111 protein-coding genes and 3 pseudogenes (2 of these 114 cut by a window edge) are annotated in these 110,923 nt (G+C 63.5%); 76 read left to right on the top strand and 38 right to left on the bottom strand.

Features of this window, described 5'->3' with window-relative positions:
* The 6 genes in view from wrbA to AC1DN9_RS17420 are tightly spaced (at most 54 nt apart) and all read left to right on the top strand, a layout consistent with a single transcriptional unit that may run on beyond the window.
* Positions 1 to 354, top strand: the 3' portion of a protein-coding gene (gene wrbA, locus AC1DN9_RS17445) for an NAD(P)H:quinone oxidoreductase (RefSeq protein WP_478102338.1). It extends 246 nt beyond the left edge of the window; 354 of the gene's 600 nt are visible here — the last part of the coding sequence; its start codon lies beyond the left edge, outside the window; its stop codon occupies positions 352 to 354.
* Between the two features lie 28 nt (positions 355 to 382).
* The gene (locus AC1DN9_RS17440; RefSeq protein WP_478102336.1) at positions 383 to 832 is read left to right on the top strand and encodes an ester cyclase; all 450 of its coding nucleotides are present in this window, start codon (positions 383 to 385) and stop codon (positions 830 to 832) included.
* Position 833: 1 nt separating this feature from the next.
* Entirely contained in the window at positions 834 to 1,604 is a 771-nt protein-coding gene (locus AC1DN9_RS17435; protein WP_478102334.1) for an SDR family NAD(P)-dependent oxidoreductase, read from the top strand.
* A gap of 54 nt (positions 1,605 to 1,658) precedes the next feature.
* Positions 1,659 to 2,513, top strand: coding sequence for a fumarylacetoacetate hydrolase family protein (locus tag AC1DN9_RS17430; RefSeq protein WP_478102332.1), 855 nt, complete (start codon positions 1,659 to 1,661; stop codon positions 2,511 to 2,513).
* A gap of 13 nt (positions 2,514 to 2,526) precedes the next feature.
* Positions 2,527 to 3,459 (top strand): 3,5-dioxohexanoate:acetyl-CoA acetone transferase, encoded by a 933-nt coding sequence (kce, locus tag AC1DN9_RS17425; protein WP_478102330.1) that lies wholly within the window; start codon positions 2,527 to 2,529, stop codon positions 3,457 to 3,459.
* Positions 3,460 to 3,500: 41 nt separating this feature from the next.
* A complete protein-coding gene (locus tag AC1DN9_RS17420; protein ID WP_478102328.1) occupies positions 3,501 to 4,160 on the top strand; it encodes a hypothetical protein in 660 nt (219 codons plus the stop codon).
* A gap of 39 nt (positions 4,161 to 4,199) precedes the next feature.
* On the opposite strand, the gene AC1DN9_RS17415 is transcribed toward AC1DN9_RS17420, so the two are convergent.
* A complete protein-coding gene (locus AC1DN9_RS17415; protein ID WP_478102327.1) occupies positions 4,200 to 5,432 on the bottom strand; it encodes a CaiB/BaiF CoA transferase family protein in 1,233 nt (410 codons plus the stop codon).
* Between the two features lie 98 nt (positions 5,433 to 5,530).
* Positions 5,531 to 6,508, bottom strand: coding sequence for a LysR substrate-binding domain-containing protein (locus AC1DN9_RS17410; RefSeq protein WP_478102325.1), 978 nt, complete (start codon positions 6,506 to 6,508; stop codon positions 5,531 to 5,533).
* 178 nt (positions 6,509 to 6,686) lie between these two features.
* Between AC1DN9_RS17410 and AC1DN9_RS17405 the strand changes: the two genes are divergently transcribed.
* The 5 genes from AC1DN9_RS17405 to AC1DN9_RS17385 are packed head-to-tail and all read left to right on the top strand — an operon-like array spanning position 6,687 to position 11,670.
* Positions 6,687 to 7,319 carry a DsbA family protein gene (locus AC1DN9_RS17405; RefSeq protein WP_478102323.1) on the top strand — a complete coding sequence of 211 codons (633 nt, stop codon included), beginning with the start codon at positions 6,687 to 6,689 and terminating at the stop codon, positions 7,317 to 7,319.
* Positions 7,316 to 8,017, top strand: coding sequence for a glutathione S-transferase N-terminal domain-containing protein (locus AC1DN9_RS17400; protein WP_478102322.1), 702 nt, complete (start codon positions 7,316 to 7,318; stop codon positions 8,015 to 8,017). The genes AC1DN9_RS17405 and AC1DN9_RS17400 overlap by 4 nt, the downstream gene beginning before the upstream one ends.
* A gap of 9 nt (positions 8,018 to 8,026) precedes the next feature.
* Positions 8,027 to 9,304 (top strand): CaiB/BaiF CoA transferase family protein, encoded by a 1,278-nt coding sequence (locus AC1DN9_RS17395; RefSeq protein ID WP_478102320.1) that lies wholly within the window; start codon positions 8,027 to 8,029, stop codon positions 9,302 to 9,304.
* A gap of 8 nt (positions 9,305 to 9,312) precedes the next feature.
* Positions 9,313 to 10,671 (top strand): glutathione-disulfide reductase, encoded by a 1,359-nt coding sequence (gene gorA / locus AC1DN9_RS17390; protein ID WP_478102319.1) that lies wholly within the window; start codon positions 9,313 to 9,315, stop codon positions 10,669 to 10,671.
* A gap of 33 nt (positions 10,672 to 10,704) precedes the next feature.
* Positions 10,705 to 11,670 (top strand): tripartite tricarboxylate transporter substrate-binding protein, encoded by a 966-nt coding sequence (locus AC1DN9_RS17385; RefSeq protein WP_478102318.1) that lies wholly within the window; start codon positions 10,705 to 10,707, stop codon positions 11,668 to 11,670.
* A gap of 22 nt (positions 11,671 to 11,692) precedes the next feature.
* Here AC1DN9_RS17385 and AC1DN9_RS17380 read toward each other — a convergent pair whose 3' ends face one another.
* Entirely contained in the window at positions 11,693 to 12,448 is a 756-nt protein-coding gene (locus AC1DN9_RS17380) for an alpha/beta hydrolase family protein (protein WP_478102316.1), read from the bottom strand.
* Between the two features lie 64 nt (positions 12,449 to 12,512).
* Positions 12,513 to 13,352 carry an MFS transporter gene (locus AC1DN9_RS17375; RefSeq protein WP_478102315.1) on the bottom strand — a complete coding sequence of 280 codons (840 nt, stop codon included), beginning with the start codon at positions 13,350 to 13,352 and terminating at the stop codon, positions 12,513 to 12,515.
* On the opposite strand from AC1DN9_RS17375, the gene AC1DN9_RS17370 reads away from it, so the two are divergent.
* Both AC1DN9_RS17370 and AC1DN9_RS17365 read left to right on the top strand, forming a co-directional pair.
* Positions 13,351 to 13,680 (top strand): DoxX family protein, encoded by a 330-nt coding sequence (locus AC1DN9_RS17370; protein WP_478102314.1) that lies wholly within the window; start codon positions 13,351 to 13,353, stop codon positions 13,678 to 13,680. The genes AC1DN9_RS17375 and AC1DN9_RS17370 overlap by 2 nt on opposite strands.
* Positions 13,681 to 13,781: 101 nt before the next feature.
* Positions 13,782 to 14,762, top strand: coding sequence for a quinone oxidoreductase family protein (locus tag AC1DN9_RS17365; RefSeq protein WP_478102312.1), 981 nt, complete (start codon positions 13,782 to 13,784; stop codon positions 14,760 to 14,762).
* Between the two features lie 19 nt (positions 14,763 to 14,781).
* Here the strand turns inward: AC1DN9_RS17365 and AC1DN9_RS17360 are convergent, their stop codons facing one another.
* The 6 genes from AC1DN9_RS17360 to AC1DN9_RS17335 all read right to left on the bottom strand — a co-directional run bounded on the left by AC1DN9_RS17360 (position 14,782) and on the right by AC1DN9_RS17335 (position 20,683).
* Entirely contained in the window at positions 14,782 to 16,497 is a 1,716-nt protein-coding gene (locus tag AC1DN9_RS17360) for a carboxylesterase/lipase family protein (protein ID WP_478102311.1), read from the bottom strand.
* Between the two features lie 120 nt (positions 16,498 to 16,617).
* Complete coding sequence (locus tag AC1DN9_RS17355; RefSeq protein WP_478102309.1) at positions 16,618 to 17,349, bottom strand: substrate binding domain-containing protein; 732 nt, start codon at positions 17,347 to 17,349, stop codon at positions 16,618 to 16,620.
* Positions 17,289 to 17,507: a LysR family transcriptional regulator gene (locus AC1DN9_RS17350; protein WP_478102379.1), complete on the bottom strand. Its 219-nt coding sequence runs from the start codon at positions 17,505 to 17,507 to the stop codon at positions 17,289 to 17,291. Before AC1DN9_RS17350 ends, AC1DN9_RS17355 begins: the two co-directional genes overlap by 61 nt.
* 123 nt (positions 17,508 to 17,630) lie before the next feature.
* Positions 17,631 to 18,857, bottom strand: coding sequence for a CaiB/BaiF CoA transferase family protein (locus AC1DN9_RS17345; RefSeq protein WP_478102307.1), 1,227 nt, complete (start codon positions 18,855 to 18,857; stop codon positions 17,631 to 17,633).
* A gap of 4 nt (positions 18,858 to 18,861) precedes the next feature.
* A complete protein-coding gene (locus tag AC1DN9_RS17340) occupies positions 18,862 to 19,845 on the bottom strand; it encodes a Bug family tripartite tricarboxylate transporter substrate binding protein (protein WP_478102305.1) in 984 nt (327 codons plus the stop codon).
* Between the two features lie 37 nt (positions 19,846 to 19,882).
* Positions 19,883 to 20,683 (bottom strand): IclR family transcriptional regulator, encoded by an 801-nt coding sequence (locus AC1DN9_RS17335; protein WP_478102304.1) that lies wholly within the window; start codon positions 20,681 to 20,683, stop codon positions 19,883 to 19,885.
* A gap of 103 nt (positions 20,684 to 20,786) precedes the next feature.
* On the opposite strand from AC1DN9_RS17335, the gene AC1DN9_RS17330 reads away from it, so the two are divergent.
* Genes AC1DN9_RS17330 through AC1DN9_RS17320 form a run of 3 tightly spaced genes read left to right on the top strand, consistent with a single transcriptional unit; the run spans position 20,787 to position 24,561 of the window.
* Positions 20,787 to 21,914 carry an NAD(P)H-dependent flavin oxidoreductase gene (locus AC1DN9_RS17330; protein ID WP_478102302.1) on the top strand — a complete coding sequence of 376 codons (1,128 nt, stop codon included), beginning with the start codon at positions 20,787 to 20,789 and terminating at the stop codon, positions 21,912 to 21,914.
* A gap of 18 nt (positions 21,915 to 21,932) precedes the next feature.
* The gene (locus AC1DN9_RS17325) at positions 21,933 to 23,462 is read left to right on the top strand and encodes a DUF1254 domain-containing protein (protein WP_478102300.1); all 1,530 of its coding nucleotides are present in this window, start codon (positions 21,933 to 21,935) and stop codon (positions 23,460 to 23,462) included.
* 52 nt (positions 23,463 to 23,514) lie between these two features.
* Complete coding sequence (locus AC1DN9_RS17320) at positions 23,515 to 24,561, top strand: AraC family transcriptional regulator (RefSeq protein WP_478102298.1); 1,047 nt, start codon at positions 23,515 to 23,517, stop codon at positions 24,559 to 24,561.
* 96 nt (positions 24,562 to 24,657) lie between these two features.
* Here AC1DN9_RS17320 and AC1DN9_RS17315 read toward each other — a convergent pair whose 3' ends face one another.
* The 3 genes from AC1DN9_RS17315 to AC1DN9_RS17305 form a co-directional block, all read right to left on the bottom strand.
* Complete coding sequence (locus tag AC1DN9_RS17315; protein WP_478102296.1) at positions 24,658 to 25,941, bottom strand: porin; 1,284 nt, start codon at positions 25,939 to 25,941, stop codon at positions 24,658 to 24,660.
* Between the two features lie 398 nt (positions 25,942 to 26,339).
* Complete coding sequence (locus AC1DN9_RS17310; RefSeq protein WP_478102294.1) at positions 26,340 to 27,689, bottom strand: alkyl sulfatase dimerization domain-containing protein; 1,350 nt, start codon at positions 27,687 to 27,689, stop codon at positions 26,340 to 26,342.
* A gap of 2 nt (positions 27,690 to 27,691) precedes the next feature.
* Positions 27,692 to 28,963, bottom strand: a complete 1,272-nt coding sequence (locus AC1DN9_RS17305) for an alkyl sulfatase dimerization domain-containing protein (RefSeq protein WP_478102292.1) — start codon at positions 28,961 to 28,963, stop codon at positions 27,692 to 27,694.
* 199 nt (positions 28,964 to 29,162) lie between these two features.
* Between AC1DN9_RS17305 and AC1DN9_RS17300 the strand changes: the two genes are divergently transcribed.
* The 17 genes from AC1DN9_RS17300 (at position 29,163) to AC1DN9_RS17220 (ending at position 48,431) form a co-directional block, all read left to right on the top strand.
* Entirely contained in the window at positions 29,163 to 30,158 is a 996-nt protein-coding gene (locus tag AC1DN9_RS17300) for a Bug family tripartite tricarboxylate transporter substrate binding protein (protein ID WP_478102291.1), read from the top strand.
* 117 nt (positions 30,159 to 30,275) lie between these two features.
* Positions 30,276 to 31,016, top strand: coding sequence for a GntR family transcriptional regulator (locus AC1DN9_RS17295; protein ID WP_478102290.1), 741 nt, complete (start codon positions 30,276 to 30,278; stop codon positions 31,014 to 31,016).
* Positions 31,017 to 31,148: 132 nt separating this feature from the next.
* Positions 31,149 to 32,108: a tripartite tricarboxylate transporter substrate binding protein gene (locus AC1DN9_RS17290; RefSeq protein WP_478102288.1), complete on the top strand. Its 960-nt coding sequence runs from the start codon at positions 31,149 to 31,151 to the stop codon at positions 32,106 to 32,108.
* Positions 32,109 to 32,146: 38 nt separating this feature from the next.
* Positions 32,147 to 33,316 (top strand): acyl-CoA dehydrogenase family protein, encoded by a 1,170-nt coding sequence (locus AC1DN9_RS17285; RefSeq protein WP_478102286.1) that lies wholly within the window; start codon positions 32,147 to 32,149, stop codon positions 33,314 to 33,316.
* A 22-nt stretch (positions 33,317 to 33,338) separates the two neighbouring features.
* Entirely contained in the window at positions 33,339 to 34,538 is a 1,200-nt protein-coding gene (locus AC1DN9_RS17280) for an acyl-CoA dehydrogenase family protein (protein ID WP_478102285.1), read from the top strand.
* Entirely contained in the window at positions 34,535 to 35,707 is a 1,173-nt protein-coding gene (locus AC1DN9_RS17275) for an acyl-CoA dehydrogenase family protein (RefSeq protein ID WP_478102283.1), read from the top strand. Before AC1DN9_RS17280 ends, AC1DN9_RS17275 begins: the two co-directional genes overlap by 4 nt.
* 23 nt (positions 35,708 to 35,730) lie before the next feature.
* A complete protein-coding gene (locus tag AC1DN9_RS17270; RefSeq protein ID WP_478102281.1) occupies positions 35,731 to 37,815 on the top strand; it encodes an acetate--CoA ligase family protein in 2,085 nt (694 codons plus the stop codon).
* A 26-nt stretch (positions 37,816 to 37,841) separates the two neighbouring features.
* Complete coding sequence (locus AC1DN9_RS17265; protein ID WP_478102279.1) at positions 37,842 to 38,834, top strand: Bug family tripartite tricarboxylate transporter substrate binding protein; 993 nt, start codon at positions 37,842 to 37,844, stop codon at positions 38,832 to 38,834.
* Between the two features lie 12 nt (positions 38,835 to 38,846).
* On the top strand, positions 38,847 to 40,181 hold the full coding sequence (locus tag AC1DN9_RS17260; protein ID WP_478102277.1) for a DUF1254 domain-containing protein: 1,335 nt from the start codon (positions 38,847 to 38,849) through the stop codon (positions 40,179 to 40,181).
* Positions 40,178 to 41,482, top strand: a complete 1,305-nt coding sequence (locus AC1DN9_RS17255; protein ID WP_478102275.1) for a DUF1254 domain-containing protein — start codon at positions 40,178 to 40,180, stop codon at positions 41,480 to 41,482. The genes AC1DN9_RS17260 and AC1DN9_RS17255 overlap by 4 nt, the downstream gene beginning before the upstream one ends.
* Positions 41,483 to 41,506: 24 nt before the next feature.
* Positions 41,507 to 42,502 carry a Bug family tripartite tricarboxylate transporter substrate binding protein gene (locus AC1DN9_RS17250; protein ID WP_478102273.1) on the top strand — a complete coding sequence of 332 codons (996 nt, stop codon included), beginning with the start codon at positions 41,507 to 41,509 and terminating at the stop codon, positions 42,500 to 42,502.
* A gap of 11 nt (positions 42,503 to 42,513) precedes the next feature.
* Positions 42,514 to 43,314, top strand: a complete 801-nt coding sequence (locus AC1DN9_RS17245) for an enoyl-CoA hydratase/isomerase family protein (RefSeq protein ID WP_478102271.1) — start codon at positions 42,514 to 42,516, stop codon at positions 43,312 to 43,314.
* Positions 43,315 to 43,341: 27 nt separating this feature from the next.
* Positions 43,342 to 44,274 (top strand): LysR family transcriptional regulator, encoded by a 933-nt coding sequence (locus tag AC1DN9_RS17240; RefSeq protein ID WP_478102269.1) that lies wholly within the window; start codon positions 43,342 to 43,344, stop codon positions 44,272 to 44,274.
* 237 nt (positions 44,275 to 44,511) lie between these two features.
* Positions 44,512 to 45,387, top strand: coding sequence for a pirin family protein (locus AC1DN9_RS17235; protein WP_478102267.1), 876 nt, complete (start codon positions 44,512 to 44,514; stop codon positions 45,385 to 45,387).
* Between the two features lie 128 nt (positions 45,388 to 45,515).
* On the top strand, positions 45,516 to 46,154 hold the full coding sequence (locus tag AC1DN9_RS17230; protein WP_478102266.1) for a hydrolase: 639 nt from the start codon (positions 45,516 to 45,518) through the stop codon (positions 46,152 to 46,154).
* Positions 46,155 to 46,624: 470 nt separating this feature from the next.
* Positions 46,625 to 47,587, top strand: coding sequence for a PDR/VanB family oxidoreductase (locus AC1DN9_RS17225; protein ID WP_478102264.1), 963 nt, complete (start codon positions 46,625 to 46,627; stop codon positions 47,585 to 47,587).
* A gap of 22 nt (positions 47,588 to 47,609) precedes the next feature.
* Positions 47,610 to 48,431 (top strand): SDR family NAD(P)-dependent oxidoreductase, encoded by an 822-nt coding sequence (locus AC1DN9_RS17220; RefSeq protein ID WP_478102262.1) that lies wholly within the window; start codon positions 47,610 to 47,612, stop codon positions 48,429 to 48,431.
* On the opposite strand, the gene AC1DN9_RS17215 is transcribed toward AC1DN9_RS17220, so the two are convergent.
* The gene (locus tag AC1DN9_RS17215) at positions 48,428 to 48,964 is read right to left on the bottom strand and encodes a MarR family winged helix-turn-helix transcriptional regulator (RefSeq protein ID WP_478102260.1); all 537 of its coding nucleotides are present in this window, start codon (positions 48,962 to 48,964) and stop codon (positions 48,428 to 48,430) included. The two genes, AC1DN9_RS17220 and AC1DN9_RS17215, sit on opposite strands and share 4 nt — an antisense overlap.
* 296 nt (positions 48,965 to 49,260) lie before the next feature.
* Here AC1DN9_RS17215 and AC1DN9_RS17210 point away from each other — a divergent pair, with 296 nt between their 5' ends.
* The 13 genes from AC1DN9_RS17210 (at position 49,261) to AC1DN9_RS17150 (ending at position 61,753) form a co-directional block, all read left to right on the top strand.
* Positions 49,261 to 50,436, top strand: coding sequence for an ABC transporter substrate-binding protein (locus AC1DN9_RS17210; RefSeq protein WP_478102258.1), 1,176 nt, complete (start codon positions 49,261 to 49,263; stop codon positions 50,434 to 50,436).
* Between the two features lie 37 nt (positions 50,437 to 50,473).
* Positions 50,474 to 51,343, top strand: coding sequence for a branched-chain amino acid ABC transporter permease (locus AC1DN9_RS17205; protein ID WP_478102256.1), 870 nt, complete (start codon positions 50,474 to 50,476; stop codon positions 51,341 to 51,343).
* A gap of 4 nt (positions 51,344 to 51,347) precedes the next feature.
* Complete coding sequence (locus tag AC1DN9_RS17200) at positions 51,348 to 52,334, top strand: branched-chain amino acid ABC transporter permease (RefSeq protein ID WP_478102254.1); 987 nt, start codon at positions 51,348 to 51,350, stop codon at positions 52,332 to 52,334.
* Positions 52,331 to 53,119, top strand: coding sequence for an ABC transporter ATP-binding protein (locus AC1DN9_RS17195; RefSeq protein WP_478102252.1), 789 nt, complete (start codon positions 52,331 to 52,333; stop codon positions 53,117 to 53,119). Before AC1DN9_RS17200 ends, AC1DN9_RS17195 begins: the two co-directional genes overlap by 4 nt.
* On the top strand, positions 53,112 to 53,807 hold the full coding sequence (locus tag AC1DN9_RS17190) for an ABC transporter ATP-binding protein (protein ID WP_478102250.1): 696 nt from the start codon (positions 53,112 to 53,114) through the stop codon (positions 53,805 to 53,807). Before AC1DN9_RS17195 ends, AC1DN9_RS17190 begins: the two co-directional genes overlap by 8 nt.
* A gap of 17 nt (positions 53,808 to 53,824) precedes the next feature.
* Positions 53,825 to 54,580 carry an SDR family NAD(P)-dependent oxidoreductase gene (locus AC1DN9_RS17185; RefSeq protein ID WP_478102248.1) on the top strand — a complete coding sequence of 252 codons (756 nt, stop codon included), beginning with the start codon at positions 53,825 to 53,827 and terminating at the stop codon, positions 54,578 to 54,580.
* A 9-nt stretch (positions 54,581 to 54,589) separates the two neighbouring features.
* Positions 54,590 to 55,885 carry a Rieske 2Fe-2S domain-containing protein gene (locus tag AC1DN9_RS17180; RefSeq protein WP_478102247.1) on the top strand — a complete coding sequence of 432 codons (1,296 nt, stop codon included), beginning with the start codon at positions 54,590 to 54,592 and terminating at the stop codon, positions 55,883 to 55,885.
* Positions 55,882 to 56,337, top strand: a complete 456-nt coding sequence (locus tag AC1DN9_RS17175; protein WP_478102246.1) for a bacteriohemerythrin — start codon at positions 55,882 to 55,884, stop codon at positions 56,335 to 56,337. Before AC1DN9_RS17180 ends, AC1DN9_RS17175 begins: the two co-directional genes overlap by 4 nt.
* Before the next feature lie 72 nt (positions 56,338 to 56,409).
* Positions 56,410 to 57,708, top strand: a complete 1,299-nt coding sequence (locus tag AC1DN9_RS17170) for a Rieske 2Fe-2S domain-containing protein (RefSeq protein ID WP_478102244.1) — start codon at positions 56,410 to 56,412, stop codon at positions 57,706 to 57,708.
* Positions 57,709 to 57,738: 30 nt separating this feature from the next.
* Entirely contained in the window at positions 57,739 to 59,007 is a 1,269-nt protein-coding gene (locus AC1DN9_RS17165) for a Rieske 2Fe-2S domain-containing protein (RefSeq protein ID WP_478102243.1), read from the top strand.
* Positions 59,008 to 59,841: an SDR family NAD(P)-dependent oxidoreductase gene (locus AC1DN9_RS17160; protein ID WP_478102241.1), complete on the top strand. Its 834-nt coding sequence runs from the start codon at positions 59,008 to 59,010 to the stop codon at positions 59,839 to 59,841.
* Between the two features lie 137 nt (positions 59,842 to 59,978).
* Positions 59,979 to 60,836: a TIM barrel protein gene (locus tag AC1DN9_RS17155; protein ID WP_478102239.1), complete on the top strand. Its 858-nt coding sequence runs from the start codon at positions 59,979 to 59,981 to the stop codon at positions 60,834 to 60,836.
* 23 nt (positions 60,837 to 60,859) lie between these two features.
* Positions 60,860 to 61,753: an alpha/beta hydrolase gene (locus AC1DN9_RS17150; RefSeq protein ID WP_478102237.1), complete on the top strand. Its 894-nt coding sequence runs from the start codon at positions 60,860 to 60,862 to the stop codon at positions 61,751 to 61,753.
* 29 nt (positions 61,754 to 61,782) lie between these two features.
* Here AC1DN9_RS17150 and AC1DN9_RS17145 read toward each other — a convergent pair.
* Both AC1DN9_RS17145 and mhpA read right to left on the bottom strand, forming a co-directional pair.
* A pseudogene (locus AC1DN9_RS17145) lies at positions 61,783 to 62,064 on the bottom strand (aldehyde dehydrogenase family protein); the annotation flags it as partial.
* Positions 62,012 to 63,622: a bifunctional 3-(3-hydroxy-phenyl)propionate/3-hydroxycinnamic acid hydroxylase MhpA gene (gene mhpA, locus AC1DN9_RS17140; protein ID WP_478102236.1), complete on the bottom strand. Its 1,611-nt coding sequence runs from the start codon at positions 63,620 to 63,622 to the stop codon at positions 62,012 to 62,014. The gene mhpA and the pseudogene AC1DN9_RS17145, both read right to left, overlap by 53 nt.
* Before the next feature lie 144 nt (positions 63,623 to 63,766).
* On the opposite strand from mhpA, the gene AC1DN9_RS17135 reads away from it, so the two are divergent.
* Entirely contained in the window at positions 63,767 to 64,876 is a 1,110-nt protein-coding gene (locus AC1DN9_RS17135) for an alcohol dehydrogenase catalytic domain-containing protein (protein ID WP_478102234.1), read from the top strand.
* A 14-nt stretch (positions 64,877 to 64,890) separates the two neighbouring features.
* Positions 64,891 to 65,436 (top strand): cupin domain-containing protein, encoded by a 546-nt coding sequence (locus AC1DN9_RS17130; RefSeq protein ID WP_478102232.1) that lies wholly within the window; start codon positions 64,891 to 64,893, stop codon positions 65,434 to 65,436.
* Positions 65,437 to 65,469: 33 nt separating this feature from the next.
* On the opposite strand, the gene AC1DN9_RS17125 is transcribed toward AC1DN9_RS17130, so the two are convergent.
* Positions 65,470 to 66,057 carry an NADPH-dependent FMN reductase gene (locus tag AC1DN9_RS17125; protein WP_478102230.1) on the bottom strand — a complete coding sequence of 196 codons (588 nt, stop codon included), beginning with the start codon at positions 66,055 to 66,057 and terminating at the stop codon, positions 65,470 to 65,472.
* A gap of 25 nt (positions 66,058 to 66,082) precedes the next feature.
* Here AC1DN9_RS17125 and AC1DN9_RS17120 point away from each other — a divergent pair, with 25 nt between their 5' ends.
* The 6 genes from AC1DN9_RS17120 (at position 66,083) to AC1DN9_RS17095 (ending at position 70,976) form a co-directional block, all read left to right on the top strand.
* A complete protein-coding gene (locus tag AC1DN9_RS17120) occupies positions 66,083 to 66,796 on the top strand; it encodes a GntR family transcriptional regulator (RefSeq protein WP_478102377.1) in 714 nt (237 codons plus the stop codon).
* A 79-nt stretch (positions 66,797 to 66,875) separates the two neighbouring features.
* On the top strand, positions 66,876 to 67,442 hold the full coding sequence (locus AC1DN9_RS17115) for a VOC family protein (RefSeq protein ID WP_478102375.1): 567 nt from the start codon (positions 66,876 to 66,878) through the stop codon (positions 67,440 to 67,442).
* A 47-nt stretch (positions 67,443 to 67,489) separates the two neighbouring features.
* The gene (locus AC1DN9_RS17110) at positions 67,490 to 68,353 is read left to right on the top strand and encodes a fumarylacetoacetate hydrolase family protein (RefSeq protein WP_478102228.1); all 864 of its coding nucleotides are present in this window, start codon (positions 67,490 to 67,492) and stop codon (positions 68,351 to 68,353) included.
* A 65-nt stretch (positions 68,354 to 68,418) separates the two neighbouring features.
* Positions 68,419 to 69,384, top strand: coding sequence for a Bug family tripartite tricarboxylate transporter substrate binding protein (locus AC1DN9_RS17105; protein ID WP_478102226.1), 966 nt, complete (start codon positions 68,419 to 68,421; stop codon positions 69,382 to 69,384).
* A 6-nt stretch (positions 69,385 to 69,390) separates the two neighbouring features.
* On the top strand, positions 69,391 to 69,969 hold the full coding sequence (locus tag AC1DN9_RS17100) for an amino acid synthesis family protein (protein WP_478102224.1): 579 nt from the start codon (positions 69,391 to 69,393) through the stop codon (positions 69,967 to 69,969).
* 287 nt (positions 69,970 to 70,256) lie between these two features.
* A complete protein-coding gene (locus AC1DN9_RS17095) occupies positions 70,257 to 70,976 on the top strand; it encodes an IS6 family transposase (RefSeq protein ID WP_478102222.1) in 720 nt (239 codons plus the stop codon).
* A gap of 78 nt (positions 70,977 to 71,054) precedes the next feature.
* Here AC1DN9_RS17095 and AC1DN9_RS17090 read toward each other — a convergent pair whose 3' ends face one another.
* The gene (locus AC1DN9_RS17090) at positions 71,055 to 71,837 is read right to left on the bottom strand and encodes a fumarylacetoacetate hydrolase family protein (RefSeq protein ID WP_478102220.1); all 783 of its coding nucleotides are present in this window, start codon (positions 71,835 to 71,837) and stop codon (positions 71,055 to 71,057) included.
* Between the two features lie 238 nt (positions 71,838 to 72,075).
* Between AC1DN9_RS17090 and AC1DN9_RS17085 the strand changes: the two genes are divergently transcribed.
* The 13 genes from AC1DN9_RS17085 to AC1DN9_RS17025 all read left to right on the top strand — a co-directional run bounded on the left by AC1DN9_RS17085 (position 72,076) and on the right by AC1DN9_RS17025 (position 84,606).
* Positions 72,076 to 72,924 (top strand): branched-chain amino acid ABC transporter permease, encoded by an 849-nt coding sequence (locus AC1DN9_RS17085; RefSeq protein WP_478102218.1) that lies wholly within the window; start codon positions 72,076 to 72,078, stop codon positions 72,922 to 72,924.
* On the top strand, positions 72,915 to 74,654 hold the full coding sequence (locus AC1DN9_RS17080; RefSeq protein ID WP_478102216.1) for a branched-chain amino acid ABC transporter ATP-binding protein/permease: 1,740 nt from the start codon (positions 72,915 to 72,917) through the stop codon (positions 74,652 to 74,654). Before AC1DN9_RS17085 ends, AC1DN9_RS17080 begins: the two co-directional genes overlap by 10 nt.
* Complete coding sequence (locus AC1DN9_RS17075; protein ID WP_478102214.1) at positions 74,644 to 75,351, top strand: ABC transporter ATP-binding protein; 708 nt, start codon at positions 74,644 to 74,646, stop codon at positions 75,349 to 75,351. The genes AC1DN9_RS17080 and AC1DN9_RS17075 overlap by 11 nt, the downstream gene beginning before the upstream one ends.
* Positions 75,341 to 75,916 (top strand): cupin domain-containing protein, encoded by a 576-nt coding sequence (locus AC1DN9_RS17070; protein WP_478102212.1) that lies wholly within the window; start codon positions 75,341 to 75,343, stop codon positions 75,914 to 75,916. The genes AC1DN9_RS17075 and AC1DN9_RS17070 overlap by 11 nt, the downstream gene beginning before the upstream one ends.
* Before the next feature lie 24 nt (positions 75,917 to 75,940).
* Positions 75,941 to 77,233 (top strand): phosphopyruvate hydratase, encoded by a 1,293-nt coding sequence (eno, locus tag AC1DN9_RS17065; protein WP_478102210.1) that lies wholly within the window; start codon positions 75,941 to 75,943, stop codon positions 77,231 to 77,233.
* A 26-nt stretch (positions 77,234 to 77,259) separates the two neighbouring features.
* The gene (locus AC1DN9_RS17060; RefSeq protein WP_478102208.1) at positions 77,260 to 77,817 is read left to right on the top strand and encodes an NADPH-dependent FMN reductase; all 558 of its coding nucleotides are present in this window, start codon (positions 77,260 to 77,262) and stop codon (positions 77,815 to 77,817) included.
* A gap of 101 nt (positions 77,818 to 77,918) precedes the next feature.
* Positions 77,919 to 78,929 carry a VOC family protein gene (locus AC1DN9_RS17055; protein WP_478102206.1) on the top strand — a complete coding sequence of 337 codons (1,011 nt, stop codon included), beginning with the start codon at positions 77,919 to 77,921 and terminating at the stop codon, positions 78,927 to 78,929.
* A gap of 16 nt (positions 78,930 to 78,945) precedes the next feature.
* A complete protein-coding gene (locus tag AC1DN9_RS17050) occupies positions 78,946 to 79,470 on the top strand; it encodes a carboxymuconolactone decarboxylase family protein (protein WP_478102204.1) in 525 nt (174 codons plus the stop codon).
* Between the two features lie 46 nt (positions 79,471 to 79,516).
* Positions 79,517 to 80,728, top strand: coding sequence for an amino acid ABC transporter substrate-binding protein (locus AC1DN9_RS17045; RefSeq protein WP_478102202.1), 1,212 nt, complete (start codon positions 79,517 to 79,519; stop codon positions 80,726 to 80,728).
* 42 nt (positions 80,729 to 80,770) lie between these two features.
* Positions 80,771 to 81,868 (top strand): alcohol dehydrogenase catalytic domain-containing protein, encoded by a 1,098-nt coding sequence (locus tag AC1DN9_RS17040; RefSeq protein WP_478102200.1) that lies wholly within the window; start codon positions 80,771 to 80,773, stop codon positions 81,866 to 81,868.
* Between the two features lie 198 nt (positions 81,869 to 82,066).
* Positions 82,067 to 82,627, top strand: a complete 561-nt coding sequence (locus tag AC1DN9_RS17035) for a fumarylacetoacetate hydrolase family protein (protein ID WP_478102198.1) — start codon at positions 82,067 to 82,069, stop codon at positions 82,625 to 82,627.
* A 2-nt stretch (positions 82,628 to 82,629) separates the two neighbouring features.
* The gene (locus AC1DN9_RS17030; RefSeq protein WP_478102196.1) at positions 82,630 to 83,598 is read left to right on the top strand and encodes a C-terminal binding protein; all 969 of its coding nucleotides are present in this window, start codon (positions 82,630 to 82,632) and stop codon (positions 83,596 to 83,598) included.
* Between the two features lie 9 nt (positions 83,599 to 83,607).
* Positions 83,608 to 84,606: a phosphotransferase family protein gene (locus AC1DN9_RS17025; RefSeq protein ID WP_478102194.1), complete on the top strand. Its 999-nt coding sequence runs from the start codon at positions 83,608 to 83,610 to the stop codon at positions 84,604 to 84,606.
* A gap of 141 nt (positions 84,607 to 84,747) precedes the next feature.
* Here the strand turns inward: AC1DN9_RS17025 and AC1DN9_RS17020 are convergent, their stop codons facing one another.
* Complete coding sequence (locus tag AC1DN9_RS17020) at positions 84,748 to 85,806, bottom strand: LacI family DNA-binding transcriptional regulator (protein ID WP_478102192.1); 1,059 nt, start codon at positions 85,804 to 85,806, stop codon at positions 84,748 to 84,750.
* A 299-nt stretch (positions 85,807 to 86,105) separates the two neighbouring features.
* Between AC1DN9_RS17020 and AC1DN9_RS17015 the strand changes: the two genes are divergently transcribed.
* Complete coding sequence (locus AC1DN9_RS17015) at positions 86,106 to 87,362, top strand: porin (RefSeq protein ID WP_478102191.1); 1,257 nt, start codon at positions 86,106 to 86,108, stop codon at positions 87,360 to 87,362.
* Between the two features lie 552 nt (positions 87,363 to 87,914).
* Here AC1DN9_RS17015 and AC1DN9_RS17010 read toward each other — a convergent pair.
* The 4 genes from AC1DN9_RS17010 to AC1DN9_RS16995 all read right to left on the bottom strand — a co-directional run bounded on the left by AC1DN9_RS17010 (position 87,915) and on the right by AC1DN9_RS16995 (position 89,878).
* Positions 87,915 to 88,709 (bottom strand): SDR family NAD(P)-dependent oxidoreductase, encoded by a 795-nt coding sequence (locus AC1DN9_RS17010; protein WP_478102189.1) that lies wholly within the window; start codon positions 88,707 to 88,709, stop codon positions 87,915 to 87,917.
* A 45-nt stretch (positions 88,710 to 88,754) separates the two neighbouring features.
* Positions 88,755 to 88,916 (bottom strand): hypothetical protein, encoded by a 162-nt coding sequence (locus AC1DN9_RS17005; RefSeq protein WP_478102187.1) that lies wholly within the window; start codon positions 88,914 to 88,916, stop codon positions 88,755 to 88,757.
* A 143-nt stretch (positions 88,917 to 89,059) separates the two neighbouring features.
* Positions 89,060 to 89,272 (bottom strand): SRPBCC family protein, encoded by a 213-nt coding sequence (locus tag AC1DN9_RS17000; protein ID WP_478102185.1) that lies wholly within the window; start codon positions 89,270 to 89,272, stop codon positions 89,060 to 89,062.
* Positions 89,273 to 89,275: 3 nt separating this feature from the next.
* Complete coding sequence (locus tag AC1DN9_RS16995) at positions 89,276 to 89,878, bottom strand: NADPH-dependent F420 reductase (RefSeq protein WP_478102184.1); 603 nt, start codon at positions 89,876 to 89,878, stop codon at positions 89,276 to 89,278.
* A 162-nt stretch (positions 89,879 to 90,040) separates the two neighbouring features.
* Here AC1DN9_RS16995 and AC1DN9_RS16990 point away from each other — a divergent pair, with 162 nt between their 5' ends.
* On the top strand, positions 90,041 to 90,994 hold the full coding sequence (locus AC1DN9_RS16990) for a LysR family transcriptional regulator (RefSeq protein WP_478102182.1): 954 nt from the start codon (positions 90,041 to 90,043) through the stop codon (positions 90,992 to 90,994).
* 463 nt (positions 90,995 to 91,457) lie between these two features.
* Here AC1DN9_RS16990 and AC1DN9_RS16985 read toward each other — a convergent pair.
* Positions 91,458 to 91,814: pseudogene (locus AC1DN9_RS16985) on the bottom strand (winged helix-turn-helix transcriptional regulator); the annotation flags it as partial.
* Between the two features lie 114 nt (positions 91,815 to 91,928).
* Here AC1DN9_RS16985 and AC1DN9_RS16980 point away from each other — a divergent pair.
* The 3 genes from AC1DN9_RS16980 (at position 91,929) to mazF (ending at position 93,569) form a co-directional block, all read left to right on the top strand.
* The gene (locus AC1DN9_RS16980) at positions 91,929 to 92,663 is read left to right on the top strand and encodes an SDR family NAD(P)-dependent oxidoreductase (RefSeq protein ID WP_478102180.1); all 735 of its coding nucleotides are present in this window, start codon (positions 91,929 to 91,931) and stop codon (positions 92,661 to 92,663) included.
* Positions 92,664 to 92,997: 334 nt separating this feature from the next.
* Positions 92,998 to 93,231 (top strand): AbrB/MazE/SpoVT family DNA-binding domain-containing protein, encoded by a 234-nt coding sequence (locus tag AC1DN9_RS16975; protein ID WP_478102179.1) that lies wholly within the window; start codon positions 92,998 to 93,000, stop codon positions 93,229 to 93,231.
* Positions 93,228 to 93,569: an endoribonuclease MazF gene (gene mazF, locus AC1DN9_RS16970; protein ID WP_478102373.1), complete on the top strand. Its 342-nt coding sequence runs from the start codon at positions 93,228 to 93,230 to the stop codon at positions 93,567 to 93,569. Before AC1DN9_RS16975 ends, mazF begins: the two co-directional genes overlap by 4 nt.
* Before the next feature lie 154 nt (positions 93,570 to 93,723).
* Here the strand turns inward: mazF and AC1DN9_RS16965 are convergent, their stop codons facing one another.
* A complete protein-coding gene (locus tag AC1DN9_RS16965; RefSeq protein ID WP_478102177.1) occupies positions 93,724 to 93,855 on the bottom strand; it encodes a hypothetical protein in 132 nt (43 codons plus the stop codon).
* Between the two features lie 211 nt (positions 93,856 to 94,066).
* Between AC1DN9_RS16965 and AC1DN9_RS16960 the strand changes: the two genes are divergently transcribed.
* Both AC1DN9_RS16960 and AC1DN9_RS16955 read left to right on the top strand, forming a co-directional pair.
* On the top strand, positions 94,067 to 94,552 hold the full coding sequence (locus tag AC1DN9_RS16960) for a hypothetical protein (RefSeq protein ID WP_478102175.1): 486 nt from the start codon (positions 94,067 to 94,069) through the stop codon (positions 94,550 to 94,552).
* A gap of 38 nt (positions 94,553 to 94,590) precedes the next feature.
* Positions 94,591 to 95,049: a DUF2442 domain-containing protein gene (locus tag AC1DN9_RS16955; protein WP_478102173.1), complete on the top strand. Its 459-nt coding sequence runs from the start codon at positions 94,591 to 94,593 to the stop codon at positions 95,047 to 95,049.
* A 673-nt stretch (positions 95,050 to 95,722) separates the two neighbouring features.
* Here the strand turns inward: AC1DN9_RS16955 and AC1DN9_RS16950 are convergent.
* Positions 95,723 to 97,633 (bottom strand): tannase/feruloyl esterase family alpha/beta hydrolase, encoded by a 1,911-nt coding sequence (locus AC1DN9_RS16950; RefSeq protein ID WP_478102171.1) that lies wholly within the window; start codon positions 97,631 to 97,633, stop codon positions 95,723 to 95,725.
* Positions 97,634 to 97,727: 94 nt separating this feature from the next.
* Positions 97,728 to 98,669, bottom strand: coding sequence for a LysR family transcriptional regulator (locus AC1DN9_RS16945; protein WP_478102169.1), 942 nt, complete (start codon positions 98,667 to 98,669; stop codon positions 97,728 to 97,730).
* Between the two features lie 130 nt (positions 98,670 to 98,799).
* Between AC1DN9_RS16945 and AC1DN9_RS16940 the strand changes: the two genes are divergently transcribed.
* Entirely contained in the window at positions 98,800 to 99,714 is a 915-nt protein-coding gene (locus AC1DN9_RS16940) for a tripartite tricarboxylate transporter substrate-binding protein (RefSeq protein ID WP_478102167.1), read from the top strand.
* Positions 99,715 to 100,226: 512 nt separating this feature from the next.
* Here AC1DN9_RS16940 and AC1DN9_RS16935 read toward each other — a convergent pair.
* The 6 genes and pseudogenes from AC1DN9_RS16935 to coxB form a co-directional block, all read right to left on the bottom strand.
* The gene (locus AC1DN9_RS16935) at positions 100,227 to 101,039 is read right to left on the bottom strand and encodes an IS1634 family transposase (RefSeq protein ID WP_478102371.1); all 813 of its coding nucleotides are present in this window, start codon (positions 101,037 to 101,039) and stop codon (positions 100,227 to 100,229) included.
* 134 nt (positions 101,040 to 101,173) lie between these two features.
* Positions 101,174 to 101,713 (bottom strand): annotated as a pseudogene (locus AC1DN9_RS16930) (IS110 family transposase); the annotation flags it as partial.
* A gap of 126 nt (positions 101,714 to 101,839) precedes the next feature.
* Entirely contained in the window at positions 101,840 to 103,165 is a 1,326-nt protein-coding gene (locus AC1DN9_RS16925) for a ferredoxin reductase family protein (RefSeq protein ID WP_478102165.1), read from the bottom strand.
* A gap of 4 nt (positions 103,166 to 103,169) precedes the next feature.
* The gene (locus tag AC1DN9_RS16920) at positions 103,170 to 103,508 is read right to left on the bottom strand and encodes a hypothetical protein (protein ID WP_478102163.1); all 339 of its coding nucleotides are present in this window, start codon (positions 103,506 to 103,508) and stop codon (positions 103,170 to 103,172) included.
* Positions 103,505 to 106,042, bottom strand: coding sequence for a cytochrome c oxidase subunit I (gene ctaD, locus AC1DN9_RS16915; protein ID WP_478102161.1), 2,538 nt, complete (start codon positions 106,040 to 106,042; stop codon positions 103,505 to 103,507). Before ctaD ends, AC1DN9_RS16920 begins: the two co-directional genes overlap by 4 nt.
* Positions 106,039 to 106,758 (bottom strand): cytochrome c oxidase subunit II, encoded by a 720-nt coding sequence (coxB, locus tag AC1DN9_RS16910; RefSeq protein WP_478102159.1) that lies wholly within the window; start codon positions 106,756 to 106,758, stop codon positions 106,039 to 106,041. Before coxB ends, ctaD begins: the two co-directional genes overlap by 4 nt.
* 30 nt (positions 106,759 to 106,788) lie before the next feature.
* Here coxB and AC1DN9_RS16905 point away from each other — a divergent pair, with 30 nt between their 5' ends.
* Complete coding sequence (locus tag AC1DN9_RS16905) at positions 106,789 to 107,298, top strand: DUF2231 domain-containing protein (protein WP_478102157.1); 510 nt, start codon at positions 106,789 to 106,791, stop codon at positions 107,296 to 107,298.
* On the opposite strand, the gene AC1DN9_RS16900 is transcribed toward AC1DN9_RS16905, so the two are convergent.
* The 5 genes from AC1DN9_RS16900 to AC1DN9_RS16880 form a co-directional block, all read right to left on the bottom strand.
* Entirely contained in the window at positions 107,262 to 107,774 is a 513-nt protein-coding gene (locus AC1DN9_RS16900) for a CopD family protein (RefSeq protein WP_478102156.1), read from the bottom strand. The genes AC1DN9_RS16905 and AC1DN9_RS16900 overlap by 37 nt on opposite strands.
* Positions 107,771 to 108,499 (bottom strand): cytochrome c oxidase assembly protein, encoded by a 729-nt coding sequence (locus tag AC1DN9_RS16895; protein WP_478102154.1) that lies wholly within the window; start codon positions 108,497 to 108,499, stop codon positions 107,771 to 107,773. Before AC1DN9_RS16895 ends, AC1DN9_RS16900 begins: the two co-directional genes overlap by 4 nt.
* Positions 108,500 to 108,657: 158 nt before the next feature.
* Positions 108,658 to 109,767 (bottom strand): site-specific integrase, encoded by a 1,110-nt coding sequence (locus AC1DN9_RS16890; protein ID WP_478102152.1) that lies wholly within the window; start codon positions 109,765 to 109,767, stop codon positions 108,658 to 108,660.
* A gap of 232 nt (positions 109,768 to 109,999) precedes the next feature.
* Entirely contained in the window at positions 110,000 to 110,680 is a 681-nt protein-coding gene (locus AC1DN9_RS16885) for a Fe2+-dependent dioxygenase (protein ID WP_478102150.1), read from the bottom strand.
* An 88-nt stretch (positions 110,681 to 110,768) separates the two neighbouring features.
* A protein-coding gene (locus tag AC1DN9_RS16880) for a catecholate siderophore receptor Fiu (RefSeq protein ID WP_478102148.1) crosses the window boundary here: on the bottom strand, positions 110,769 to 110,923 show its 3' portion. Its footprint extends 2,173 nt past the window's final position; the window shows 155 of its 2,328 coding nt (coding positions 2,174–2,328); its start codon lies off the right edge, out of view; the stop codon is at positions 110,769 to 110,771.

The following is a 110,923-nucleotide window of genomic DNA, read 5'->3' as shown; positions in this document are numbered from 1 at the left end:
ATGTCCTCGCAGATGGCCGCCTTCCTCGACCAGGCCGGCGGGCTGTGGATGCGTGGCGCGCTCCACGGCAAGGTGGGCGGTGCGTTCAGCGCCTCGGCGACTCAGCACGGCGGCCAGGAGACCACGCTGTTCTCGATCATCACCAACCTGCTGCACTTCGGCATGACCATCGTGGGCCTGCCCTACAGCCATCAGGGCCAGATGAGCGTTGACGAGATCGTCGGTGGCGCTCCCTATGGAGCGACGACTGTCGCTGGCGGCGACGGCTCCCGTCAGCCGACGGAGATCGATCTCGCGGGTGCGCGGCACCAAGGCGAGTTGATTGCAAAGACGGCTGCCAAGCTGTTCGGTTGAGTTCAGCCCTTTCCTGGAGAACAACACCATGAGCAGCAAGATCGACGCGGGTGAAGCGGCGAAGGCCGTTGTCCGCCGCAACACTGAAGAGGTTCAAGGCCGTGGCAACTACGCGCTCTTCGATGAACTCTTTGCCGATGACTTCCTGGACCACACGCCACAGCCCAATTGCACGCCGGACAAGGCTGGCGCATTGGGCCTTTACAAGACGTTGCGGGCTGCATTTCCGGACTTCCATGCAGACATTCATTGGCAGCGGGTCGACGGCGACGTAGTGACGACCTACAAGACCTATCACGGCACGCACCAAGGCGCCATGTTCGGCATTGCACCCACGGGTCGCAAGATCCAGTTTGAAACGGTCGACGCGATGCGCGTTGAGGACGGGAAGATCACCGAGCACTGGGGCGTCGCGAATCTCTTCTTCTTGCTCCAGCAACTCGGCGCCTGGCCGCCGGCAGCGCTAGGGCAGGTTTGAAATGAGCGACATTCTCAAAGGCAAGGTCGTCATCGTCACCGGCGCCGCCAGCGGCATCGGAAGGGCGATTGCGATCGGCGCGGCACGGCATGGTGCAAAGGCAGTCATCGTCTCGGATATCACCGAGACGTCCAACGAAGGCGGAAGCACAACCACTTCGGAGATCGAGTCGCTCGGCGTCGCCGTCCGTTTTCATCGCACGGATGTAAGCCAGCATGCAGAGGTCGATGCGCTGGTCGATGCGGCTGTGGAGTTCGGCGGCGTCGACGTGATGGTCTGCAATGCCGGCATCACGCTGCGCTCGGACAGTGCCGACGTCGCGGAAGACGATTACCGCCGGCTGATGGCTGTGAACCTCGACGGTGTGTTGTTCGGTGCACAGGCGGCAGCGCGGCAGATGAAGGCGCGCGGCAAGGCCGGCAGCATCGTGCTGATGGCCAGCATGGGTGGGATTGCCGGTGCGGGCATGACCGTGGCGTACTCCACAAGCAAGGGCGGCGTCGTGCTGATGGCAAAGGCCCTTGCCGACGCGCTCGGACCTGAAGGAATTCGCGTCAATTCGGTCGCGCCCGGAATCATCGACACGCATCTCCTGCGTACCAACCCGGGCATTGCCGCGGTATCCGAGAGCTTCAGGCAGCGCACGCCGTTGCGCCGGCTCGGCAAGCCGTCCGAGATCGCCGACGCAGTCGCGTGGCTGGGCTCGGACATGTCGAGCTACGTCAGCGGCATCGCGCTTCTGGTTGACGGTGGCTTGCTCTCGGTGATCTAGAACCCTCGGCGGCAAACCGCCGTGCCTCAAACCTCACTTCACAGGAATCACGCCATGCGACTCTTAGCTTTCAATAGCAACGGCCAACCTGCACTCGGCCTGCGCAGAGACCAGGAAATCATCAACCTCACCGCCGAAGGCTTGCCGTCCACGCTGGACGAGTTGCTTCGCGCCGGGCCTGCCGGATTGGAAGCGGCCAAGCGCGCGGGAGAGACGGCCCGTAGCCGACTGCATCTGTCGGAAATCGCGTGGCTTCCTCCTGTTCTCGCGCCCGCGAAGGCCATCGCCGTCGGCCTCAATTTTGTCGACCATGTGTCCGAAAGTCGCTTTGAACCGCCGAAGTACCCCGTTCTGTTCCATCGCTACCCGAGCTCATGGGTCGGGCATGGTGTGCCGCTCGAGCGACCGCATGTGTCGACTCAATTCGACTACGAAGGCGAGTTGGTTGTCGTGATCGGGAAGGCGGGCCGGTACATCGACAAGGCACGGGCACTGGAGCATGTCGCGGGTTACTCGGTGTTCAACGACGGGTCCATTCGGGACTACCAGACGAAGTCGGCCCAATGGATGATGGGAAAGAATTTCGACCGGTCCGGTTCCTTTGGTCCGGAATTCGTCACCGCCGATGAATTGCCGCGGGGTGCGACGGGACTCCGGCTGCAAACGCGTCTCAACGGCCAGATCCTCCAGGATGCAAATACGCGCGACATGATTTTCGATGTCGCAACGCTGGTCGCTGTCTGCTCCGAGCCCTTTGCACTCGAGCCGGGCGACATCATCATCGCCGGAACGCCTTCCGGCGTGGGCGCTGCACGCAAGCCTCCGATTTTCATGAAGGCCGGCGACGTCTGCGAGGTGGAGATCGAAGGCGTGGGATTGCTCTCCAACCCCATCGTTGACGGGGACTGACGAGAGAAAGCCAATGTCCCAACCACGCAAAGTCATCATCACCTGCGCCGTCACAGGTGCAATCCACACGCCCTCGATGTCGCCATACCTGCCGGTGACCGCAGCGGAGATCGCGGAGGCAGCCTTGGGTGCTGCCAGCGCGGGCGCGGCCATCGTGCACCTTCATGCACGCGATCCTTCGAATGGGCGGCCGTCTCAGGACCCGGCACTCTTTCGCGATTTCCTGCCGCGCATTCGCGAAGCCTCCGATGTGGTCGTCAATCTCACGACCGGGGGCTCGCCGACGATGAGCGTCGAAGAGCGCTTGCAGCCCGCGCTTCAGTTCGCCCCCGAGGTGGCCTCGCTCAACATGGGCTCGATGAATTTCGGACTCTACGAGATGCTGAACCGCTTCAAGGCGTTCAAGCATGACTGGGAACGCCCCTATCTGCAGAACAGCGACGATCTCGTGTTTCGCAACAGCTTCAAGGACATCGAGCACATCCTGAGGGCATGCTCGGCCAACGAGACGCGCTTCGAGATCGAATGCTACGACATCAGCCACCTCTACACCGCTGCGCACTTCCTGGACCGCGGTCTCGTCAAGGGCCCGCTCCTGATCCAGTCCGTGTTCGGCCTTCGCGGAGGCATTGGCGCGCATGCTGAAGACCTGATGCACATGCGCCGGACGGCCGAGCGCCTGTTCGGCAATGAGTACGTGTGGTCGGTACTGGGGGCAGGGCGCAATCAGATCCCGATGGCGACCATGGGCGCCGCTGTCGGAGGGCATGTGCGCGTGGGCCTGGAAGACTCGTTGTGGGACGGTCCCGGCCGCCTCGCTCGCTCGAATGCCGATCAGGTCCGCCGCATCAGGACAGTGATCGAGGCGCTTTCTCTCGACGTGGCCACGCCCGACGAAGCCAGAGCGATGCTTCGCTTGAAAGGGCGGGACGCCGTGAAGTTCTAGAGACCGCTTCAGTCTGATCAGGAATTCAAAGAAGCAAGCAGATGACATCTGGAAATTTGACCAAGCAGAGTGAAGTGCTGAATACAACCGACGCCCTCACGCTCATGCGCATTCCACCGAAGTTCGACGTGACGGAGTGGCCGAAACAGGTGGAACTCTTCCTCGAGAAGACCCAGAAGCCATTGCATCGGGCCATCCTCAAGAACTATTTCCGTCACCTCCTGCTGGAGGTCGCCGGCTACTGGGACCAGATCATCGTGCCGGAACTCACGATCGACGAGCCCATGTACCGCGTGGGAGACCGCAGTGAGATGCGAGTCCTGTCGGGTAAGGCAGCCGTTGAAGGGTTCTACAGGGAGGCGTTCGAGACCCGGCAGAACGTCATGGGTGCACGGACGATGAACATGGGTGTGGAGGACTATGGCGTCACCACGGAGGCCGTCTGGACGCACGTGGTTCCAGGCAACTGTCTCAAGGATCACGACATCGATGCCGATCCCGATGCCTACTACCTCATGAACCACCATCTGTTCCAGATCTTCTCGTACACCAACCATCCCAAGCCCAAGCTGATCTCGGAGCGCATCTACGACGACCCGGAGAGCTACAGCTACGAGAAACTCGACCCGGCGGATGTCGTGACGCCCGAAATGGCCCGCGAACAGCTGGCACCGTTCCTTGCGCGAGCGACCCTGGACTAAGGTGCAACTCGTGCAGTGCCTCTTCCATCGCCGGTTCCCTTATACGACTCCCGCGGTGCGCAAGGCGCGTAACTCCGCGTCCTCCAGGCGTGCCAAGCGAGCCATTACCTCCTCGGTATGCTGACCAGGGCGTGGGGCGTGGCCATCGTAGGCGCCTGGCGTGCGGCTGAACTTCAAAGGAAAGCCGGCGGCAGCGGCGTCGACATGGCTTCCCGACAAAGGATTCCAGACACGCTCGACCATCCCTCGCTCTTCGAGATGAGCCCAATGCATCACCTCGTCGATGGTACGCACTGGGCTGCACGGCACCTTCGCACGATTCAAGATTTCGATTGCGTCGGCGCTCCTCAGTTTCCGCGTCCACGACTCGACAATCCTGTCAACGTCAGCGTTGTTGGCAAGACGCCAGGGCAGTCGACAGTAGTCGCCATGTTCGAGCAAGTCGTCTCTCTGCATCACGCCGACGAGTGCGGTCCAGTCGGACTGCGTCGCAGTTCCAATCACGACCCATCCGTCCATGGTCTGGTAGGCATTGAATGGAGAGAACCGCATGATCCGACTACCTTGCTGGAACTCCAGGCCCAGTCGCTTGTAGCAGTCGAGCGGCTCGTCGAAGATGAGGGAGAAAAGGCAATCGGCCATTGACACATCGATGGCTTGGCCCACGCCGGTACGCTCCCGATGCAGCAAAGCCGCAACGATGCCATTTGCGGCGAATACGCCCGCGATGGCATCCGAGATCGGAGACCCCGCCTTCACCGGTCCGGTCTCAGGCTGCCCGGTGATACTCATCAACCCGACTGCGGCCTGCACCATCGGATCGTAGGCCTTCAAATTCTTGTCCGGCCCGGTGCTTCCGTACCCGGTCAGCGAGCAGTAGATGAGGCGAGGGTTGACTTGACCAAGCTGCTCGTAGCCAATTCCCAATCGGTCTGCAACACCGGCGCTGAAGTTTTCGACGACCACATCGGCATTGGCCACCATTCGCTTGAAAAGCGCGACGCCTTGCTCCGACTTCAGATTCAGCGTCGCTGACTTCTTGGCCCGTGCGCGCTTCAAATAGGCCAGCCCCATATCCAGGTCAGTCTGGCGCTCGAACGAGATTCCACGGGGGCCTGCGTAAGGCGGCGCGAAGGCAGTGGGATCACCCGTTTTCGGATCATCGATCTTGATGACCTCCGCACCCATGCCAGCAAGCAGCAATGTCGCCTGTGGACCCGAGAAGAACCTCGTCAAGTCCAATACAACCACACCATCCAGAATCTTGTTCATTTGCTCTACTCTTTGTAGCGACTGCCGATCGGGGGCAGTCTAAGTAGGGCCGCACAGATGAGGGAAATAGTGGATCCGTCTGTCGGTATAGCGGCGGCTTATGCCCCTGGAGCAACAACGCGCTGATCAAGTTGAGCGCCAATCCAGACCTTGCTCTTCACAAGGGACTCACTGACTTCCACGACCAACTGCGAAATGCAGCTCGCAGCCGTGCTGAGCGCAACGATGTCGTATGTGCAAAGGGAAACGCTGCGTGTGAGATTCACGCCCGATATGCGATGCGCCGTCACGCCGTCGTGATGCGTTGATCCGGAGAGCGCAGAAGCGGACAGAATCGCCGACGCGAGACCGCTCGCGACCACTGACTTGATGGTAGGCAAGGAATCGAGCTCTGCTATCACATCGAGAGACAGCCCCGCGGTTTCGAAAGCACGGTTGACAATTTGCCGTGTAGCGTTCGAACTCGCCGGCAGGACAAACCGATGTGTGGACGCTTTCGCCAAAGAAATTGCCGCGCCGAAACGCTTCTTCCCAGCGCAAAGAAGGAAAAGTTCCTCGATGAGCAATGGCTTCACATGAAGGTGAGACGCCTGCTTCTGAACAGTCACACCACCACCGGCGATCTCGCTCACATCGAACAGGACCGACATCTCCAAGCGGCCGTTCGCAAGCAAATCGCGCAAATGCCCGCTCAGACCCTCGACCACTCGAAGTCGTATGCCGGGAAAGCGTGTCTGAGAAGTCGCGATAAGCGGCGTCGCAAGGACATTGGCCACACTTGTCGGCATGCCGATGGACACCACGCCCGAGGGATCCGAGTTAGCACTTGTCACATCGGCCTTGAGGCGATCGATCAGGCGCAAAACGCTCTGTGCGTGCCGATATAGAACCTGCCCCGCTTCCGTCGCAGACACACCGCGCACCGATCTGGAAAGGAGTCTTACGTTGAGTTCGGCCTCGAGTCCGGCGACTTGCTGGCTGAGCGCCGGCTGCGCGATGAAGAGGTCAGCGGCGGCGCGCGACAGACTTCCCAACTCAACAATTCGGACAAAGTAGCGAAGCTGCCTCAGTTCCATCCGCCTAGTGTCGCACGTGCAGGGTCATCTGCAAGATCCGCCCGCTACTGCTCGTGAAAGGGGCGGGCGATATGTCTGCCTTATACCGGGATGTCCATTCCCTATTTTCAGGTTCCTGAACACGAGACCTAGACTGGCCGCCACATTGAGCACATACCAATCTACGGAGCCAAAGGATATGAGAAAGACCAAGGTTGAAATGTTTTGGGATGCGGGCAGCACGAACACTTATTTCGCCCTCAAGCTGATCAAGCCGATCCTGGAGAAGCACAACGCTGAACTCGTTCTTCACCCGTACAACGTCGGCTACGTTTTCCGGAACAACAGCTATGAGTTGATGAAGGAACCGAAGGCAAAGTTGCGCAATCGCAAGGCCGACCTCATGCGTTGGGCCGCGAAGTACAACCTGCCCTTCCAGATCCCCCGGCAGTTCCCAATCAAGTCGAGCAGGATTCTTCGCGGTTCGGTGGCGATGCGCCAGAAGAACCTCGAACTTCCTTTTGTGGAGCGAGTGTTCGATGCGTATTGGGAAGATGGAAACCCGGACGTTGCGGAATACGACGGTCTGCGGCCCATTGTTGCGGCCATGGGCGTTGATGCCGACTGGTTCGAGGCAACTGCTGCCAGTGACGAAACCGCGGCGGAAGTTGCGCGCAGCACCGATATGGGCATCGAGCGTGGCGTGTTTGGCGTTCCTTCGATCTTCGTCGAGAAAGAAATGTTCTGGGGCAAGGATCGAATGGAATTCGTCGACGACGAGCTCGTCCGTATTGCAGCGCGCGCGACCCAGGGCGGGGAGCAAACTGCATGATCGACCTGTACTTCTGGAGCACGCCCAACGGCTACAAAGTCTCGATCCTGCTCGAGGAACTCGGTACTCCCTACAACGTCATTCCGATACACATCGGCAAGGGTGATCAGTTCAAACCCGACTTCCTGAAGATTAGTCCGAATAACAAGATTCCCGCCATCGTGGATCCGGACGGCCCCAATGGAGAACCCATTGCCATGTTCGAGTCGGGCGCCATCATGCTCTACCTCGCGGAGAAGTCCGGTTGGAAATTTCTGCCGCAGAACATGCGCCAAAGGTACGACGTGATTCAATGGCTGATGTTCCAGATGGGCGGCGTGGGGCCCATGCTGGGCCAAGCCCATCACTTCCGAAAATACGCACCGGAAACGATCGAGTATGCAATCGATCGCTACACGAAAGAGGCTCGGCGCCTCTACACCGTCATCGACCGCCGTCTTTCCGAATCGGAATATCTCGCTGGTGAGTACTCCATTGCCGACATGGCCACCTATCCTTGGCTGCGCGCGCACAAGTGGCAAGGTCAGGACATCGCGGAATTTCCGAACCTCCAGCGTTGGTACTCGGCTTTGCGTGAGCGCCCGGCAGTTCAGCGTGGCATTGCCGTCCTCGAGGAGAAGGTAGACAAGTCCGGAGCCAAGCCCACTGGCGAGCGCTGGAACAACCTGTTCGGCGCTCAGCAGTTCACAGGCCGATAAGGAGAATCGATGTCACAACCGATGCTGACCGGGTACCGCGTACTCGACATCACCCAGATTGTCGCGGGCCCCACCTGTAGCCGTATTCTTGCCGAGATGGGTGCCGAAGTCGTGAAACTCGAACTTGCACCTTTCGGGGACCGCACGCGCGGCGGCGGCCTTCGCGCCACCAGTCCCGAGCACAAGGGATGCTCACAAAGCACATACTTCGTGCAGCACAACCACTCGAAGAAGAGCCTGGCGCTGGACTTCAAGAGCGAAAAGGGTCGCGCGCTCATTCGCTCGATGATTCCGAAGTTCGATGTCTTGGTGGAGAACTTCTCTCCTGGGGTGATGGCCAGAGCTGGGTTAGGTTACGACGAGCTCGAGAAGCTCAACCCTCGCCTGGTCATGTGCTCCATCTCCCTTGCAGGGCAAACGGGTGCACTTGCGCATTCGCCCGGCTATGACTACGTGGCACAGGCCTATGCCGGCATTACCGACCTGATCGGCGAGCCGGACGGTGAGCCGGCTCTGATCACCATGGCGATCGGCGACGCGTCCACGGGCGTGGCTGCTGCCATGTCGATCGGCTTTGCCTTGCTGCATCGCGAACGGACCGGGGAAGGCCAATACATCGAGACGTCGCTGCTCGACACCTACTTCAACATGCATGAAGTTGCCGTCCCTCGAGTCTCCCTTCGCAAGAACTACAACCCGAAGCGAACGGGCTCGCAGCACCCGGACGGAGGTCCGACAGGCATATTCAAGTGCGGCGATGGCACCTGCCTGACTTTGGCGATACTGCCCCACCAGTGGGAAGCCTTCGTCGATGCGCTGGAGATGCCTGAACTTCGCTTGGATGAACGGTTTGCGGCCGCGGCGCTTCGACGAGACAACAATCTGGCACTGAAGGACATTCTTGAAGGCTGGCTCGCCCGTTTCCCAACTCGCAAGGAAGCTATCAAAGCCTTGGAGCGGCATCGAATTCCTTGTGCCCCAGTTCTCACATTGCGCGAGGCGATGCAGCATCCGCACCTCCGGGAGCGAGGTGTCGTGCGACGTGTCAATGATCCGTATCTCGGGGGGTTCGACATCCCTGGACCGCCAGCGCGATTCTCCGGCTGGCAAGTGCAGAAGGAACTGCATGCCGACCTCCTCGGGGGAAGCAACGAAGAAGTCCTCCGCGACATCGCCGGACTGACCCCGGAGGAGATTGCCGAACTCTACCGTGAGCGAGTGCTGGTGCGTGATCCGCTCCTTGAGCGCTCAGAGGCAACGTCCCAAGATTCCGTCGCCGTCGTCTGAGACAAATCATGGTCGACGATTCATATGACCTCGTGGTCGTAGGGGGAGGCTCGGGCGGCGTCCGCGCGGGACGTCTTGCAGCTTCCCTTGGGGCGCGAGTTGCTCTGGTGGAAGAACACCGCATCGGCGGGACTTGCGTGATTCGAGGCTGCGTTCCAAAGAAGCTCGTCGTTCTGGCAAGCCGGTTCGCAAGCGACTTCGAGGATGCAAAGGGATTCGGGTGGAACGTCTCTCCAGCGACGTTTCATTGGGGCCGCCTTGTAGACGCCGTCGACGGCGAGGTCGGGCGACTCGAAGGCCTATATCGGCAGGGTCTCAGGAACGCCGGCGCAGCGATCCTTGATGACCGAGGCGTATTGGAGGGTCCAGGCGTTGTGCGTCTGCAGCACTCCGGCGCGCTGCTGAGATGCAAACACGTGCTGCTGGCCACAGGATCGACGCCTGCGTCGTTGGACATCCCAGGCGGCGAATTCTGTGTCACGTCCGACCACATTTTCAGCCTGGCGAAGCAGCCCAAGCGGATGGTAGTACTTGGCGGTGGGTATATCGCTGTAGAGATCGCCTCCGCGCTGAACTCTCTGGGCACCCAGATCACCATCCTGCACAGATCGCCTGACCTGTTGCGCGGCTTTGACGAAATGCTCCAGGAAGGCCTCACTTCCGCGCTGAGCGAGGCAGGTATCCGTATGCACCCCGGCACGGTGGCCACACGCATTGAACGGACGTCGGATGGCCTCGTCGTCCACGATTCAACATGCGCCAGCCACCGCGTGGACTGCGTACTGAACGCGACCGGCCGAAAACCACAGAGCCGTGATCTTGGTCTGGACAGCGCTGGCGTGGAAGTCGATGAGCGTGGCGCCATCAAGGTAGACGATCGGCAGCAAACGACGGCAACGGGAGTATTTGCCGTCGGCGATGTCACCAACCAGTTGAACCTGACGCCAGTCGCCATTCGACAAGGTCAGGAAGTGGCTCAAGCGCTCTTTGGAAACGACAGACGAGTGCCCATTCGTTTTGATGTCGCGCCCACCGCGGTGTTCTCAACGCCGGAACTTGGAACCGCTGGCTTGACTGAATCCGTGGCGCGGCAACGTCATGCGAACTTGAGGGTGTTCAAGACCCAGTTCCGACCGATGCGCGCCACTCTGGCCAAAAGCAATGAGCGCGTGGCGATGAAGGTACTTGTCTGCGGCGACACCGACAAGGTCGTCGGAGTTCATCTGCTCGGGCGCGAGGCGGCCGAAATGATCCAGCTCATTGCGATTGCTCTGCAACTGGGCGCAACAAAGCATGACCTGGATCAAACGCTGGCCGTTCATCCCACGGCCGCCGAGGAACTCGTCACTCTAAGAACTGCTTCTTAGAGCCCCCCTTCCCAACTACTCAACGAGACAAACATGAAATCCATCGCCGTCCTCCTCCTTGCGCTGGGAACCTGCGCGAGCGCCTTGGCAGACAATTTTCCCCAAAGACCGGTCACCTTGATCGTGCCTTTTGCCGCCGGTGGCCCCACCGACGTAGTTGCCCGCCACGTGGCGCAAGCCATGGGCAAATCGCTGGGACAATCCGTGATCGTTGAGAACCGAGCAAGCACTGGGGGCATTGTCGGCACTGAGGTGGTGGCGCGGGCTGACCCCAATGGGTACACGCTCCTGATCCACAACATCGGAATGTCGACGTTGCCGGCGTTGTCCAGGACGTTGCGGTTCAACCCGTTGAAGGACTTTGACTATATCGGCCAAGTCGCTGATGTGCCTATGACACTGGTCGGCAGGCGTGACCTCTCGCCTTCCAACTTTGTCGAACTCCGACGTTACCTCACGCAAAACGCGCGAAAGATCAATCTTGCAAACGCCGGGGTCGGAACGGCATCGCATCTGTGTGGGCTGATGTTGATGAGTCAGCTCAAGATCCCGATGACCACCATCCCCTATAAAGGCGCGGCTCCGGCCATGACTGACTTGCAAGGCGGGCAAGTGGACCTTCTGTGCGATCAGGTGACGACGACCTTGGGCCCCATTGCAACCTCCCGCGTCAAGGCTTACGCCGTCACGACCCGGAGCCGATTGGCCGCACTGCCGGATCTCCCTACGCTCAGCGAGCAAGGCGTGGCTGACTTTGAGGTCACAGTCTGGCACGGCATCTATGCGCCGAAGAATCTGCCCAAAGACGTCTCGAGTCGCTTGGTCAGAGCACTTCAGGACGCGGTCGGCGACCCGGCGTTCAGGGAAAGCATGCAGAAACTCGGCGCCATTCCGGCGAGAAAAGAGAACGTCACGCCTGAGGGTTTGGCGAACAAGCTCCGCTCTGAAGTCGATCGCTGGACCCCCGTGATCCAGGCTGCTGAAGCGTATATCGACTGATCCATCTCTTCGAGGACCATCCCTAGAGGTAACGCTGGCTCCAGGCTGCTATCAGATTGGCAACATATACCGCATCGTCTTTTCGACTCAGCAGGTGATCGGCGTTGTCGAGCGAGATGAAGCTCTTCGGATGCTTGGCCGCCAAATAGATGCTCGTGGCGTTCGAAATGTCCACCGTCATGTCGGATGGCGCATGCATCACCAGGAGGGCCTTGCGGAGTGCGCCGACCTTTTCTTCCAGGCTGTGCCCCGCAACGTCGACCAGAAAGTCGCGTCGGATGCGGAAGGGCCGTCCCGCCAATTGGACCTCTGCCTCGCCCTGGGATTGGATCGCATCGAGGCTTTCCCGAAACAGCCCCGTCACGTGGGAAGGGTCGCTGGGAGCGCACAAAGTCACCACGGCCCGTGCCTCAGGAACCTGCGAAGCGGAAGCCAACACAGCGGCGCCTCCGAGGCTGTGTCCTATCAGCATGCGCGGGGCTTCGTATTGCTGCCGCAGGTGGTCGGCCGCTGCGACCAGGTCGGCAATGTTGGAGGAGAAATTGGTGTTCGCAAACTCCCCCTCACTGGCGCCGAGGCCCGTGAAGTCAAAGCGCAGCACGCCGATGCCATGCTCCGTCAATGTCTGGGCAATGCGACTCGCAGCGAAGATGTCCTTGCCGCAGGTAAAGCAATGCGCGAAGAGCGCGTAAGCGCGGACCGGTCCATCGGGGACATCGATCCGCGCTGCCAGGCGTTGACCTTCGGCACCAGGAAAATCTTCTCGCTGCACTTTCATGGGTATCGCTCGAAGTTGATCTGCGCGATGTTGCGCGCGCGGCAGGCGATGCGTCAAGCGTCGTTCAACGCTGCCGCGCGGGCGCCGTTTCCTTGAGTGCCAGGATCACGACCACGCCGATCGTGTGGGCCCAGAGCGGCATGATCACGGCGTGCTGAATGCCGAAGTTCTTGGCGATGTACCCGGCCAACGCGGGAGCAAGTCCGCCACCGAAGATCTCGCCGATGCCGATCACCATTCCTGAACCGGTGGCCATGAGCTTCGCGGGAACTGCTTCGGGAGTGATGGGGCCGACGGTCAGCGTCAAGAGGCTGTAGAGGCAGCCCATCGCCGTCAACAGGCAGAAAAACAAGGTTGTCGTTTCCGGTCCGGTGCGCAGGAAGATCCAGAACGCTGCGAAGGCGCCCACGGCCGATAGCACCATGACGGGCTTTCTGCCGATGCGGTCCGACAACGCCGGCAAAGTCAGCGCGCCGATCGCGCCTCCAAAGCCGAGCGAGGACAAGACGAACCCCATCTGGTCCATGCCGAGATGAAGATAGTCGACGAGGTAACTGGGAAAGAGCGCGGCCACGACGACGATGCACGTCAGCCAGAACAACTGGCAGAGAACCGCCAGGGGAACGTTGCGGTACCTGAAGACCTCATGCCAGCGGTACTGCCCCGCGTCGTGGGACATGCTGTGCGCGGCGATCTGGCGTGGTGACGGCTGGCGCAGCACCTTCTGCGACAGCAGTGCGACGATCAGTCCCGGAACCGCGACCAGGAGAAAGATCCAGGGCCAGTCCATCACCTTCAGAAGCTGCGTGACGGCGATGGGCGCGAGGCCAAGGCCGAAGAGCGCAGGCATTGTCTGTTGAATGCCGACGTTGAGTCCATGCCGATGCGGCGGCGAGGCATCCATGGTCGCGATGATGCTGGCCGGCGTGAAGGCGCCTTCCGCGCCGGCGCCGATGCTGAGCTACCTCGCCGCGATCGCGATTGAACTGGGCGGCGGCGTCCTGTTGCTGGTGGGCTACCGCACGCGACTTGTCGCGGCCGGCCTCGCTGTGTTTTCTGTTGTCTCTGCGCTGATCTTCCATCACGCGCTCGGCGATCAGAACCAGCTGTTCCATTTCCTCAAGAATCTGGCGATAGCAGGCGGCTTGCTCCAGGTCGTGGCATACGGAGCAGGTGCGTACAGCTTCGATCACAAGACTCCCAAAGCCGCTCGCGCTTTCGTCACTCAGTAAACGGTCTCGTCACGGCGGGCAGGCTTGTAGTCCCGTTCATGGCGATAGGCATCGCCTACGGCCTTTTGCTGCTCGTCCAGCAGCAAACAGGAGAGTTACCAATGAGCACAGTCATTCGTTTTCACGCGTACGGCGGACCCGAGGTCCTCCATGTGGAGAGTCAGTCGATCGGCAAGCCAGGCCCAGGCCAAGTGCATCTGCAGCACGATGCCATCGGCATCAACTTCATCGATACGATCTTTCGCCAGGGGATCTATCCGGTTGCATTGCCTTCGGTTCCGGGCGTCGAAGGAGCCGGTGTCGTCAGGGCGGTCGGCCCTGGCGTCGAGAAGTTTGCAGTGGGCGACCGTGTGGCCTATTTCCTGGCGCCGGGCAGTTATGCGGCCGAGCGGTTGATCGACGCCGATGCGCTCGTGAGACTGCCCGATGACGTCTCGACCGAACAGGCCGCCGCGGTGCTGACCAAGGGCCTGACCGCCTGGGCCGCCTTGAACGGATTCCATCGGCTTCAGGCCGGCGAGACGATTCTGGTGCAAGGTGCGTCCAGCAGCGTCGGCGTGTTGCTCGCGCGATGGGCAAAAGCCCGAGGCGCCATGGTCATCGGCACCGCAGGCTCGGACAAGCGCGATGCGCTGCGGGCCGACGTGGACCACGCACTGGTCTCGAGCGACAAAGACCTTTCGGCGCAGATTCGCAGGATCGCGCCGCAGGGCGTCGACGTCGTCTACGAGTTCGTCGGCAAGGCGACCTTCGCGGCATCGACAGAGGCCGTTCGCGCAGCGGGCACGATCGTCAACATCGGTGCGGCTTCAGGCTCGCCCGACATCGATGCGACGTCGCTCGCAGCCCGGGGCGTGAAGTTGATCGGCGGCCCCATGGCGCAGCACCTGAAGGGCGACGCGCTGACCGAGGCGACGACCGCGGTGTTCGACGCGCTTCGAGCCGGTACTTTCGGGCAGATCGGCATCACGCGGTACCCGCTGTCCGCGGCAGCGCGGGCGCACGAAGACATTGCCGCTCGTCGTCGCTCGGGCTCGGCCATTCTGGTGCCTTGGCTCAGCGCGGCGGGCAGCTACGTCTGATCGTGATCGCGCCTCGGATTCAATAGCCCAATAGCCCGTCCCAGACGCCCATCTGTGCCAGCTTCGGGATGGGCCCCGCGACAACATCGCCACTGTCCCCGCCGCCTATCAATGCGGAGGTGCTCATGTCAGCGGTCAAGCGAGGCCACGCAAGACCCGATGCGAAACGCACGTCGGACGCATCCCTGGCAAACGAGGCGATGGCGCTGCCGAGGTTGTTCGATAGCTGCGCCTCGGCCGTGCCGGCGCCGACCTTGTCCTTGTAGTAGTCCAGACCAAAGGTCCCGAATACCAGAGGCAAGTCGGCACAGTGCGGTACGCCGCGTCCCGGCGCTTTCACTGCGTGCATGTAGGTGCCGTAGCGAACGTTGACCCCGGTGCCGGCCAGTTGCTTCGCATACCTCGTTCCGTAGTTGCGCAGCAGGCGGTCGCCAAAGATGTCGAGCCACAAGTCCCCCGGATCCGTCGAACGCCCCTCGCGCTGTGCGGCTTGTGTGTAGGCGTCGATGACCGCTGCTGCGCTTGTCGCCGAACCTCCTACCTGGGGAATGATGGCGGCCGTGAGTGCCGCGCTGCTGGTGGGCAGCGGCGGGGTCAGGCGTGCATGGGTCGCGGGGTCTACGAGATCCTGGAAGAAGGCCCCCTCGTCGTGGGTGTAGGTGATCATGACGGGAAGATCCGCCGGCCAGGCACTTCGGGTCCAGTCGGCGCGATAGATCTGGCCGTCCACCATGGGCGCGAGCTTGAACCCGAAGCCAGAGGTGAATCCCGCCGGCAAGGGCAATGCGTTCAGTGCGAGTTCGGCGGCGTGGAGCGCCTTGGCGTCCACATCCCGCAGTCCGCGCGGCGTTGTGCCCAACCGGCCGGCGACCAGCGCGGTATAAGCCGCGGCATCCGTGAGCGTCATGGCACTCGGTGGGGCCACTGTTGGCGGGCTCAGCAAGATGACCTTCTGGAATGTCGCACGCACCGCGGGCTTCTGCGCAAAGATGGCGGCGCTCATCGCGCCGCCCGATTGCCCCATGAGGCAGACGTTGTCGGGGTCGCCGCCGAACGCGGCGATGTTCTGCTTCACCCACTGCAGCGCTGCCGCCATGTCCTGCTGCTGCCAGTTGGCCATGCTTCCGTTGCCGGCGTCGGTCAGGTCGGGATGCGACAGCAGGCCGAGTGCACCGAGCCGGTAGTTCACCGTCACCACGACCACGCCGCGTTCGGAGAGCGATTGGCCATTCATGAGCGGCATGCTCGTGGCGCCGGTACGAAATCCGCCGCCATGCAGGAACACGATGACAGGTGCCTTGCCTTTCTGGTCAGGCGTCCAGACATTGAGCGTCAGGCAGTCCTCGCTCTGCACGGTGGGCGTGGGATAGATCCAGCTTGTGTTCGGCGGAATGGTTTGAATGCTGGCTGCGCCGAAGGCATCGGCGTTCACCACGTCGCTGCGGCCTTGATAGGGCTGCGGAGCGCGGAATCGCAGTGCGCCGACTGGTGGTTGCGCATACGGCACCCCCAGATAGCTCACGACCGAGCCGCTGGCCTGTCCTTTGAACCGACCCGAAGTCGTCTCGACAATCAGGTCCGCGGACGGGGCAGGCACGATTCCAACAGCCGGACCACCGCCACCGCCACCACCACCGCAACCAAGCAAAGGCGCTGCGGCTGCCGCGGCCGCGGTGAAAAGGAAGCCGCGGCGACTCGGTGTCGACTGCCTGGAGGCGTGGAAATCTTGACTCATGGGCGATGGCTCCTGTTGGACGCTGGGACCTTTGACAAGGCCAGCGCATGCTAGGAGTCACCCACTGCTGACGAAAGCGGCCGCGGCGCAACGCAGCTTTCTGAAAATGCGTTGAATGATTCAGGCGGGCGTTCGCCCCAGGACGAGAAATGCCTGGGCCAACATTTCGAGAAAGGTACGCCCGCCGGGCGTCAGCACACGACGGGATGGGAACAGCGCATGAATCGTGATGGTCGGCGGTGCCCATCCCGGGAGAACCACCTGCAGGCGCCCGGCCCGCAGGTCCGCATCGCACAGCACTTCGGGCAACTGCGCGACGCCGACGCCGGTCAACGCCGCATCCCGCACAAGCATCAGGTTGTCGGTGGTCAAGCGTGGTTCGACGACCACTTCGGCCGTCCCGTGTTCCGGATGCGCCAACAGCCAGCGGGACGATGGCGTGATGAACGTCCAACCAATCACCGGGCAAGCACCGAGGTCCGGCGGCACGGAAGGCGTGGGCAGCGCGTCGAACAGCGCGGGCGATGCCACGAGCAGGTAATGGCTGTCCACCAGCTTGCGGGCGACAAGGCTCGAATCGGGCAGCGTCCTGGCGCTTGGCTGAATGAGCAAATCCACAGGGTCGCTGAAAGCGGAAGTGCGCCCGTCCGTCGTCACCAGCGTCACTGAGGCGAGCGGGTACTTGCGAACGAACTCGATGGACAACGACCCTACGAGGCTTGCACCGAGTGCCATCGGGCACTGCACGCGCAGGTGGCCTGTGGGCTCGTCGAGGCTTTCGCGGGCAATCGTCACCGCGTTCTGGGCCTGCGCGCGCATCGAGATCCCGTGTTGGTAGATGCGCTGTCCCACTTCTGTAACCTGGAATTTGCGCGCGTGCGCGAGATCAAGGTCACGCCCAATTGATGTTCGAGGGCCGCGACGCGGCGGCTGAGGCGCGAGACGGGGATGTCGAAACGCCGGCTTGCGGCACTGAAGCCACCTGCGTCAACCACGGCCACCAGAGCCATCAAGTCGTCAAACACGCCGGTGAGTGTTTCCATGGTTGGAGAAGAAGGTTGGGCAGCGCGGGGATTATGTATGCCGGCCCCGCGGTAGCCGAAACCGCGGGAACGGGAAAAGGCAGCACCCGCTCAGATCACGCTGCGCGAACTCAGTGCTGCTCGATCTTCCACGGTCAGGCCCAGCGCCTCGTAGATTTCGCTGTTGTGCTCGCCCGTGGCGGGACCGGTGCGCGGGACGAAAGTCTCGAATCCGCTGAAGCGCGGCACGATGCATGGTGCGGCCACTTGGCCCAAGTCGGGATCGGGAAGCTGAATGATGGCTTGCCGCGCCCGCACATGGTCGTCGTTCACGATGTCTTCGACGGAGTACACCTTGCTGTAGGGAACCTGATGCCGGTCCAGCAAGGGGCCGAGTTCGGACAATGGGCGTGACAGGCACCACGTCGCCACCAATCCGTCGATGAAGTCCATGTGCCGTATGCGCTTCGAGTTCGAGTCAAAGCGCTCATCCGCGGCCAGCTCAGTGCGGTCCATCGCGCCGCAGAGTCGGGCGAAGGTCACATCGGATGAACCCACAAGCGTCAGCCATTGGCCGTCGCCGGTCTGGTAGATGTTGGACGGCGCGGTGTAGGTGGCGCGGCTGCCGGCGCGTCCCCTTGTCAGACCCAGGTGCTGGAGTTCGGCGGCCAGCGGGTCCAGCAACCTGAACATTGCTTCGGTCGCCGAGAGATCGATCTCGCAACCCTTCGGCTCGAGTTCGTCGTCGACACCTTTCCTTGCCGCCAGCGCAGTGCTGATGGCAAACGCACCGAACAAGCCGGCGATCACATCGCCCAGCGGGTAGTTCATGTGCTGCGGCGCCCCATCTTCGTTCCCGGTCAGGTGAGCAAAGCCGCTCATGGCTTCAAAGATCCGCGCAAAGCCGGGGCGGCTTGCGTAGGGACCGGTCTGGCCGAAGCCGGTGAGTCGCAGCACGATCAAGCGCGGGTTGTGGCGGTGCAAGGTTTCGATGTCAAGTCCCCAGCGGTCCATCGTGCCCGTGCGGAAGTTCTCCACCAGCACATCGAAGCCCGGCAGCAGCTTCAGGAAGAGCTCGCGTCCTTCAGGCTTGCGAACATCGAGGCTGATGCCTTTCTTGCCGCGGTTGGTGACTTTCCAGAACAGCGCGTGATCGTCCATCACCGGAGCCAGGGACCTCAAAGGGTCCTTTCCATCAGGCAGTTCCAACTTCACGACTTCTGCGCCCATGTCCCCGCACAAGGTGGCGGCAAACGGAGCGGCGACCACTGTCGCCATGTCGAGAATGCGAACGCCGCGCAGTGGACCTCGCATCGACGAGGTGTCTGAGTGCTCCATGGTGTCACTCCGCCTGGATGTCGTTGTCCTTGACGATCTTGCTCCAGACGGCAATTTCGTTGCGGATGTAGCTCGCGTATTCGTTCGGGCTGTTGGCGACGATCTGATAGCCCATGCCGGTCAACTGCTTGCGCATCTCCGGCGTGGAGATCGCCTTGAGCAGCGCGGCATGGATCTTGGCGATGACTTCCGGCGGCGTCTTGCCCGGCGCCATGAGACCGAAGGTCCCGCCGAAATTCAGACCGGGGTAGCCGGCCTCGGCCAGCGTCGGCACGTTCGGCAGGAGCGGCGAACGTTCGCTGGCCGCGATGGCGAGCGCCACGCCCTTGCCGGCGTTCACCTGCGTCAAAGAGGGAATCATGGCGTCGACCAGCACGGGAAGCTGTCCGCCCACGAGGTCCACGAGGGCCGGTGCGCTGCCCTTGTAGGGAATGTGATTCATCTGGATGCCGGTCTTCGCCTTGAGAAGTTCGCCACCCAGGTGCGCGATGCTGCCGATACCGGCGCTGCCGTAGTTGAGGCCCTCCGCGCGCGTCTTGCTGAGCGCCACCAGCTCCTTGATGCTTTTCGCCGGCACCGACGGATGGACGATGATCAGGCACGGGTTGTTGACGACCAGCGAGATGGGTGCAAGGTCCTTGAGCGGGTCATAGGGCAGCTTCTTGCCCAGTGCGGTGTTCAGGTAGATCGGCGCGCCGGTGGCCAGCAAGGTGTAGCCATCGGGGACGGCTTTTACGACGTAATCCGTCGCCGATATGGTGGCGCCGCCCGCCTTGTTGTCCACAACGATGGCTTGGCCGAGCAGCTCGGACATGCGCGGCGCCAGCAGGCGCATCACTGCGTCCACCCCACCACCCGGTGCATAGGGCACCACCAGCCGGATGACTCGCGTGGGGTAGGCGTCCGCGGGGCCGGATTGCGACATGACCGGGACCGCGGATGCCAGCAGCAGCGCGAGGACGCGGCCCATGTAGAAACTGCTTTTCAAGAATGTCTCCTATTGGTTCGGGGGAGGGGGCGGACGGCTATCGCCTGCCCAATGCCGTTTCGATGCTCCGCGCGAGATTGAGCAGGCGCGGCGCGATGCGCTCTTCGAGCGTGTCGGGTTCCAGGTTGAACGGAGCGACGGCGCAGTTGATCACCAGGGTCTCACCGTCGAAGTTGGAACGCACGGGTACCGCGATCGCCTGGATACCGACCGAAGCGGTGAGGACGGTGCAGTAGCCCTTGGCCCGGTATTGCGAACGGCACTCGTCGAGCCGCCCGTCGAACTCTGCCCATTGCGCAGCATCGTCCTCGCGCAGCGCATGGCTGATCAAGTCCTGCTCTTCCTCGCTTGCTGCGCAGTAGTAGGCGTAGCCCAGGGAGGTGGTCGCAATCGGGCGGGTGGCGCCGATGTCGGGCCGCCCGGTGAGTGCGGTGATGTCCATGCAGCTTTCGACGATGACCATGTTCAGCCCGCTGCGCATCGCGAGCGAGACCGCGCCCTTGGCGTAGTCGGCCAGCTGCTGCATCTGCTGGCGTGCGATCTGACGCACGCTGAGTTGGGCCAGCAGCGGATAGCCGAACGACAGCACCGAGGCAGCCAGTCGATAGCGCGCCGTGGCTTCGTTGTATTTGAGGTAGCCCTGCAGGGCGAGAGTCCTCGTCAATCTCGCGACGGTCGGGCGGGCAATGCCCGTGCGCTGGGAAAGCTCGCGGTTGCTCAGGACAGGCGATGACGCGTCGAAGGCCCGCAGGACATCGAGGCCGCGCGCCAGCGTGTAGGCGAACTGGGGGTCTTTTTCCGCTTCGGTGGCGGCGGGCTCGGATGTCGCGATGTTCATGTCGGTCCTTTCAATTGTGCGCGCGTTTGACGTATTATCGACCAAACAGACGAATTATTATGTTCTTTGTCAGATAGTCAGACAGAAAAGGTCAAGAGTTTTCATGAATCAGTCCATCCGCCTTCAAACTCGCCTGAGCCGCAAGCTCGGCCTGGCCCATCCGATATTCGGCTTCACACACAGCGCCGCAGTCGTCGCGGCGATCTGCCGGGCAGGCGGGTTCGGCGTGTTGGGCGCAACCCGGCACACGCCCGAAGAGATCGACCACGAACTTGCCTGGATTCGCCAACAGATCGGGACCCGACCCTTCGGTGTGAACCTGGTGCTCCCCGACGGCATGCCCGAAGTGAACGACCGTTCAGCGATCGAGGCGCAATTGCCGGCCAGCCACCGTGACTTCGTCCAGGGCATCCGCGAGAAATACGCGGTTCCTGCCGCCAGCAAGCCTGGAGAGCGCTCGCGCTTCGTCCGGTCCAACGAAGTGGCGGGCCAGCAGCTCGAGGCCGTGCTGCGCTCCGACGTCAACCTGCTGGCCTGCGGCATCGGCTCCCCCGTGGAGGTGATCGAGCGCGCCAAGGCCGCCGGAAAGCTGGTGCTTGCGCTGGTCGGCTCGCCCAAGCATGCCAAGCGGGCCCTGGCCAAGCCCATCGACATCCTCGTGGCGCAGGGTTACGACGCCGGCGCCCACACGGGCACCATCGGAACCTTTTCGCTGGTTCCGCAGATCGTCGATCTGGCAGGGGACATTCCGGTCCTGGCCGCGGGCGGTGTCGCCACGGGAAGGCACATCAATGCGGCCCTGGCAATGGGGGCCGAAGGTGTGTGGATGGGAACGGCCTGGCTCACCACCGAGGAGCATGTGATGCCTGACGCATTGCGCCAGAAGCTGCTGATGGCCGGCAGCGACGACACCGTGATCTCGCGCGCCGACAGCGGCAAGACATTGCGGCAAATACGCAGCGCCTGGTCGGAGGAGTGGGCATCGACCGGCGCACCGCAGCCGTTGAAGATGCCCTACCAGGACATCCTGGTCGGCGACTTGCTGGGTGCGATCGACGAGCATGGTGTCGAGCCCTTGATGCACAGCCCTGCCGGACAGAGCATCGCCTACTTCAACCAAGTCCGGAGAGTGGCCGAAGTCATGGCCGGCCTGGTGAGCGAATCGGAGGACGCCATCGCGCGCTCACCACTATTCGCCGAACCGTGCGTCCGGCCTACTGCGGGATCTTGATTGAACAGAGGGCATCGAATGACTGCACGAATTCTTCGTCATGCGACAACGGCCGGCATTCTGATGGCGGCAATAGTGGCACTCGCCCAGGCGCAAGGCATGCCGCCGCTCGACGGCCCCACATCGGTTCCCTCAATCACGACGCCCTCGCCGCCGCCGGCAGAGACAACATCGAGGTTCGTCGGAAGCTTGTCGTTCCAGGATGGCTATCCAACGCCAAAGACCGTTGAGCGGCTGTATGACGAGCTCGACTTTCAACGGGCCACGCAGGTCATGCTGAGAAACCTCCCCGCGCTCAGCATGTACAACCTTCGGCTCGGCCTCGCACGCGATCTGGGCGTGGATTCGATTTCGAAGCTCGCAATCTTTCGCGCCGATGCGAACTCGCTGATGCTGACGCCCAACTCGGAGACCCTGTACGGCACGACCTTCCTTGCGCTCGACACCGATGGGCCAACAGTGGTAGAGGCACCGCCCGGCGTTCTCGGACTCGTCAACGACATGTGGATGAGGCCCGTGGAAGACATCGGACCGGGCGGCCCCGACCGCGGCGCGGGCGGCAAGTACCTCTTCGTGCCGCCAGGCTACGCCGGTGAGTTGCCGAAGGAGGGCTACCACGTCGTGCCGCTGCGAACCTACGGTGGTTGGCTCTTGATGCGCGCATTCCTCGACGCGAGTGGCAATGCCGCACCGTCCGACGCGCTTCTGAGAAGCGTGCGCATCTATCCCTTGGCCAAGGCCGCCACCCCGACGCCGATGACCTATATCGAAGCGACCGGCAAGCCGTTCGACTCGACAGCGCCTAACGACATTCGCTATTTCGAGATGCTTGCTCAGCTCGTTTCGCGCGAAGCCCCCGATGCTATCGACCCCGAAGTGGCCGGGATGATGAGGGCGGTGGGTATCGAGAAGGGCAAGCCGTTTGCGCCGGATGTGCGGATGAAGAGCATCTTCGGCGAAGCGGTGAAGGTCGGCAGCTTCATGGCACAGGCGATCAGCTATGCACCGCGCGACCCGCAAGCCGTGCGCACAGGGTCGCATTGGATGGCCGGCATCGCGGGCTATCCGACGTTCAGCGACGGGCACAAGACGCTGCTGGACGAGATGGTGTACATGTCGTGGTTTGCCACCGGCGCGGCGAAATCAATGAGCAAGCCGCAACCGGGAACGGGTTCGCAGTACGCCTGGACTTATCACGACGCGAAGGGCGGCTGGTTGCGGGGCGAAGAGGGCTATCGCTTTCGCATTCCGCCCAATCCCCCGGCGAAGGATTTCTGGTCGATCCTCGTCTACGACAACTGGTCGCGCGCGATCCTGCCCAACGGCCAGAAAGTGGCCGGCAAGAACTCGTATGACAAAGCCGTCCAGTCCAATGTCGACGGCTCCATCGACATCTACTTCGGCCCCCGCCCGCCTGCGGGCAAGGAAAGCAACTGGATCCGAACCGTGCCGGGCAAGGGTTGGTTCGCCATGTTCCGGCTCTACGGCCCGCTCGCGCCCTGGTTTGATCGCACTTGGGTTCCCGACGACATTCAGGTGAGCAAGTGATCGGCGTGGCGACCTTGGCGTGGGATGGAATAGCGTCTGCTGACACCTGCGTATGACGATCAAGCGCGAGGCCGCCATCCCGTTTGCGCACCCGGTCTACGTCCGAAACATCCTGGACTGCCTGAACAGTCTCGGCATCAGGCCATCGACGGTGCTCGACAACGCAGGCTTGGCTTGGCAGGACCTCTGTGACGGGCAGCACATGGTCGACTTCTCGGTCTTCCGCCGCTTCGTCGCGCATGCCATCAAGTGCAGCGGCGATCCGGCCCTGGGTTTGACGGCTGGATCGATGCTCCAGCCCTATCACACGCCAGTCGGCATTGGAGCGGTCACAAGCGATACCCTGGGCCAGGGCCTGCAGTTCCTGTGCCGACATGCCAGTCTGATCTTCGGCAGTCTCCAGTTTCAATTGGAGAGCGGCCCTCGATGGAGCACGATCAAGGTCAAACCGCTGCGCCCGTTGTGCGAGACGCATGTGTTCGTCGTGCAATCGATCCTGGGTGCGCTCTGCAGGCTGTTCGAGGCGATGTTGGGGCGCCCTGTGGATGAACTCGCCGTCGGACTGCCCTACTCTCGCCCCGGCGGCAACGACATTTCATGCCTGAGCCACGTGCGCAGGGTCGAGTTCGATCAACCGTACCTGACGTTCCAGTTGCCGGTAGAACTGCTGCGTTCGCCGTGTGCTGCCGCGGATCCAATCGCCTTCTCCAATGCCGCGCAGGCTTGCCAGAGAATGGAATCGGAACTTGGCAACGGTGCGTTCGTGCAGCGCGTTCGGCGCGCGCTCCTCGAGCGGCTGACGAGCAACCCGGACATGAGCGAGTTGGCCTCGGACCTGGGCATTACCGCACGCACGCTGGTGCGAAGACTCGCGGAGGCCGGCGTCACCTACTCGGGCATCAAGGACGAGTTGCGCAGAACGCATGCCGCCTGGTACCTGCAGCACACGGAGCTTTCGATGGAAGCCATCTCTTCACAACTGGGCTATTCCGATCCCACCAACTTCAGCCGCCAGTTCAAGTACTGGTATCGCGTCGCTCCGAGCAAGATGCGACAGAGCCTGCGCGTTGACTCGCAATTCGACGCAATGGGGGCGTAGCGGCCAGACGGACCCGCCGACCGCCTGGCGCTGCACGCCGTGGTACCGGGTGGCTTCCGAGACTTCCGCTGCGGCTTGCACACCCCCAGCGTCGTGTCAGAACGCGTGGCGAATACCGAGGTCGTAGCCGGTCGAACTCTTCGGCGTCAGCGCGCCGGTCGCTGCCGTCGGTTGGAAGAAGTTCGGGCCACCGAGAAGCAGATCCGCGCCATTCTTGTTGCTGACGCGCGCGACGGTGGCGTACAGGGCTGTGCGCTTCGACAGGTTGTACACATAGCCCAGGGCCCACTTGTCGGCCTTCGGATCTGCGAATAGACCCGTCAGCTGGCTGATGCGATTCGTGTTGTTGTAGTTCACCGCAGAGTACGCAGCGCGGATCAGGCCGGGGCCGACCGGGACGGTCGCGCCGAGGATCCAGCCGTTGGCGCCGGGCTCGCGGAAGGCGAACGGGTTGGTGACGCCGCTGATGAAGGCGGACGAGTTGTCAACCTTGAGCTTGTTGTTCGAGTACTCGCCGAACACCTTCACGACGTCAAAGTCGTACGACGCGCCAAGGTTCCAGATGTCGAGCGTTTGCGTCGTGCCTGCGAAGTAATTCGACCCAATGGTGTTCCGAGCGTAGCTGGCAGCAACGTCCAGGGCTCCCTTGGCATAGCCGAAGCGACCGCCGATGTAGCGGCCGGCGCGCGCGTTGTCGGCAGGGAGGTTGCGGTTCGCGATGAATGCCGCGGCGCCAGGAGGCGTCAGCGAGCCCGGGTCGTAGCTGGTCTTCTCGTTCATGGCGTACATCGCCTGACCGTAGAAGCCGCCCAGATTCGGCGGCAGGAAGAAGCCGATCGAGTTGCTGGCGCGAATGTAGTTGGCGTTGGCCGTGAAGCCGTTGGTGGTCGCACCGCTGGAGCTGTAGCCGTTGGCCGCCACCAGCAAGCTGGCGCCGACGCCGTTGGAGCCGAACGGGTCGAAGACGTTGTCGTTCCAGAAACTCGGCGTGTAGTCGCGGCCGAGGCGGACTTCGCCGAAGACGCCCGACAGGCTCACCGTTGAACGACGGTTGAAGAAGCCAGTCACGGCAGGGCCGGAGTTGGCGACGTTGCCACCGATGTTGCCGTCGTCGTTGCTCAGACTGGCTTCGAGCCAGAAGCCGGCCGCAAGGCCACCACCGAGGTCTTCCGTGCCACGGAAGCCGAGACGGCTGGCGTTGTAGCCGGAGTTGGCCAACTTGGTCGCGCTCGTCGTGATGCTGTTGCCGAGCGCCGTTTCCGTCTTGTTCGAATAGCCGCTGACAGCAGCGTCAATCACGCCGAACACTGTGACGGACGACTGAGCCGTCGCAACACTGGTGATAGCCAGCGCAGCCAGGGCGATCAAGGATTTTTTCATTGCAGATTTCTTCAAGGTTGAACATGGGGCCCTGGCGTGGAGACTCACGGTGAATGACACGTTTGAGTTCCCACAAATACCTGGGCCAACCTCCCTCTGGGAAGCTGTCCTGATTCCATCAGGGGCGCTTCCCGGAGACAGCCGCGTTCATGCAAATTCGCCCGGCCGCTATGCAAATTCGTCCTTGGGGAAATCAGCATGTCGTTGTGGGATCACGACAAGGCGGCGTACCTGTTGGAATGACTCGGGAATTGCAGTTGCGAGGGCGCACACAGCATCGCTGCGGCCGGCAGGATGCCGCGTATACGGTCCATTGACCGCGTCATTGCGGATGACCGCTCGGATGTGATTCGCTGGCGACAAAGGGAAGGGACGGATCGAGTTCTCGCAAACGTTGTTCAGGTCGAATTTGTCGGCCGATGTCGCTCCGCGCCGATGTCAGGCGGCGGCGCGGGGTTATCGTTGCCATCCCATGAGAAATCCATGGGTGGATCGTTGTCCCGCGTGCTACCCACCGGCACGCCGCGCAGCTCCTCCGCGCAACTGCGAAGGAGCTGACGTGACACCACCGAGCTGCATTGCATGGAACGCGCTTCGCAGAGCACCGCTTTGAGCTCGCGCGCGGCAATCGCCACCGGTTCGTCGCTGGTGGTCGCCACCAGGTCGACCACGTGCAGGGCCAGCTGCGTCTGTCCCTCGTCACCGAGGCGCCGCGCATGCGCGAGCACGGCGACGGTATCGCCAATCGCGGCGACGATCGCCGCCGCAGCGTCGGCCGGCCGCGCGGGGTGAAGCTGGGTCGGGTTGCGGTCCCACCAGCCGCTTTCGCTGCGCCAGATGTCGCGCACGATGTAGTCGGGGCTGCCATAGATCGCACGCATGAAGCGGTGGCCGAACAACGCCGGCGGGTAGTGCATGCCGGCCAGAATCTCACGCTCCGACTGCCCCTCGTTCATGCGCCGGACCACCTCGCTTCGCAGCCAGTGCAGCGCGCGAATGGGGACCCTGAACGCGTCTTCGATGTCCGCGACGCCGGTGATCGGGCTGCCGAACTCCGGCAACACCATCGAAGGACCCAGTGCGTGGAGCCGCTCGAGGGTCGCGGCCCACCGCATCGGGTCGCGCAACGTGCGCAGCGGCGTGCCGATGTTCGGAATGCTCCGGATCATGGCGGCACTTCCGTACAGGAAGCGCTCTTGCGGCAGCCAGACGGCCACGGTGTCGTCGGTTTCCGACGGGGCCGCGATCAGTTCGATCGTCCGGTCTCCGAGCGCGAGGCTCAGGTTGTCGACGAACAGGACCTGTGGCATCGGGAAGTCCTGCGCGCTGGCGGCCTTGAACGGCCGTCGGAACTGCCGGCTGTTGAGCCAGGCTTGCAGGCCCGCCGTCTCCACGTAGCGCTGGTAGCGGCGCGCCACATTGCGGTGCGCGATGCGCAGCGGCGGCGTTTCGCCGCGCGCCAGCGCGTGTTCGATCCACACCGGGACACCGGCGTTGTAGCCGGCGTGGCCGTGGCTGTAGACAATGGCGTGCACGCGCGCCTGGGTCAGGGTGCGCAGGTGCGTGATCATCTGCTGCGACACCTTTCCACCGGGACCAGCGTCGACGATCACCACGCCATCTCCCGTCTCGATCGCGAGCGTGTTGCCCTGTCCTCCGAGCGTGTGCACGCCCGGCACCAGGTCACGAAACAGTCCGGCATTCATCAGGACGCTGATGCCGGACGCGGAGGGGGTGATCGCGGTCATGGTCATGCCCATTGCGGTTGCTGGCGGCTGGCGGTACTGCACACCGGGTCGCCCATCAGATCGTCGGCTGCGCTCAGGTAGAGGTTGCGCGAGACCACGGAGGTGACTTGCGTCGCGCGTTCGCGGCAGAGCTCGGCCTTGAGCTGGCGGGCCTGCGCAACCAGCGGGTCGGGCGGGCCGGCCAAATCTACGTTGGCCAGCAGGTCGACCACATGCAGCGCCAGCTGCGTGTCCCCATTCGACGCGAGCTGGCGCGCATGGTCGAGCACACGCTGTGCATCGGGCAATGCGGCCCGGACGGCTTCGGCCGCAGCGCCCGGCGCGGCGGGGTGAAGGTCGGTCGCGTTGCGGTTCCACCAGCCGTTTTCGCTGCGCCAGATGTCGCGCATGATGTATTCGGCGCAGCCATAGGTCGGGTTCATGAACCGATGCTCGAACAGTTCAGGCGGAAGAGGCACGTCGTGCAGGATGTCGATCTCCCCCATGCCCGCACTCATGCGGCGCACGACTTCCCGCCGCAGATATTTCAAAGCGCGTGAAGGAAGCTCCAGCGACTCGCGGATCTCTGTCGCGTCGGTCAGTGGCTTGCCGAACTCGGGGATGAGCACGAGCGGGTCCAGCGCCAGGAACATGTCGAGCGTCGCGGCCCAGCGCATCACATCGCGCTGGATCCTGAAGGGCGAGCCTGAATTGGGGCAGGCCTTGATGAAGGCATTGGAGCCATACAGGGTCCGCACATCCGGTATCCACACGGCGGTGCCATCGTCGGTCTCCGAGGGCGCGTGGATCAACTCGACGCTGCGATCGCGCCCCTCGATGCGCAGGCGCGTGCGGTAGGTCTCGTCGGGCAGGCGGAACCAGTGCGCCGGCGGCGTCGTGGGATAGGGCGAGCGGAACTGGTGCTCGTTCATATACGCCTGCAGGCCACCGGTCTCGCGGTAGCGGGCATAGCGGTGGGCCACGCGCTCATGGCCGATCACGCGCGGCGGCGCCTCGCCGCGCGTTGCTGCGTCATCCAGCCACTGCTGCACGCCGTTGTTGTAGCCCATGTGTCCATGGCTGTAGACGATGTGGCTCACGCGTTGGCCGAAGCTGTCGCGAACCTGCTCGATCATTCGCTGCGTGATGTCCCCGCCCGGACCGGTGTCCACCAGCAGCAGGCTGTCGCCAAGTTCGACGATCAGCGAGTTGCCCTGGCCGCCAAGGGTGTGCACGCCGCTCGCGTGCCGAGCGAGGCCCTGCTTCATCATCAGGATGTTGTTGTCTGGACTCATCCGATCTCCATTTGGTTGCTGGGATGTCGATGGGAGGGCGTGAAGACGGATCCCGCGTGCATGCAAATGAGCACATCACGCCATTAGCTATTATGATAGGTAACAAGGGAAATTACCTAAGCTATTATGATAGGGTAAGGTCCAGTGTAGGTGGAAACCCAGTCAGCTGTCATAATAGGCTGTGGCATGATCGCCGCCCATGAGAACCTCCATTTCTTCCTTTGCGCTGGACGCCTTCGTTGCAGCAGCTGTGTTCCTGGCGGTGGGCGCGCCGGCCCGGGCGGCGGACGAGTTCCCCACCAAGCCGATCCGCCTGATCGTCCCGTACCAGGCCGGCGGCTCGACTGACATCTTTGCGCGCGTCGTCGGCGAAGCCTTGGCCAAGCGGCTGGGCCAGCCGGTGCTGGTCGAGAACCGCACCGGTGCCGGCGGCATCATCGGCACCGACTACGTGGCCAAAAGCGCGCCCGATGGCTACACGTTGCTGCTCACGATTCCGGGCCCGATCACCGCCAACCTGGCGCTCTACAGCAAGCTGCCCTATGACCCGAGGACCGACCTGCGCATGGTGTCCGATGTCGCGCTCGCGCGCACAGTCCTGGCCGTGAATCCGTCGGTGCCCGCGAAGGACGTGGCGAGCCTGATCGAGGCCATGAAGGCATCGCCCGGCAAGTACGCGATGGGCTCCTGGGGACCGGGCACCCTGCCGCACCAGGTGCAGGTGTACATGGACAAGACCTATGGCGTACAGACACTGCACGTGCCGTACAAGGGCGAGGGACCGATGGCGGTTGACCTGATCGGCGGCGTCATCACGATGACGGTCGGTTCGGTCACGACGCTCCAGCCCTATGTTGCGACCGGCAAGTTGCGTGCGCTGGCGGTGGTGGGCACGCGCCGCGCCAGTGCCTTGCCACAGGTGCCTACCTTTGCAGAGCAGGGCTATCGCGATCCGGTCTATGCCCTGACCGGACCGACTTCGCTGCTCGCACCCGCGAAGACCCCCGATGCCATCGTGGAACGTCTGGGCCGCGAGGTCCAGGCCGTGGTCAAGCAGCCCGAGGTGGCCCGTCGCATCGAGGAACTTGGCGCCGAGCCCATTGGCAATTCGCCGGCGCAGGCCACCGCGGCCTACAAGGCGTACCTGCCGGTGGCCCTGAAGATGGCGCAAGACACGGGTGTCAGACTGGATTGAGGCGGTACTGCTGCGGCGCCAGGGCCACGACGCCTCTCCTTTTATGATTGGAATCACACTGTGACGCGCCTGATCAAAATATTCAGCGCGCCAGCCGTTTCCTACCGTGGCACCTGCATGTCGACTTCCTCAGAAAATTCCACCGCCGCCAGCCTCCCGCTGTTTGCCCAGATCGAAGCCCAGCTTCGTCAACGCATCGTCGTCAACGAGTTGGTCGCGGGCAGCAAGCTGCCGTCCGAAGCGGAACTGGAGGTCGAGTTCGGCGTCAGTCGCATCACCGTAAGGCAGGCCTTGGCGGCGCTCCATGCCAAGGGCCTGATCCAGAAGATCAACGGCAAGGGCAGCTTTGTCACGCGGCCGTCGGACGCGCCGAACCTCGGTCCCTTGACGGGGTTCTTCGATCACATGCGCGCCCTCGGGAGAGAAGCACTCGGCAAGACACTGTCGATGCGCGACGTCGAGGCGCCTGCCGCAGTGGCCGAAGCGTTGAAGCTGCCACCGGGCGCGCCCGTGACGGCAGTGACGATGGTGCGCAGCGTCGACGGCAAGCCGTTGGTTTACGGCATTGCATGGGGGCCGACCGAACTGGTCAGGGCGCTGGTGCGCGAGGACATCGAGACCAACGACTTCATGACCTTGCTCGAGAGCCGCCTGGGTTTCCGGATGAAAAACACGCACATCGAAACGAGTGCCCTGCCCGCGGGAAAGTTGCGTGCGCGCCACCTGGGTATTGACGCCGATGCGCCGGTGCTGCGGATTCGCTTCACGCCTCACGACGTGACGGACCGCCCGCTGCTGCACGCCGACATGTACTTCCGTGGTGACGGATTCAGCTACAAGGCCGTTGTCAAGCGATAGCGCGATGCTGTCGCGACCGATCCAGTGCGGTCGCTGAGGAAAGCTATAGCTGTTATGACAGGGTAGGTGTTAGCCCTATCTACCTATCATAATAGGTCGTGCCATGATCCGGTCTTCAACGGAGACTGCTTCATGAGAATCCTGGTGCCGAGTGCCGCGTTTGCCCTGCTGTCCATCGCCTTGGTGGCGCCGGCGATAGCAGCCGATCCTTATCCAGGCAAGCCGATCCACGTGATCGTTCCCTATGCGCCCGGCGGGGTTGTCGACGTGCAGACACGCGCCGTGACGCAGCGCCTGTCGGCTGAACTCGGCCAGCCGATCGTCGTCGAGACAAAGCCTGGCGCGGGCGGCAACATCGCGGCTGATTTCGTCGCGCGTTCGCCCGCCGACGGCTACACGCTGCTCGTCAGCGCACCGTACCTCATCAACAACCCGTTGATCGAGACGAGCCTGCGGTGGGCGCCCAAGGACTTTGCACCGGTCGCTCGGTTCACGTTGTCGCCAAGCTATATCGTGGTGCCGGCCGCTTCTCCGGCGAAGTCGGTGAAGGAATTCGTGGCGATGGCCAGGCAGGCCACCCCACCGCTGCTCTACGGCGAGTCCGGTCCCGGCAGCACGCAATCGATGGCCAACGAGGCGCTTAAACAGGCCGCTGGCATCGAGATGGTGGCTGTGGTCTACAAGGGTGCGCCGCCCCTCGTGCCTGACCTGATCAGCAACCGTTTCTCGATGACCATCCTGCCTTCGTCGCTGGCGTACCCGTTGATCAAGGCTGGCCAAATACGGGCACTTGCCAACATCAGCAGCACGCGCTCAGCGCAGTTGCCTGACGTGCCGACGATCGCCGAGGCAGGCTACCCGGATGTCACGGCGCTTTCGTGGTACGGCTTCCATGTGCCGGCCGCGACGCCGCCCGATGTGATCCGCAGGCTCGAGCAGGCCGTCAAGGCCGCGACCGCCACGCAGGAAGTGAAAGAGCGGCTTGCCAACGCGGGCGGGGAGGAAGCATTTCTCGGCACCGCCGAGTTCAGCACTTTCATGGCGACAGACGGCAAGCGCTGGTCGCGCGTTGTCGCCGCCATGAAGAAGTAGTCGCAAGACATGCAATCGCCACCAGCCACGCCTGCGCCATGAGCCTGACCCGTCCCCCGCATGAGTTCGCTGAACTGATTGCGACCCTGCGCACTTTCATCGACGAAGAGGTCATTCCGAAAGAGGACCTGCGCGCCGCCCATGACGGGGAGGCCGTGCTGCGCCTCACCGCAGAGCTCCGGCAGTCGGCGTTGAAGCGCGGACTTGGCGCACCCCGCCTGGCCGTGCGCGACGGCGGGCTCGGGCTGTCATGGGAAGAATGCTGCGCTTTTCTTGAGGAGGCCGGACGCAGCTTTCTCGGGCCAGTGACATTGCAATGCGGCCCACCCGGTCAACCTGACATTGCAGCGCTCGAGCAGCTCGCCACACCCTGGCAGCGCGAGCGCTACCTTCAACCATTGGCGCAGGGTGATGCGCGTTCGTGCTTTGCCATGACCGAGCCCGCGCCGGGTGTCGGGTCCGATCCGCACATGCTTGCGACCACGGCCACGCGCAATGCCGCAGGCTGGCTCATCAACGGCCACAAGTGGTTCATTACCGGCGCCCGGCGCGCCGACGTCGCGATCGTCGTGGCGCGCAGCGACGCGGGCGTCTCCTGGTTCCTGGTTGACAAGGACAACCCGGGATTCGAAGTGGTGCGCGACATCCCCACGATGGAACCCTTCGACATCGGCGGCCATGCCGAGATTCGGCTCACCAACTGCCAGGTCGGACCTGAAGCCCTGGTGGGGGAGGAAGGCAAGGGGCTGGCCCATGCGCAGCTGCGGCTCGAAGGCGCGCGACTGTTCCATTGCATGCGCTTTATTGGCCTGTCCTCACGCGCCATGGAAGTCGCGCAGCAATACGCTGCGCGGCGCGAATCGCAAGGTCAGCGCTTGTCCGAGCACCAGATGGTGCAGGCGATGGTGGCCGATGCCCACATCGACCTCTACGCCGCACGCCTGATGACGCTGGACGTCGCGCGCAAGCTGGACCGGGGCGAATCGATCCGCCATGCGTCCTCGATGGCCAAGGTGTTCGTCTCCGAGGCTGTCAACCGCGTCGCCGATTCGGCGGTACAAATGACCGGCGCGCTCGGCGTCTCGGAGGACCTGGCACTGTCCATGATCCTGCGCACCCTGCGGCCATTTCGCATCTACGACGGCGCATCGGAAGTGCATCGCGCCGCCATCGCCAAGCGTGTTTTCCAGAAAGGCTTGCGCGCCTGACAAGGCCAACGCAGGAGATCCGATGTTCGACACGACAGACCTTCTCGTTTTTCGCGCCCAGGTGCGCGACTTCGTGCGGGCGCATTTGCCCGCCGACATTCGTCACGCGGTTCTCAGCGGCCAGTCGCCGTCACGCGAGCGCACGGTGGCATGGAACCAGATCCTTGCGGCGCATCAATGCCTTGTGCCGCATTGGCCGCGCGACTGGGGTGGCCAGGGTTGGAGCGTGCAGGAGCAGATCGCGTTCGACGAGGAGATGTGCACGAACGGTGCACCCGAACTGAATCAGGTGAGTTTCGACATGATCGGCCCGGTGCTGATCCGCTACGGCAACGCTGCGCAGCGCGAACGCTTCCTTCCAGCGATTGCGTCCGGCACCCAGTGGTGGTGCCAGGGCTATTCGGAGCCCAACGCAGGGTCTGACCTTGCGTCTCTTTCCACACGCGCAGAACGCCGTGGCGACAGCTACGTCATCAACGGCTCCAAGATCTGGACCACGTACGCGCAATACGCTGACTGGATGTTCTGCCTCGTGCGGACCGACCCCAAGGCGAAGCCGCAACAGGGCATTTCGTTCGTGCTGATCGACATGAAGTCGCCCGGCATCACCGTGCGCCCCATCGTGGGCATTCACGGTTGGGTGGTGTTCAACGAAGTCTTTTTCGACAATGTCGAAGTGCCGGTCGACAACCTGGTGGGCGATGAGAACCGGGGCTGGACCATCGCCAAGTCGTTGCTGGAATTCGAGCGCCTCAAGCTCGCACGCATCGGCGAGAACAAGCGCCGCATGGCGCGCGTGCGTGAACTGGCGCTGGCGCCTGGGGCGGATGGCTGTCGTGTCGCAGACAAGCCGTGGTTCAGGCAGCGGTTTGCAGAACTCGAGAGCCGGCTGATCGCGCTCGAGGCCAATGCCGCCGGCTTCATCGCGCGGGCCCAGTCGGGACAGCCAATCGGCGCAGATGTCTCGATGCTCAAGATGAGCGGCAGCCGCTTGATTCAGATGTGGGAAGAACTCACCGTGGACGCGCTGGGCACCGAGGCGCTCCTGCTCGATGTCAGCGCGCTGGTGAGCGGCGCGCCACTCGCGGATACCGCGAGCGCTTCGGCCCGCATCGCCGCAACCGCGTTGCCGCGGCGATTTCTCTCCCGCGGCTACACGATCGCCGGGGGCTCCAGCGAGATACAGCACAACATCCTCGCCAAGCAGGTGCTCGGGCTATGAACGAAATCGACGTCGAAGACCACCGCCGGATGCTGGCCGACAGCGCGCAACAGTACATGGAGCGTGGCTACGGCGACGCAGTGCGCCGCGCTTCACTCGCACAGAGCGACGGATGCGATTCGGCGCGCTGGAAGGAATTTGCCGAGTTGGGCTGGCTGGCGTTGCCGCTGCCCGAGCAGGATGGCGGACTCGGCGGATCGATGGCTGACGTCTGCCTGATCGCAGAAGCGATGGGAAGAGGGCTCGTCAGCGAACCGTACGTGGCCTCGGGTGTGATGGCCGCGATGCTGTTGTCGGAAGCCGCTCCGTTGGAAGTACGTGAGCGCTGGTTGCAGGGCGCCGCGGATGGCAGCCTGCGACTGGCTTTCGGCGGTTGGGAGCCTGGCGCGGCTTTTGACGTCCGCTGCGTCCGCACCACGATGCAGCGGGTTGGAGGCGGGTTGTGCTTGACTGGCAGGAAAGCGATGGTGCTGGGCGGGGCTGGGGCCGACGCGTTTCTCATTGCGGCGCGAGCTGATGATGGGTCGGCAGCGAGCTTGTGCCTGGTCGACGCCGCGACGCCTGGCCTGACGGTCACGCCGGGTGTCCTGCATGACGGTCAGCACATCGCGTCCCTGGAGCTGGATGGCGTCGTGCCGACATGCCTGCTGCTGAACGCACCGTTGGAGGACGTGCTCGCGACCTTGCAGCGTGCGGTCGCTCGGGGCACCGTTGCCCACTGCGCCGAAACAGTCGGCGTCATGCAACGAAGCTTCGAGATCACGCTCGACTACCTGAAGACCCGTCGGCAGTTTGGCAGCACGATTGCCTCCAACCAGGTGGTGCAACACCGGCTGGTGGATCTCCATGTGGAAATAAGCGAGGCGCGCGCTGCGACGCTTGCGGCGGCGAGGGCATGTGATGCGCCGCGCCATGCTTCGCGCGATGCTGGCCCCTACGAGGCTCGCCATGTCGCGGCAGCCAAGGCCTGTGTCTCGCGTGTTGCCAGGCATGTATGGGAAGAGTCGGTGCAGCTGCACGGTGCCATCGGCATGACGCAGGAGTGCGCGGTGGCGCCTTTCGTCAAGCGATTGGCCGTGGCCGCCTCGCTGTATGGCTCAACCGAATTCCACCTGGATCGCCTGGCGGCACTGTCACTCGACGCGCGCACGTCACCGGCATTCCCTTGACCCGCTGAAAAGGATCCGTCCCCATGTCTCTCGCTGCATTGCTGCATCCCGCGTCGGTCGCGGTGATCGGTGCTTCACAAAACCCGCAGAAGGTCGGCGGCATGCCCGTGCGACTGCTCAAGGAACTGGGCTATGCGGGCGCTGTCTATCCGATCAATCCCGCAGCCAAGGAGGTCCAGGGTCTGATGGCCTACGCATCGCTGGCGGATGTGCCTGCGCAGGTCGACCTGGCAGTCATCGCAGTGCCGGCGGATGCAGTGGAAGCTGCGCTCGAGCAGGCGGTGCGGGGCGGCGTGCGCGCGGCCATCGTGCTGAGTTCGGGCTTTGCCGAAGTTGGCGCGGAGGGCGCACAGACGCAGGCCCGCCTGGCAGACATTGCCCGACGCGGTCAGCTCACGTTGCTGGGGCCGAACTGCCTTGGAGCCATGAATCCGCGCCGCGGCCTGTATGCCACTTTCTCGCCAGCACCGCTCGCCGGCCAGCTCAAGGCCGGCGGTGTGGCGATCGTGAGCCAGAGTGGCGCGTTCGGGGCTTATGCATACTCGCTCGCGCGTGCAGGCGGGCTCGGCCTGAGCCACTGGGTGACGACGGGCAACGAGGCCGCCACCTCGGTCGCCGACGTCATTGACGGCCTCGTCGACGATCAGGACACGCGCGTGATCCTGGCCTATGTGGAAGGCGCACGGGACGGTCGCGCCTTGCACCGCGCGTTGTCGAAGGCGCGCGCTGCCGGCAAACCGGTGATCGTGACCAAGGTGGGACGCACCGAAGCCGGGGCGCGCGCAGCCATGTCGCACACGGCGAGTCTTTCGGGCGAGGACGCGGTGTACCAGGCAGTGTTCGACGACACGCGCACCATCCGCGCCGACACCGTCGAGCAGATGTTTCGCCTTGGCCAGGCGTTCGCGCTCGGCGTCGCGCCGCGCGGCCGTCGGCTCGGCATCCTCACCGTGTCGGGCGGCGTCGGCACGCTGATGGCCGATGCGGCCAGCGATGCGGGCCTCGACATGCCGCCGCTGCCCGAGCCGATCGCGGTCGAGCTGCGCCGCCGCATCGCGTTCTGCTCGACCACCAACCCGGTCGACCTCACCGGCCAGATCACCGCGGACTACAGCGTGGTGGACTATGCGGCCGTCGAAGCCGCGCGCAGCGGCGCCTACGACAGCATCGTGCTGTTCCTCGCGGCAGCAGGTGCGGCGCCAGGCTATGCGCAGAAGATCGCGCAGACGGTAAGGCTGGTGCGCGAGGCTGCGCCAGGGGTCAGCCTGGCGTTTTCCGGCATCGTGATGGCTGAGCTCAAGCGGGAGCTCGAAGCGCTCGGCTGCCTCGTCTACGAGGAGCCGACGCATGCGATCGAAAGCCTCGCCGTGATGGCGAGGTGGCAGGCAGATGCAGCTTCCGACGAAGCACCGGCGAGCGAGGCGATCGCGATGCCGCCCGGCATGCCGGCCGGCCTGCTCAACGAGATTGACGGTCTCGCTTTCGTTGCGGCGAACGGCGTCGCCCCTGCACCGCATCGCCATGTGCAGGATGCTGATCAAGCCGTGGGTGCATGGCGCGAACTTGGCGGCCAGGCCGTGCTGAAGATCGTTTCGCGCGACCTGCTGCACAAGAGCGACGTTGGGGGCGTGCGCGTCGGCTTGCGCAACGAAGCGGAAGTGCGCGAAGCCTTCGCGGCGATTGACGCGTCGGTTGCGCAACTGGCACCGCAGGCACGGCGCGAGGGCATGCTGGTGGCGCGCAAGCTGAGCCCGCGCGTCGAAGTGATGCTCGGCGCGCGCTGGGACGAGAGCTTCGGTCCGCTGGTGGTGCTGGGCCTGGGCGGCGTGGCGGTCGAGCTCGATGCGCGAACGCTGGTGCTCACCGCACCCACCACACCTGCGCGCGTGCGTGACCGGCTCGATCGCCTCGGCGTGCTCAGGCGCCTGCAGGCCTGGCGCGGCCAGCCGGCCATCGCACCCGATGCGCTGATCGACACCGTCGTGCACTTTGCCGCGCTGGCCGCGGCGCTGGGGCCGCGTCTGCGCACGATGGAAATCAATCCGCTGATGGTGACCGACGACAGCGTGGCTGCCGCGGATGCTGTCGTCGACATCGCCGCAGCCTGACCAAGGCCGCCACCCTGGAAAGCACCATGACCCTCATTGATTCACCCCTCCGTCGGACGCTGCTTGCCGCCGTCATCTGCGCCACCACCCTTGGCGCTGTACCCGCAGCGGTAGCCCAGACAGCCTGGCCCGACAAGCCGATCCATCTGGTCGTGCCATTTCCGCCCGGTGGCGGCACCGACGTGATGGGTCGCTGGGTTGCGCAGTCTCTTGCCACCACGCTGAAGGCCGCATTGGTCGTCGACAACGTGCCCGGCGCGACGGGAACGTTGGGAAGTGCCAAGGTGGCGCGCGCCGATCCGGATGGCTACACGATCCTGCTCGGCATCAGCGCCACCCACGCAATTGCACCGGCGATCTACAAGGACCTGCCCTACAAGCCGGCGACGGATTTCGTGGCCGTCGGCCGCGTCGCGCTCGGAGGCAACCTGCTGGTTGCGCACCCCGACTTTCCGGCGAATTCGGTCAAGGAGCTGATCGAGCTCGCACGCAAGCCGGGCAGCAGCGTCATGGTGGGTTCGTGGGGCAACGGATCCGGAGGCCACCTCGCGCTCGAAGCCATCAACCAGGCAGCCGGCATCCACATGGGCCACGTGCCGTACAAGGGCGTTGCGCCGGAACTCAACGACCTCATTGGGGGCCAGATCCAGGTGGCCATGGTCGACGTGACCAGTGCCGCGCCATTCGTCAAGGCCGGGCGCATCAAGGCGCTGGCCGTGACCGGACCGCGGCGCTCGAGCAGCTACCCCAACGTGCCGACACTGCAGGAGCAGGGCGTGGCGTTCGACACGGCCTCGTGGTACGGCATCTTCGCGCCGGCGCGCACGCCGGCCCCCATCGTCGACAAGCTGGCGCAGGCCCTCGATGTCATGCTCAAGCAACCGGAGGCGGCCGAGAAAGTCCGCGCGCTCGGTATGGAGCCCGTTCCGATCCCGCGCGAGCAATTTGCGCAGCAGGTGCGGGACGACATCGCGACGTGGGGCCACCTGGTGCAGGTCGGAAACATCAAGGCCGATTGAAGGGACTGCGAAATGACTGAGATGACCACCTCCGAAGCCTTTCTCGAACTCGACCATGCAACGCCGGTCGAGGCACTGTCCGCGCATGCTGCGATCACGGCCGTGATTGCAGGCTATCCGTTGCTGGAGTCCGTGCGCACCTGTCGCGTGCAGACGGCCGGCAGCGAGGGCGCCACACAGGGCGCCACCGGCTACGGTCGCGCACCGTTCAACGTGCTTGGGCACAGCGCCGAGAGGTGGACCGACCGCGACCGCGACATCGTCACACCCGCCAACGACCTGCTCTACACCAATGCCTGGATCGACCTGCGGCGCGGGCCCGTCGTGATCGACGTGCCAGCGCAAACGGGTCGTTACTTCGTGCTCGAACTGCTCGACGTCTACACCAACAACTTCCACAACATCGGCACGCGCAACAGCCCGCGCGAAGGCGGCCGTTTCGCGCTCATGCCGCCGGGCGATGACAGCCCGCCGCCGGCTGGCTGCATCGCCATCGCGTGCCCGAGCGCGCTGGTGTGGCTGCTGGGCCGCGTACTCGTCGACGACGAAGCCGATCTGCCGGCGGCCCGCGCTTTCCAGGCCGACTTCAGGTTGAATGCCACGCCCGCACCCGCAATGCCTCGCAGCATCGCTCAATGGAGCGAAGGCGGCGACACGGCGCTCGACTTCTTCGCCAACCTGCTGCGCGCGGTGCAGGACTTTCCGCCTCCGGCTTCGCAGCGCGGCGTGTTCGCGCTGCTGACGAGCCTGCACTTGCAGAGCACTGACGATGGCAGGCTGACCAACCTGCGCCCCGGCGTGGCCGAAGGCCTGCGCCAGGGATACGCCGCGGCGATGCAACTGATCGAGGCCTGCACGCGCAGCCCGTCCAAGGCGGCATGGCGCTATTCGACGCGACTCGGCCGCTACGGCGACGACCTCATGCTGCGCGCAGCCACGGCCTTCAAGGGCCTCGGCGCACTGGCCGGCGACGAGGCCATCTACGCCAGCGTCGACTACGACCACGACGGCGCAGCACTGCATGGGCAGCACTGCTATCGGCTGCACTTCGAGGATGGTGGCCAGTTGCCGGCAGACGCCTTCTGGTCGATCACGCTCTACGGCAGCGACCGCTACCTCGCCGCCACCGCGCTCGGCCGTCACGCGCTCGGCAATCGCAGCCCGCTGGCCCGCAATGCCGATGGCAGCCTGACCCTGTACGTCTCGCACCAGCGCCCGCCGGGACCGGGGGAGAACTGGCTGCCAGCACCGGATGCACCGTTCTATCTGATCCTGCGCCTCTACCATCCGCAGCAAAAGCTGTTCGATGGCAAGTACCGCTTTCCCGACGTGGAGCGAGTGGCATGAGCGGCACGCTGGATCAAGCCGCGCGTGATGCGGTGCTCTACACCCTGCCACTCTTTGAGATGGCGCGCATGCGAGCGGCCACCTGTCCGCGCAAGCTCGACAGCGGCGAACTGGCCGATGCCAATCCCAATGCCAGTGTCCGCTGGCTCAACGGCTTTCGCCACACGCGCCAGTTGCTCACGCCGCGCAACCGCGAGGTGGTCTCGCCGAACAACGACACGCTTTACGACAACGCCTGGCTCGACCTGAGCAATGGCCCGCTGCTGATCGACGTGCCGGACATGGGTGAGCGCTACTGGACGCTGGGCTTCCTGGACATGTGGACCAACCCGTTCGCTTACGCTGGCAGGCGCACGACGGGAAACCGCGCGCAACGCCTCTTCGTCCACGGCCCGGACTGGAAGGGCAAGGCGCCCGAGGCGACAGTGCCCGTTGCCACGCCCGGCAACGACGTATGGATCATCGGGCGCATGTTGGCTTCGGCGGATGCCGCGGATCTGGCCGAGGCGCATCGCCTGCAAGACCACTACGCGATTCGCACCGCGGATGATGCGTCGGCCTCCGCGTGGCACCGCTTCGACACCGGCATGGATGGCCGGCCGACAGATATGCCCGAGGTCGTGCTCTATCGCCGCATCGTCCGCGACGTATTGAAGCGCAACCCTGCGCCCGCCGACCAGGGCTCGATGCTTCAATTGATCGACCGATTTGGCCTGCGCCACGGCGAGCCGGAGCCTGGCGCCGAGGCCGCGCTCGCCACCGCACTGGCCGAGACCTGCGCGGCGCTTCGCCAGGATGTGGATGCCTCCGACTTCGGCAACGGCTGGACCTTGCCGATCTCCGTGCGTACCGGCTACGGCACCGACTACGCCACGCGCGCCCGTGTGGCTCGCAACCTCATCGGCGCGCTCGGCATCGAAGAGGCGATGTATCCGGTCTGCGAAGTCGACGCCGCGCGCGCGCCGCTCGACGGAAAAGCGCGCTACGAACTCTGCTTCCCATCCGGCGCGGCGCCGCAGGTCGATGCGTTCTGGTCGCTCACTGCTTACCGCCGCAGCGACTGCCTGCTCATCGACAACCCGATCGACCGGTACTCCATCGGTGACCGCACGGCTGGCCTGCGCACCGAGCTCGACGGGAGCCTTCGCATCCGGCTGCAGGCCGACGACCCCGGTGAAGGCCGCAACTGGCTGCCGACGCCGCCCGACGACCAGTTCTACCTGACGCTGCGGCTGTACCAGCCTCGCGCGGCTCATCTGTCGATGCGGTTCGCATACCCGCCTGTCGTTCGACTCAGCTAGGCAAACCCATCCAGGAAACCGCCCATGTCACTTCACCGTCGTCAATTCATTTCGCATTTTGCTGCCGCGGGGGGCGCCTTCGCGGGCTTCACGGCCGTTCCGTCACTCGCACGGGCGCAGGAGGCTTGGCCGAACAAGCCCGTGCGCGTCCTGTCGCCCTACGGCGCGGGTGGCTCCAACGACATCTCGGCGCGTATCCTCTGCGAGGAACTGGGCAAGCGCCTGCAGCAGCAGTTCATCGTCGAGAACAAGCCCGGGGCAGGCACGCGACTGGCCAATGAATACGTCGCGCGCGCCGCGCCCGACGGCTATACGTGGCTCTACGCAGCCGCGCCCTTTGCCACCGCCCAGTCGATGTACGGAAAGCTGTCGTACGACCCGGTGCGCGATTTCAAGGCTGTAACGCTCGCGGTGATCGCGCCGGTCTTCCTGATCGTGAATGCCAGTTCGCCGTTCAAGACCGTGGCCGACCTGGTCGCTTATGGCAAGGGCAAGCCCGAGGGGCTGACCTTCGCGACACCGGGCAGCGGCTCCGGCCCGCACCTGACGGCCGAACTGTTCTTCAAGGAGGCTGGCGTGAAGGGACTGAATGTGCACTTCCGCGGTGACGCCACGGCCTACACCGAGTTGCTCGCCGGACGCGTCGACGCGACGCTCACCGCCATGCCCACCGCATTGCCGCATGTGCAGGCCGGCAAGCTGCGTGTGCTGGCCGTTGGCTCGGAAGAGCGAAGCCCGGTCTACCCGACGGTGCCGACCTTTCGCGAGCAAGGATTTCCGAATGTCGTGGGCTACGGATGGTTCGGGTTCATGGCGCCGGCGGCCACGCCGGCCGCTGTGATCGATCGCATGTCGAAGGAAGTGAATGCGATCCTGAAAGAGCCGTCGATCAGCAAGCGCCTGATCGAGCTTGGCGCGCAGCCGCAGGGCGGCACCCCGGCGGAGTTCGCGGCCTTCATCACGAAGGAGACACGCAAATGGGGTGAGGTCATCAAGACAGCGGACGTGAAAGCAGAGTAGCGCAGCGACACATGACAGTTGAACACCAACCCCTGCGGGATTCGGAACTCACGCTCTGCGATGGCGTCGCCGAATTCATTCACATGCGGCCGGCCGCACGCAACGCCCTCTCGGATTCGCTTCGCCTGGACTACGCCGACATGCTCGATCGCATCGAAGGCGATCGCTCCGTGCGCGCGCTGATCATCACCGGCTCCGGTGGCAGCTTCTGCGCCGGCGGCGACGTGAAGGGCATGCACGAGCGGCTGTCCAACCCAGATCCGCAGGTGAATTCGCCGGCCGCCACACGGCGGCGGCTGATGGCCGCTCAGTCCTGGCTCGACAGGTTGCGCGGCCTGACGATCCCGGTGATCGCCGCGGTCGACGGGCCGGCCTTCGGCGCTGGCTTCAGCCTCGCGTTGCAGGCGGATTTCATCGTGGCGTCGACACGCGCCGAATTCTGCATGTCCTTCTTGAAGGTGGGCGCCGTGCCTGATTTCGGCGCCTTCCATACGCTGCCGCGCATTGTCGGACTCGCGCGCGCCAAGGAACTGATGTTGACGCAGCGCCGCGTGAGCGCCACCGACGCAATGGCATGGGGGATGGTGCTGGCCCAGCATGAGCCCGAGGCCCTTGCGGCACAGGCGAAGGCGCTGGCCAACTCCTTTCTGGATGCACCTCCCGAGGCGTTCGAACTCACCAAGCGCTTGCTTCACAAGGCGTTTGATGTCGACGCGCAGGCGATGGCCGAACTCGAGGCGGGCGCCCAGGCCGTATGCATGGCCGCGCCCTTCCATGCGCAGGCCGTCGCCAGTTTCGCGCGCAGGAAATAGCACTTTCCCGCCCCAGGAGGAGCATACGTGCGGTACCGCATCGAAGACATCGAGGCATTCATCGCCGTCGTGGAAAGCGGCAGCATCAGCGCCGCGGCGGTCAGGCTGGACGTGGCCAAGTCCGTGGTCAGCAAGCGTGTCACCTCATTGGAAGATTGCCTCGGCGTCGCGCTGCTTCAGCGGTCGACGCGGCGCGCCACGCCGACGACCAGCGGAACGCATTTCTTCGAGCGGAGCAAGCTGCTGTTGCAGGATTTCGACGAGTTCGCGCAATCGATGCAGGGAATGAACCGCGGCCTTCAGGGCACCGTGCGGCTTTCCCTTCCGATGAGTTTTGGCCAGTTGCACGTCTTGCCCGTGCTGATGCCTTTCCTGCGCGAGAACGCGGAACTGGTCGTGCACATGGACCTGGACGACCGGTATGTCGATCTCGTGCAAGGCGGCTACGACCTCGCGATTCGGATCGGCGTGCTGCCGGATTCGAATCTCATCGCGCGCAGGCTCGCGACCAGCAAGCGCGTGCTGTGCTGCAGCCCGGACTACATCGCACGACGAGGCCCACCGGCCACCGTGGAAGACCTGTCGCGGCACGACTGCATCGGCTACGGGCTGGTGTCCTCGAGCCAGATCTGGCAGTTCCGCAGGGTGGGTGAAGAATCGAACGAACGCGTCGCCACCAACGTTCGCGCGCGCGTGGTCACGAACAACGGAGAGGCGATGGTCCGGGCTGCATTGAGCGGACTGGGCGTGACCGTCCTTCCGACCTTTCTCGTCGGCGGCCTGCTTCGTTCAGGCGAGCTTGTGGAATTGCCGATGGACGGACTCGCTCCCACCGAGGACACGGTGCATGCGGTGTACACGCAGGCGCGCAACCTGTCGTCCAAGGTTCGGACCATCATCGACCTCCTTGCCGACGCTTGGGCCGGCGATCTCCCGCCGTGGGATCGCTCCTCGACCTGAGAACCGCCCCGGCGACCGGCATGCGTGCCGCCAGGGCGATCGGGAGGTTGTGATCGTCGCACCGCGCATCAATGTCTGCGTCACCGGTGTTTTGGCGGCGACGTCCAGAAGCCGCTGCCAGTTATCCCCGAGTCTGCCAGCGACCGGGTCGCCGCTCGGTTGAAACGCCGTGTTCTCAAAAAGCCATCTACCTGAAAGGCCTGTCAGGGCCTAGATTTGCACTCAAAGGAATCGATCATGAAGAAACTGGCCTTCAAGAGACGCAACAACGGACGCCACTGGGTGGGCGACGGCTTTCCGGTGCGCAGCATCTTTTCATACAACGACGACGCGCAAGAGTTGTCGCCCTTCCTCCTGCTGGACTATGCGGGACCAGCGGAATTTCCTCCGACGCAGCAGCGACGGGGCGTCGGGCAGCACCCCCATCGCGGCTTCGAGACGATCACCATCGTCTACGAGGGGGAAGTCGAGCATCGGGATTCGGCCGGTGGCGGCGGCTCCATCGGACCAGGCGACGTGCAATGGATGACCGCGGGTGCCGGCATCGTGCACGAGGAATACCACGGTGCCGGGTTCGCCAGGCGCGGTGGTGCGTTCGAGATGATCCAGCTGTGGGTGAACCTGCCTGCAAGGGACAAGATGACGCGGCCCGGCTACCAGAACATCACCCATGCCCAGATTCCGAAGGTTGACCTGCCGGAGGAGGCCGGCTCGGTTCGAGTGATCGCTGGCGACCACGCAGGGCAGCGCGGTCCCGCGCGCACCTTCAGTCCCATGAACGTGTGGGATGTTCGCGTCAAGGGCGGCCGGCGGGCCGAGTTCAAGTTGCCTGAAGGCCACACCACGGCCGTCTTCGTGCTCAAGGGATCGATCCGATTCGGCAACGACGGTGTGGTTGGAGAAGCGGAACTCGCCGTCTTCGAACGGGAAGGGACAACGCTCGCGTTCGACGCGATCGAGGACTCGACCGTGTTGCTGCTGACCGGCGAGCCATTGAACGAACCGGTGGTGGGCCACGGGCCCTTCGTGATGAACACCGAAGATGAAATCGAACGGGCGTTCGCCGACTACCAGAACGGGCGAATGGGGCGAATTGCCGCACAGGTGGCTTGATCGAAAGAAGGGCTATCGCGCGCCGGGTGGAGCGACACCCAAAGCGAGCACATTCGTCACTTCAATGCCCATTGGGCATCCGCGCGTGCTGCGTTTCAGCACATACAAACTTCCGTCAGGAGACCATCATGGCCAGTGAATCCATTCGCGACCCCGCCAAAGACATACTGCTCACCCCCAAGAATGCGGCGTTCGTGATCATCGACTACCAGCCTGTGCAAGTGAACTCGATCGCGTCGATGGACCGGCAACTGCTGATCAACAACATCGTCGGCGCGTCCAGGGCCGCCGTAGCCTACGGACTGCCGATCGTGCACTCCACCGTCAACGTCAAGACCGGGCTCAACAAGCCGCCGATCCCGCAAGTGCGCAAGGCGCTCGAGGGCATTCCGACCTATGACCGCACTTCCATCAACTCGTGGGAGGACGTCGAGTTCAGGGCGGCAGTGAAGGAGACTGGACGCAAGAAGCTGATCATGACCGCGCTGTGGACCGAGGCTTGCTTGACTTTCCCTGCGCTCGATGCGCTGAACGAAGGCTACGAGGTCTATGTCGTGGCGGACGCGGTAGGAGGGACTTCACTTGCGGCCCACGAAGCGGCGCTGCGCCGAATCGAGCAGGCCGGAGGCAAGATGATCAGCGTGCCGCAGATGTTCTGCGAGCTCCAGCGCGACTGGGCTCGCAAGGAAACGGTTCCGGCATTCATCAACCTCTTCATCGAGACCGGCGGTACTGCGGGGATCCAGTTCTCCTACGATCGCGAGTAAGCCGGTGTCCGCGAGGCGTTGCAGGCCCTGGACGATGAACTGGTCAGCGGTGTCTTGGTCATGCGCCAATCGGACGACACGAAGCATCTCGCTGTCGAACACCGGGGAGAATTTCTATCGTCACTGCGGCACGTGAACGCCCGGCGCGTTCGGCGAGCCATTGCACACCGCCGGCCACCGGGGCCGTGCCGACCGATGCCTCGATGCAGCGGAACGAGGCGTTGTCCGCCGCCACGACTCCGATGAATCATCATGACTTCCATGGAAGATAACAACAAGAGAAGTTCGATGGCTGAGAAGGCTTTCTCTTCACCTGAAAGACCTCATTGTTCATAGGAGATGTTGGATTTTCACTGCATTCAACGGATCTTGGAAAATAATACTTCCATGGAAGATATTAAGTTCAACGCACGGCGATCCTTGCTGCCCCGCGCCGCAGCCGTCGCGCATCAACCCCTTGGAGTTCAATGATGGAAGTGCTGATGCGCGTCAAGGTCAGCGCCCGTTCGGAGCTGGCTGAAGGGACGTCCGGGTACGAACTGGCCGCAGCCGACGGAAGCGCACTGCCGCCGTTCGAGGCCGGTTCCCATATCGATGTCCATCTGCCGGGAGGACTTGTGCGCCAGTACTCCTTGCACGACCTGCCGAGCGAACCTGCGCGGTACCGCATCGGCGTACTGCGTGAACCTCAATCTCGCGGAGGCTCCGCCGCACTCGTGGATGGCGTGAAGGTCGGTGACGAGATGGACATCAGCGTTCCCCGCAATCACTTCGCGCTGGACAAGCGTGCAGGGCGATCCATCCTGCTGGCAGGCGGCATCGGCATTACGCCGATCCTGTGCATGGCGGAGCAACTCACGCAGGAAGGGCGCCCCTTCGAACTGCACTACTGCGGGCGGACGATCAGCCGCATGGCATTCGTCGATCGACTGCAAGCCAGCGCCTATGGCGACGACGTGCACATTCATGTCGACGACGGGCCGAAGGTGCAGATGCTGGACGCCGCTGTCGTGATCGGCCCGCCCAACTCCGACACGCATCTCTACGTGTGCGGTCCCGCTGGTTTCATGGACCATGTGTTCCAGATAGCCCGCGAGCTCGGCTGGAAGGAGCCGCAACTGCATCGAGAGTACTTCGCAGCCGCGCCGATCGACCATTCGGCCGACGGACCTTTCGAGATCGAATTGAAGAGCAGCGGCCAAGTCATCAAGGTCGACGCCGACAAGAGCGCCGCCGACGCGTTGAGGGATTCCGGCGTCGCCATCACCGTCTCTTGCGAGCAGGGCGTTTGCGGCACCTGCGTCACGCGCGTGCACGCCGGCGTGCCGGATCACCGCGACTTGTACCTGACGGATGCCGAGCATGAGCAGAACGACTGCTTCACGCCCTGTTGTTCGCGTGCGCGCACACCGCGGCTCGTGCTGGATCTCTGACACTCCACTGAAAGGAACTCGAATGCAGACGGCACAGACTCCCGACTACAGCGTCCCTGACTACCTCCAACAGCTTCGGCTGGCCGGCAAGAATTTCGTCGTGCTCGGCGCCGGGCAGGGCATCGGCGAGGCCACGACCCACGCTCTTGCGCAGGCAGGCGCCCGCGTGTTGTGTGTCGATCGCGAAGAAGACCTGGCCGTGCGGATCGCCAAGGCGGTGGATGGCGTGCACTTTGCAGGCGACGTCACGTCGCGCGACGCCATGCAGCGAGCTTTCGACACCGCAGTCCACAGTTTCGGCGACATCCACGGTGTCGTCGACATCATCGGCATGGCCGATCTGCTGCCGCTGGTGGAGTTCGACGATGCCGCGTGGGATCGGCAGTTCGACGTCGTCGTCCGCCATGCGTTCCTCGCCGTCCAGATCGGTGGTGAGTTGATCGCGAAGGCCGGAGGCGGAACGATCACCTTCGTGGGATCGGTGGCCGGGGACCGCATCATTCCCCGCGAAACCGCGTATGCCAGTTCGAAGGCAGCACTCCATCACTTCGTTCGTGGGGCCGGCGCCGAGTACGCGCCGAGGGGCGTTCGCGTGAACGCTGTGTCGCCTGGATTCGTGAGAACGCCTCGCCTCAACCAGATGCTCGGCGACGAGGCATGGCGTGTGGTGGGCGAATCGATTCCGATCGGCAGGGCGGCGATGCCGGCCGAGGTTGCGGGTCCGATTCTTTTCCTGGCGTCGAATCTCAGCGCCCACATGACCGGTCAGATCGTCGTGGTCGATGGCGGCTCGACCAATCTCACGCCGTTTCCGAAGGTCTTCGGGGCGCCGAAGAAATCCTAGCGCTTGCGGCCCTTGTGCATGCGGGCCTCGGGCGGGTCAACCTCATCCTCGAGTCCCATTTCCGAGCTTTCCAGCGTGGAAAGGACTCGCAATGCGAACTGGGTCCCGCGCTCGCGCTCTTCAGGAGATAGCTGGGACATGGCCGGAGCCAGTGCGGAGTGGTTGGCCAGGTGTTCAACCGCCAATTCCACGATCTGCAGGCCTTTCTTCGTGAGGTGGACCAGGAAGCCTCCGCTGTGACTCGGGTCGTGAAGGCGCTCCACGTAGCCGGCCTCCACGAGTCGATCGACTTTCTTCGTGATTGCGCCCGAGGTCACCAGCAGCGCACGAAACAGGTCTGTCGGCCGCTTGACGTAGGGAGGGCCGCTGCGCCGGAGGGCCAGCATCAGGCGCATGTCTCCGCCGTTGATGCCGTATTCCTTCTGGCAGTGGCGGTCGTAGGCACGGTCGACCAAGGTGCCGAGGCGCATGAAGTAGATCGCCAGAAGGAAGTTCTGCAGATCCAGATCTTGCCGCTCGGTCTGCCATTGCATGGTGACCAGTTCACTGATGCTGGGCCTCGCGGGTCGTCCCTTGCGTGAGCCATTGTTCCCAGGCGCGGCATCGAGTGGATCGGTTGTGTATTGATCTTCCATAGAAACATACTTCCTCGAGGCCGCCATCTTACGCGCAGTTACCCGTGAATGGCGAAGAGGCGAATGTTCCGTACGAATCTAGTGGTTTGCCCTATGGAGATTCCGCTGCGGCGCATATATCTTCCATGGAAGATAAGTTCGATGAACGCGACATTCTTCCTGTCGCTCAATCTCTTCCCCACGAGGTGAAACCAATGAAAAAGACATTTGCCCGTCTGCTGGGACTTGCCGCTGCTGTCGCTTTCTTCAGCGCTTCGGTCGCAGCGCAGGAGCCCATCAAGATCGGCTTTGTCGGCCCCTACACCGGCCCGTTCGCGGTGGCAGGCCAGTCGTTCCGACAAGGCATCGAGGCGTACATGGCCCTCCATGGCGCAAGTGTCGGCAACCGAACGGTGGAAGTGATCTACAGGGACAGTGGAGGCGCTGACGCCACGCTCGCCAAGCGCCTGGCGGAAGAACTCGTCGTCAAGGACAAGGTGGCCATGCTGGGCGGCTTCTACCTGAGCCCGGAAGTGGCCGCGACCGCCCCTGTTGCAAACGCCGCCAAGGTGCCCCTGTTCATCGTCAATGCCGCGACGCCTTCGCTGATGAAGATGTCGCCGTACTTTGTCCGCATGGGCCAGTCGATCAACCAGCCGGCGGAACTGGCTGCCACCTACGCCCGCCAACAGGGCAAGTCACGGGGCTTCGTCGCGGTCGGAGACTACGGCCCGGGGCACGTCGTGGAGCAGGCCTTCATGGCCAGGTTCTCGGCGGAAGGCGGACAAATGGTCGGCAACGCGCGCGTGCCGCTGAACACCACCGACTTCGCGCCTGTCGCAGAGCGCATCGCCAACGCCAACCCCGACGTGCTGGAGATCTTCCTCCCGCCCGGCGCTGCCTCCGTGGGCTTCAACAAGGCGCTGGCTGCGCGCGGGCTGACGCAGAAGGTGTTGATCATCGGCCAGGGCGAAGCCGAGGACAGCGACCTGCCGCTGTTCGACGACTCGATCGTCGGCTTCAAGTCCATCATCTACATCGACGCGAACGCCAGGAACGCGGAGAACACGGCCCTTGCCGGCTGGCTGCTGAAGAATGTCGGGCCCACTGCGCGTCCCAACTCCTTCAGTATCGGCGCGTACGACGCCATGCACCTGGCCTACAAGATGATTCGCGACCAGGCGGGTAAGCCGTTCAACGGCGAGGCGGCCGTCAAGTCGCTGGCCGGCTATACGTGGAAGAGCCCGCGTGGCAACGTGACCATCGACCCGGCCACCCGCGAACTGGTGCAGAACTTCTACTTGCGCGAAGTGGTGAAGGACAGCGACGGCACGAAGCGCAACAAGGTCGTGAAAACCTGGGAGCAGGTGAACCCCGCGACGCTGAACTGAAGCAGCGCCTTCGAAGACTCCCATTGATCGGACGCCCGTGGACACCATCGCCTTCATCCTCCTGTACGGGCTGTCGTATGGCCTCGTCCTGTGCCTCATCGCACTCGGCCTTGTCGTCACCATGGGCCTGATGCGGGTCGTCAATCTCGCGCATGGTGCCTTCGCCGCCATTGGCGGGTATTTGGCGATCAGCCTGATGCAGCAGCAGGGTTGGCCCTATGCGGTCGCGGTGCCGGCGGCGGTGCTCGCGGTGGCCGCTTTCGGCGTCGCCGCCGAGCGCCTGCTCTATGTGCATCTGTACAAGCGCAGCGACCTCGATCAGGTGCTGGTGACGATCGGCTTCAACTTTGTCGTCATCGCATTGCTGACGATGTGGTTCGGACCGAACGTCACGCCCCTCGATCTCCCCGCATATCTCAAGGGCAACATCGATCTCGGGATCCGCGAGTTCGAGGTGTACCGGGTCGTCTCGGCTGTCATTTGCCTGGTGATCATCGGCGCGCTGTGGTGGGTGTTCGAGCGCACCAGCACTGGCGCACGGCTTCGTGCCGCGGTGGACAACCGCGGCATGGCCCAGGCCATGGGCATGAACGTACCGTTGCTCTTCTCGGCGACCTTCGCGCTGGGGTGCGGCCTCGCCGCGCTCGGCGGAGTCCTGGCGGCGCCCATGTTGCCGATGGAGCCGATGTGGCCGCTCAAGCACCTGGTGCTGGTACTGGTGATCGTCGCGCTTGCGGGGCACGGTCAGGTGACGGCCTCGGTCGCTGTCGCGGTGATCGTCGGTCTTGTCGAGACAGCCGGCCGCTACCTCTTCCCGCAGTCCGGCGCCTTTCTCATCTACCTGCTTCTCATCGGGCTGATCGTGTGGCGGCCCGACGGCCTGCTCGCCCGTGCCCGGACGGCTTGACATCATGAACCCTGTTCCACGTCATTCCATCCTCGGCCGCCATCACTGGCGCGTTGGAGAGTTCCTCTGGCTGGCCGTCGCGGTGGCTTGCTATTTCCTGTTCCCGCAATACCTGTCGCTCGGTACCTCGGTGCTGGTCATGGTGCTGCTGGTACTGTCGTACGACCTGCTGCTGGGATTTTCCGGCGTGCTTTCCTTTGGCCACGCGGTCTTCTTCGGTCTCGGTGCCTTCACTGCAGGCTGGCTCTCCCTGGCAGGGTGGACGGAGCCTTTCAGCGTGGTACTGATGGCCGGCATCGCGGCGGCCGTTCTGGCCGCGCTGGTGGGCCCCTTTCTGCTGCGGCTGACCGGCCTGCCGTTGCTGATGGTCACGTTGGCGCTCGGTGTGCTGGTGTTCGAGGCGGCCCACAAGGCCACGAACATCACGGGTGGCGACGATGGTCTGGCCGGCATCCAGTTCGCACCCATCCTGGGTTGGTTCGAATGGGGGCTGGGTGGCAGCGCGGCCTACTTGTACGTACTGGCCTGGCTGGTGGTGGTGTTCTTGCTGCTCAAGCGGGTTGTGGCCTCGCCTTTCGGAGTGATGCTGCAGGGCGTGCGCGAGAACCCGGCGCGCATGCGCCTGATCGGCAACCGTGTGTTGCCGCATCTCACCCTGGCCTACACCATCAGCGCCGCTGCGGCTGGCATCGCCGGTGCCCTGTTCACCCAGGCGAACGCCTTCGTTGGAATCGGAGTCCTCGCGCTCGACACGTCAGTGGATGTGCTGGTGATGCTGGTGCTCGGCGGCATCGGCACCCTCTACGGTGCATTCATCGGTGCGCCCGCCTACATGCTGCTGAAGCACTTCTCCTCTCAATGGAACCCGTACTACTGGATGCTGATCATCGGCGTCCTCCTGATTGCGGTGGTCATGCTCGGTCGCGGCGGATTGGTGGGACTGGGCCGAACCGCCATCGACAAGCTTCGCGGGCGGGAGGGCCGGTCATGAGCGCCGTCGTCTGCGCACTACAGGCCAGCGGACTGAGCAAGCACTTCGGTGCGCTGCACGTCACGCAGGATGTCAGCCTCGCGCTCCCCTGCGGCACCCGCACGGCCCTGATCGGTCCGAACGGCGCCGGCAAGACCACCCTGGTCAACCTGCTCACCGGCGTACTGAAGCCCGATGCGGGAAAGCTGCAACTGTTCGGGGAGGAGGTGACGGGTACCTCGGCAGCCGTCCGAACGCGCAAAGGCCTGGTTCGCACATTCCAGATCTCGAGCCTGTTCTCGCAACTCACCGTCTTCGACAACGTCTTCATCGCCGTCACCCAGGCGGCGGGGCGAAGCTTCCATCTGTGGCGTCCGGCCGGACGCGAGCGCGACCTGCTGGAGCGCACCGAGGCGCTGCTCGTGCAACTCAAGCTGCAGGACGATCGGCACTGCAAGGTGACGGAGATCGCCTATGGGCGCCAACGGCTGGTGGAGATAGCGATCGCCCTGGCACTGCGGCCCAGAGTGTTGCTTCTGGACGAGCCGGCGGCCGGCATCCCCGGCAATGAACTCGACCTGCTGCACGGCGCCATCGCCAGCCTGCCGGTGGACATCGCCGTGTTGATGATCGAACACGACATGGAGATGGTCCGCATGTTCGCCTCCGAGGTGGCAGTGTTGGTGAATGGCGCCTTGCTGATGTCCGGCAAACCGAGGGACGTGATGTCGCATCCCGAGGTTCAGGCGGTCTACCTCGGCTCGGCCGGAAAGAAGCGCTTCGAGGGAGTCGCCGCATATGCTTGAAACCAGGAAACTGACTGGCGGCTGGGGGCCTACCCTGGTCGTGGAAGACCTGAACCTGCACGTCGCTGCGGGCGAGACTGTCGCGATCATTGGCCGCAATGGTGTGGGCAAGAGCACGTTGCTCGAGTTGATCATCGGGCGCGCCCAACGTCGCGGGGGCAGCATCGTCCTGGATGGAGGCGACCTCGCGGCGCTGGCATCGCACGAGCGCGCGCGCCGCGGGTTGGGCTATGTGCCGCAAAGCCGCGAGGTCTTTCCCAGCCTCACGGTCGCCGAACACCTTCAGATTGCGCAAAGGCCAGGCGAGTGGACTGCGCGGCGTGTGATGGATCTGTTCCCGCGCCTGGGCGAGCGGCTCGCAAGCCATGGCAACCAGCTCTCTGGCGGAGAACAACAGATGTTGGCCATCGCCCGCGCGCTCCTGGGAAATCCCCGAGCGCTGCTGATGGACGAGCCTTTCGAAGGACTTGCGCCGATCATCGTGGAGCACCTCGTGCAGAGCATCCGAAAGATCGTGCAGGCCAGCTCCCTCGCATTGCTGCTCGTCGAGCAGCGGGTCGACATCGCGCTCGATCTTTCGCACCGTTGCATCGTCATGGACCGGGGTCGTGCTGTCTTCGAAGGTGCTTCCGATCAACTGGCCGGAGACGAGGGGCGCCTCGCCACTCTGATGGGCTTGAGCCACTGATGATGGAGAGCAAGGCAATGAAATTCGCGGACAAGGTAGCCATCGTCACCGGCGCGCAGACCGGTATCGGCCTGGCGATCGCACAACGCCTGGCAGGTCAGGGCGCAGCCGTGGTGCTGGCAGACATCGCGGATGCGACACCGCAGGCGAGAGAACTGCAAACGGGTGGTGCTCGCGTGCTCGCGCTCAAGGTCGATGTGGCCGAGGAGCAATCCGTCCATGGGATGGTCGAGCGAACCCTTTCGGAGTTCGGTCGCGTCGACATCCTCGTGAACAACGCTGCGATTGCCGCCAGCATCAAGTTGCGTGCCTTCGAAGAGATCTCGGTGCCCGAGTGGCGCCGCATGCAGGACGTGAATGCGATGGGGCCGTTCCTCTGTACTCGCGCGGTGGCGCCACACATGCGGCGCCAACAGTCCGGCCGCATCGTCAACATCACTTCCGGCACGGCCTTCAAGGGTGCTCCCTTCATGCTGGACTATGTCGCGAGCAAGGGGGCGCTGATGACGATGACGCGCTCCCTCGCGCGGGAACTCGGGCGCGACTTCATCACCGTCAACGCGGTATCGCCGGGCTACACGCTCAGCGAGGGCAACCTGGGCAACAAGGAGTTTCTCGCCAGCTATCGGGAGTCCGCCATCGCCACCCGGGCGCTGCCGCGCGACGGCTGGCCGGCGGACATCGTCGGTGCTGTCGCCTTCCTGGCGAGCGACGACGCATCCTTTGTTTCCGGGCAGATCCTGGCAGTCGACGGCGGGTCCGTCTATCACTGATGACACATCATGCTGAACACGCAATCCAATGATCGAATTTGCCGCGTCGGCGCGAACCAGCCGATGGGCGTCGCCTTGCGCCGCTACTGGCTTCCGGTGCTTCTCTCCTCAGAGCTCTTGCCCAACGCGGATCCCAAGGGGATCGAGCTCCTCGGTGAGCGCTTCGTCGCGTGGCGCGACGAAGCTGGACGCGCCGGCTTGTATGCCGAGGCCTGCCTGCACCGTGGCGCTTCGATGCGCCTCGCCCGCGCGGAAGGCGATGGTCTTCGATGCATCTATCACGGCTGGAAGTTCGCCGTGGATGGTGCCGTCCTCGACACGCCGAACGTCGCCGACCCACGGTTCAAGCATCGCATCAAAGGCCGCACGTACCCGGTACGCGAAGCGGGGGGGCTGATGTGGGCGTATCTCGGTCCGCGCGAAATGGAGCCCGATTTCCCGCGGTGGCCCTGGATGGATCTGCCGGACGCCAATCGGTTGGTTACGCGCCACGTGGAGGAATGCAACTTCGTTCAGGTGATCGAAGGGCTGGTGGATTCTTCGCATCTCGGCTTGCTGCACCTGAACGGCCTGCGCCGGTCGGGGAGCGCGGACCTCGAATTCGCGGAGAAGGTGAACTCGATGCAACAGAACCTGGCGCCACGGCTGGAGGTGGAGGAAACCCCGTTCGGCTTCTACTACGCGGCGCTTCGCGACATCACCGACGAGAGCGGCCACCGCACCGAGGCGAGGATCGCCGCCTTCGTCGCGCCGTGCATCGTCCTCAATCCAAACGGAGACATCGCGACCTTCGTGGTGCCGATGGCGGATACGAGGACGGCGTTCATCCACGTGTTCTGGAGCGCGACCCAGCAGCTCAATCGGGAGCCGTTGCGCAGCCGTCATCTGGAATTCATCGGCTTGACGCCCGAGGTGCTGGAGGGCTTCGGGCTGACCGAAGAGACCCTCGGCAGCGCGGACAAGCCAGGGCCTCGGAACAACTTCAGGCAGGACCGCGACGCAATGCGCAGGGGGGAGAGCTGGAGCGGGTTGCCGGGCCTGATCGAGGAAGACGTGGCGGCCTCGGTCTCGGCCGGGCCGCTGCGAGATCGTGCCAGCGAGGTGCTCTCGTCGTCCGACATCGGCATCAGCCGCCTTTACCGGGCGCTGCTCGCGTGTGCCGATGCCGCGGAGAAGGGTGAAGACCCGCTGGGCATCCAGCGCGGGATCGATGGGTCCCGCGTGGCCGGCATCAACGATGTGCTGGATGGCCGCGAATGGCGCGAATTGTTGCCGCGAACCGCCGGCGAAAAGGAGCTCGCATGAGCGCGAAACCCGATGTGACAGCAGCGTTCACCTGGCACGACGACTTCGCCGTCGGCCACGACGCCATGGACGAGACCCACCACGAGTTCGTGCAGTGCGTCGACGCCATGTTGCGGGCAGAAGAATCCGAGCTGTCGGCCACGCTCGAAGCCTTCGCCGATCACGCGCGTCGTCATTTCGACGAGGAGGACCAGGCCATGCGGGAGACTGGCTACGGGTCGTCCGGCTGCCACGTCGATGAACATTCGGCCGTTCTGAAATCCGTGGACGAGGTGCGCGCTGCGCTGGCTCTTGGGCACGGGCACGTGGTCCGTCGCTTTGCCCATGCACTGGCCGAATGGTTCCCCCGACATGCAACGGTGATGGACATGGGTCTCGCACGCTGGCTGGTTCAAAGGCGCCTCGGCGGATCCCCGGTGGTGATCCGTCGGCGCGAGGCGGCGACCGTCTGATTGGCGCCCCTTTTTTTTCTCTTTACATCTTCCAAGGAAGACATTTCGGACCACTTCAACCAAAGGACCCACATGCTGAGCAATCAAGACAACGAGCTGATGTGCCGAACCGGACGCGGCACGGCCATGGGAGACGCGATGCGTCGCTTCTGGCTGCCGGTGATGCAACTGTCGGAGCTGTCCGCGGCGGGCGGGGACCCCAAGTCCATCGAAGTTCTCGGTGAAAACTTCATCGCCTGGCGCGATCAGCAGGGCCGGGCGGGACTCTACGCGGAGCACTGCCTGCACCGCGGTGCTTCCCTGCAGCTTGCACGCGCTGAAGGCGACGGTCTCCGCTGTATCTACCACGGTTGGAAATTCGCGGTCGATGGCCAGGTGCTCGACACGCCCAACGTCGCCGATCCCAAGTTCAAGGACCGCATCAAAGGGCGGACGCACCCGGTGCGCGAGGCGGGGGGCCTGTTGTGGGCTTACTTGGGACCCGCGGACAAGCAGCCCTCGTTCCCGACCTGGCCCTTCATGGAGCAGGACGACGCCCATCGCATCAATGCGATGGCGGTGGTCAACTGCAACTACGTGCAGGTGATGGAGGGTCTGGTGGACTCCTCGCACCTGACGGTCCTGCACGCTTCCGGGCTGGCCAAGACCAATGGCGCGGAACTGGACTTCGCGAAGAAGACCACGCACATGCAATTCGACGCATCACCAGCCATCGAGGCTGACGAAACGGACTTCGGCTTCCACTACGTCGCCATGCGCAAGGCCGGGGACAAGCGCATGGCGCGCATCGCCTCCTTCGCGTCGCCGTGCTTCGTGGCGAACCCGAACGGCGACCTCTGGTTCGCCGTGGTACCGGTCAACGATGAACGCTGCAACTTCTTCCATGTTTGGTGGAACCCGGAAAAGGCGATCGGGCTGGAACCGCTGCGGACGCAGCAGCTTGCGTTCGTTGGTCTGGACGAACCCACCCTGGCCAAGTACGGCATGACCGCTGCGACCTGCGACAGCGATCAGACCATGTCCTGGCGAAACGGCTACAGGCAAGACCGCTCGCTGCAGCGCGCGGGACATTTCACCGGCTTCGACAGCTTCACGCAGGAGGATGCCGCATGCAGCGTATCCAGCGGTGCGCTGCGCGACCGCTCTCAGGAAATGCTGTCGGCTGCGGATATCGCCATCGCACGCCTGTATCGCAGCTTGCTGGCGTGCGCCAAGGCCGCTCGCGACAAGCAGGAGATTCCTGCGTTGCAGGTGGAGGTCCGGAAAGCGATCGGTATCTCTGCGGAGATCGGGTTGGACCAGGACTGGCGCACGCTGCTACCTCGCCAGACCATCGTTTCCGAGTCGGGCGCCCAGGGCATCCGCCAATAGCAGCCCAATCACTGAACACAGGAGTTTCAAATGTTGAATCGTCAAGACAATGAACTGATTTGCCGCGTCGGCCCGGGCACCCCCATGGGGAACATGATGCGCCGCTACTGGCATCCGGTCTGCACGTCCGCACAACTGGACAAGCCCGATGCGCCGCCACTGCGCGTGCGCCTGCTCGGAGAGGACTATGTGGCGTTCCGGGACACGCACGGCAAGGTCGGCGTGATGGAGGAGCTCTGCATGCACCGCGGGGCCTCTCTCGCGCTCGGGAGAGTCGAGGAAGGCGGCATCCGCTGCCTGTACCACGGCTGGAAATTCGACGTGACCGGCGCCGTGCTGGAAACGCCGAACAACAGCGACCCGAAGTACCGCACGCGGATGAAAGCGCCGGCCTTTCCGGTGCGAGAGGAGGGGGGCATCGTCTGGGCCTACGTAGGGCCGAAGGAACTGCAGCCCGACTTCTCGCGCTATGCCTTCATGGACGCCGACCCGGCACATCGCGTGGTTCTCCGAATCAACGTGCACTGCAACTACCTGCAGTTGGTCGAGGGTGGGGAAGACTCCTCGCATGTGGGCGTGCTGCACACCAACATGGCACGTCCCGGATGGAAGGACGGTGAGTTCGAGCCGAACCCTGACGTGGTCAACCCGGCGGCGCTGTCTTCGAACGACCTCGAACCGACCCTGAAGATGGAGGAGACAGCATTCGGGTTCCAGTACGTGGCCTTGCGCAAGACCGGCAAGGCGGGCGTGTCGAATGCCCGCGTGGTCCCCTTCATCGTGCCCTACGGTCGCGTCATTCCGGCGCCCGCGTTCCAGTTCACGGTGCTGGAGGTTCCGGCCGACGACACGCACACAAGCACCTACATCGTGGTGCACGGCGATGCGCCGGTGTCCGAAGACAAGATCATCGAGTTGCTGGGCCTGGACGACACCCGGTACTACGACCGCCAGGCCTGTGCCTTCACGGCCTCGTGGGCCGATGCCTTCGGCCAGAACCGTGAGCGCATGCAGGAGAGCTGGACAGGCTTGCGCGGCGTGGAAGTTGAAGACGCTGCCATCGCCTTGTCGCAAGGCGCGTTCTATGACCGTTCCAAGGAACATCTCGTACCTGCCGACCAGGCGGTGATGCGAGTGCGTCGCGTACTGCTCGACTCCGTCAAGCGCGTGATGGACGACAAGCCACCGGTAGGCGTTGGAATCGATCTTCGTGGGGTCGGCGCCTGCGACGCGGAGCTGGCGGACGGTGCGGCATGGCAGGCCCTGTTGCCCTCGCACCGCGAAGCGGTGGAGGCCTGAATGGCATCCACGAGCAATCCCGGCGGCGGTGCAACAGCGGACTACCCCTCCCTGCTGCGCCTCGACGGCCGCGGCTTCGTGGTCCTGGGCGCCGGCCAGGGCATCGGTGAGCAAGCGGTGCACGCACTCGCCCAGGCCGGTGCCCGCGTGCTGTGCGTGGACCGCGACGAGCAACTCGCGCGCAACGTCGCCGAGTCGGTGGGCGGTGTTCCTTGCGCTGCCGACGTCACGTCTCGCACGGACATGCAGCGTGTGTTCGAAACGGGTCGACGCAGCTTCGGCCGGGTCCATGGCCTGGTCGACATCGTCGGTGTCGCCGGCATCAAGCCGTTCTCCGAAGTGGATGACACGGCATGGAACCTGCAGTTCGACATCGTGCTGCGCCATGCCTACCTGGCCATCCAGGTCGGCGGCGGGATGATGGCAGCCGACGGCGGGGGAAGCATGGCTTTCGTCGGCTCGATGTCGGGCAACCGCGCGGTGCCGAACCAGACGGCCTATGCGGTTTCGAAGGCGGCGTTGCACCACCTGGTGCGCTGCGCGGGCGCGGAGTACGGGCGACGCCAGGTGCGGATCAATGCCATTGCACCCGGCTATGTGAGAACGCCGCGCTTGAACCAGCGGCTCGGCGACGAAGCCTGGAATGCGATCAGCAAGGTGATTCCCATCGGCCGACCGGCTACTCCGGCCGACATCGCCGGGCCCTTGCTGTTCCTGGCGTCGGACCTCAGCGCTCATATGACGGGGGAGGTGATTGCCGTGGACGGCGGCGCAGGTGTGATGGCGGCCTTTCCCGACGTCAAGTTCGGACCCGCAGCGAGCATGACGCCTTGACCGCCTTGGAACACGCGCATTCAAGCGCGTTAGGCGATGGGGATCATGCTGCTCCGGGCGCTGGCGCGTTGGCTCGAGGAACGGAAACCCTCGGACAAGTGCCTCAATCCCTCCACACTTCAGGCGAGGGCTTCCGCATGACCTGGTCGCTGCGTTACGCGCCCCATCTCGGCTACCGGCCCCCGTTTCAACCGCTGTTCGCCGCAACGGTCGGATCGGAGGATCCCCTGGAACACATCAAGTTTGCGGCCGACAACGGCTTTGCCGGCGTCCTCTATGCGGCCGCACGAGGGCGTGCAGCGGCAGAGCAGCAGAGGGTCGGCGACGCATTGGCCGCGCACGGACTGGAAGCAGGCTGCATCCTCTACACCACCTTCGAGCAGCTTCGCAACACAAGCTGGGCCAAAGATGGCAAGGAAGCTCGCGAGTGGATCGCAGGCGAACTCGCGCAGGCGACCGAGGCTGCACATCGTGTCGGTGCGAAGAGACTCGCCGTGTTGGGCGGAGCCGATCCGCAGCGTCCCATCGCCTACCAGCACGCCGCCCTCGTGCAGAACCTGCGCTATGCCGGCGATATTGCCGCGCGCGCCGGCCTCACGCTGTGCCTGGAGACCCTCAGCCGCAAAAGCATTCCAGGGATGCTGCTGCAGCACATGCCCGATGCGGTGGCCGTTGCGAGAGCCGTGGATCATCCCGCCGTGCGCCTGATCTTCGACACGTCGCACGTGCAGGTGATGGACGGTGATCTGCTGTTCCACCTCGAGCAGGCCTGGGACCATATCGAGATCGTGCAACTGGCCGACAACCCGGGGCGCCTGGAACCCGGAACGGGAGAGATCAACTTCGAAAGCCTGCTGCGGCTGTTGTCGAGGCGCGGCTATCGCGGCTTGGTCGAGCTGGAGTACGGTTGGCGGCTACCCGGGCTGGAAAGCGAAGGCCGGGGGCTTGCGATGCTCCACCACCTTGATGCCGCAGCGAGCGCCCCCTGTGAATGACTTCAACTTTCTGGAGCCCATGAATGGCAACCAATGATCCCACTGCTGCTTCGAACATTGCGCTGCAAATCCGAGCACTCGGTTCGAGGTTCGATCCTGAAGTGCTTGCTGCGACGCGAGCGATCTACCGGCCTGTTGTCGATCTCAGCGAGGCAGGCGACGAGCAGGTCGACGTTGTCTACGGAAGCCATGTGCGCCACCGGCTGGATATTTATCGCCCTGCAAGCCGACCGCGGGCGATCGTGGTCTACGTCCACGGTGGCGGCTTCGTCGCCGGAGACAAGAACGGGGATGGCGTGTTCTATCGGAACGTCGGCCGTTGGCTCGCTCGCCAAGGCTTCCTGGCGGTGCTGCCGAACTACCGGCTCGCTCCGGCGGATGGATGGCCGGCCGGCGCGAGGGATGTTCAAGCGGTGTTGCAGTGGATCAGCGAGAAGCGCGAAGGGTTGGATGCGAGCAAGGCTCCGCTGGTGCTTTGGGGCCAGTCGGCCGGCGCCAGCCATGTGGCGACCTGGTTGTTCGACGACAGCGCACGCGGTGGCGAAGCTGCACGCGTGGACGGCGTCATGCTCATGAGCGGGTTCTTCAGTGCGTCCGCGCCGCTGCCACCCGGGCCGCGCGCCTACTTCGGCGAGGATATTTCCCTGTATGACCGGCGTTCCCCGCTCACGCATGTGCGGACCATCGAAACGCCCATTTGGCTCGGTGTCGCGGAGCTTGACCCAGGCTGGATCGCCCAGCAGACCTACGCAATGGCCGGGGCGCTCACGGTGGCCATGGGTAGCAGCCCGAGTTTTCATTTCTTTCGCGATCACAACCATGTGTCGACAGTCCACAGCCTCGGTTCGCCGCAGCAGGATTGCGGCGACGAGGTGCTTCGTGTCCTTGACGCCGTGATCGCGCGGGCATCTCGCTAGCAATGCATGTGCCGACGCGCTCGCTCTCAGATCTCCGCCAGCGCCCAGGCGCAGCCCGGCACGAGGTCGGCAGGCTTCAAGACCACGCAGTTGCCGAAGGCCAACGCGGGCGCGATCTTCCACGCCGGAACCTCTTCGCGCGCGAGCAAGGTGCCGAGCTCTTCCTTGCGCGCGAGGCTTTCATTGCCGATCTTGTCGAGCGCCTCGGAGCGGGCCTGGATGCCGCCCGTGGACCAGGCGGGGAAGGCGGTGAGGTTGTCATGGCGTGCACTCCGCGACGGCGGTCGCCCGCGTCGGGCCCAACTGCCGACAGGCGCGTGTCAGGAGAGGGCCGATCTCGGTTGAATCGCCGGCCACGCCGAAGACGATGTGGTCGGGCCGCACCAGTGCAGCCGCGCATCCGTTGCGCGCGAACCAGCCCGCAACCACGTTGTCCGATTCGATCAGGTTCAACACGCTGTGCGCGTTCGCCTTGCCATTGATGCAGACGATCTGGACGCCGAGCCTGAGCAACGAGTCCTCCCACTGTTGAATGTGGTCAGCATCGGGCGCGTCGCGCAGGACGAGAAGGAACCCGTTCGGAACCAGGTCGTCCAGCATCTGCGCTTCGGCATCTGCATCGAGCCGTCCGACAGGCTGGGGAAACGGAGTTCCCGCCGGCGCGACGTCGCGGTCGATCAGTCCGTGGTGGACACCTGGCAGCAGACTCTGGCGCAACTGCATCTTGACTTGTCCTCCTTGTTGCTCGCGCAGCTTGCGGTCGCGCTCTTTGGCCTCCACCAGGTCGCGCTCGCAAATGATGTGGCCAAGTCGCTTGACTGTCCCGGTAACGTCCTGGACCTGGGGGCCGCGTTCATCGCCATAGCTGTCCAGCAATCCATCGGACGCACGGCCTGTCAGCACCCAATCCAGCTTCCAGGCGAGGTTGGTGGCGTCACGCAGGCCTTGGCACATCCCCTGGGCGAGGAATGGAGGCATCTGGTGAGCGCTATCGCCAGCCAGCAAGATCGGCCCCTTGCGCCACTGTTCGAGGACGACCGCATGGAAGCGATACGTGGCAGCACGCCAAATGCGTGCTTCGCCCGGCGAGAGCCAGGGCGCCAGCAACTTCCAGATCGCCTCATGCGGCATCTCGCGCTGCTCGGCTTCGTCGGGAAGCAGCAAGAACTCCCATCGCCGATGGGTGCCCGGTCCCACGACGTAGGTGCACGGCCGCGCCGGATTGCAGTATTGAATGTTCGTGGCAGGCAACTGAGAAAGTTTGGACTCCTCGATATGCATGTCCACCACGATCCAAGGCTCGTCGAACTCCAGGCTCTTGAGCTGCAGGCCCAAGCGCTTGCGCGTCGGGCTGGTCCCCCCGTCACATGCAACGACGTAGCGCGCGCGGACTTGGCCCTCCGTGTTGTCCCTTTCGCGGACCGTCAACACCGCACCTTCTTCTGATTGTCGAACGTCGACCACCTCGCAGCCGAGGCGCACTTGCACGTTCGACAGGGACCCGACCGCACGTCGCAGCGATGCTTCCAGGGCAGGCTGGTTGAAGGTGTACGAGGGCGCCCACGCGAGCGGATATGGCGAAGGGCCCATGTCGAAGTGCTGAATTGGCTGGCCGTCACTGCCTTGATAGATCGTGGGGCGATATGGCGTCATGTGGGGCGCCAAGGTGCCGGCAATGCCAATCTCCTGAAAGGTCCTCATGGCCTCATGGTCAAGCGCGAAGGCACGGGGTAGCGGATAGATGGACTCGGACTTGTCGAACACCGCGACGCGTCGCCCACGCTGCCCGAGCAGTGCAGCGAGCGATGCCCCGACAGGACCGAAGCCGACGATGGCAACGTCGAGAGAATCGTGGATTTCTGAAGGCATGGGTTGAGTTTGGTGTGCGGGAACACTACGATTGTGCATAAAACGATGAATCATGCACCAAGGGTTGATCCCGATGGCCGTCGAGCAAAGTGAAGTCGTGTAATGCATAACCGTCTGTTTTATGCATTTTCACAAGGAGATGAGATGTCGATGATGAAAGCGGCCCGCCTGCACAAGGTAGGTGCCCCGATGGAGATCGAACAACTGCCCATTCCGCAACCTGCGGCCAACGACGTGCAGGTGCGCGTCCATGCCTGCGGCATCGTGCCGAACCTGGGAAACATCTTGGCGAACTGGACCACCTGGTTTCCCGAGCTTCCCCTGCCGCCCCTGCCTGCAATCTTCGGTCTGGACCCTGCCGGGGAAGTCACGGCTGTCGGCTCCCACGTCCATGCGTGGAAGCCTGGCGACAGGGTGTACGTGAACCCGAGCCTGTACTGCGGCGGTTGCCGGGCTTGCCGCAACGGCGACCTCATCAACTGCACGCACTATGCGTTCAGCGGTTACTTCGGCTTCTCGCAAAACTCGCTCAAGTTGTACAAGAACTACCCCTACGGCGGCCTGAGCGAGTACATGATCGCGCCCCAATACGCCTTGGTGAAGCTGCCGGACAGCGTGACGTTCAACCAGGCTGCGCGCTTCGGCTACCTCGGAACGATGTACTCCGCGATGCGCAAGGCGAAGGTGGGGCCAGGTCGCAGCGTGCTCATCAACGGCATCAGCGGCACGTTGGGCATCGGCGGTGCTCTGTTCGGCCTGGCCATGGGTGCCACCCGCATTCTCGGCACGGGTCGCAACCAGGAACTGCTGAATCGGGTCAAGGCGCTGGCCCCCGACCGCATCGAGGTGTTCTCGAACGCCAATGGCGAAGCCATTGACACCTGGGTCAAATCACGCACCGAAGGCCTCGGGGTCGATACATTCATCGACGCACTCGGGCCGGGCGCCCCGCACGAGACGTTGCAGCAGGGCATTCGCGCACTGAAGCGCGGTGGCCGCGCCTACAACATCGGCGCAATCGCCGGCATGGTCGGGCTGGATCTCCACACCATGATGGACGAGCAACAGGCCATCGAAGGCTCGGCATGGTTCACCGCCGGCGAAGGACAGGATATGGCCGATATGGCCGAGGCCGGAACGCTCGATCTCTCCGTATTCGAGCACGTGTGCCACCCGCTCGACCAGGTGAACGAGGCAATTTCCGGGATTGCCAGCCGCAATGGCGGTTTCAGCAATTTCGTCATCAACCCTTGAGAACGAGGAAGATCATGCAGATCAGACGAGTTGTGACGAGCACAGGCGCAGACGGGAAGGCGCGTGTGGTCACGGATGCCGCTGCTCCCCGCGGCGTCGAGTTCACGACGGTGCCGGGCTTCGCGACGTCGCTGGTGTGGTCGACGAGCGCGGCCGAGGTGGTTTCGCGTGGCGCGGAGATTGCCGACCGTACGGGCGACGTCGGCTTCGTCCCGCAGGAAGGCGAGTCGCGGCTGATGTTCGTGACGTTTCCACCCGATGCAGTGATGATGCGGGCCGATTTCGATGGCGCCGCCTTCGGTGCGGAGTTTGGCAAGTTGGTCCCCGGCCTCGCCGAGACCTTCGAGCCCGACCATCCAGGCATGCACACCACGGACAGTATCGACTACGACATCGTGTTGGACGGCGAGATCACCCTGGAGCTGGACGATGGAAAGCAGGTGCTGCTGCGCAAGCACGACGTGGCCGTGCAGCATGGAAACCGGCACGCCTGGCGCAATCTCAGCGACCGGCCAGCCACCATGCTGTTCGTGCTGCTGGGCGCCAGAAGAAACGGATAGGCCGGCCCCCATCCCACCGTCATGCCCATACGATCAGCACTTCGCAGCAGCGAGTATTTTGATTTCATCCAAGAGGTCTTGCAGCGCCGAGTGGATGAAGTCGAGCGTCGATTCGTCGACCAGGCGCCCCTCGCGGATTCGCGTGGTGACGCTTGCGATGGCGACGTGTTGACGAACCACCGGCCGCGCCAAAGTGGCGGCCAGGGCGTCGCGGATCTGCGCTTGGGCTCGGACGCCGCCGGCTGTGCCGGGGGAGGCAGTCATGACGAGTGCCGGCTTGCCCTTGAGAGGCGAAGCGAACCCCGGGCGCGACGCCCAGTCGATCGCGTTCTTCAGGACACCGGGCATCCCGTAGTTGTACTCAGGCGAGCACACCACCAAACCGTCTGCTTCGGCAATTGCCTTCTTGAGGGCCGCCACCGGTGCAGGAGGGGTGTCGCCGTCGAGGTCGGCGTTGTAAAGCGGGATCTCGTCGAGAGGAAACAAGTGGCAGGTGATCGAGGCTGGCAGCAGCGGCGCGAGGCTTCGAAGCACGGCTGTGCAGTTCGACTCACGTCGGATGCTGCCGGAAATGGCCAGCAGACGGATAGCGGATGGAGTGGTGTTCGCGAGCGAATTCATGAGCCTCTTTCAAAACCGAAAGTTTATGCATAAAATCGCAGTCATGCACAAAGAAGAAATTCAACTCCGCTCGCCGCCCTTGGCTGACCAAGCGTTCGCCAACCTGCGTCGTGACGTATTGGCAGGCACCTTCGGCGCTGGCGCGAAGCTCAAGGTCGATGAACTGCAGGCCACCTACGGCCTGTCGAGCAGCCCACTGCGCGAGGCACTCAGCCGTTTGGCCCAGGAAGGCTTGATTCGCGCGGATGAGCGCCGCGGTTTTCGCGTGGCCCCCATCTCGGTGGAAGACTTGGCGGACATCACCCGGATGCGTTTGCTGCTGGATGTGCCTGCTCTGCGCGAAGCGATCGCCCAAGGTGACGACGCCTGGGAGGGTGCGGTGGTCTCTGCATACCATCGGTTGGAAAAAGTCGAGTCCCGTTTGAGCGATGGCCCGGTGGTGCTCGACGAGAACTGGTCTGAGCTCCATCGAGAGTTTCATCTGGCGCTTCTGTCCGCTTGCCCCTCCGAGAGGCAGCGTTTGTGGGGTGCCAGCCTGTTCGACCAGGCCGAGCGGTATCGCCGCTTCTCAGCGCGGTATCGAAAGACCGGCCGGCGTAAATCCAATGAGCACCGCAAGATCATGGATGCAACTTTGCGCCGCGATGTCGACACGGCGTGCGCCCTGCTTGAGGAGCACATCCTGAGCACGCAGCGCAATGTGACAGCCGCCCTCAAGCTGGCCACCGAAGCCGAATAGCCGCCTCCAACCGTGCCCGCCCATGTTGACCTCTATGGGTCATAGGGTGGGCTACAGCAGCCTAACTTCCGGAGACATCATGCTCAAGGTCAATCGACCAACGCCTTCTCACTTTGGCATCTTCGTGACCGATCTCGAGCGGATGGTGGCGTTCTATACCGAAACCTTTGAATTGACCATCACGGACCGGGGCGAGGGTCGAACCTTCAAGAACCAACTCGTGTTCACCAGCGCGAGCCCGGACCAGCATCATCAGTTGGTCCTGGCATCGGGGCGGCCGGCCGAGGCCAAGTTCAGCACGGTCATGCAGATCTCATTCGTCGTTCCCAGCATTCAGCACCTGCGCGATGTCTCGGCGCGCGCGGTTGCCCGAGGTGCAACGAACGTTCGTGGGCTGAATCACGGGAATGCGCTGTCGGTCTACATGCTCGACCCCGAAGGAAACACCGTGGAGATCTACGTCGACACCCCGTTCTACGTGGCGCAGCCGCATGGGGATCCTCTTGATCTGTCCAAGGACGACGAGACGCTGATGCGCGAAACCGAAGCGATCTGTCGGCAGGACCCGACCTTCATGCCTTTGGGACAGTGGCGAGAACAGTTCGAGGCCAAGTCGCCTGCCGGCGCAACTTCTCCTTCAGCCTAGTCGATTGCCTGTCGACCTTCTTTCTTCTTTCCCATTCTGGAGCTCAAATGAAACTGTTGTCTTTCGTTCATCAAGGTCGCGAAACATGGGGCGCCGTCGTGGGCGACGGCGTCGTGGATCTCGGCAAGGCCCGCCCTCGGCAAGCCACATTGGCCGACTACATCGCAGCCGGGGACTACCTGCAGGCGGCACAGCACGTCGAGGGTCTGCCCGTCGACGCCAAGCTGGCTGAAATCACCTTCCTGCCGGTCATCCCGCGGCCCGAGAAGATCGTCTGCGCGGTGCGCAACTACATGGATCATCACCAGGAAGTTCTTGCAGCCGGCATGAATCGCGAACTGTCGGAGCAGCCCCCGATCTTCTTGCGAGTTTGGCGGTCCCAGTGCGCACACAACCAGGCGATCGTGCGTCCGCACGTGTCGGAATCGCTGGATTGGGAAGGCGAACTTGCCGTCATCATCGGCAAGGGAGGTCGCAACATCCCCGAATCGGAAGCGTTTGATCACGTCGCAGGCTACTCTTGCTACAACGACGCCAGCGTCCGCGAATGGCAGTTTCACGCCAAGCAGATCGCGTCGGGCAAGAACTTCGAATCGACAGGCGGCTTCGGCCCCTGGATGGTGACGGCCGACGAGATCGACCCGACGCGGCAACTCAAGCTGGAGACGCGTCTCAATGGCGAGGTCGTCCAGTCCAGTCACACGGGACACATGATCTTCAGCATTCCGAAGCTCATCAACTACGCCTCGACGATCTTCACGCTCACCCCGGGCGACGTGATTGCCACGGGCACGCCGGCTGGGGTGGGTTGGAGTAAGAAGCCTCCACGCTTCATGAAACCGGGCGACGTTTGCGAGGTCGAGATCGAAGGTATCGGCGTCCTTCGCAATCCGATTGTTCAGCAGGACTGAGAAGCCGGCGAACAACAGGGCGCCGCGTGGACCGGCGCTCTTTTCTCAGAATCAGGAGACAACAGATGCGGCGCAGTATTCTCGCCGCAGGCCTTGCGTTGGCCTGCGGAATCTCTCTTCCGTCCTTTTCCCAGCAGTACCCCGACAGGCCGATCAAGGTCTATCAGGGCTTTGCGGCGGGCGGCAATGCCGACACGATCGCACGGGTCGTGAGCGCCGAGATGACGAAGACTCTGGGCCAGCCCTTTGTCATCGAGGCACAGACCGGGGCAGGGGGCACCATCGCGGCGACCACTGTCGCTCGTGCGAAACCCGACGGGTACACCTTGTTGTTGGCGACGGGCGGGCACGCCGTGGCGGGGGCTTTGTACAGCAAGCTCAACTACCAGACCGTGTCGGATTTCCAGATGATCTCGACCGTCACCTACTTCCCGTTCCTGGTAGTGGTTCGGGCCGACTCACCCTACCGCTCCTTCTCTGAGTTGCTCGCGTCGGCCCGGTCTGACGCGCGTAGCGTGTCCTACGGCTCGGCTGGCATCGGATCCACTCACCACCTGGCAGGTGAACTGATGGTGAAGAGCGCGAAGGTGGACATGCTCCACATTCCCTATCGAGGTGACGCCGCATCGGTCACAGCTCTGCTCGGAGGTGAGGTCCCGGTGATCATCGCGCCGCCTACGGCTGTGATGCAGAACATCAAGGCGGGCAAGTTGAGAGCTTTGGCGACCACCGGCGCACAGCGTTGGAGTGCCATGCCGGACCTCGCGACAGTGGCCGAGCAAGGCGTGCCGGGCTACGACGTGACTTCCTGGGCCGGCTTGATGGTGCCAGCTGGTACCCCGCGTCCAATCGTCGATCAGCTGAGGACTGCCACGCTCAATGCCTTGAAGAACCCGAACGTACGCGCGCGGCTGGAGGATATGGGAGGGGAGGCGCGTGGCAGTACCCCTGAAGAGATGGCGTCGATGGTGAGCACTGAACTGAAGAAGTGGACCACGGTCGTCAACGATGCACACATTCCTAAGCAATGAGGTTCTATGTCCTTGATTGAAATCCGAAAACGCAGTCTCAACGTCGAAACGATCTATCACGAGGGTGGACCGCCACCGGCGGTTCCTTTGAAGTTGGCCGCCGCCTGCGCGGTCATCCGAAACCCCTACGCGGAGCGATATGAGCCGGACCTCCTGCCTTTCATGGCGGAGCTTCGTTCATTGGGTACGCTGCTGGCGACAGAACTCGTCGAATTGCTTGGACGCGACAAGGTCGAGGTCTACAGCAAGGCGGCAATCGTCGGCGTCAACGGCGAAATGGAGCATGGCGCCGTGTGGCACGAGGCCGGTGGCTGGGCCATGCGCGAGGTGCTCGGCGAGCCCAAGGCGATGGTGCCGGCAGCGAAGGCCGTCGCAGCTACCGGCTACCGACTCATGGTTCCGCTGCACTACATCCACGCCTCGTACGTGCGCAGCCATTACAACAGCATGGAAGTGGGAATCCAGGATGCACCACGGCCGAACGAGATTCTCTTCGCCCTGGTAATGGGCACCGGGGGGCGCATCCACTCGAGGCTGGGCGGACTCACCAAGGACAAGGTATCCGTGCACGATGGTCAGCGATGACCATCTGACGGCGCGACCCTTCGCCCCGGGAGACAGCAATGAACCACGTGCGGCGGTGCTGCGTGGAATTTCGACCGCAAGGGTTCATGGCTTTTGAGCCGCAAAAGTCGACGACGTTCTGGTGGATGCGTGCCTTGCCACGCCAACGGCCGGACTGAAAGGCTGAAAAATGGTGAGTTCAATGCGTGCGGTGCAGATTCACAAACCCGGCGGACCTGATGTTTTGGAGGGCTCTGGTGCAAATCGCGCCTCCGGGAGGCTACGGCCTTTGAGTTGAAGGCGTATCGATGGCGAAGAGGCTGCAGTGCATGGACGAACTGTTCAAGGGACGCCACTTCGAGAGCGAGATCATCGTTCTGTGCGTTCGCTGGTACCTGCGCTTCAAGTTGAGCTTGCGCGACCTGACGGAGATGATGGCCGAGCGCGGCTTGTCGATGGCCCACACGACGATCATGCGCTGGGAACAGCGGTTCGTGCCCGAGTTCGAGAAGCGCTGGAATCGATTCGCTCGCACGGCTGATCGATCGTGGCGCGTCGACGAGACCTATGTGAAGATTCGCGGCAAGTGGAGCTACCTCTACCGGGCCGTCGATCGCGAGGGGCAGACCGTGGATTTCCGCCTGAGTATCAATCACGATGTGAAGGCGGCGAAGGCGTTCTTCCGCAAGGCGCTGCAGACGCAAGGTCGCGCGCCGCTGAGCATCACATTGGACGGTTACGCCGCCTCGCACCATGCGGTGCGAGAACTGCCAGCGCTGAGTACGCGTTGGAAACACACGCGGCTGCGATCATCCAAGTATCTCAACAACATGATCGAGCAAGATCATCGGGGCGTGAAGTCGCGCATCAACCCCATGCTCGGCTTCAGGGTCTTCGATCAAGCGGCGGTGACGATCGCCGGCGTGGAGTTGCTGCATCGCATCCGCAAGGGCCAATTCAATCTCGGCCGGCTGCGCCTCCGAGGCCAAGCTGCGCCCGCGATCTGGAGCGCGGTGCTTTCGGCCTGACCGGCGCAACACACTCGTCGAAGTCGTTCGGCTGCGCGAAAAATTCGCACCAGAGCCCCCGGGGCCGTTGACGGATCGTCACCGCGCTTCGGCCACGACCGGATTCCGCAGCACGCCGATGGCCGGAATTTCGACCTCGATCACATCGTCGACGCTGATAGGTCCGACTCCGGCCGGTGTGCCAGTCATGATCAAGTCGCCCGGCAGCAGTGTCATGTATTTGGACAGGTAGGCGATCAAAAACGGCACGGAAAATACAAGGTCCCGGCTGTTGCCGTCCTGGCGCACGGTGCCATTGACCCGTGTGATGATCCGCTGGTCCGCCGGATCCAGGCCCGTCACGATCCACGGGCCGATGGGGCCGAAGGTGTCGTAGCCCTTTCCGGCCAGGAGGCAGCCGAAGCTGCTCTCACGCCTTTGAAGCACGCGATCGCTGACGTCGTTGCCGCAGGTGTAGCCGAAAACGTGGTCCAGTGCATCGGCCTCCGCGACGTGACGCGCCGTCTTGCCAATCACTACCGTGAGCTCACCCTCGAAGTGAATGTTTTCACCGTGGGGCGGATACACAATCGCGTCCTCGTGGCCGACGACGCACGTGCTTGGCTTCATGAAAACGACCGGGATTTCAGGCACTGCTTTTTGCGATTCTTGCGAATGAGCCTTGTAGTTGTAGCCAAGGCCGAAGATGCGCGGTTGTGCCACCGGCGGCAGCAGGCGAACCGCGTCAAGGCGGTCCCGCTCTCCGCTTTTGACGATTCCCTCGAAAGGGGAACCAACCAGGCGTTCTAACACGCCGTCTGCCAGAACGCCGTAGTGCGCTTGGCCTGCTCTTTCGTATCTCACGACAGTCAGTGAATCCATGTCAACTCCTATGCAAACGTTGGCATTTTCATCCTCCGCCGGTCGTCATGGAGACTAGGGTAAACCCCTGATCGTCTATTCCATTGACAAACAAAATGACAGCGGCAACAATTGCGCTAACGTTAGCACTGGAGACAAAACACATGCTTCGAGACCAAACAGCGGCGGGCCATCACGCGGTCAGCTGCGCACAGCACGTGCACTTCTCGCGCCGGCCGCGCGCTGAGGGAGCAAAAGGGTGAGCGCTTCGCTGCTGCTCCAGTCGGCCGTTGGGGGCTTGCTGCTCGGCGGTATCTACGGACTTCTCGCAATGGGGTTGAGCCTCAGCTGGGGTCTGCTAAGGCTGGTCAACCTGAGCCACTTTGCCCTCGCGTTCTTGGGCGCGTACCTGACCTATCAATTCGGCGCCCAGTTCGGCCGGCCGGCGTACGCCTCGTTGCTCATCATCGCTCCAGGTTTCTTCCTGGTCGGACTGGCGCTGCACACAATATTCGTCCGCTTCGACGTCAGCGAGTTCGCTTCGATGCTCGTGACCTTCGGCATCACTGTGCTGATCGAGTCCCTGATCCAGTGGATCTGGTCGGCGGACTTTCGGAAGTACGAGACTCCCTACGCGCAGGAGTCCATCCGGATTGGGTCTCTGTTCGTTCCAGTGCTCGAACTCACGGCGTTTGCCAGCGCGGCGCTGCTCGCGATCTCCGCCTGGCTGGCGTTGCACCGCACGTTGCTCGGGCGAGCATTGCGTGCCTCTGCGCACGACGGTCCAATCGCGGCAGCCTTCGGCATCAATGCCCGTCAGCTGTCATACGGCTTGGCCGGACTGTGTTCCGCCTCTGCTGGCGTGGCTGGCGTGTTCATCGCCCTGACCTCCACGTTGGCGCCGTCGCAGATCGAGGCTTGGATCGGCGTGGTTTTTGCCGTCGTGATCATCGGCGGCCTCGCAAATCCCCTCGGCGCACTGGCAGCGGGCATGCTAATCGGCGTTGCGGAAGCCCTCACCATGGCCACGGTAAATCCAGCCTGGGCGCCATTGGTCGCGTTCTCCATCCTTATCGCGTTGCTGCTTTGGAAGCCGAAATGGCTGTGAACTCCATGACTGTCAAAGCGGCCGTCGGCCTTCTTGCCGCAGTGCTGATCGCGCTGCCTTATGCAGGGGCCCCTGACTTCTACTTGTCGTACTTATACGTCGTCTTCTTCTGGGTGGCTTTGGCCACTAGCTGGGGAATCCTGAGTGGCTACGCCGGCTACTGGAGCTTTGGCCATGCGGCCTTCTTCGGCACTGGCATCTATGCGGCAGGCGGGCTGTCCGTCAAGCTGGGGGTGCCCTACCTTCTGACCATTCCGCTGGCGGCAGCGCTGGCCGCTGGGCTGGCTGCATGCATCGGCGCGGTGGTGTTTCGCATCCACACGCTGCGTGGCGAATTCTTTGCTCTGCTATCGCTGTCAGTCACGTACGTCCTGGCTGCTATTGTCTCGAACACGCCGATCGATGGCGGTGCAGGCGTGAACCTCAGCGGCGTCTCGATGCCGACATTCGGAACCTCGGTTTCCGGCGCGATTTACTTGCTGGGTTTGGCAGTGGCGGTGATCGCTCTGCTGGTGTCGCGCGGCATTCTGTATTCGCGTTTTGGCCGCGGTCTGCTGGCCATACACGACGATGAGGACGTGGCCGAGGTGAAAGGCGTGCCGACATTCCGCTACAAGGTCGGCGCATTCGCCATCTCGGCCGCCATCGCCGGCGCTGCAGGTGCCGTGCAAGCGGGCTACGTGGGCTACGTCACCGTTGGCGAGACGTTTTCGATCACGGTGCCCCTCTACGTAGTGCTGATGAGCATCTTGGGCGGCGCCCGGCATTGGGTAGGGCCGGCAGTGGGCGCGACCCTGATTACCGTCGCGCTCAGCCTGTTCGTCGGCGGCAGTCACGCCGAGCTGGGCCGCGCCGGGGTCGCCCTCGCATTGATCTTAGTCATTCTGCTTTTGCCTGAAGGCATCGCGCCACGACTGCTCCAGAAGTTTCGCAGCCGTCCTGAACCGGCGGTGGCGCCAGTCGCGGAGCCACCGATACAGGCCATCGACACCCGTGCGCCGAGCGGTACGCTGCTCGAGTGCGAGAACGTCACCAAGCTTTTTGGCGGTCTTCGGGCGCTCGGCGGAATATCCCTTTCAGTGCGCCGCGGCGAAATCCTGGCGCTGGTTGGCCCCAATGGTTCGGGCAAATCGACACTGATCAACATGATCAGCGGTCACTTTCCGATGACGTCTGGGAGCATCCGCCTGGATGGACAGTCTCTTGAGGCGCTAGAGCCGCACATGGTCGCGGCACGCGGCATTGCGCGTACCTACCAAATCCCGCGCCTGTTCGAGCACATGACGGTGCTGGAGAACGTGCACCTGTGTGCCGCGTTTGGCCAAGACGTCAAGGCGCCCAATGCAGTGGACTCCGCGTTGCACTGGCTCGACTTTATGGGCTTGGCCGAGAAGGCACACGAACTGCCTGCGTCCCTCAACCTCCACGAGCGCAAGTTCGTCGAGTTCGCGCGAGCCCTGGCGGCCAAACCCAAGCTGCTGCTGCTCGATGAGGTGCTTTGCGGTTTGACGCCAACTGAAGTCGACCATGCCATCGACATGATCCGTCGCATCCGTGCCGCCGGAACCACCATCGTGTTCGTGGAACACGTGATGCGGGCGGTCGTCGCGCTCGCCGACCGGGTGGCTGTGTTAGACCAGGGGCGGCTGCTGGCCCTCGGTCAGCCCGAAGAAACAATGCAGGACGCCAAGGTCATCGATGTCTACCTGGGAGTTGCACATGCTGCTTGATCTTCTCAATGTGCACGTTTCGTATGGCGACGCACCCGCAATCTGGGATGCCAGCATGCAGATCGATGCCGGTCAAGTGGTGGCGGTGGTAGGCCCTAACGGTGCCGGCAAGAGCACGCTCATCAACGCCATCGCAGGCATCCTTCGGCCCCGCCAGGGGAAGGTGGTCATTGGCGGCGTCGACATCACGGCAGCACCTAGCCATCGGGTGTGCGACCACGGTATTGCCATCGTGCCCGAGGGCCGACGCCTGTTCGCTGACATGACCGTGCAGGACAACCTTGAGCTTGGCGCCTATCGCAAGGGTGCGCGGGCATCGAGCCGCGAGACGATGGAAGAGGTGTTCTCGCTGTTGCCGGTGTTGAAGGATCGGCGCCAGCAGATCGCCGGCTCGATGTCCGGCGGGCAGCAACAGATGGTCGCGATCGGGCGGGCACTCATGGCGCGACCACGCCTGCTGCTGATGGATGAACCTTCGCTGGGCCTCTCGCCGCTGATCGTTTCGGAGATGTTCAAGATCATCCGACGCATCAACGAACGCGGCATGGCAGTGATGTTGGTCGAGCAGAACATCCACCAGGCGTTGGAGGTGGCGCATCACGCGTACGTCATCGAGCAGGGTCGGATCGTGACCTCCGGCAAGCCCAGTGCCTTGTTGAATGACCCGAAGATTAAGGAGGCATATCTTGGCGTCTGATAGTTCCAACCAAGGTCACGTGCCGTCCGCCTTGAATCGCATAGTGACGGGGCAGCGAAAGGACGGCGGCAGCCAGGTTGCCATGCACTCAGTGCCGCCCCGCACTGACGTGTTCAAACATATCCCGGGCATGGTGTCGCGTTTGGTCTGGGCGACACCCGCCGCGCCGGCGCTTCCCTTCGACGGAGCAGATCCGACTGCCGACGTCGCAAGCCTTGTACCCGCCCCGGGCGAAACGCGGCTGCTGGTCGTCACGTTCCCACCAGATAGCGTCTTCGCCGCCGCGGATTTCAACGGCCAAGCCGCGTTTGAAGAGAACCTCGCGGTCAGCCCCGGCTTGGCGGAGCGATTCGAGCCCGACGGCATGCACGAGACCCCAACCGTCGACTACGGCATCTTGCTCGACGGAGAGCTGTGGCTGGAACTCGACGACGCGGCGCAGACCCGCCTGAAGCCGTTCGACGTCGTCGTCCAGAACGGTACACGCCACGCATGGCGCAACAAGTCCGACCGACCTGCGACCATGGCTTTCGTGCTCATCGGTGCGCGCAAGGCGGTCGAGTAACACCAAACAACATCAACGCAACCAATGAACGATACAACAATCGAAAGCGTCCACGGCCGACGCATGTGGGACTCGCGCGGCCGGCCGACCGTCGAGGCGACTGTACGGCTGCGTGGCGGCCTGAAGGGGCGCGCGCTCGCGCCTGCTGGCGCCTCGATGGGCAGTGGCGAGGTGGTCGACCTGCGCGATGGCGGAGCACGCTTCGGTGGGTTGGATGTGCAATCGGCCTGCCGCGCGATCAACGAGGTATTGGACGGCGCCCTTGCGGGGCGCGATGTCAACGACCAGGGGGCGCTGGACCAACTGATGGTCCGGTTGGACGGAACACCCAACCGGAGCCGGCTCGGGGGCAATGCGCTGGTGGCGACATCCATGGCGATAGCGCACGCCCGGGCGGCCGCGGCTGGTGTGCCGCTCTGGCAACTGCTGGCGGCCGGGCAGCCGGTTCGGTTGCCGCTACCTGAGATCCAGATCTTCGGGGGCGGCGCCCACGCTGAGCGGCGTGTTGATGTCCAGGACTTCATGGTGATGTGTCCCGCCGCCGCCAGTTTTGGCGAAGCGCTGGAGTGGACTGCCGAAATCTATCGCGCCGCGGGAGCGCTGCTACGGCGCACCGGGAAGCTCCAAGGAGTGGCCGACGAGGGCGGCTACTGGCCCGCGTTCACCTCGAACGAGCAGGCGTTGGATACGCTGATGCAGGCCATCAACGATGCGGGACTGAAGCCAGGTGCGCAGGTCGGAATCTCGCTCGACATCGCAGCCTCCGAATTTGGCTCGAACGGTCGCTACGAACTGGCCCTGGAGAGCCGCGTGCTCGACACGGACGCCATGATTGAAATGCTGGGGCGTTGGCTCGACAGCTATCCCATCATGTCCATTGAGGACCCATTGGCCGAGGACGACGCAGAGGGCTTCACGCGCTTCAGTTCGAAGTACGCATCGCGATGCCAGATCATCGGTGACGACTTTCTCGTCACCAACGCCGAACGCGTCCGCGCTGCCGCGGCGGTGTCGCAATTGAACGCCGTCCTTATCAAGCCAAACCAGGCGGGCACTTTGACCGAAACCTTGGCCGCCTTGCAGGCCGGGAAGGATGCACGGTTCGGCACCATTGTGTCGGCGCGTTCGGGCGAAACCGAGGACGTCACGATCGCCCACCTGGCGGTGGGGTGGAACGCCGGACAACTCAAGGTCGGCTCCTTCGCTCGCTCGGAGCGCATGGCGAAATGGAACGAGGTGCTGCGCATCGAGGAATCCATGGGCGGCGACGCGCGCTACTGGGGCTGGGACGCGTTGCCGTTCCGGGCCAGTCACTGATTTCTTGCCACCAAAGGATTCCCAGCATGATTCGCCTCCTCGGCCTCTCCGGCAGCTTGCGCCACGCTTCGAGCAATACGGCCGTCCTGCGCACCCTTCAACTACGGATGCCCGAGGGGATCGCCCTCAAGTTGCATCCGCTCACGGACCTCCCACTGTACAACGGCGATTTCGACACCGAGGAGCCTCCGGTCGCGGTGGCGCGCTTGCGCGAGGCGATCCGGCAGGCGGACGGCCTCGTTCTGTGCACCCCGGAGTACAACGCCGGTACTTCGGGCGTGATGAAAAACGCGCTCGACTGGGCGTCACGCCCGCCGCAGACTTCACCGCTGCGGGGCAAGCATGCACTCATCATCAGCGCCTCACCTGCTGTCACCGGTGGTGCTCGGGCGCATGCGCAATTACGCGAGGCGCTCGCAAGCACGTTGTCTCGGGTGACGGTCCATCCCGCTGTCGTCATCCCCCAGGTGTTCGAGAAGCTGAAGGACGGGCTGCTGACGGATGAGTCGAACATCCAGTTCGCGTTCGCCGCCATTCGGGCATTGACCACCGAGATTCGCGCCAGCAGGGCGTTAACCGAGTAGGGCGAAGTTACTTCGGCTGCACCACCGGAAATCGAGCCTCAAGCCCTGTGCAAACCGGTCTCGTTCGCTCACCTTCAAATCAACCCCACAGGAGATTTGCCATGTTGCCCACCGTCGACCTGCGCCCGCCCTTCAACATCAGCCGGGCGAGTCACATAGTGCTGGAGGTCAAGGATCTCCAAAAGAGCCGAGACTTTTACGTGAAGATCGTGGGCCTGGTGGTCTCCGACGAGACGCCGACCACCTGCTACCTGCGCGGTCTGTCGGAAGCAGCGCACCACAGCCTGGTGCTGGTGCAGACGGAGGGAGCCCCCGCCTGTCAGCGGCTCGGCTTTCGCGTATATCTGGACGAGGACCTCGACAGCGCCTACGCCTGGTTTACCAGGCGCGGTCTGCCGGTGAAGTGGATCGAGGTGCCCTACCAAGGGCGTACGCTGCATTGCGAGGACCTGTACGGCACCAAGCTCGAGTTGTGCGCCCACATGGAAGTGCGCGAGCGGATGTTCCTCAAGTTCGAGCTGTTCACCGGCGCGCACGCTCAGCGCATCGATCACTTCCAGATCTTTGCGCCCGATTGCTGGAAAGCCTGCGAGTTCTATAGCCAACTTGGCTTCCGCAACTCGGAATACCTCGCGCACGGTGACAAGTTGCTGGGCGCCTTCATGTTCCGCAAAGGGACTTGTCTTGATCTCGCGATTGTGGAGAACGTGGGGCCGAAGATGCACCACTTCGCCTACATCGTTCCGGAGTCGCACCTGATCTTCGCAGCCTGCGACCTTGCGGGCAACTATGGCTACGGCGCCTCGGTGGATCGCGGGCCAGGCCGACACGGCCCTGGCGGGATGCTGTACGTCTACCTCCTGGACCCGGACGGACATCGCGTCGAATTATGCGACGGCCACTACCAGACCATCGACACCGAGGTCGAGCCGGTGCGCTGGGAGGCTGGCTCGCTAAGCACCAATGTGCGCTGGGGCCTTCCGGCGACCGAGCACTGGTATTTCCACGCCAGCCCCTTCAAGGACGCCACCACACAGGACCCGGAGAAGAAACCGAATCCGCAGACGCTGGAAATGTTCATTCAGCAGCAATCGACCCAAAGCAACAACTAACCAAGGACCGAATCCCATGGCACGCGTCAAATACCTCAATCGGTCCAGCAGTCCCAACCAGGCCATCTTCGACCGCCTTGAGAAAGAGCGGAAGATGCCCACCGCCAACATCTTCCTGGCGCTGACCCAGACGCCTGAGTTGCTTGACGGCTTCCTTACCTACGCTAACGCGCTACGGTCGTCGCCGCTAAGCCCTCGGCTGCGGGAGTTGGCGATCCTCACTGTGGGACACCTCACGAACTCGCGCTACGAGATTGCGCACCATCAGTCGCATGGCCTCAAGGCCGGCCTGACGCAGGCGCAGCTCGACGCGATTCCGCAGTTCGAGAGCTCCAGCCTCTACACCGACCCAGAGAAGGCGGTGATGACATTTGCCAAGGAGTCGACTCTCAAGGTTGAAGTGAGCGACGACACCTGGTCACGCGCGGCGGCATTCCTTGGTGAACCGGAAATGATCGCGCTGGTGCTGGTGGTCTCTTGGTACAACTCTGGTGTTCGCATCATGGCGGGCCTGGGGATCGAGCTCGAAGCGGGCCACTGAACGGCGGCAACGGCGCCGACCCACAACATCAACAGGAGGCATCACCATGACTTGCAGCCTTTTTCGTCGTCGCATGCTGGCGCTAGCTGCCGGCACGCTCATGCTTGCAACCAGCCTGCCGGAGGCCTTCGCGCAGGGGACCGGTAGCGCCCCCATTCGTGTCGGGGGCACCTTGCCACTCACTGGCCCGCTGGCGTCGGTCGGCATGATTCACAAACTGGCAGCCGAGGTGTTCATCGAAGACATCAACAAGCGCGGCGGACTGCTGGGCCGCAAGGTCGAGTTCGTAGTACTGGACGACCAGTCGCAGTCGGCAAACGCCCGTACGCTGTACGAGCGCCTGGTCATTGCGGAAAAGGTCGACCTGCTGATGGGCCCTTACGGCACCAGTTCGATCATCGCCGCCATGGGCGTTGCGCAGCGGTTCAACAAGCTATTCATTCAAAGCAGCCTGGGGGAGCCTGCGCTGGCGCCGTACGACCTGCAGTTCCCTTCGCTGCCCCTGGGTCCTGATCCGCGCCTCGCAGACACGGAACTCATCCTCGATGGATATGCCAGCCTGCCGAATCCGCCTAAATCCATCGCCTTCGTCACCAGCAAGTTCCCGTCGGCGCTCGACTTGGCGAAGGGAGGCCAAGAGATCGCGCAAAAGCGTGGGCTCAAGAACGTGCTAACGCTCGAGTATGAGTTCGGAACGCGGGATTTTGGCGCGATTGCCGCCCGCATCAAGGACGCCAACCCAGACGTATTGTGGTCCGGCGCAGTGGGCATGGAGGCGGTGCAGCTGCTCGATGCGATGAAGCGCATCGACTACCTACCGAAGCGCCACTTCTACCTGTTCCCGGCGCCGGGTCCGACGGCGGCGAACCCCAACGCTGCCGGTGTGACCAGCCTGACCTGGTTCGAAGACCACGACCCGTTCACCAAGAATACGGGTGCCGCGGACTTCGTTACAGCGTTTGTGCAAAAAGCCAAGGCGGCCGGCTTGCCGTATCCGGTGGCCGAATACCAGGCTGCGTCGGAATTTGCTGCATGGCAGATCCTGGAGGCCGCTGCCAATGGCGCCGGCAAGATTGACGACAAGGCCATGGCGTCCTGGCTCAAGGTCAACAAAGTGCAGACCGTGCTCGGCGTTCGTTCGTTCGAAGGCAAGTTCAATAGTAGCGCGCCCGACACCAAGCTCAAGCAGGTGCAGGGCGGCAAGTGGGTGACCGTTTGGCCGGCGAAGTTCCGCCCGCCGAGTGGCGCCTTCCAGTGACATCGCATACCCCGGATCGCAACAGGAGAAATCATGAGGACAATGACCTCGGCGCGGCTGCACCAGCTGCACACCCCGATGACCCTCGACACCATCCCGGTGCCAAAGCCTCGGCCCAACGACGTGCTCGTGCGCGTGAAGGCGTGCGGCATCGTTCCCAACATGGCGAACGTCATCAACAACTGGCCGAGCTGGTTTCCGCACCAGCCGCTCGCCAAGTTTCCGGCCATCTTCGGCTTGGATCCGGCCGGCGTTGTCGAGGAGGTCGGTGAGGCGGTGATCAATGCAAAGCCGGGCGATCGCGTGTACGTGAGCCCGCTGCGTTCTTGTGGATCGTGCAAGGCCTGCCGCTCGGGCCGCCGTAGCCAATGCCGCTACTACACGCTCAATGGCTACTTCAGCACCAGCACAGACGGGCAACGCATCTTCGACCTGTACCCGTACGGCGGTTTCAGTGAGTACATGACAGCTCCTGAATACGCGCTGGTGAACATTCCCGACAACCTCAGCTTCGAGAAGGCTGGACGGTTTGGCTATCTCGGCACCTCCTACGGGGCGCTGCACAATGCCGGCGCTGGCCCGGGACAAGTCGGCCTGATTGACGGCATCACCGGTACGCTGGGCGTCGCGGCCACCGTGCTCGGCTTGGCGATGGGACTGTCCAAGATTCTGGGCGCCGGCCGGGATCTGGCTCTGCTGGAGCGCGTGAAGGCGCTAGCACCCGAGCGCATCGAAGTCATGGCGTTGGGGGAACGGCGCACCGGGGAATGGGCGAGGGCGCAGACCGACGGCGACGGCGTCGATTTCGCGATCAGCGCACTAGGCGCCCGCGCACCGGTCGAGACGATGCTGGATTCGATGAAGGGCGTGCGGCGCGGCGGCAAGGTAGTGAATATCGGCGGTGTGTCCGACGCGTTGCCGATCGACATGAAGTGGCTGATGGATGAGCAGATCCAGTTGATCGGGTCGAATTGGTTTAGCGCCACGCAAGGCCAAGAGATGGCCGACATGGTGAGCACCGGGACGATCGACCTGTCGTACTTGGAAGACGTCACATTCCCCCTGGAACGTGTGAACGAGGCGATCTCCGGCCTCAAGGACCGCAACGGGGGCTTCTCGAATTACGTCGTGTGCCCCTGAGGGCTTCGGCCGCCATGAGCATTCCAATGCCCGCGTCGACCGGTTGGCCCCGCGGCTGCTCAACCTTGTTGAAGGGCAACGCGGCGCTCATCTGCCAAGAGAAGCTGTGAATACAGTCGTACCCAAATTTTGGGTTGCACGGGAGACGGTGCGCGCAGCGAAGCGACGCCGCCAGTCAGCACAAGAGGGAGCGCTTGCGTGAGCGTCGTGATGATCAATGCCTCGATAGGTGATGAGCGACCTTACTTGGCTCTGGCGACGGGCGCGCGCGCGCTAGGACTGAATCGTTGCCTGGCCCTCGCTTCGACCCATGGGCTTGCGGGGGAGCTCGATCTGGCGGGGCTTCAGGGTCAGTGGTCGAGACTGATCGAGCCCTTGCGGGCCGCTTGCAACTCGACGCATGTCCTGCAGGCCATCGCTGCCGAAGGACTTCCGCCCGCCGGGCCGTGGTTCGTACCTTCTTGGAACGTGAGCGATCCCGGTGCGCTGCGCCTGTGGCTGCGTCTCAACGGCGCGCTCATGCAGAACGGTTGCACGGACGACATGGTGTTCGGCATTGCCGAACAGATTGCCTACCTGTCGCGACATGTCGCGCTTCTGCCAGGCGACCTGATCTGCACTGGTTCCCCGGCTGGATTTGGCAGCCACCATGGTCGTTTCTTGCACCCCGGCGACGTGGTGGAAGCAGGCATCGACGGCCTAGGGGCCCAACGCATTTGTTTCATCGAGGGCTCGCCCTCGTCTCATCGTAGGTATTGACCATGACCAAGACTGTTTTGCTGACTGACTACGCCTGGCCCGATGATTCCATCGAGCGCAGGGTCATTGAATCTGCGGGCCTGCGTCTCGTGAGTGGCCCGGCCGCGCCATCAAACGTGTCAGACATCGATACTCTGGTCGCCGCGCATCAACCGCACGGGATCATGACGTGCTGGGCGGAGGTCTCCGCGCAAGCGATCCGGTCCAGCCTGCCGCTCGAGATAGTGGCCCGCCTGGGCGTCGGGCTGGACAACATTGCTGTGCAGGCCGCGACCGACCGTGGAGTCTGGGTAACGAACGTGCCAGACTATTGCGTGGAAGAGGTTTCCGACCACGCGCTTGGATTCATCCTGTCCTGGACCCGTGGTCTGAATCACTTTGATCGCGAGGTTCGGGCCGGACGCTGGAACCCAGCGAGCGCGAAACTCAAGCGACTCGCCAACCTGACCTGCGGCATCGTAGGGTTCGGGCGCATCGGCCGCCTCACCGCCCGCAAGCTGTCTGCGTTCGGCTGCCGGATGCTGGCTTATGACCCATTTCCGGGTACACCGCAGCCAGGCGTCGAGCCGATGGATCTGGACAGCCTGATGCGCAACAGCGACATCGTTGTAGTGCATGCGCCATTGGTACCGGTCACCAAACATTTAATCGACTGCGAGCGGCTAGCCCTGATGCGACCGGGTGGCCTGCTCATCAATGTCAGCCGAGGCGCCGTTGTGGACACCGCGGCAGTGATTGAGGCCCTTACGTCCGGTCGTCTGTCCGCAGTTGGGTTGGACGTACTGGAGTCGGAGCCACTGGTGCCGGACGAACTGAGATCCAGTCCCGGCGCGATGTTGACGCCGCATGTCGCATTCTCGTCCGACGCGTCGTTGGAAGAATTGCGACGTCGCGCTGCCCAGGAGGTGGTGCGCGTCCTGTCGGGCCAGGCGCCGCACGAGGGGCGCAACCAGCCGGTTCGCCGCAGCTAAGGAGACACCATGTCGAATGCACCCGTGCCGGACCGCGATCTAGTCCACTTCGTCGAAGCCCAAGGCTTAACAAAACCTGGCGTCAAAGCGCACTGGCAGGAGTTGGCCGGAGGCGTGTCTTCCGACATCTGGAAGGTCGATTTGGGCGATCGCACAATTTGCGTCAAGCGCGCGCTGCAGCAACTGAAGGTCGCCAAGGTGTGGGAGGCTCCAGTCTCTCGCAATGCCTATGAGTGGGCTTGGATGCAATTCGTGTCGGAACATTGCCCTGCCAATGTGCCGACGCCCATCGCGCAGGATGTGGAAGCAGGCCTGTTTGCTATGACCTACTTGGAGCCGGAGGACCATCCGGTGTGGAAGCAGCAACTGCTAGCGGGCGAGGTCGACGTCGATCTGGCCGCTGCGGTGGGTAAGGTGCTTGGAGCGATCCACGCGGAAAGTGCCTGGCGGATCGACGTGGCCAAGCGCTTCGACACGATTGAGAACTTCTATGCCTTGCGACTGGAGCCCTACCTCGTCGCCACGGCGGCACGCTATCCCGAGGTCTCGGCGGCGCTGTTGGCGCTGGTGGCGCAAACAGCAGGCACCACGCACGCGCTGGTCCACGGCGACGTGAGCCCGAAGAACATCCTGGCCGGTCCGCGCGGACCGGTGCTTCTCGACGCGGAATGCGCCTGGTATGGTGATCCGGCGTTTGATCTCGCGTTCTGCCTCAACCATCTTGTGTTGAAGGCGGTTGTCGTGCCGTCGCACAGCGCTGATTTCGCGCGGGCGTTCATGGCACTGATGCGCGGCTACCTCGACCAAGTTGGTTGGGAGCCTGCGCACGAAGTGCAACGCCGGGCCGCGCGATTGCTGCCTGGCCTGCTGCTGGCGCGGATCGATGGCAAGTCGCCCGTCGAGTACATCACCGACGAGCAAGACAAAGATCAGGTCAGAGGCTTCGCCGTTGGCTTGATCAAGCATCCATCTCAAGAACTCAGTGACATCTGCCGCCGCTGGTTCTAGACGGGATTGTGCCGACGCGCCCTAGAGGCGTCGGTAGGCGTCACTTTGCAATGGGAGGTCATTGAGGTGCGATCGATAGACAAGGGCATGGACGGGGAACGATCGCAAGCATTGTTCTCGGCCTGCCGAGGGAATGATCAGTCAGCGAGTTGGCGAGGAAAGGCGAGGATGCGTTTCGGCGCGGTTGGCGTTCGCTGCCTCCATTCCTCGGGTGCTGCCGCGCACAACGAGCGTCGGCGGCGAGACAGCGCTGTAGGGCGCTGCGTCTGCAGACTTCTGTTTCAGCTGATGAATGAACCACAGGCCGCACGCAGTGGCCAGTTCGGAGACGGGGAGGCTCATCGTCGTCAGTCCCGGTCCCCACCATCTGAAGCCCAACTCGTCCCCGAACCCAACAACGGACAACTGTTCGGGCACGTGCACGCCGCTTGCCAGCAGTTCCTCCAGAACGCCCTGCGTGTTCTGGACCGAACCCAGGACTACCGCCGTGGGTGGGCTGCGCAGTGCGAGCAGGCGTCGTATCGCATCACGGCCGAAATCCGTCGACGACGGCACTCCGAGTTCCTCTCGCGCATGCGTGGCCGCCTTGCTTCCGGCGAGGGCGTTGTGAAACCCTTGTAGGCGTGCGGCTCCAGTAGGAAGGTCCGTGGTGCCGCCGATATAGCCGATGCGCCGGTGGCCGAGTTCGACCAGGTGCCTGGTTGCCTGGAAGATCGCCTGCGTGTCGTCGATGCCAAACCAATGGTCCCCCAGCGAGGCATGTCTGCGCAGCAACTGGATGCGTGGCGTCATCTTGAGAAGGCGCACCGACTCTGGATGCGGCCGGGCCGTGGGCACGATGATGATGCCCGCCACATTGACGCTGGTGAGTTCGCGGATGTGGCGCAACTCGACCAAGCGGTCGTCGTCGGATTCTGACAGCGTCAATTGAAGATCCGCGCTCTCCAGGCACTTCGACAACGCGTGCGCGATCGTCGAATAGAAGCTGTTGCGGATGTCGGGAACGACCAGGCCCACCAAATTGCTGGAGACCCCGCGCATCATGCGCGCCGCACGGTTGGCGACATAGCCCATCTCGTTCGCTATCTCGAGCACCTTCTGCTTCATGGCAGAGCTGATGCGGGGGTCGTCGGCCAAGGCGCGGCCAACAGTGGAAGCGGAGACCTCGAGTCGGGCGGCGATGTCTTTGATTGTGACCATGGGAGAGATGGTGCAGGAATGCACTAACGATAGCATATTGGATGGCGATTGCCAACCAAAACTGCTCCCGTTCCAAGCCGTCGATGCATAAGAAAACTGCAAACAACCTTGAGTGAAGGTGCATCAAGACTGTTGACATTCCCGCAATGTCTCTTCTAGAATTTATGCTAACGATAGCATAGACAGACGATAACCCCGCCAGATGGCGAGCTCTATCGTCCGCGGCGCACCTCATCGCCCACGATCAAGGGCTGGCCACCCTGATCGGATTCTTTAGAGCCTCAACGGAGACAATTGCAATGAAAAAAACTCTGGTTGCCCTAGCTTCTCTGGCTGTTGCCGGTGCTGCTTCGGCACAGTCGTCTGTCACGGTATTTGGCGTGGTGGACGCCGCAATCAGCGGCTTCAAGAACCAGTCGGAAACGCCCTTCGGCGTGAGCGTCAACAAGACCGCGACGGCCTTGACCAGCTCTGGCTACAACTCAAGCCGCCTGGGCTTCCGTGGCACGGAAGACCTCGGCGGCGGTTTGGCTGCCGGCTTCTGGCTCGAAGCCGGCATGACCAACGACAACGGAAATGGCGCCGCCCCTGGCGGCGGCCTGAGCTTCAACCGTCGCTCGACGGTTAGCCTCTCCGGCAACTTCGGCGAAGTCCGCCTGGGCAAGGACTTCAGCCCAACATTCTGGAACGACACCGTATTTGACCCATTCGGCGCCAACGGCGTGGGCACCAACTTGATTACGACCGCCAGCGGCGGCGCCGCCCTCGGCGTTCCCAACAGCGGCTTCCAGTCCAACCCGAACTACGTGCGATCCGTCAACTCGGTGGGCTACTTCCTGCCGCCGACCCTGGGTGGTTTCTACGGTCAGTTCATGTATGCCTTCAATGAACAGGTCTCGTACGACCCGGGTGGTCTGACCCCCCCGGGCGTCACCGCGATCGTCGCAAACCCGGCGCTGGCCCTGACGCCGAACAACGCGCGGGCTGGCCGTTATGTAGGTGGGCGCGTCGGCTACACCAATGGCCCGCTGGACTTTGCGCTGGCCTATGCCGAGAGCACCATCAGTTCCAACTACTACGCGGGTACCACGACCACCCTGGATACCTGGAACCTCGGAGCTTCTTACGACCTCGGCGTTGTCAAACTCTTCAGTGAATACTCGAACAACAAGCAAAAGACCGCCTATGCGACCAACGCGTTCAATCCTTTCGGTACCACGAAGCCCGGTGCCAATGGCGGCGTGTTTGGCGTGACTGTTCCAGTCGGCGTTGGCTTGATCCGGGCGTCGTACTCCGCTGTGAAGTACAACAACCTGCCGGTGAGCGTCTTCGCTTCGCAACCGAAGGCTGACCAGTTCGCTATCGGATACGTGCACAACCTGTCGAAGCGCACAGCGCTATACACAACCTTTGCGTACATCAACGACAAGGGTGGCGCTGCTCTGGGTGTCACAGGTTCCCCGGCCTTCTACACCGGCGCGATCCCGGGCAGTGTCGGCAATGCGCTGCCGAACAAGTCGATGGGCTACGACCTGGGTATCCGTCATGCCTTCTGATTTGCACGCTGGCGTACCCATGCACATGCCGATGTCAGTGGGCATGACCGCGGCAGGCATGGCGTCAGCAATCGCTGCTTCATTTCGGCCGGAATCGGACGGGGAACTTCCATTGGGCGCGCTCCGCGCCCGTCGATCGCCGGTGATGGTGACGAGAACCGTCGAGGACGCTCCAGCTCGGAAAGGATTGCCATGTTGATTTTTATTGAGAATGTGCCCTTGGCGCAGGATCCTCGCATCGTCATCGCTTGCATTCGTGCGTGCATCTGGGCAACTGTCGAAGGTTGGCCGTTTTGCCCTTGGACATATGGAAGGAGCGATGAATCGGTCGCACCGGTAGCCTGAGCAGCTGTGATCAAGCGCTTGCTTCGCCGCCGAGGTGCGTCTTGAGGAGTGCAAAACGGCCTCGAAAGAGGCTTCTAACGTCGCGACGAAGACCCTTGCGCTACCGTTGCGCGCGTCGAAGTCGTCGCGCGACGTGGATCGATCTCTGCGTGCACGATGTGGCTCATAGATCAGCGTGTCCCTAGTGGTGCGAGCAGGCGCGGCAATTCAAGGGATGGCGCGAATGACGCCGCCGTCGACGCGCAATGCGACACCGGTCGTTCCGGAGGACTGTTCTGAGCACGCATAGACCACCATGTTCGCGACCTCCTCGGTCGTCGTGAACCGGTTGATGAGCGTCGTCGGTCGCATCGTCTTCAGGAAGTTCTGTTCAGCTTCCTCCTGCGTGATGCCTTGCTCTTCAGCGGTCGACTTCATCCAGTTGCCCAGGATCTCGGAGCGGGTCGGCCCTGGCAATACCGCGTTAACGGTGACACCGCTGCCCCCGACCAATTCGGCCAGTCCCCGAGAGACGGCGAGCTGCGCCGTCTTCGTCATGCCGTAGTCGATCATTTCCTTCGGAATCGCGACCCCGGACTCGCTGCTGATAAACACGACTCGGCCCCAGCCGCGCTTGACCATCCCGGGCATGTAGTGCCGCGCGGCGCGCACACCGCTCATGACGTTGAGCTGGAACAGGTCCAGCCATTCGCTGTCTTCCTGTTCGAAGAAGCCATTGGGATGGGCGGTGCCTGCGTTGTTGACAAGAATGTCTGCCTCGTTGACCTGAGCCGCGAGCGCTGCTGCGCCTTCGGGCGTCGACAGGTCGGCGACCACGCCCACGAAGTCGGCGTCAGGCAGCAGCGCACGAAGTTCGCGCAACGCGGTGGCGACGCGCTCTTCCCCGCGCCCATTGATGACGACCGATGCGCCTGCACGTGCGAGTCCCTCGGCGATCGCGCGACCAATGCCTGCTGTGGATCCCGTCACGATGGCCTTGCGGCCCTTGAGTTCGATTTTCATGAGTTTCTCTTTGGTGATGCGAGCGCGTTGCTGCACGCTCAGGTTTCAAGACAGCGTCGTCAAAGCAGCCTTCTTCGCGACTTCGGCTTCGGCGGCATGGGCGAGGCGTTCCACCCAGTCCTGGTGGTATCGATAGAGCGCGCCGGGATGCTTGCGTCCGAGTTCATCGAGGAAGAAGACGCCTTGTTGCGTCTCTTCAGTCAGCACGTGGCAACCGGCTTCCGTCTAGGTGGTGACCCAGCCGTGGTATGCGCTCGAACCGGTCTTGTCGCCGTCGACCGTCGTCGCCCACGCGAGCCTGCGAAAGGGCGCGCACTCCGTCACGATCAGGTTCATCGGAAAACCCACCGTTACCCGGCTGTGTGGGTGCCGAGTCCCAGTGCGGTCTCGCCGGACAGAATCCTGACTTGATCTTCGGGAGGAAAGTAGTCGGACCAGCGCTCGGTATCGACAAGCAGTTGCCACACGACTTCAGGCGGTGCCTTCACGTCGATGTCGTTGAGTGCGTAGATCGCCGACGTCCTCGGGTCGTAACGCTTGGGCCAGATGACATGGTCGTACATAGTTCAGTTCGCCGGCTTGAACAGGTCTTGGAAAATGAGGGGCGCCCAACTCTTGTCCCGCGCCTGAACGAGTTGCCCGCCTTCCGCGATCTTTCCGAGACTGATTGGCGCGTAGCCGAGACGTTCGAGCAAGGCGGCCACCGTCGCGCTCGCGCCTTCATCGTCGCTCGACGTGAAGATCACCCGACGACCAGCGGCAGTGCCGGCCTCCTGGGCGAGCACGCCTGCGGGCAGATGGTTGAACGCCTTGACGAGCTTCGCTCCGGGCATTGCCTTCGCCACGATCGCCGAAGACGGCAAGTTGTCCAGGTCGGACAGCGGCACGCCATAGGCGTTGGTGGCGTCGATGACGACCTTGCCATGCCACGTCGTGGCGGCCTCGGCGACGTCGCGATGCGACTCGAAGGGAACCGCGAGGACAATCACGTCGGCCTCGAGCGCTTGCGCAAGCGTCATCGGAGCCACCGAGTTGCCGAGCTTTTGGGCAATTGCCACCAGCGAGTCCGGCCCGCGCCTGTTGGCGATACCGACGGTGATGTCATGACGGGCAAATTGACTGGCCAGGGCCTTGCCGACGCTGCCGCTGCCGATGATGGAATAAGTCATGGAGGTTCCTTTGTTGGGGGACCGGCCGTGAGCGATGCCGAACTGGCTGCTGTTGCCTACGCCCCTTGCTGCTTGGCTACCAATGGTGGCGACGGCCGGGGCATCTGAGAAGACGGTATATTGAGATGCAATTCATCTCCATTCGAGATGGAAGGGGTGTGCATGCTCGATGGTGTTTCTCTGGATCAGCTCAGAACCTTCATCGCTGCGGTCGACGAGGGGAGCTTCTCGGCGGCGGCTCGAAAGCTGAACCGTGTTCAGTCCGCCGTGAGCGGCTGGGTCGGTGGGCTGGAAGACCAGATCGGCGTGGTGCTCTTCGATCGCTCGGGCCGATTCCCGAAGCTCACGGCAGAGGGCGTGCTGTTGCTCGCGGACGCCCGCAACATCGTCTCCAGCGTGGACACGCTGAAGGCTCGCGCCAAGCTCATGACGTCCGGCGTCGAGGCAGAGCTATCCGTCGTGATCGATGTGTTCTTCCCTACCGGCGTCGTCAGCGCCGTCGCGAAAGCGTTCGCGACCCAGTTCCCGTTGACGCCGCTTCGGCTTTTTGTCGAAGCTTTGGGCGCGGCATATCAACCGGTTCTGGACGGCCGATGTAGCCTGGGTGTCCTTCCTCCCTTGCCGCGCGCCTTCCCGACGTTGGTCAGCGAGCGACTGGGCGAACTGCCGTTGATCGCGGTTGCTTCGGCATGTCATCCCCTCGCGAAGTTTGGGGGACGCGTGCCGCGGCGCGAACTGGCGCAGCACGTCCAACTGGTGCTCACCGACCGATCCGACCTCACGGCCGGTCGGGACTTCGCCGTTGCGTCGCCGATGACTTGGCGACTGGCGGATCTGTCCACGAAACATGCCTTTCTCAAAGACTGCGTGGGGTGGGGCGGCATGCCCTGGCACATGATCGAAAAGGATGTCGCTGCCGGAACGTTGGTCACCCTGGATGTGGACGAGATGCCCTTAACGGGTTTCATGTTGACGATGTCCGCATTCCATCGCGCCTCGGCGCCTCCAGGGCCTGCCGGAAAATGGTTCGTCGACCAGTTGAAGGCCCTTTGGCAACAAGGCCGAGTCGTCCCGACTGGCTCGGGATCGGCAGGCGCATTTGAGACCGACGGCTGAGTCTGCGTCTAAATCCGACCCCGATACGCGAGCACTTGTCTCAGCCGACCACGGGGTGCTCTTAACTTGAATCGGTCGATGCTTCGACAGCCTACTCGAAAGCCGACGCGGCTACCAGACACGGCTGCACCTCTTGCTCCGCGTGTGAGCCGGGATCGCGCCGGCCGCTTGGTTCGGGAGTTTCTGGGCGAGGAATCAGGTCTGCTCGTTTTCACGCGAAAACAGGAGCCGCCGAATGCAGGCCGCTGTTGTCCATCACGGCTTCAAGCGCGAATAGACGCGCAAGGCAGAAAGCTGGGCGCTATCGCGCCTGGTAGCCGGCCGCGCGTGCGCTCCCGCTTCAAGTCCAACTTGTTATAGCCCGTCAGCGTCATCTTGACAGTTTGATCGACGTATCCGACGTGCCGTCCTCCCAGGACTGGAGGGGCGTCCGTCTCAGCGGCTTTTCAGCACCCTGTGGTAGCAAGGTGTCGTGCTTGGCGAAGATGCTTGCCATTTCCGCCGCGTTCTCGGTTCCCCAGGTGCACAGCGGGACGATCGCGTTGGCCAAGCTGCGACCGAGCGGCGTCAGCGTGTAGTCCACGCGCGGCGGCACCTCCCTGTAGTCGGTCCGCGCCAGCACACGATCGGCCTCCAGATCCTTTAATTGCTGGATCAGAACCTTGTCGCTGACGCCTTGTGTCAAGCGCTTGAGCTCGCCATAGCGCTTTGGGCCGTCGCGCAGAAAGAACAGGATCAGCGGTTTCCACTTGCCCGAGATGACGCGGAGCGTCGCGTTGAGCCCGCAGCCCGTATCGCAGATTTGAGAAGGCATCGTCATTTTTTGATACTTACCAAAAAGTGCATACTTGTCAACAGGTTATCAGAACTCCATAGTTGTCCTCAGGCAAGCATTTATTCAGCTTCCCTGCAACTCCAACTAAGGATTCATGACATGACCAGACTGAATGGAAAGACCGCTGTGATCACTGGCGGCGCTACCGGCATCGGCCTCGCGGCGGCAAAGCGCTTCATTGAGGAGGGCGCCTTCGTCTTCATCTTCGGCCGCCGGCAGGAAGCTCTCGACGCCGCTGTGGCCGACCTCGGGCCCAATGCCCGCGCGGTGAGGGGCTCGGTCTCCGATCTGGACGACCTCGACCGACTCTACGCGGCGGTGAAGGCCGAGCGCGGAACCCTCGACATCGTCTTCGCCAATGCCGGGGCGGGAAGCCCGCTTGCTCTCGGCGGGATCAGCGCCGAGCACATTGACGAGACTTTCGACACCAATGTGAAGGGCACGATCTTCACGGTGCAGAAGGCGCTGCCGCTGATGGGCCAAGGCGGTTCGATCATCCTGACCGGATCGAGCGCCGGCACCACGGGCGCCCCGGCATTCAGCGTCTACAGCGCGAGCAAGGCGGCAGTGCGCAACCTCGCGCGAACTTGGGCGGAGGACCTGAAGGGCACCGGTATCCGGGTCAACGTGCTGTCACCCGGGCCGACGGCGACCGAACTCGCGAAGGCAGCGCTAGGCGAGGAAGGCATGAAGATGTTCGCCTCGATGAATCCGCTCCAGCGCATGGCCGATCCGGCGGAGCTCGGGGCGGCGGCTGCCTTTCTCGCGTCCCAGGACAGCAGCTTCATGACCGCCAGCGAGGTCGCCGTCGACGGCGGCCTGGCGCAAATCTGACGCGCCACGCCCGGCCGGTCACTCCATTCGATACTCGGAGCCCGTCGGGCGCGGTACCGACGCCGCGCTGCGTTGCCGGCTCGCCGGCAACGCAGCGCAACCCCAACTCAATGATCATGCTCGACCGCACCGCTCAAGATAGTTGACGCTGAGCGCCGCATTGACTCGTCGGAATTGCTACCCGAGCTGAGCTGTTGCCTCACGTAACTTGCTACCCGTCGGATGGTCCGACGGGAGCATCACTACGTGACGAGGCTAATCAGCATGCCCTCGAGGGAGCTTGCATTCGGCGCCAAAGGTATCTACAATGTATCTACATTGCAAGGAGAGGAACATGCGTGTTGAAGTTCAAAAGTGGGGAAACAGCGCCGCTGTGCGTGTCCCTGCTCCGGCGCTGAAAGACGCCGGTATGCAGGTCGGCCAGAGTCTTGAGCTGCGGGTTGAAGGGGGTAGGCTGGTCATCGAGCCGGCGACCGAAAGCCTCGAAGACCTGCTGGCGAAGATGACGCCGGAAAACCATCATGGTTTGGCGCTGGAAGGGCCGGCGGTAGGGGTTGAAGCTTGGTGACGGGTGCGTACGTCCCAGGCCGTGGCGATGTTGTCTGGTTAGACTTCGACCCCCAAGCGGGGCATGAACAGGCGGGTCGCCGTCCCGCTCTGGTGCTCTCACCGGCGACGTACAACGGAAAGAGCGGCTTAATGCTCTGCTGCCCGGTCACCAACCAGGCGAAGGGCTATCCCTTCGAAGTGCCGGTCACGCCGTCCTCGGGCAAGGTCACTGGAGTTGCCTTGACTGACCAAGTGCGATGTCTCGATTGGCGCTCTCGCAATGCCTCGAAGTTCGCCTCAGTCACGACGCAGTGCACACTGGACGTGAGCGCGAAAGTGAAGCTTCTGCTGCCCTGAGCAGCGAAAACCTGATTGGGCGGGGCGGCTGTTCAACCTGCCCTGATTTCTTTGAAGGCGACGCATCGCTTCTGCGTGGAACGCGCACTGACGATATGCTGACGGCTACGGAATGAACGTCATGCCCAACGCAACCACCTCAGAACGGCATGAGTTAGCCAGAGAAGTGCAAAATGTCTTCCAGCGCCACCGGCCCCTTGGCAAGTCCGAGCTTCATCGCGGGCATTTTGCCCTTCGAGTCCGGTAAGCAGTAGTTGTGCGCGACCTTGAAAATGGTCAACACCATGGCCAAGTTCCTCGGCTTATGGCTACTGCGAGCAACTCAGCCGGACGAGGAGATCGGTGCGGACGGGCCGAAGGGATGATCGCGCGCAGCTATCACGTCGAAGAGTTTTCTCCAAAACTCCGGAGTAGCTCAGCAGCAACAAGTTTTTTTGGAGCTTTTTCATTTTTTGAAGACCATCGAGGCCTTCGAAAACTCAAGGAACTAGCCCTCGATGCTGCAAACCGCCACCGCCACCGTCAACGACACCACCGTCACCGCAACCAATTCCGACGTCTTCAATCGCACCGCGATCGCGCGATCGGAGTGGCAACTTCCGCACTTTGCCCTTGCGCCGAAGGAAGGTGAAGTGCTGCGGACGACGGACAGGACGGGTCAGGAACGGGTCACGTTCGTGGCGCTCGGAGACATCCACGTGGATGCCGAAGGCGAGCTGGTCCTGTCGGTTCAAAACACACTGATGCGCGGCGATGCGTTGCGCGAAGCGATTGTCAGACCCTTGCTCGAGGATGAAGTCGAACTGGACGCCCGAGTTCGCCTCAACCAGGTCATCGATTGCCTGATCGAGACGACGTCCCTCGACGAAGGTGTGCTAGATCCCAGGTTCAGGGAACTGCATGCGACCGTAGCGGATCGACTGCGCAGTCTGCTTGCAAGGCTCGAGCGGTTCGCCTGTCCGCAACTCAAGCATGCTGCGTAGCCAGGACCGGTGCCTGGCAACGGCAGGGAACTTGACCCATGACAACGAAGCACTTCACTCTCACTTCGATCACGCCAGTGGCTCGAGGCATCCTCGGGTTGAGCTTCGCGGACGGAGCTGTCTTCAAGGTCGATCTGAAGCCGGTCATCCGCAAGCATCGTCCGCTGGCTCGCTTGTCCGACCCCGCCGTGTTCGCGACGGCAAAGGTAGGCGAAAGGGGCGGTAGCGTGATCTGGGCCGATGACGACCGACTCGAACTCGCAGCGGACAACCTGCGCTCCCGGGCGATCGAACAGGCGGGCGGGTACTCGCATGAGTTCATTTGGAACTGGATGGCGCGGCACGAGATGACGCTCGACGCGGCCGCGGAAGCGCTTGGCCTGTCTCGTCGCATGCTCGCCTACTACCGCAGCGGTAAGAAGCCGGTGCCATGCACCGTTGGGCCGGCATGCCGCGGCTGGGAGGCAGTGCTTCCGCGCGCCGATTCGATTACGTGACGACACCCCGGAGCGGACGCCAATCGTGCCAGCGCTGGGACAGGGCGACACTGCGCGGCGGGGCAGGTAGGCGATAACGCGCCCTTATCGGTCCCAACGCGCGCAGGACCCCGGGAGCGAATGTTTCAAGAAGACTGGTTGCTGCCGATCGAATTTCTACGCCCAACGACGGCGAGCGTTGAAAGCTGACATCCGCGCCTTTCTTCGCGACCGGCTGGTCTACTTCGGAACTTGACCTTCGTCCGTGAGGACATATGGGGCAGGGCAGTGGTCGGACGCAGCGGCATTGGATTGGCATGGGCGTCGGGGCATGTCAACGGCTGCTTCCAAATGTCGAGAGATGGCGGTCAGGGCCCGATGCCGAAGTTGGCGCCCTGAAGTCCTATGTCCGCAGCTCAACCGGAAGCAGCCGCTCGCCGGATCGTTGCGGCGTACCCGGACCGCAGCGCTTGCCAGATTATCTCGTCGAGGTGAAGCAAAGGTCTTCGGCATCTTTCCCCCCCCGGCGGTTAAGCAGTCGGCTGCGGACATCTATCCTGCGCGCCGATTTGAGCATGATGCTGTCGGTGTTCACCGAGCAGGCACGTTACGCAGCCAATGGAGAGGGCAAGCCCGACGGCTTGCCCGAATGCCGTCTTCAGTGAAATCTTGACTGCGGTCGAGCTGTTCGCGACTACTGGCAGGTGTAACTGGCAGCCGCCTTGACCGACCCAGTCCCCGCATATGTCGCCTTCTGCGGATACAGGCACAGCGGCATGGCGATGCTGCCGTCCGCCGAGCTCACTTCAATACGGTTCGGTGGAATGCCTTGCTCCACCCAGTTGCGCAAGGCCAGGAAGAGTTCGTCGCGCCCGTTGACGTACTGCGGCAAAGGCACCTTGGCGCCGGCGAGGTTCGCGTTGGTGGACGGATCTATTGACGCGCTCGTCGAGAAGGTGCTGTCGTGTGCGAGGCCGGGAATCAGAAACAGTCGATCGAAGGCTTGCACGGCTGACGTTCCGCCCATCGTTGCCGCAACGCGCGAGAAGTAGTTGAGCGAACCTTGGGGCATGATCTTGTCGTCGGCCAGGCCGTGATAGGTCAGTATCTTTCCGCCCGCATCCCGCCACGCGCCGAGATCTGGATTGTCCGTGTTGATGTTGCTGAACGCGTCTTGCAATGCGACGCCTCGTGCGGATGCTTCCGCCAGCGCTGCATAGTCGAGCGACTTCCACCGGCTGGTTCCGTTGCCTGTTGCATTCGTGAAAGTGGAGCCCGCGTAGGATGGATCCTGAAGCTCCAGCGCCACCTGGTCGGTTGCGATCGGGAACGGCGTCGTGCCGGCCAACGACAGGGCCAGGTTGGTCCCACGCGTCAGTCCCCACCAAAGCTGATCGGGACTGCCTTGTGTGGGGCCAGCGCCGTTGTCTACCGAGGGATCGGGAAAAGTGCCTGTGACGGTTTGTCCGTACCAAATCTGGCTGATTGCGCGTGCTTCGGCAAGGTTGACGCACGACGCATTGGCACTGGCGCCCGTCACGCCGTTGCCGGTTACGCCCGCGCACAGCACGTTCGCGTCCTTGGTCGGGTCGTATCTGCATTGCAGCGGATCAGCCAGGAAGCCCAGGCCCAGCGTGTCGCACGACTTGACAGCCGCGCCGCTGACAAGGGCGATCTTCGACGCGGCCATCGGCGCGCCCAGTTCGCGCTGCATCGCTACCTGCGGATAGAGCTCGGCCGTGATGAAGTTTGTCCAATTGAAGGCCGGGGAGCCGGCCAGGATGCCGTTGAAGTCGTTCGGATACTTCTGGGCCAGCTTGAAGCCCTGGCGTCCACCCGTCGAGAAGCCATCCCAGTAGGAATAAGCTGGCGATTGGCCATAGTAGGCCGTGGCGAGCGCCTTGGTCTTCACGGCCATCTCGTGAAGGCTGCGCTCCGCGAAGTCCTGCCAGAGCACTGTGTTGATGGTGCCGTCGGGGTTCATCGCGAAAGAGCCGTTGTTGAGCAGCGCGTGGCCATGATCGGATGCCGAGATGACGTAGCCCTTGTTGACGGCCGGCAGGAACTGGGCGCGCGAGCCGATCTGCGTCGGGTCGGCGTGCGCTCCACCGGCCCAGCCACCGCTGCCCATCGCGCGAATGACGTGGTTCCACGCCGACGGCGCAGGCAGCCACACCTCGATGCCGATGCCTGCCGAAGTCGACGGAGCACTGGCGGGTCCGGGGTTGCCGGGACCGACGAGCAGCTTGACGAAGCACATGTCCACGCCTGCGATCGGTGGCGTCGGAGTCGCCGGCGTGCCGGAGAGTGCGATCGGGTCACCGGCCTTGAACGCATGCACGACAAGCACTGTTGTGTTGGCGTCGGGCTTGAAGTTGGTGGCGATCGAGTTGTCGCAGGCGAGCTTCGTCGCGACCGGCGGTGTTGTTGTAACGGGCGCCGGTGCTGTCGTGGGCGAAGTGACAATGGGAAATCCGGCGCCGTTGCCGCCGCCACAGGCCGCGATCGTGCCCGCGAGGGTCGCCGTCGCCAGCAGCTTCCATGTCCTGTGCGTGGGCAGCACAGCGCGGTTCAGGCCCCATCGGGCCGATGCTTCGTATTTCATCTGTCTCCTGTGTATGAATTGAAGGGGTCCGCGGAGTGTTCGCGATGCGCAAACAGGTGACAAATCAGAAATGGAAGCGAGCTATTCGAATTGCCTATGGCTGGTGATTCGAGATGTCAGCCAAGAAGCGATGCATGCGCAAGGAGGAGTCGCGCAGATCGCCTTGCCGCGCGAGCACGCCGAGCCCGGGCATCGGCGGTACTCCGGGCAGCGGCAACTCTACGATCGCGCCAGCGTCCAGCAGGTCGCGCACGAAACTCCAGGGCACGAAACCGAGCAACCCTTCCTCCTCGAGCAGCCGACGGATCAACGTGTGGCTGCGCGTGACGACCGGATGGGTGCCGACGTCTGCGGGCGCCTGTTCGCATAGGCCGTCGAACACCTGCCGCGCGATCGAGCCCGCAGGCGACAGCAACCATCGTTCACGCCATGCGTGCCGCCACGTGACGCGGCTGATCGCCGCCAGGCGGTGGCTTGCCGCGCAGATCACCGCCAGCCGGTCGTCCTGCACGGGAATGAACGACCAGCCGTCAGGAAGCACGGCGGGCCGCCGACAGACCACAACGTCGGCCTCGCCTCGCGTCATGGCCAGAAGGAGATCGTCGCCTTCCGCCTCGCGGATCTGGATCCTGATCGCCGGCGATGCGCGGCAGAAGGCCGGCAGCGCGTTCAACAGAATCCCGTTCATCGCAGAGGCGGAGGCCACGACCCGGACGACGCTCGCGCCTTCGTCCTGCCGCGCGAAGACGATCTCTGCGCTTTCCGCAGCGCCCTGCATCAACTGACGCGCGATCGGAAGCAGGTCAAGGCAGGCTGGGGTCGGACGCACACCGCGCGCATGTCGTTCGAATAGCCTTGTCTGCAGCAGGCTTTCCAAGCCGGCGAGGGTTTGCGTTACGCTGGGCTGCGCCATCCCGATCTGATCGGCGGCGCGCTGGACGCTGCCCAACTCCGCCACCTTGAGGAGGACCTGGATGTGGCGGAACTTGCCGCGCGTCAGTATTCGATTGAGAAGAACCGAGGCTGTCTCTCGCATGGAAAAGATTGGGAATCAGGGGTTGGATGCAACGGCCCCAATCGTAGGCCTAACGCACACTCGTCGACACGGCGGGCTGCGGCGCCGCGCGGCGGTTGTCACACTGCTGGGCCTTGTCACGGCGGGCGTGGTGCGGGCGTCCAACGCCTGGGCAGCCGGCACGAGCATCGTCCGTCTCGTCGTCGGCGCACCACCGGGCGGCTCCTCGGACCTGCTCGCACGTCGGTTAGCCCGGGACATGGAGCCGCCACTCGGGAGGCCGGTGATCGTCGAGAACCGGCCGGGCGCGGGAGGCGCCATTGCCGCGGCATTCGTCGCTCGCGCGGCACCCGATGGAAACACTGTACTGCTGTCGTCGTCCGGCGATGCCGTCCGTCAAGCGCTCCACCCGGAACGCATCATCGACATCCGCACCGACTTCATCCATGTCACGCAGGTCGCGGCCACCACGAACGTGCTTGTCGTGCATCCCTCGCTGCAGGCCCGAAGCCTGGTGGCACTTGTCATCGAAGCGTGCGATCATCCGGGCCGGCTGGCGTATGCGAGCGCGGGTAACGGATCGTCGGGTCATCTCGCCATGGAAATGCTCAAGCAACGCGCGAACATCGACATGGTCCACGTGCCCTACCAGGGAGGGGCGCCTGCCTTCAACGAGGTGTTGAGCGGCCGTGTGCCGCTCATGTTCACCAATCCCGACCAGGCACTGCCATGGATCCGACGGCAACGCGTGCGTGCGCTCGCGGTGAGCAGTCTCCAGCGCATTGAGGTCCTCGATTCGGTCCCCACCGTGAGCGAGTGCGGGTTTCCCGGCTTCGAGGCCAATGCCTGGGCCGGGCTGTCCGTGCCACGGAGAACGCCCGCATCGCGGGTCGACGCATTGCTCGATGCGGCGTGCATAGCTATGAACGGCTCCATGCGCGTGGAGGAATCAAATATCGGCGTTGATGTCGTGAGCTCATCTCCCGAGCGCTATGACGCATTCATCCGAAACGAGGTTGGCAAGTGGGCCGAACTGATTCAGCTGACCGGCCTCGCTCTGGATTGAGCGGACTTGTTGAACCAAGCGCTGCAGAGCCGCCCTGCCAAGCAAACGAGCGTGCGCAGCTTCGCCGGCGAGGCGAACATCAGCAAGGACATGGCGCACCGGCTGTTCCGCGAACCTGAGGGACACCATGCCCTTCAAGCACATCTGCCCCTTTTAACCGGCGGAATAAGGGCCCGAAGGGTTTGGGGGGTGGGGATCCTTGGGGAACCGATGAAGACGGCAGCGAGCATCGCGCCCCCATGCCCCCAAGGCAGCAGGCTCAACAACCCAGGGCCAATCGCGTTCCGGTAGTCAACTCCCAACAGCGCCGGCGAAGCGCGGTGTCACCTCGCGACTCGCGATTCGCACGAGCAACAGTGCCACAGCACCCACAAACAGCGGGATCGCGATCAGCTGGAAGAATGTTTGCGGCGAACCGGCGCTCGTCATTAGCCCGAAGTTCCAGTAGCCGCCGCACGAGCTTGCCCTTGTGCGACAAGCACTTGGCATGAGTTTGGGGTTCGGCTTTCTGTCTACAGCCGGATCTGCTGGAGCAGCTCGAACGCTTGGCGCTGCTTGCCGCTGGGCGTGGTGACGATGTCGAAGGTCGGCGCGTCGGATCCGGTGCTGGGCGTGCGGCAGGTATTGCGCACGATCGTGGCGAGCTCGGCCATCAAGGTCGAGAAGCTGTGCGCGGGCGTGCCGTCATCGAGCGTGTGGCTGGCGACCTTGTCCAGTGCCCTCATGGATCGCCTGGCCGGCGCCACCGGGTCGCGCTCGGCCTTGGCCTGCTGGTCCGTGTCGGCGAACAGCAGCTCGCGCCACGCCTCGCGCATGTGCCACTCGACGTAGTACGCCAGCACGCACAGCAGGATGTGCGCGCGCACGCGGTCTGCGGTGCGGTGGTGGATCGGGCGCACCTTCAGGTCCACCGTCTTGAGCGAGCGAAACGCGCGCTCCACGTTGGCCAGTGCCTTGTAGTTGCGCACGCAGTCGGCCGCCTCCATGCGCTGCGCATCGAGCGACGTGCGGATGATGTAGATGCCGTCCAGCGCGGCCTCGGCCGCGATCGCGTCATGCTTGCGCGCGAACGTGAAGCTGTTGTCGCCGATGGCCAGCTCGAAGTGCTTGGCCACCTTGTACTGGTTGACCACCTTGCCCACGCGCAGGCCGATCGCATCGGCGCCAGCGAGCTTGCCCGCGTCGACGCGCTCCTTGATCGTGCGCAGATTCTTTTCGGTGGCCGCCAGCAGCTCCTGGCGCTTGTGCGCACGCAGCTTGGCCAGCTCGGGGTTGCGGCACGCCACCAGTCGCTCGCCTGGGTACTCGGGCGAAGCGAGCTCGATCAGGTTGCGCTAACTACAAGGTCAATTTAGTGACTACATATTGAAGCAAAGAAAAGCACCCCAAGGGTGCTCATGCTTAAGAAACACGCGGGCTTGCGCCCGCGTACTGACTACGGGCCGGTCAGGAACTTCGGGCTAAAGCGCTGATCCGCGATCCAGCGTTGATGCATCCTGGTCCAGGACGTCTTGCCGGCATAGCGTCGGTCCTGGCGCAGCAGAAACGCCTTGAGTTGCTGGCGCACCTTCAAGCGCATGTTGACCGCGTCTTCGCGCGCGCGCCAGAGATTGCGCAGCGCCTCGTGGGCTTCGTCGGGCACCCAGATGGCCTTGAGTTCGCCCGCCCGGGACAACTCGGCCAACCGGGCGCAATCGCGCCGGTCGGTCTTGATGCGTTCGCCCGCGCGTCGCGGTATCAAGGACGGCGCGATGATCTCGCAGCGATAGCCGCGCCGAGTCAGTTCTCGATGCAGCCCGTAGCCGGTGGGCCCGGCTTCGTAGACCACGCTCACCTGCCGCGCCGGACCGTACTTGCGCAGCGTCTTGAGCACCCCCTGCACGTCAGGCCCGAGGGTGCCCACGAAACGGCTCGGCTCTCGCCCAGCTTCACACACGGCAACGGCGATGCTGTCCTTGTGCGCATCCAGACCAACGAAGAACTTGATAATCTCGTTCATGGCCCGTCTCCATACGGTTTGCGGCTGGGGAAACCCGCCGCATGTGGCTCGGCACACTCTCAGAGTGCGCAGTCCACGATACCGGAGACGGGCCTTCCTTCGCCTATGGAGCGACCATCATGTCTTCTAGACAAAGCTATAGCGTTCCGAGTGGTACTTGGCCAGCGGCACCTTCATCTCGCCGAGCGCCGCTTCGATCGCGTCGAGCATCATGTCCGGTCCGCAGATGAAGTACTCGTGGTCCGCATGGTGCTGCGGCAGGTGGCGCTTGAACACTTCGACGGTGATGCGGCCGCTCTCCCCGGCCCAGCCCTCGGGCGGGTTCGTGAGCACGTGAACCACCTTCAGGTCGATGCGCTTCGACAGTTCGTCCAGTTCCTCGCGGAAGGTCACGGATTCCCAGTCCTTGCTGCCGTAGATCAGGATCAGTGGTCGCTTGTCGCCGCGATCGGCGAACGTGCGGATGATGCTCATCATCGGCGTGATGCCGATGCCGCCCGCAATGAGCACGTGCATGTCCGCCGGGTTGCCGGTGGTGAAGGCGCCGTAGGGCCCGTCGAGATAGATGCGCTTGCCGACCGGAACCTTGGCAATCTCGTTCGTGAAGTCGCCGAGCTTGCGGATCGTCATCTCGACGCGGCCGTCGGAAGCCTCGGCACTCGACGAGAAGGAGAACGGATGGCCCGTGATCTTGAAAGGGCTGCCCCACAGCGTCAGCCAGCCGAACTGGCCGGGCCGGATGCGGAATCCCGCATGGCCTTCGGGTTTCATCACCAGGGTCGTCGTATCGCCGCGCTCCTGGCGAACTTCCGTCACGCGGTAAGGCCGGCGCAGCATGAAGAGTGGCTTCACGATACGTACGTACGCCAGCAGCGCGATCCAGAAGATCGTCATGCCGATCCAGAGGGCGCGCTTCATGGGATCGACCAGGTAGAAGCCCCAGCCCACCATGTGCAGCAATCCGCCGCCGATGGCCATGAGCGCGAGCAGGATGTGGGTGATGTGCCAGAACTCGTAGCTGATCCTCAGTCGGACGCGCCAAAGCGCCATGATCACCAGCGTGATGACCGAGCCGAGCGACAGCACCGCAAAGACCGCGCCCATCGGCACGTCGCTGAGCGTCTCGGGCGTCGCGAGCTTGTCCGAGCCGGCCGCGATCAGGATGAGCGGATGCACCACCACCAGGCCCACGGCGATCAGCGAGATCCGGCGATGGAAGTGGTAGATGACGTCTTCGCCCCAGGGATCGGTGACGTACCTGAACCGCGCGGTGAGCCCGAACTGGAGGCCCATCATCGCGAGGCCGGTGTAGCCGAGTCCTACCGAGAACTCGGTCCAGAAATCGCGGCTCGGCGGCAGCGTGCCCGTCAGCAGCGCGAGCATGGGCGCCAGGATGAACAGCAGGTAGACGACGGCCCAGACGGCCTTTCGCAGCAGATCGCGGTTCGTCATAAATTCAAATGCACGTCGTGAGCAGCAGCGGCGGGCCGAGGACCAGCACGGTGCTGGCGAAGGCCACGATGGTCGTCCAGACGATGACCTCGTGAAGAAAGCTTCCGGTGTTGCCGGAGCCTGCGTCCGGCGCACCTCTGGCGAAGTTGCGCCACATCCACCCGATCACGAGCAGGTGCGCGATGAACACAATGACGAGGCTCCAGCGGAGGGCGTCGGCCGACCAGCCGAAGGCGCAGCCGATGGCATGCAGCGCGTAGAGCACCGACAGGGCAAGGCACCATACGCCGAAGCCGCCCGCGAGCCACCAGATGCGGCGGGGCGGGACGATCACGTTGTTCATGGCCGTCCCCCGAGCACCGTCACCAGCGTCGGCAACGCAAGCACCAGGCCCAGCGCGATGATGCCCGTGACCAGCGTGTAGTGGACCCAGAGTTGCGTCAGGCGCAGGTCGCTGGAGCGCCGCTGGGAGACGTACCCGTTGCGAATGCGCTGGAAGTTGCTGAAGAGAAACAGCAGTCCGGCGCCCGCATGGAAGGCGACATAGCCCAGCAGCACCGAGGCCGTCGCGCCGAGCGCATGCTCGCGCGGATGCGGCGTGACGCCCAGGATCATCTCCACGACCGCTGCGACGGCCGCGATCAGCGCGATGGCGGTGAGTGCCATCCAGCCCGACGCCTTGCCGCTGGTTGTCAGCACCTTGAGCGAGCCGCGCGTAGAGAATGCCGCGACGATGAGACAGGCGATGGCGCCGAAGGCGAGCGGCCAGCTCGGCGTGGGCGGCGTCATCTTCTGCCAGTCGCCGCCGGCGAGCCAGAGATAGAAGGTGCCGAACACCAGCGAGGTGAACAGCGTGCCGTTGGCGAAGAGGGCGCAGACCAGCGCCAGGTAAGACGGTGTGCTTGCCACTTCGGTGTGCGGCGGCACTTCGACGCCGAGCCCGACCGGCAGCGGGCCGTAGTCGCGCGGCAGCCCCGCGCGACTGCCCGCGTAGACGAACAGGCCAAACGTGACCAGCGCCAGCGCGAGCGAGAGCCAATAGGCCTTGAACAGGAATCCCAGCACCACGCCGCCCGTGATGATGGCGGTGACCAGCGGGAGGTAGGTCGGATTCGGCAGCACGATCAACTGGTCTGGCTTGCCGCTCGTGATGTGCACGCCGAGCGCCTCCTGCCAGCCGTTGCGCGCGAATCCAAGGTAGCCCTCGCCGCGTGCGAGCGAGATGGCAAGCTCGCTCTTTGGGAGGTCTTCGGTCTGCGGACCCACGTGCGGGATCGAGGCGAACGCATACGGTGCCGGCGGAAGCGCCATCGCCCATTCGAAGGTCGTGGCTTTCCAGGGGTCGCGACGCACGCGGCGCCCGTAGCGCAGCTGCACCACCAGGTCGATGAGGAGCAGGGCGAAGCCGATCGTCATCACGAAGCCTCCGACGGAGGACAACAGGTTGAGCCAGTTCCAGCCTTCGTCGCCGCGATAGGTGTAGATGCGTCGCGGCATGCCCAGCAGGCCCGTCAGGTGCATCAGGAAGAAGGTCATGTTGAAGCCGATGAAGATCAGCCAGAACGCAGGCACCGACAGGCGGTGCACCGCGGTGCGCCCGGTGACCAGCGGCAGCCAGTAGTAGAGCGCGGCCATCATCGGGAATGCGAGCGCTCCGGCCACGACGTAGTGCATGTGGGCGACGACGAAGTAGGTGTCGTGCGCCTGCCAGTCGAAGGGAACCATTGCGAGCATCACGCCGGTCAGTCCGCCCATCGCGAAGATGAAGAAGAAGCCGAAGATGTAGAGCATCGGCACGCCCCAGCGCGGCTTGCCGTGCGAGAGCGTTGCGAGCCATGCGAACACCTGCACGGCAGTCGGCACCGCGACAATGGCCGACCCGGCCGAGAAGAAGGCGAGCGCCAGGTGCGGGATGCCCACCGTGAACATGTGGTGCACCCAGATCCCGAAACTCAGGAAGGCCAGCGCGATGATGGCGACCACGATCGCGCGATGGCCCACCAGTTGCCGGTTGGCAAAGACCGGGATCATCGTCGACAGCACGCCGGCCATCGGCAGGAAGATGATGTAGACGTCCGGATGGCCGAACAGCCAGAACAGGTGCTGCCATAGCAGCGAGTCGCCGCCGCGCGTCGGGTCGAAGAAGGGCAGGCCGAAGGCGCGTTCGAGCTCCAGCAGGATGGAGCCCAGGATCAGCGGCGGGAAGGCGATGATCATCATCAGCGCCGTCACGAGGATGTACCAGCCGAAGATCGGCATGCGGTCGAGCGACATGCCCGGCGCGCGCATCTTCAGGATCGAGACCGTGATCTCCATGGCGAGCGACAGCGCCGAGATCTCGACGAAGGTGATGCCGAGCAACCAGATGTCGGCGTTCACGCCCGGCGTGAAGACGTTGGAGCTCAGCGGCGTGTACATGAACCATCCGCTGTTGGGCGCAACGCCCAGGACCAGCGAGACGGTGACGATCGAGGCGCCGAAGAGATAGCACCAGTAGCCGTAGGCAGTCAGCCGCGGAAAGGCGAAGTCGCGCGTGCCGAGGATCTTCGGCGTCAGGTAGACCGCGAAGCTTTCCACCATCGGAATCGCGAAGAGGAACAGCATCATCGACCCGTGCACCGTGAAGACCTGGTTGTAGGTCTCGGCGTCGAGGAAGCCCGAATGCGGCGTTGCAAGCTGCACCCGGGTCAGCATGCCCAGCACGCCTGCGATGAGGAAGAACACGAAGGACGTGAGGAACATCCGCATTCCAAGGACCGAGTGGTTGACTGCGGCGAGCCGCTGCCATCCCGGCCCCGTGGCCCATATCCGGCTCAACTGGCGATGCAGCCGCAGTGCCTGCGCACCTTGCGGTTGCGGGTTGACGGATCCACTCATTTCTTCGCCTCCGGTGCTTCGAGCGCCTGTGTCAGAGCCGCGGAGAAGTCCTCCGGTCGATGGACGATGACGACGAAGCGCATGCCCGCATGGCCGAGGCCGCAGAACTCGTCGCAGGTCCCTTCGTAGCGGCCGGGCTGGTCGGCCTGGATGCGCAGCCGATTGGTCCGACCGGGCACTGCGTCGATCTTGCCGGCGAAGCGCGGCACCCAGAAGGCATGGATCACGTCCTTGCTCGTCACCACCATGTCGACCGGCTGGCCCGCGGGCAGAAGCAGGACGTTGCGCGTCTCGGCGCCGCCGTGCTCGGGATAGCGGAAGGTCCAGAACCATTGCGCTCCCACCGCCTCGATGCGCTGCGGCGGCGCGCTGCCCGGCAGAGGCAGCAAACGTTCGCCAGTCACAAGGCCGTAAGCCAGCAACGGCAGCAGGACGATCGCAGGCAGCACGAGGCCACCCAGCACGATCCAGCGCATCGGCGGGACACTGGAGCCCCATCCCGGGCGCCTGATGACCTGGATGAAGATCCCGACGACGAGCAGGAAGAGAACGGCGGAGCCGATCAGCATCACCCACCAGAGCGTGGCGATGGATGCGGCGGCCGGCCCGGAAGGATCGAGTGTCGACAGCGGTCCGCTGCAGCCCGACAAGGCGGCCAACGATCCGGCTTGGAGCGCTGCGCGCAAGACGCTACGATGACCGCCGATCGACTGCATTGACTGCATCCGCTGCAAAGGAGAAGAAGCATGGCGAGCAAGAGCGACGGCACTTCGTCCCAGAGCGAAGTTCTCCTGGAACTGAAACGGCTCGATGTCGGCTCGGCCGTCGCGGTGATCGGTCATCCGATCCACGTGATGCTGGTGCATTTTCCGGTCGCCTTCGTGGTCGCGACACTCGGTGTCGATGTCTTGTACTGGTGGTCGGGCGACGTCTTCTGGCTGCGCGCAGGTGTGTGGGCGTCGGGCATGGCGTTCTGGAGTGGCGTGGCCGCGAGCATCGTCGGCACCGGCGAACTTCTGCTTGTCCGCGGTATTCGCTTGCATGAGGCCAGCTGGTCGCATGCCGTCGCTGCAATGACGCTGGTCGCGATCGCCGGTGCCAGCTGGGGCCTGCGACTGACCGACCCCGCATCCGTCTTGCCGCACGGCCTGGTGCTGTCGGCCATCGCTTCGGTCATGGTGGGCTTCGCCGGCTGGCACGGCGGCAAGCTGGTGTTCGATCATGGCATCGGCATCCTTGTGTCGCCGAAGGACTGATGCCACAAACGCGAGAGCCCGCCGGGCTCGAACAGGTGCGCCGCGAACATGTTCGAGTCGATGTGAGGCTTGGCCAGCACGACCCAAAGGATCGCGGCAATCAGCACCACATAGGCGACGGTGAGCGCCACGAATGAGAAGCGGCCGAAGTGGCCCTTCGGCATGAACAGCTGGTGCATGACCAGGCCGGCCACGACGTGCAGCATGGCCATGAGACCGACCAGCACCATCTTCACGGTGAACCATTCCACGAAGGTGGCCTGCAGGAAGATGAGCGCCGTGCCGGTGCCGATGGCGATGAATGCGGCGGGCGACGTCATCTCCACATAGACCAGTCGCGTGATGCGGTGCAGGCGGTCGAGGTCTCCACCCTGCGCGAGCCCCTTGCGCTGCCAGAACAGAAACGGCAGGACGATCAGCCCTCCCGACCAGACTGCAATTGCAGCGAGATGGGCAAACTTGAGAAAGGTCGTCACAGGGCGGGCTCGCTGGGTCGAAGGCTGGACCATGCAAGCCAGAGCCCCACGCCGAGATAGGGCAGCATCGCGGGCACCCACATCAAGAGACCCGCGAGCTGCTGGTCGGCGATCGGCGTGAAGCCCCAGGACACCGTGCTCGCGATGTGCACCGGATACAGCGGCACCGAAGCGAAGACGATCAGCGCGCCGAGAAGGCCCATCTGCGCGATCGTCGCGACCAGCGCCATCAATGCGGGGCCGGTCGGCGTCGTGGTCGACAGGACGGCCCGCCACAACAGCCATGCGCTGCCCAGGAGCGAAAGCTGCATCAGCCAATAGGCCGGCACGCTCGCAAGACCCCAGGCATAGGGCCCGGGTGCGTGCCAGAGCCACAGCACGACAGTGTGGGCAGCGACCAGCATGGCGATTGCCGGAGAGCCCGCGCGCCGCACCGGAAAGGCCCGAGCCAGCAGCGGCGCGACGACGGCGACGAGCAGCATGTGGTGGAACACCCGCGCCGAGAACAGCGCCGAGGACAGCGCGCAAAGCGGCGAGACGAAGACGATGAACATCAGTCCGATCGCGGTCCAGCCTGCACGCGCGTCGGACGATTTGCCGCGGGCAACCATCACTGACAACGCGACGAGCGCCGCCAGCAGCAGCGGGTCCGTATTCCAGCGCGTCCAAAGGTCCGCAGGGACCGGCGCGGGGCCGCAGTAGGCGATTGCGAAATCCGGCGTCACAAGACCACCCTTTCCCCCGATTTCGGCCTCGCAGGTGATGCGGCGGCCGCCTTTGAGTGTCGGACAGGATAGTAGCTGTCACGCGAAGGCTCAAGCTTTGTATGAAGCCCTTGACAAACTCGAAGGTTGGACGGCTTCCGGTCACCGTCGGTCGCCGGTCACGGCGGCGGTTGCAGTTGCAGCTTCTCGCGGATCGCCCGCGCTGTGAACGTCGTCTTCATCCCGAGCTGGTCGGACACCTCGGCGTCGCTCATGCCGCCGCGAATCAGGCGTGCCGCATAGGCGTTGCGCACAAGCTGCGGCCCATGGAATGCGGCCTGGTGGCCCAGCGCCTCGAGCGTGCGCTTCACGCAGCTCGTCACGACGCGCTCGGCCAGGTCGGGCGCTACCGGGCTGCATGCGGCGCCGAGGCCGCCTCCGATCAGGTCAGCCGATTGCACCTTTTCGGCCTGACCGAGAAACAGGCGATTCGAGCGGCGACCGCCTTCTTCGTGATCACGCCGAGTCTGGACGATCTGCAGGCCGCTACGCTGGTCCAGCCAGCCTTGCAGGGCTTTTGCCAGCATCGACCGACCGGCCAGCGCGCGTGTGGCGACCTGCCGATGTCCCGGCGAACGGATTACCACCGTGCCGTCGTGTTGAATGGTGATGTTGCGCGGGATGAGCTTGCAGACTTCGGTGAGCTTCAGCCCGCACTCCGCCACGATCAGGCGCAGCGCGAAGTTGCGTGCCGGCGTCCACGCGTTCGGGAGCAGGGCGCGTTCCTCGTTGAACATCTTCCTGGCCATCTTCTCGTAGTCGATGAGGAAGGCCGGGCTGGGAGGGAGCGGCGGGTCGGTCTCGAACCGTGTCTCCGGCCTGCTGCGCTTTCGGGCCAGCACGGCGGCGGCCGGGTTGCTGTCAACGACGCCTACCGCATGCAGATGCGTGAACACGCGGTTGATCTCGGCGAGGTAGGTCCGCATGGTGCGCACACTGGCCGGGGCATTGCCGCGGCCCTCGAGCGCTTGGAGGAAGGACTCGATGTGCGCCTGTTGGACTTTGTCGAGTCTCAGCGATCGGCCCGCTAGCCAACGGCAGAACTTGCCCCAGAACGAACGGTAGAGGTTATTGCTGTGCTCTGTGTAGAGGGGCGCGTCGGCATCGTTCGTTTCCGTGCCGCGCTTCCAACTCAGCGTCGAGCGCCATTGCCGATGGGCTTCGATGGGGTTCTGCAACCATGGCAGGTCGTCGGCCTTGGCGGAACTTATGGCGATGGTGCGTGACATGCGGTATCCGATGGGGGATCAGATGCGCGGTATATCACGAATGAGTGAATCAGTTGGGCGCTTGCGAGAGCCATTTCTTGTAGACGGGAGGGGGTGGCGCGGGGGTGGGTAGAGCGTGTCGCTCGAGTGGGGTGGAAGGTATTGTGGGTTGTTTGCTTAATGATATACCGCGCCAACACGCGATAGCCTACTTGTTCCAGCGCATCTTGCGCTGCGCCCGGACAGCGCCCTCTCAGACCTCGGACCACATCCGCAGCAGGTTGTGATACTGGCCTGTCAGCGCCACCGTCTCATCGCACTCGCCCACGCGGGCGCGCAGCTTCTGGATCACCTGGTCCAGATCGAAAAGCATGCCTCTCTGGCGATCGTCGCGAATCATGCTTTGGAGCCAGAAAAACGAGCAGATACGCTCGCCCCGAGTGACGGGGTGCACGCGATGGAGGCTTGTCGACGGATACAGGATCAGGTCGCCGGCAGGGAGCTTGACCTCGTGCGTGCCATAGGTGTCGACCACCTCGAGTTCACCGCCGTCGTAATCGTCCGGATCGCAAAGGAACAGCGTGCAAGAGAGATCGGTCCGCAACTGTTGGCCGGTGCCTGGCACCATGCGTACCGATCCGTCGACATGCAACCCGTAGTGCTCACCGCCCTCATAGCGGTTGAACATCGGCGGCACGAAGCGAAGCGGCAGTGCCGCGGAGAAGAAGAGCTGATTGCGAGCCAGCGCACCCAGGATGGTCTTGCCGAATTCCCGGCCCACAGGCGATTGCTCGGGCAACTGTCGGTTGCGCTTGACCCGGGCGCCTTGCGCGCCGACGGATTCCCGCCCATCCACCCAATCGGCCGCATCCAGGGCAGCACGAATCTCGCGAACCTGCTCCGCACTCAGAACGTCGGGTACATGCAGCATCATCTTGCAGATTCCTCGGAACGAAAAAGCCCCGACCGTGAGGCCGGGGCACGAGTGTCGCACCGCTCAGGCGCGAACTCGTTGATCCGCGTCAGAACGCGAAGTTGGCCGTCAGGCGTGCAGAGCGCGGAATGCCCGGCGTGTAGCGGTAACCGCTCTTGTTGATGGCCGAGACGTATTCCTGGTCAAACAGGTTGTAGATATTCAGCTGAAGCTCGATGTTCTTGGTGATTCGGTAGGAAGCCA

This window comes from Variovorax sp. 05L425 (assembly GCF_056397705.1).
This window is presented reverse-complemented; position numbering and strand designations above follow the sequence as displayed.

What these genes read in the sequence shown, in the direction of transcription:
- AC1DN9_RS17305 (WP_478102292.1), bottom strand. Translation starts at nt 28,963, where the DNA reads ATGAGTCCAGACAACAACATCCTGATGATGAAGCAGGGCCTCGCTCGG.
- AC1DN9_RS17330 (WP_478102302.1), top strand. Translation starts at nt 20,787, where the DNA reads ATGAATCAGTCCATCCGCCTTCAAACTCGCCTGAGCCGCAAGCTCGGC.
- AC1DN9_RS17380 (WP_478102316.1), bottom strand. Translation starts at nt 12,448, where the DNA reads ATGAAAGTGCAGCGAGAAGATTTTCCTGGTGCCGAAGGTCAACGCCTG.
- AC1DN9_RS17040 (WP_478102200.1), top strand. Translation starts at nt 80,771, where the DNA reads ATGACCTCGGCGCGGCTGCACCAGCTGCACACCCCGATGACCCTCGAC.
- AC1DN9_RS17190 (WP_478102250.1), top strand. Translation starts at nt 53,112, where the DNA reads ATGCTTGAAACCAGGAAACTGACTGGCGGCTGGGGGCCTACCCTGGTC.
- AC1DN9_RS17335 (WP_478102304.1), bottom strand. Translation starts at nt 20,683, where the DNA reads ATGAACATCGCGACATCCGAGCCCGCCGCCACCGAAGCGGAAAAAGAC.
- AC1DN9_RS17055 (WP_478102206.1), top strand. Translation starts at nt 77,919, where the DNA reads ATGTTGCCCACCGTCGACCTGCGCCCGCCCTTCAACATCAGCCGGGCG.
- AC1DN9_RS17315 (WP_478102296.1), bottom strand. Translation starts at nt 25,941, where the DNA reads ATGAAAAAATCCTTGATCGCCCTGGCTGCGCTGGCTATCACCAGTGTT.
- AC1DN9_RS17080 (WP_478102216.1), top strand. Translation starts at nt 72,915, where the DNA reads ATGGCTGTGAACTCCATGACTGTCAAAGCGGCCGTCGGCCTTCTTGCC.
- AC1DN9_RS17250 (WP_478102273.1), top strand. Translation starts at nt 41,507, where the DNA reads ATGTCACTTCACCGTCGTCAATTCATTTCGCATTTTGCTGCCGCGGGG.
- AC1DN9_RS17090 (WP_478102220.1), bottom strand. Translation starts at nt 71,837, where the DNA reads ATGGATTCACTGACTGTCGTGAGATACGAAAGAGCAGGCCAAGCGCAC.
- AC1DN9_RS17015 (WP_478102191.1), top strand. Translation starts at nt 86,106, where the DNA reads ATGAAAAAAACTCTGGTTGCCCTAGCTTCTCTGGCTGTTGCCGGTGCT.
- AC1DN9_RS16965 (WP_478102177.1), bottom strand. Translation starts at nt 93,855, where the DNA reads ATGGTGTTGACCATTTTCAAGGTCGCGCACAACTACTGCTTACCGGAC.
- AC1DN9_RS17430 (WP_478102332.1), top strand. Translation starts at nt 1,659, where the DNA reads ATGCGACTCTTAGCTTTCAATAGCAACGGCCAACCTGCACTCGGCCTG.
- AC1DN9_RS17060 (WP_478102208.1), top strand. Translation starts at nt 77,260, where the DNA reads ATGATTCGCCTCCTCGGCCTCTCCGGCAGCTTGCGCCACGCTTCGAGC.
- AC1DN9_RS16920 (WP_478102163.1), bottom strand. Translation starts at nt 103,508, where the DNA reads ATGAACAACGTGATCGTCCCGCCCCGCCGCATCTGGTGGCTCGCGGGC.
- AC1DN9_RS17320 (WP_478102298.1), top strand. Translation starts at nt 23,515, where the DNA reads ATGACGATCAAGCGCGAGGCCGCCATCCCGTTTGCGCACCCGGTCTAC.
- AC1DN9_RS17125 (WP_478102230.1), bottom strand. Translation starts at nt 66,057, where the DNA reads ATGAATTCGCTCGCGAACACCACTCCATCCGCTATCCGTCTGCTGGCC.
- AC1DN9_RS17265 (WP_478102279.1), top strand. Translation starts at nt 37,842, where the DNA reads ATGACCCTCATTGATTCACCCCTCCGTCGGACGCTGCTTGCCGCCGTC.
- gorA (WP_478102319.1), top strand. Translation starts at nt 9,313, where the DNA reads ATGGTCGACGATTCATATGACCTCGTGGTCGTAGGGGGAGGCTCGGGC.
- AC1DN9_RS17075 (WP_478102214.1), top strand. Translation starts at nt 74,644, where the DNA reads ATGCTGCTTGATCTTCTCAATGTGCACGTTTCGTATGGCGACGCACCC.
- AC1DN9_RS17170 (WP_478102244.1), top strand. Translation starts at nt 56,410, where the DNA reads ATGCTGAGCAATCAAGACAACGAGCTGATGTGCCGAACCGGACGCGGC.
- AC1DN9_RS17165 (WP_478102243.1), top strand. Translation starts at nt 57,739, where the DNA reads ATGTTGAATCGTCAAGACAATGAACTGATTTGCCGCGTCGGCCCGGGC.
- AC1DN9_RS17310 (WP_478102294.1), bottom strand. Translation starts at nt 27,689, where the DNA reads ATGACCGCGATCACCCCCTCCGCGTCCGGCATCAGCGTCCTGATGAAT.
- AC1DN9_RS17290 (WP_478102288.1), top strand. Translation starts at nt 31,149, where the DNA reads ATGAGAATCCTGGTGCCGAGTGCCGCGTTTGCCCTGCTGTCCATCGCC.
- AC1DN9_RS17385 (WP_478102318.1), top strand. Translation starts at nt 10,705, where the DNA reads ATGAAATCCATCGCCGTCCTCCTCCTTGCGCTGGGAACCTGCGCGAGC.
- AC1DN9_RS17285 (WP_478102286.1), top strand. Translation starts at nt 32,147, where the DNA reads ATGAGCCTGACCCGTCCCCCGCATGAGTTCGCTGAACTGATTGCGACC.
- kce (WP_478102330.1), top strand. Translation starts at nt 2,527, where the DNA reads ATGTCCCAACCACGCAAAGTCATCATCACCTGCGCCGTCACAGGTGCA.
- AC1DN9_RS17110 (WP_478102228.1), top strand. Translation starts at nt 67,490, where the DNA reads ATGAAACTGTTGTCTTTCGTTCATCAAGGTCGCGAAACATGGGGCGCC.
- AC1DN9_RS17160 (WP_478102241.1), top strand. Translation starts at nt 59,008, where the DNA reads ATGGCATCCACGAGCAATCCCGGCGGCGGTGCAACAGCGGACTACCCC.
- AC1DN9_RS17410 (WP_478102325.1), bottom strand. Translation starts at nt 6,508, where the DNA reads ATGGAACTGAGGCAGCTTCGCTACTTTGTCCGAATTGTTGAGTTGGGA.
- AC1DN9_RS17175 (WP_478102246.1), top strand. Translation starts at nt 55,882, where the DNA reads ATGAGCGCGAAACCCGATGTGACAGCAGCGTTCACCTGGCACGACGAC.
- AC1DN9_RS17120 (WP_478102377.1), top strand. Translation starts at nt 66,083, where the DNA reads ATGCATAAAATCGCAGTCATGCACAAAGAAGAAATTCAACTCCGCTCG.
- AC1DN9_RS17370 (WP_478102314.1), top strand. Translation starts at nt 13,351, where the DNA reads ATGGTCGCGATGATGCTGGCCGGCGTGAAGGCGCCTTCCGCGCCGGCG.
- AC1DN9_RS17435 (WP_478102334.1), top strand. Translation starts at nt 834, where the DNA reads ATGAGCGACATTCTCAAAGGCAAGGTCGTCATCGTCACCGGCGCCGCC.
- eno (WP_478102210.1), top strand. Translation starts at nt 75,941, where the DNA reads ATGAACGATACAACAATCGAAAGCGTCCACGGCCGACGCATGTGGGAC.
- AC1DN9_RS17220 (WP_478102262.1), top strand. Translation starts at nt 47,610, where the DNA reads ATGCAGACGGCACAGACTCCCGACTACAGCGTCCCTGACTACCTCCAA.
- AC1DN9_RS17275 (WP_478102283.1), top strand. Translation starts at nt 34,535, where the DNA reads ATGAACGAAATCGACGTCGAAGACCACCGCCGGATGCTGGCCGACAGC.
- AC1DN9_RS17405 (WP_478102323.1), top strand. Translation starts at nt 6,687, where the DNA reads ATGAGAAAGACCAAGGTTGAAATGTTTTGGGATGCGGGCAGCACGAAC.
- AC1DN9_RS16995 (WP_478102184.1), bottom strand. Translation starts at nt 89,878, where the DNA reads ATGACTTATTCCATCATCGGCAGCGGCAGCGTCGGCAAGGCCCTGGCC.
- AC1DN9_RS17295 (WP_478102290.1), top strand. Translation starts at nt 30,276, where the DNA reads ATGTCGACTTCCTCAGAAAATTCCACCGCCGCCAGCCTCCCGCTGTTT.
- AC1DN9_RS16950 (WP_478102171.1), bottom strand. Translation starts at nt 97,633, where the DNA reads ATGAAATACGAAGCATCGGCCCGATGGGGCCTGAACCGCGCTGTGCTG.
- AC1DN9_RS17225 (WP_478102264.1), top strand. Translation starts at nt 46,625, where the DNA reads ATGGAAGTGCTGATGCGCGTCAAGGTCAGCGCCCGTTCGGAGCTGGCT.
- AC1DN9_RS17010 (WP_478102189.1), bottom strand. Translation starts at nt 88,709, where the DNA reads ATGAAAATCGAACTCAAGGGCCGCAAGGCCATCGTGACGGGATCCACA.
- AC1DN9_RS17155 (WP_478102239.1), top strand. Translation starts at nt 59,979, where the DNA reads ATGACCTGGTCGCTGCGTTACGCGCCCCATCTCGGCTACCGGCCCCCG.
- AC1DN9_RS17375 (WP_478102315.1), bottom strand. Translation starts at nt 13,352, where the DNA reads ATGGATGCCTCGCCGCCGCATCGGCATGGACTCAACGTCGGCATTCAA.
- AC1DN9_RS16945 (WP_478102169.1), bottom strand. Translation starts at nt 98,669, where the DNA reads ATGCGAGAGACAGCCTCGGTTCTTCTCAATCGAATACTGACGCGCGGC.
- AC1DN9_RS17200 (WP_478102254.1), top strand. Translation starts at nt 51,348, where the DNA reads ATGAACCCTGTTCCACGTCATTCCATCCTCGGCCGCCATCACTGGCGC.
- AC1DN9_RS17210 (WP_478102258.1), top strand. Translation starts at nt 49,261, where the DNA reads ATGAAAAAGACATTTGCCCGTCTGCTGGGACTTGCCGCTGCTGTCGCT.
- AC1DN9_RS16890 (WP_478102152.1), bottom strand. Translation starts at nt 109,767, where the DNA reads ATGTCACGCACCATCGCCATAAGTTCCGCCAAGGCCGACGACCTGCCA.
- ctaD (WP_478102161.1), bottom strand. Translation starts at nt 106,042, where the DNA reads ATGAGTGGATCCGTCAACCCGCAACCGCAAGGTGCGCAGGCACTGCGG.
- AC1DN9_RS17255 (WP_478102275.1), top strand. Translation starts at nt 40,178, where the DNA reads ATGAGCGGCACGCTGGATCAAGCCGCGCGTGATGCGGTGCTCTACACC.
- AC1DN9_RS16990 (WP_478102182.1), top strand. Translation starts at nt 90,041, where the DNA reads ATGCTCGATGGTGTTTCTCTGGATCAGCTCAGAACCTTCATCGCTGCG.
- mhpA (WP_478102236.1), bottom strand. Translation starts at nt 63,622, where the DNA reads ATGCCTTCAGAAATCCACGATTCTCTCGACGTTGCCATCGTCGGCTTC.
- AC1DN9_RS17260 (WP_478102277.1), top strand. Translation starts at nt 38,847, where the DNA reads ATGACTGAGATGACCACCTCCGAAGCCTTTCTCGAACTCGACCATGCA.
- AC1DN9_RS17440 (WP_478102336.1), top strand. Translation starts at nt 383, where the DNA reads ATGAGCAGCAAGATCGACGCGGGTGAAGCGGCGAAGGCCGTTGTCCGC.
- AC1DN9_RS17115 (WP_478102375.1), top strand. Translation starts at nt 66,876, where the DNA reads ATGCTCAAGGTCAATCGACCAACGCCTTCTCACTTTGGCATCTTCGTG.
- AC1DN9_RS17150 (WP_478102237.1), top strand. Translation starts at nt 60,860, where the DNA reads ATGGCAACCAATGATCCCACTGCTGCTTCGAACATTGCGCTGCAAATC.
- AC1DN9_RS16925 (WP_478102165.1), bottom strand. Translation starts at nt 103,165, where the DNA reads ATGACGAACCGCGATCTGCTGCGAAAGGCCGTCTGGGCCGTCGTCTAC.
- AC1DN9_RS17185 (WP_478102248.1), top strand. Translation starts at nt 53,825, where the DNA reads ATGAAATTCGCGGACAAGGTAGCCATCGTCACCGGCGCGCAGACCGGT.
- AC1DN9_RS16980 (WP_478102180.1), top strand. Translation starts at nt 91,929, where the DNA reads ATGACCAGACTGAATGGAAAGACCGCTGTGATCACTGGCGGCGCTACC.
- AC1DN9_RS17415 (WP_478102327.1), bottom strand. Translation starts at nt 5,432, where the DNA reads ATGAACAAGATTCTGGATGGTGTGGTTGTATTGGACTTGACGAGGTTC.
- AC1DN9_RS17345 (WP_478102307.1), bottom strand. Translation starts at nt 18,857, where the DNA reads ATGGAGCACTCAGACACCTCGTCGATGCGAGGTCCACTGCGCGGCGTT.
- AC1DN9_RS16905 (WP_478102157.1), top strand. Translation starts at nt 106,789, where the DNA reads ATGGCGAGCAAGAGCGACGGCACTTCGTCCCAGAGCGAAGTTCTCCTG.
- AC1DN9_RS17420 (WP_478102328.1), top strand. Translation starts at nt 3,501, where the DNA reads ATGACATCTGGAAATTTGACCAAGCAGAGTGAAGTGCTGAATACAACC.
- AC1DN9_RS17030 (WP_478102196.1), top strand. Translation starts at nt 82,630, where the DNA reads ATGACCAAGACTGTTTTGCTGACTGACTACGCCTGGCCCGATGATTCC.
- AC1DN9_RS17400 (WP_478102322.1), top strand. Translation starts at nt 7,316, where the DNA reads ATGATCGACCTGTACTTCTGGAGCACGCCCAACGGCTACAAAGTCTCG.
- AC1DN9_RS17105 (WP_478102226.1), top strand. Translation starts at nt 68,419, where the DNA reads ATGCGGCGCAGTATTCTCGCCGCAGGCCTTGCGTTGGCCTGCGGAATC.
- AC1DN9_RS17270 (WP_478102281.1), top strand. Translation starts at nt 35,731, where the DNA reads ATGTCTCTCGCTGCATTGCTGCATCCCGCGTCGGTCGCGGTGATCGGT.
- AC1DN9_RS16885 (WP_478102150.1), bottom strand. Translation starts at nt 110,680, where the DNA reads ATGATGCTGCATGTACCCGACGTTCTGAGTGCGGAGCAGGTTCGCGAG.
- AC1DN9_RS17195 (WP_478102252.1), top strand. Translation starts at nt 52,331, where the DNA reads ATGAGCGCCGTCGTCTGCGCACTACAGGCCAGCGGACTGAGCAAGCAC.
- AC1DN9_RS17100 (WP_478102224.1), top strand. Translation starts at nt 69,391, where the DNA reads ATGTCCTTGATTGAAATCCGAAAACGCAGTCTCAACGTCGAAACGATC.
- AC1DN9_RS17215 (WP_478102260.1), bottom strand. Translation starts at nt 48,964, where the DNA reads ATGCAATGGCAGACCGAGCGGCAAGATCTGGATCTGCAGAACTTCCTT.
- AC1DN9_RS17230 (WP_478102266.1), top strand. Translation starts at nt 45,516, where the DNA reads ATGGCCAGTGAATCCATTCGCGACCCCGCCAAAGACATACTGCTCACC.
- AC1DN9_RS17365 (WP_478102312.1), top strand. Translation starts at nt 13,782, where the DNA reads ATGAGCACAGTCATTCGTTTTCACGCGTACGGCGGACCCGAGGTCCTC.
- AC1DN9_RS17025 (WP_478102194.1), top strand. Translation starts at nt 83,608, where the DNA reads ATGTCGAATGCACCCGTGCCGGACCGCGATCTAGTCCACTTCGTCGAA.
- AC1DN9_RS17235 (WP_478102267.1), top strand. Translation starts at nt 44,512, where the DNA reads ATGAAGAAACTGGCCTTCAAGAGACGCAACAACGGACGCCACTGGGTG.
- AC1DN9_RS17350 (WP_478102379.1), bottom strand. Translation starts at nt 17,507, where the DNA reads ATGGCTCTGGTGGCCGTGGTTGACGCAGGTGGCTTCAGTGCCGCAAGC.
- AC1DN9_RS17300 (WP_478102291.1), top strand. Translation starts at nt 29,163, where the DNA reads ATGAGAACCTCCATTTCTTCCTTTGCGCTGGACGCCTTCGTTGCAGCA.
- AC1DN9_RS17245 (WP_478102271.1), top strand. Translation starts at nt 42,514, where the DNA reads ATGACAGTTGAACACCAACCCCTGCGGGATTCGGAACTCACGCTCTGC.
- AC1DN9_RS17395 (WP_478102320.1), top strand. Translation starts at nt 8,027, where the DNA reads ATGTCACAACCGATGCTGACCGGGTACCGCGTACTCGACATCACCCAG.
- AC1DN9_RS17180 (WP_478102247.1), top strand. Translation starts at nt 54,590, where the DNA reads ATGCTGAACACGCAATCCAATGATCGAATTTGCCGCGTCGGCGCGAAC.
- AC1DN9_RS17020 (WP_478102192.1), bottom strand. Translation starts at nt 85,806, where the DNA reads ATGGTCACAATCAAAGACATCGCCGCCCGACTCGAGGTCTCCGCTTCC.
- AC1DN9_RS17130 (WP_478102232.1), top strand. Translation starts at nt 64,891, where the DNA reads ATGCAGATCAGACGAGTTGTGACGAGCACAGGCGCAGACGGGAAGGCG.
- AC1DN9_RS17000 (WP_478102185.1), bottom strand. Translation starts at nt 89,272, where the DNA reads ATGTACGACCATGTCATCTGGCCCAAGCGTTACGACCCGAGGACGTCG.
- AC1DN9_RS16960 (WP_478102175.1), top strand. Translation starts at nt 94,067, where the DNA reads ATGCTGCAAACCGCCACCGCCACCGTCAACGACACCACCGTCACCGCA.
- AC1DN9_RS17325 (WP_478102300.1), top strand. Translation starts at nt 21,933, where the DNA reads ATGACTGCACGAATTCTTCGTCATGCGACAACGGCCGGCATTCTGATG.
- AC1DN9_RS16955 (WP_478102173.1), top strand. Translation starts at nt 94,591, where the DNA reads ATGACAACGAAGCACTTCACTCTCACTTCGATCACGCCAGTGGCTCGA.
- AC1DN9_RS17280 (WP_478102285.1), top strand. Translation starts at nt 33,339, where the DNA reads ATGTTCGACACGACAGACCTTCTCGTTTTTCGCGCCCAGGTGCGCGAC.
- AC1DN9_RS17045 (WP_478102202.1), top strand. Translation starts at nt 79,517, where the DNA reads ATGACTTGCAGCCTTTTTCGTCGTCGCATGCTGGCGCTAGCTGCCGGC.
- coxB (WP_478102159.1), bottom strand. Translation starts at nt 106,758, where the DNA reads ATGCAGTCGATCGGCGGTCATCGTAGCGTCTTGCGCGCAGCGCTCCAA.
- AC1DN9_RS17050 (WP_478102204.1), top strand. Translation starts at nt 78,946, where the DNA reads ATGGCACGCGTCAAATACCTCAATCGGTCCAGCAGTCCCAACCAGGCC.
- AC1DN9_RS16975 (WP_478102179.1), top strand. Translation starts at nt 92,998, where the DNA reads ATGCGTGTTGAAGTTCAAAAGTGGGGAAACAGCGCCGCTGTGCGTGTC.
- AC1DN9_RS17360 (WP_478102311.1), bottom strand. Translation starts at nt 16,497, where the DNA reads ATGAGTCAAGATTTCCACGCCTCCAGGCAGTCGACACCGAGTCGCCGC.
- AC1DN9_RS17135 (WP_478102234.1), top strand. Translation starts at nt 63,767, where the DNA reads ATGTCGATGATGAAAGCGGCCCGCCTGCACAAGGTAGGTGCCCCGATG.
- AC1DN9_RS17095 (WP_478102222.1), top strand. Translation starts at nt 70,257, where the DNA reads ATGGCGAAGAGGCTGCAGTGCATGGACGAACTGTTCAAGGGACGCCAC.